The organism is Domibacillus sp. 8LH (assembly GCF_038806185.1).
Lineage (GTDB): Bacteria > Bacillota > Bacilli > Bacillales > Domibacillaceae > Domibacillus > Domibacillus indicus_A.
Genome location: NZ_JAVJNG010000009.1, coordinates 1 through 114497 on the forward strand (window position 1 = coordinate 1; position 114497 = coordinate 114497).

At 45.1% G+C, this 114497-nt stretch carries 119 protein-coding genes, 1 tRNA gene, 1 pseudogene and 1 riboswitch (1 of these 122 running past the window's edge); of the genes and pseudogenes, 84 read left to right on the forward strand and 37 right to left on the reverse strand.

Features of this window, described 5'->3' with window-relative positions:
* The first annotated feature begins 302 nt into the window (after window positions 1-302).
* Window positions 303-1100: a hypothetical protein gene (locus RG959_RS12175; protein ID WP_251270609.1), complete on the forward strand. Its 798-nt coding sequence runs from the start codon at window positions 303-305 to the stop codon at window positions 1098-1100.
* 119 nt (window positions 1101-1219) lie between these two features.
* On the forward strand, window positions 1220-1936 hold the full coding sequence (locus RG959_RS12180) for a metallophosphoesterase family protein (protein ID WP_251270608.1): 717 nt from the start codon (window positions 1220-1222) through the stop codon (window positions 1934-1936).
* 202 nt (window positions 1937-2138) lie between these two features.
* On the opposite strand, the gene RG959_RS12185 is transcribed toward RG959_RS12180, so the two are convergent.
* Window positions 2139-2654 carry a hypothetical protein gene (locus tag RG959_RS12185; protein ID WP_342797351.1) on the reverse strand — a complete coding sequence of 172 codons (516 nt, stop codon included), beginning with the start codon at window positions 2652-2654 and terminating at the stop codon, window positions 2139-2141.
* Window positions 2655-2797: 143 nt separating this feature from the next.
* A riboswitch (TPP riboswitch) is annotated at window positions 2798-2913 on the forward strand.
* A 111-nt stretch (window positions 2914-3024) separates the two neighbouring features.
* Here RG959_RS12185 and thiC point away from each other — a divergent pair.
* From thiC to RG959_RS12205, 4 genes are all read left to right on the forward strand, one after another.
* The gene (gene thiC, locus RG959_RS12190; RefSeq protein WP_342797352.1) at window positions 3025-4758 is read left to right on the forward strand and encodes a phosphomethylpyrimidine synthase ThiC; all 1734 of its coding nucleotides are present in this window, start codon (window positions 3025-3027) and stop codon (window positions 4756-4758) included.
* 101 nt (window positions 4759-4859) lie between these two features.
* Window positions 4860-5996 carry a tRNA epoxyqueuosine(34) reductase QueG gene (queG, locus tag RG959_RS12195; RefSeq protein WP_342797353.1) on the forward strand — a complete coding sequence of 379 codons (1137 nt, stop codon included), beginning with the start codon at window positions 4860-4862 and terminating at the stop codon, window positions 5994-5996.
* Between the two features lie 27 nt (window positions 5997-6023).
* Window positions 6024-6497: a tRNA (uridine(34)/cytosine(34)/5-carboxymethylaminomethyluridine(34)-2'-O)-methyltransferase TrmL gene (gene trmL / locus RG959_RS12200; protein WP_342797354.1), complete on the forward strand. Its 474-nt coding sequence runs from the start codon at window positions 6024-6026 to the stop codon at window positions 6495-6497.
* A gap of 408 nt (window positions 6498-6905) precedes the next feature.
* A complete protein-coding gene (locus RG959_RS12205) occupies window positions 6906-8789 on the forward strand; it encodes a PrkA family serine protein kinase (RefSeq protein WP_242232445.1) in 1884 nt (627 codons plus the stop codon).
* 32 nt (window positions 8790-8821) lie between these two features.
* Here RG959_RS12205 and RG959_RS12210 read toward each other — a convergent pair whose 3' ends face one another.
* Window positions 8822-8998 (reverse strand): hypothetical protein, encoded by a 177-nt coding sequence (locus RG959_RS12210; protein WP_242232444.1) that lies wholly within the window; start codon window positions 8996-8998, stop codon window positions 8822-8824.
* A gap of 70 nt (window positions 8999-9068) precedes the next feature.
* On the opposite strand from RG959_RS12210, the gene yhbH reads away from it, so the two are divergent.
* Complete coding sequence (gene yhbH, locus RG959_RS12215) at window positions 9069-10205, forward strand: sporulation protein YhbH (protein WP_251270602.1); 1137 nt, start codon at window positions 9069-9071, stop codon at window positions 10203-10205.
* A 71-nt stretch (window positions 10206-10276) separates the two neighbouring features.
* Window positions 10277-10873, forward strand: coding sequence for an NAD(P)H:quinone oxidoreductase (wrbA, locus tag RG959_RS12220; RefSeq protein ID WP_342797355.1), 597 nt, complete (start codon window positions 10277-10279; stop codon window positions 10871-10873).
* A 29-nt stretch (window positions 10874-10902) separates the two neighbouring features.
* On the opposite strand, the gene RG959_RS12225 is transcribed toward wrbA, so the two are convergent.
* The 5 genes from RG959_RS12225 to RG959_RS12245 form a co-directional block, all read right to left on the reverse strand.
* The gene (locus tag RG959_RS12225) at window positions 10903-12204 is read right to left on the reverse strand and encodes an NCS2 family permease (protein WP_342797356.1); all 1302 of its coding nucleotides are present in this window, start codon (window positions 12202-12204) and stop codon (window positions 10903-10905) included.
* A 115-nt stretch (window positions 12205-12319) separates the two neighbouring features.
* The gene (locus tag RG959_RS12230; protein WP_342797357.1) at window positions 12320-12931 is read right to left on the reverse strand and encodes a nitroreductase family protein; all 612 of its coding nucleotides are present in this window, start codon (window positions 12929-12931) and stop codon (window positions 12320-12322) included.
* Window positions 12932-13094: 163 nt separating this feature from the next.
* Complete coding sequence (locus RG959_RS12235) at window positions 13095-14093, reverse strand: inorganic phosphate transporter (RefSeq protein WP_342797358.1); 999 nt, start codon at window positions 14091-14093, stop codon at window positions 13095-13097.
* A 13-nt stretch (window positions 14094-14106) separates the two neighbouring features.
* Window positions 14107-14694, reverse strand: coding sequence for a DUF47 domain-containing protein (locus tag RG959_RS12240; RefSeq protein WP_342797446.1), 588 nt, complete (start codon window positions 14692-14694; stop codon window positions 14107-14109).
* Window positions 14695-14771: 77 nt separating this feature from the next.
* Window positions 14772-15680, reverse strand: a complete 909-nt coding sequence (locus tag RG959_RS12245; protein WP_342797359.1) for an RluA family pseudouridine synthase — start codon at window positions 15678-15680, stop codon at window positions 14772-14774.
* 92 nt (window positions 15681-15772) lie between these two features.
* On the opposite strand from RG959_RS12245, the gene RG959_RS12250 reads away from it, so the two are divergent.
* Complete coding sequence (locus tag RG959_RS12250) at window positions 15773-16135, forward strand: DUF5365 family protein (protein ID WP_342797360.1); 363 nt, start codon at window positions 15773-15775, stop codon at window positions 16133-16135.
* 35 nt (window positions 16136-16170) lie between these two features.
* On the opposite strand, the gene RG959_RS12255 is transcribed toward RG959_RS12250, so the two are convergent.
* Together RG959_RS12255 and RG959_RS12260 are read right to left on the reverse strand one after the other, a co-directional pair.
* Entirely contained in the window at window positions 16171-16647 is a 477-nt protein-coding gene (locus RG959_RS12255; RefSeq protein WP_342797361.1) for a thioredoxin family protein, read from the reverse strand.
* Window positions 16648-16651: 4 nt separating this feature from the next.
* The gene (locus RG959_RS12260) at window positions 16652-17068 is read right to left on the reverse strand and encodes a disulfide formation protein C (RefSeq protein WP_251270594.1); all 417 of its coding nucleotides are present in this window, start codon (window positions 17066-17068) and stop codon (window positions 16652-16654) included.
* Between the two features lie 201 nt (window positions 17069-17269).
* Between RG959_RS12260 and RG959_RS12265 the strand changes: the two genes are divergently transcribed.
* The 3 genes from RG959_RS12265 (at window position 17270) to RG959_RS12275 (ending at window position 21164) form a co-directional block, all read left to right on the forward strand.
* Window positions 17270-19003: a phospho-sugar mutase gene (locus RG959_RS12265; RefSeq protein ID WP_342797362.1), complete on the forward strand. Its 1734-nt coding sequence runs from the start codon at window positions 17270-17272 to the stop codon at window positions 19001-19003.
* Window positions 19004-19120: 117 nt separating this feature from the next.
* On the forward strand, window positions 19121-20434 hold the full coding sequence (locus tag RG959_RS12270; protein ID WP_342797363.1) for a SpoVR family protein: 1314 nt from the start codon (window positions 19121-19123) through the stop codon (window positions 20432-20434).
* 52 nt (window positions 20435-20486) lie between these two features.
* Window positions 20487-21164 (forward strand): TrkA C-terminal domain-containing protein, encoded by a 678-nt coding sequence (locus RG959_RS12275; protein ID WP_342797364.1) that lies wholly within the window; start codon window positions 20487-20489, stop codon window positions 21162-21164.
* Here the strand turns inward: RG959_RS12275 and RG959_RS12280 are convergent.
* Both RG959_RS12280 and RG959_RS12285 read right to left on the reverse strand, forming a co-directional pair.
* Window positions 21161-21979: an EcsC family protein gene (locus RG959_RS12280; RefSeq protein WP_342797365.1), complete on the reverse strand. Its 819-nt coding sequence runs from the start codon at window positions 21977-21979 to the stop codon at window positions 21161-21163. The two genes, RG959_RS12275 and RG959_RS12280, sit on opposite strands and share 4 nt — an antisense overlap.
* Before the next feature lie 94 nt (window positions 21980-22073).
* Window positions 22074-22493 carry an arsenate reductase/protein-tyrosine-phosphatase family protein gene (locus RG959_RS12285; protein WP_242232430.1) on the reverse strand — a complete coding sequence of 140 codons (420 nt, stop codon included), beginning with the start codon at window positions 22491-22493 and terminating at the stop codon, window positions 22074-22076.
* Between the two features lie 290 nt (window positions 22494-22783).
* Between RG959_RS12285 and RG959_RS12290 the strand changes: the two genes are divergently transcribed.
* The 11 genes from RG959_RS12290 to fumC all read left to right on the forward strand — a co-directional run bounded on the left by RG959_RS12290 (window position 22784) and on the right by fumC (window position 37336).
* Window positions 22784-24016 carry a dicarboxylate/amino acid:cation symporter gene (locus tag RG959_RS12290; protein WP_342797447.1) on the forward strand — a complete coding sequence of 411 codons (1233 nt, stop codon included), beginning with the start codon at window positions 22784-22786 and terminating at the stop codon, window positions 24014-24016.
* Window positions 24017-24122: 106 nt separating this feature from the next.
* Window positions 24123-24305, forward strand: a complete 183-nt coding sequence (locus tag RG959_RS12295) for a twin-arginine translocase TatA/TatE family subunit (protein ID WP_251270590.1) — start codon at window positions 24123-24125, stop codon at window positions 24303-24305.
* Between the two features lie 203 nt (window positions 24306-24508).
* Window positions 24509-26467, forward strand: coding sequence for a transglycosylase domain-containing protein (locus RG959_RS12300; protein ID WP_342797366.1), 1959 nt, complete (start codon window positions 24509-24511; stop codon window positions 26465-26467).
* A gap of 500 nt (window positions 26468-26967) precedes the next feature.
* Window positions 26968-28635, forward strand: a complete 1668-nt coding sequence (gene ilvD / locus RG959_RS12305) for a dihydroxy-acid dehydratase (RefSeq protein ID WP_342797367.1) — start codon at window positions 26968-26970, stop codon at window positions 28633-28635.
* Window positions 28636-29030: 395 nt separating this feature from the next.
* Window positions 29031-30770 carry an acetolactate synthase large subunit gene (gene ilvB / locus RG959_RS12310; protein WP_255821801.1) on the forward strand — a complete coding sequence of 580 codons (1740 nt, stop codon included), beginning with the start codon at window positions 29031-29033 and terminating at the stop codon, window positions 30768-30770.
* The gene (gene ilvN, locus RG959_RS12315; RefSeq protein ID WP_242232426.1) at window positions 30767-31288 is read left to right on the forward strand and encodes an acetolactate synthase small subunit; all 522 of its coding nucleotides are present in this window, start codon (window positions 30767-30769) and stop codon (window positions 31286-31288) included. Before ilvB ends, ilvN begins: the two co-directional genes overlap by 4 nt.
* A 38-nt stretch (window positions 31289-31326) precedes the next feature.
* Window positions 31327-32343, forward strand: a complete 1017-nt coding sequence (gene ilvC / locus RG959_RS12320) for a ketol-acid reductoisomerase (protein WP_251270588.1) — start codon at window positions 31327-31329, stop codon at window positions 32341-32343.
* A gap of 51 nt (window positions 32344-32394) precedes the next feature.
* Complete coding sequence (gene leuB, locus RG959_RS12325; RefSeq protein WP_251270587.1) at window positions 32395-33504, forward strand: 3-isopropylmalate dehydrogenase; 1110 nt, start codon at window positions 32395-32397, stop codon at window positions 33502-33504.
* A gap of 99 nt (window positions 33505-33603) precedes the next feature.
* On the forward strand, window positions 33604-35016 hold the full coding sequence (gene leuC / locus RG959_RS12330; protein ID WP_315692937.1) for a 3-isopropylmalate dehydratase large subunit: 1413 nt from the start codon (window positions 33604-33606) through the stop codon (window positions 35014-35016).
* Window positions 35017-35031: 15 nt separating this feature from the next.
* Window positions 35032-35631 (forward strand): 3-isopropylmalate dehydratase small subunit, encoded by a 600-nt coding sequence (leuD, locus tag RG959_RS12335; protein WP_309086786.1) that lies wholly within the window; start codon window positions 35032-35034, stop codon window positions 35629-35631.
* Between the two features lie 316 nt (window positions 35632-35947).
* A complete protein-coding gene (gene fumC / locus RG959_RS12340; protein WP_342797368.1) occupies window positions 35948-37336 on the forward strand; it encodes a class II fumarate hydratase in 1389 nt (462 codons plus the stop codon).
* 49 nt (window positions 37337-37385) lie between these two features.
* Here fumC and RG959_RS12345 read toward each other — a convergent pair whose 3' ends face one another.
* Window positions 37386-37589 (reverse strand): alpha/beta-type small acid-soluble spore protein, encoded by a 204-nt coding sequence (locus RG959_RS12345; protein ID WP_242232420.1) that lies wholly within the window; start codon window positions 37587-37589, stop codon window positions 37386-37388.
* A gap of 269 nt (window positions 37590-37858) precedes the next feature.
* Between RG959_RS12345 and RG959_RS12350 the strand changes: the two genes are divergently transcribed.
* The 3 genes from RG959_RS12350 to RG959_RS12360 all read left to right on the forward strand — a co-directional run bounded on the left by RG959_RS12350 (window position 37859) and on the right by RG959_RS12360 (window position 40202).
* Complete coding sequence (locus RG959_RS12350) at window positions 37859-38122, forward strand: metal-sensitive transcriptional regulator (protein WP_242232419.1); 264 nt, start codon at window positions 37859-37861, stop codon at window positions 38120-38122.
* Window positions 38123-38183: 61 nt separating this feature from the next.
* A complete protein-coding gene (locus RG959_RS12355) occupies window positions 38184-39323 on the forward strand; it encodes a DUF445 domain-containing protein (protein ID WP_342797369.1) in 1140 nt (379 codons plus the stop codon).
* Between the two features lie 81 nt (window positions 39324-39404).
* On the forward strand, window positions 39405-40202 hold the full coding sequence (locus RG959_RS12360; protein WP_342797370.1) for an enoyl-CoA hydratase: 798 nt from the start codon (window positions 39405-39407) through the stop codon (window positions 40200-40202).
* Between the two features lie 13 nt (window positions 40203-40215).
* Here RG959_RS12360 and RG959_RS12365 read toward each other — a convergent pair.
* A pseudogene (locus RG959_RS12365) lies at window positions 40216-40326 on the reverse strand (YhzD family protein); the annotation flags it as partial.
* Window positions 40327-40539: 213 nt separating this feature from the next.
* On the opposite strand from RG959_RS12365, the gene yhaM reads away from it, so the two are divergent.
* Window positions 40540-41484, forward strand: a complete 945-nt coding sequence (gene yhaM, locus RG959_RS12370) for a 3'-5' exoribonuclease YhaM (RefSeq protein WP_315692930.1) — start codon at window positions 40540-40542, stop codon at window positions 41482-41484.
* A 30-nt stretch (window positions 41485-41514) separates the two neighbouring features.
* Here the strand turns inward: yhaM and RG959_RS12375 are convergent, their stop codons facing one another.
* The 5 genes from RG959_RS12375 to RG959_RS12395 all read right to left on the reverse strand — a co-directional run bounded on the left by RG959_RS12375 (window position 41515) and on the right by RG959_RS12395 (window position 44821).
* Window positions 41515-42495, reverse strand: a complete 981-nt coding sequence (locus RG959_RS12375; RefSeq protein WP_342797371.1) for a peptidylprolyl isomerase — start codon at window positions 42493-42495, stop codon at window positions 41515-41517.
* Between the two features lie 107 nt (window positions 42496-42602).
* Window positions 42603-42791 carry a hypothetical protein gene (locus RG959_RS12380; RefSeq protein WP_242232413.1) on the reverse strand — a complete coding sequence of 63 codons (189 nt, stop codon included), beginning with the start codon at window positions 42789-42791 and terminating at the stop codon, window positions 42603-42605.
* Window positions 42792-43204: 413 nt separating this feature from the next.
* The gene (locus RG959_RS12385; protein ID WP_396120256.1) at window positions 43205-43798 is read right to left on the reverse strand and encodes an HTH-type transcriptional regulator Hpr; all 594 of its coding nucleotides are present in this window, start codon (window positions 43796-43798) and stop codon (window positions 43205-43207) included.
* Window positions 43799-43937: 139 nt separating this feature from the next.
* Window positions 43938-44309 carry a YtxH domain-containing protein gene (locus RG959_RS12390; protein WP_342797372.1) on the reverse strand — a complete coding sequence of 124 codons (372 nt, stop codon included), beginning with the start codon at window positions 44307-44309 and terminating at the stop codon, window positions 43938-43940.
* Between the two features lie 101 nt (window positions 44310-44410).
* Window positions 44411-44821 carry an HIT family protein gene (locus RG959_RS12395; protein WP_342797373.1) on the reverse strand — a complete coding sequence of 137 codons (411 nt, stop codon included), beginning with the start codon at window positions 44819-44821 and terminating at the stop codon, window positions 44411-44413.
* A 129-nt stretch (window positions 44822-44950) separates the two neighbouring features.
* Here RG959_RS12395 and RG959_RS12400 point away from each other — a divergent pair, with 129 nt between their 5' ends.
* From RG959_RS12400 to RG959_RS12410, 3 genes are all read left to right on the forward strand, one after another.
* Entirely contained in the window at window positions 44951-45688 is a 738-nt protein-coding gene (locus RG959_RS12400) for an ABC transporter ATP-binding protein (RefSeq protein WP_309086794.1), read from the forward strand.
* Window positions 45685-46893 (forward strand): ABC transporter permease, encoded by a 1209-nt coding sequence (locus RG959_RS12405; RefSeq protein ID WP_342797374.1) that lies wholly within the window; start codon window positions 45685-45687, stop codon window positions 46891-46893. The genes RG959_RS12400 and RG959_RS12405 overlap by 4 nt, the downstream gene beginning before the upstream one ends.
* 70 nt (window positions 46894-46963) lie before the next feature.
* Window positions 46964-47545: a phosphatase PAP2 family protein gene (locus RG959_RS12410; protein WP_342797375.1), complete on the forward strand. Its 582-nt coding sequence runs from the start codon at window positions 46964-46966 to the stop codon at window positions 47543-47545.
* 35 nt (window positions 47546-47580) lie between these two features.
* Here RG959_RS12410 and RG959_RS12415 read toward each other — a convergent pair whose 3' ends face one another.
* The gene (locus RG959_RS12415) at window positions 47581-48090 is read right to left on the reverse strand and encodes an antibiotic biosynthesis monooxygenase family protein (protein ID WP_242232406.1); all 510 of its coding nucleotides are present in this window, start codon (window positions 48088-48090) and stop codon (window positions 47581-47583) included.
* Window positions 48091-48267: 177 nt separating this feature from the next.
* Between RG959_RS12415 and hemE the strand changes: the two genes are divergently transcribed.
* The 8 genes from hemE (at window position 48268) to RG959_RS12455 (ending at window position 56865) form a co-directional block, all read left to right on the forward strand.
* Entirely contained in the window at window positions 48268-49299 is a 1032-nt protein-coding gene (hemE, locus tag RG959_RS12420) for a uroporphyrinogen decarboxylase (protein WP_342797376.1), read from the forward strand.
* A 77-nt stretch (window positions 49300-49376) separates the two neighbouring features.
* On the forward strand, window positions 49377-50321 hold the full coding sequence (gene hemH / locus RG959_RS12425) for a ferrochelatase (protein WP_342797377.1): 945 nt from the start codon (window positions 49377-49379) through the stop codon (window positions 50319-50321).
* Between the two features lie 117 nt (window positions 50322-50438).
* Window positions 50439-51011: a TetR/AcrR family transcriptional regulator gene (locus tag RG959_RS12430; RefSeq protein ID WP_342797378.1), complete on the forward strand. Its 573-nt coding sequence runs from the start codon at window positions 50439-50441 to the stop codon at window positions 51009-51011.
* 62 nt (window positions 51012-51073) lie between these two features.
* A complete protein-coding gene (locus tag RG959_RS12435) occupies window positions 51074-53356 on the forward strand; it encodes a YhgE/Pip family protein (RefSeq protein ID WP_342797379.1) in 2283 nt (760 codons plus the stop codon).
* A 90-nt stretch (window positions 53357-53446) separates the two neighbouring features.
* Window positions 53447-54391, forward strand: a complete 945-nt coding sequence (locus RG959_RS12440) for a hypothetical protein (protein WP_342797380.1) — start codon at window positions 53447-53449, stop codon at window positions 54389-54391.
* A gap of 1 nt (window position 54392) precedes the next feature.
* Entirely contained in the window at window positions 54393-55070 is a 678-nt protein-coding gene (locus RG959_RS12445; RefSeq protein WP_342797381.1) for a response regulator transcription factor, read from the forward strand.
* Complete coding sequence (locus RG959_RS12450; protein ID WP_342797382.1) at window positions 55067-56446, forward strand: sensor histidine kinase; 1380 nt, start codon at window positions 55067-55069, stop codon at window positions 56444-56446. The genes RG959_RS12445 and RG959_RS12450 overlap by 4 nt, the downstream gene beginning before the upstream one ends.
* The gene (locus RG959_RS12455) at window positions 56443-56865 is read left to right on the forward strand and encodes a FixH family protein (protein WP_342797383.1); all 423 of its coding nucleotides are present in this window, start codon (window positions 56443-56445) and stop codon (window positions 56863-56865) included. Before RG959_RS12450 ends, RG959_RS12455 begins: the two co-directional genes overlap by 4 nt.
* Before the next feature lie 61 nt (window positions 56866-56926).
* Here the strand turns inward: RG959_RS12455 and yhfH are convergent, their stop codons facing one another.
* Window positions 56927-57058 (reverse strand): protein YhfH, encoded by a 132-nt coding sequence (yhfH, locus tag RG959_RS12460; RefSeq protein ID WP_242232397.1) that lies wholly within the window; start codon window positions 57056-57058, stop codon window positions 56927-56929.
* A 145-nt stretch (window positions 57059-57203) separates the two neighbouring features.
* On the opposite strand from yhfH, the gene RG959_RS12465 reads away from it, so the two are divergent.
* The 4 genes from RG959_RS12465 to RG959_RS12480 all read left to right on the forward strand — a co-directional run bounded on the left by RG959_RS12465 (window position 57204) and on the right by RG959_RS12480 (window position 60819).
* Window positions 57204-57938, forward strand: a complete 735-nt coding sequence (locus tag RG959_RS12465) for an MBL fold metallo-hydrolase (protein ID WP_342797384.1) — start codon at window positions 57204-57206, stop codon at window positions 57936-57938.
* 212 nt (window positions 57939-58150) lie between these two features.
* Entirely contained in the window at window positions 58151-59704 is a 1554-nt protein-coding gene (locus RG959_RS12470) for a fatty acid--CoA ligase family protein (RefSeq protein WP_342797385.1), read from the forward strand.
* A 96-nt stretch (window positions 59705-59800) separates the two neighbouring features.
* Window positions 59801-60514 carry an AzlC family ABC transporter permease gene (locus RG959_RS12475; protein WP_309086807.1) on the forward strand — a complete coding sequence of 238 codons (714 nt, stop codon included), beginning with the start codon at window positions 59801-59803 and terminating at the stop codon, window positions 60512-60514.
* The gene (locus RG959_RS12480; protein ID WP_251270562.1) at window positions 60511-60819 is read left to right on the forward strand and encodes an AzlD domain-containing protein; all 309 of its coding nucleotides are present in this window, start codon (window positions 60511-60513) and stop codon (window positions 60817-60819) included. Before RG959_RS12475 ends, RG959_RS12480 begins: the two co-directional genes overlap by 4 nt.
* A 104-nt stretch (window positions 60820-60923) precedes the next feature.
* Here RG959_RS12480 and RG959_RS12485 read toward each other — a convergent pair whose 3' ends face one another.
* On the reverse strand, window positions 60924-61157 hold the full coding sequence (locus RG959_RS12485) for an IDEAL domain-containing protein (RefSeq protein ID WP_242232392.1): 234 nt from the start codon (window positions 61155-61157) through the stop codon (window positions 60924-60926).
* Between the two features lie 171 nt (window positions 61158-61328).
* On the opposite strand from RG959_RS12485, the gene RG959_RS12490 reads away from it, so the two are divergent.
* The 10 genes from RG959_RS12490 to RG959_RS12535 all read left to right on the forward strand — a co-directional run bounded on the left by RG959_RS12490 (window position 61329) and on the right by RG959_RS12535 (window position 74264).
* The gene (locus tag RG959_RS12490) at window positions 61329-61895 is read left to right on the forward strand and encodes a competence protein ComK (RefSeq protein ID WP_342797386.1); all 567 of its coding nucleotides are present in this window, start codon (window positions 61329-61331) and stop codon (window positions 61893-61895) included.
* Window positions 61896-61931: 36 nt separating this feature from the next.
* Window positions 61932-62501 carry a TVP38/TMEM64 family protein gene (locus RG959_RS12495; RefSeq protein WP_342797387.1) on the forward strand — a complete coding sequence of 190 codons (570 nt, stop codon included), beginning with the start codon at window positions 61932-61934 and terminating at the stop codon, window positions 62499-62501.
* A gap of 87 nt (window positions 62502-62588) precedes the next feature.
* Window positions 62589-66059, forward strand: a complete 3471-nt coding sequence (gene addB / locus RG959_RS12500; RefSeq protein WP_342797388.1) for a helicase-exonuclease AddAB subunit AddB — start codon at window positions 62589-62591, stop codon at window positions 66057-66059.
* Window positions 66046-69717: a helicase-exonuclease AddAB subunit AddA gene (gene addA, locus RG959_RS12505; RefSeq protein WP_342797389.1), complete on the forward strand. Its 3672-nt coding sequence runs from the start codon at window positions 66046-66048 to the stop codon at window positions 69715-69717. Before addB ends, addA begins: the two co-directional genes overlap by 14 nt.
* A gap of 57 nt (window positions 69718-69774) precedes the next feature.
* Complete coding sequence (locus tag RG959_RS12510; RefSeq protein WP_342797390.1) at window positions 69775-70947, forward strand: DUF418 domain-containing protein; 1173 nt, start codon at window positions 69775-69777, stop codon at window positions 70945-70947.
* 4 nt (window positions 70948-70951) lie between these two features.
* Window positions 70952-71812 carry a fumarylacetoacetate hydrolase family protein gene (locus RG959_RS12515; protein ID WP_342797391.1) on the forward strand — a complete coding sequence of 287 codons (861 nt, stop codon included), beginning with the start codon at window positions 70952-70954 and terminating at the stop codon, window positions 71810-71812.
* Window positions 71813-71850: 38 nt separating this feature from the next.
* Window positions 71851-72198 (forward strand): YisL family protein, encoded by a 348-nt coding sequence (locus RG959_RS12520; protein WP_242232385.1) that lies wholly within the window; start codon window positions 71851-71853, stop codon window positions 72196-72198.
* A 76-nt stretch (window positions 72199-72274) separates the two neighbouring features.
* Entirely contained in the window at window positions 72275-72421 is a 147-nt protein-coding gene (locus tag RG959_RS12525) for a hypothetical protein (protein ID WP_342797392.1), read from the forward strand.
* A gap of 122 nt (window positions 72422-72543) precedes the next feature.
* Window positions 72544-72702: a hypothetical protein gene (locus RG959_RS12530; protein WP_342797393.1), complete on the forward strand. Its 159-nt coding sequence runs from the start codon at window positions 72544-72546 to the stop codon at window positions 72700-72702.
* 65 nt (window positions 72703-72767) lie between these two features.
* Window positions 72768-74264, forward strand: coding sequence for an alpha-amylase family glycosyl hydrolase (locus tag RG959_RS12535; RefSeq protein WP_342797394.1), 1497 nt, complete (start codon window positions 72768-72770; stop codon window positions 74262-74264).
* 39 nt (window positions 74265-74303) lie between these two features.
* On the opposite strand, the gene RG959_RS12540 is transcribed toward RG959_RS12535, so the two are convergent.
* Window positions 74304-75122, reverse strand: a complete 819-nt coding sequence (locus RG959_RS12540; RefSeq protein ID WP_342797395.1) for a Cof-type HAD-IIB family hydrolase — start codon at window positions 75120-75122, stop codon at window positions 74304-74306.
* Between the two features lie 144 nt (window positions 75123-75266).
* Between RG959_RS12540 and RG959_RS12545 the strand changes: the two genes are divergently transcribed.
* Window positions 75267-75575 carry a metal-sulfur cluster assembly factor gene (locus RG959_RS12545; protein WP_342797396.1) on the forward strand — a complete coding sequence of 103 codons (309 nt, stop codon included), beginning with the start codon at window positions 75267-75269 and terminating at the stop codon, window positions 75573-75575.
* Between the two features lie 272 nt (window positions 75576-75847).
* Here RG959_RS12545 and RG959_RS12550 read toward each other — a convergent pair whose 3' ends face one another.
* Window positions 75848-76540 carry a Crp/Fnr family transcriptional regulator gene (locus RG959_RS12550; RefSeq protein ID WP_342797397.1) on the reverse strand — a complete coding sequence of 231 codons (693 nt, stop codon included), beginning with the start codon at window positions 76538-76540 and terminating at the stop codon, window positions 75848-75850.
* 248 nt (window positions 76541-76788) lie between these two features.
* On the opposite strand from RG959_RS12550, the gene clpB reads away from it, so the two are divergent.
* Window positions 76789-79371: an ATP-dependent chaperone ClpB gene (gene clpB / locus RG959_RS12555; protein ID WP_342797398.1), complete on the forward strand. Its 2583-nt coding sequence runs from the start codon at window positions 76789-76791 to the stop codon at window positions 79369-79371.
* Between the two features lie 219 nt (window positions 79372-79590).
* On the opposite strand, the gene RG959_RS12560 is transcribed toward clpB, so the two are convergent.
* Window positions 79591-79773: a ComZ family protein gene (locus RG959_RS12560; protein WP_242232378.1), complete on the reverse strand. Its 183-nt coding sequence runs from the start codon at window positions 79771-79773 to the stop codon at window positions 79591-79593.
* Between the two features lie 157 nt (window positions 79774-79930).
* Between RG959_RS12560 and RG959_RS12565 the strand changes: the two genes are divergently transcribed.
* From RG959_RS12565 to RG959_RS12585, 5 genes are all read left to right on the forward strand, one after another.
* Entirely contained in the window at window positions 79931-80113 is a 183-nt protein-coding gene (locus RG959_RS12565) for a DUF2929 family protein (protein ID WP_342797399.1), read from the forward strand.
* 145 nt (window positions 80114-80258) lie between these two features.
* Window positions 80259-81191 carry a beta-ketoacyl-ACP synthase III gene (locus RG959_RS12570; protein ID WP_342797400.1) on the forward strand — a complete coding sequence of 311 codons (933 nt, stop codon included), beginning with the start codon at window positions 80259-80261 and terminating at the stop codon, window positions 81189-81191.
* A gap of 27 nt (window positions 81192-81218) precedes the next feature.
* Window positions 81219-82460, forward strand: a complete 1242-nt coding sequence (fabF, locus tag RG959_RS12575) for a beta-ketoacyl-ACP synthase II (protein ID WP_251270549.1) — start codon at window positions 81219-81221, stop codon at window positions 82458-82460.
* Between the two features lie 79 nt (window positions 82461-82539).
* Window positions 82540-82728, forward strand: coding sequence for a YuzI family membrane protein (locus RG959_RS12580; protein WP_242232374.1), 189 nt, complete (start codon window positions 82540-82542; stop codon window positions 82726-82728).
* Window positions 82729-82784: 56 nt separating this feature from the next.
* The gene (locus tag RG959_RS12585) at window positions 82785-83531 is read left to right on the forward strand and encodes a DUF3603 family protein (protein WP_309086822.1); all 747 of its coding nucleotides are present in this window, start codon (window positions 82785-82787) and stop codon (window positions 83529-83531) included.
* A gap of 30 nt (window positions 83532-83561) precedes the next feature.
* Here RG959_RS12585 and trpS read toward each other — a convergent pair whose 3' ends face one another.
* Complete coding sequence (gene trpS / locus RG959_RS12590) at window positions 83562-84554, reverse strand: tryptophan--tRNA ligase (protein ID WP_342797401.1); 993 nt, start codon at window positions 84552-84554, stop codon at window positions 83562-83564.
* A 366-nt stretch (window positions 84555-84920) separates the two neighbouring features.
* On the opposite strand from trpS, the gene RG959_RS12595 reads away from it, so the two are divergent.
* The 5 genes from RG959_RS12595 (at window position 84921) to pepF (ending at window position 90102) form a co-directional block, all read left to right on the forward strand.
* Window positions 84921-85514, forward strand: a complete 594-nt coding sequence (locus tag RG959_RS12595; protein ID WP_342797402.1) for a GNAT family N-acetyltransferase — start codon at window positions 84921-84923, stop codon at window positions 85512-85514.
* A 232-nt stretch (window positions 85515-85746) separates the two neighbouring features.
* A complete protein-coding gene (gene spxA, locus RG959_RS12600) occupies window positions 85747-86142 on the forward strand; it encodes a transcriptional regulator SpxA (RefSeq protein ID WP_315692883.1) in 396 nt (131 codons plus the stop codon).
* 213 nt (window positions 86143-86355) lie between these two features.
* Window positions 86356-86997 (forward strand): adaptor protein MecA, encoded by a 642-nt coding sequence (mecA, locus tag RG959_RS12605; RefSeq protein WP_342797403.1) that lies wholly within the window; start codon window positions 86356-86358, stop codon window positions 86995-86997.
* A gap of 37 nt (window positions 86998-87034) precedes the next feature.
* Complete coding sequence (locus tag RG959_RS12610) at window positions 87035-88219, forward strand: competence protein CoiA (RefSeq protein ID WP_342797404.1); 1185 nt, start codon at window positions 87035-87037, stop codon at window positions 88217-88219.
* 68 nt (window positions 88220-88287) lie between these two features.
* Window positions 88288-90102 (forward strand): oligoendopeptidase F, encoded by a 1815-nt coding sequence (pepF, locus tag RG959_RS12615; RefSeq protein ID WP_342797405.1) that lies wholly within the window; start codon window positions 88288-88290, stop codon window positions 90100-90102.
* 249 nt (window positions 90103-90351) lie between these two features.
* On the opposite strand, the gene RG959_RS12620 is transcribed toward pepF, so the two are convergent.
* The 4 genes from RG959_RS12620 to RG959_RS12635 form a co-directional block, all read right to left on the reverse strand.
* The gene (locus tag RG959_RS12620; RefSeq protein WP_342797448.1) at window positions 90352-91170 is read right to left on the reverse strand and encodes a ClpXP adapter SpxH family protein; all 819 of its coding nucleotides are present in this window, start codon (window positions 91168-91170) and stop codon (window positions 90352-90354) included.
* Between the two features lie 5 nt (window positions 91171-91175).
* Complete coding sequence (locus RG959_RS12625) at window positions 91176-91574, reverse strand: globin domain-containing protein (RefSeq protein WP_242232367.1); 399 nt, start codon at window positions 91572-91574, stop codon at window positions 91176-91178.
* Window positions 91575-91694: 120 nt separating this feature from the next.
* The gene (locus RG959_RS12630) at window positions 91695-92321 is read right to left on the reverse strand and encodes a lytic transglycosylase domain-containing protein (protein WP_342797406.1); all 627 of its coding nucleotides are present in this window, start codon (window positions 92319-92321) and stop codon (window positions 91695-91697) included.
* A 4-nt stretch (window positions 92322-92325) separates the two neighbouring features.
* Window positions 92326-92919, reverse strand: coding sequence for a CYTH domain-containing protein (locus RG959_RS12635; RefSeq protein ID WP_342797407.1), 594 nt, complete (start codon window positions 92917-92919; stop codon window positions 92326-92328).
* A 109-nt stretch (window positions 92920-93028) separates the two neighbouring features.
* Between RG959_RS12635 and RG959_RS12640 the strand changes: the two genes are divergently transcribed.
* From RG959_RS12640 to RG959_RS12655, 4 genes are read left to right on the forward strand one after another with little or no spacing between them, the layout of a single operon-like run.
* Entirely contained in the window at window positions 93029-93409 is a 381-nt protein-coding gene (locus RG959_RS12640) for a UPF0738 family protein (protein ID WP_251270537.1), read from the forward strand.
* A gap of 15 nt (window positions 93410-93424) precedes the next feature.
* Window positions 93425-94042, forward strand: a complete 618-nt coding sequence (gene yjbM, locus RG959_RS12645) for a GTP diphosphokinase (RefSeq protein WP_342797408.1) — start codon at window positions 93425-93427, stop codon at window positions 94040-94042.
* Between the two features lie 26 nt (window positions 94043-94068).
* The gene (locus RG959_RS12650) at window positions 94069-94863 is read left to right on the forward strand and encodes an NAD kinase (protein WP_242232363.1); all 795 of its coding nucleotides are present in this window, start codon (window positions 94069-94071) and stop codon (window positions 94861-94863) included.
* Window positions 94841-95746, forward strand: coding sequence for an RluA family pseudouridine synthase (locus RG959_RS12655; protein ID WP_342797409.1), 906 nt, complete (start codon window positions 94841-94843; stop codon window positions 95744-95746). Before RG959_RS12650 ends, RG959_RS12655 begins: the two co-directional genes overlap by 23 nt.
* A gap of 34 nt (window positions 95747-95780) precedes the next feature.
* Here the strand turns inward: RG959_RS12655 and prpE are convergent, their stop codons facing one another.
* Window positions 95781-96527 carry a bis(5'-nucleosyl)-tetraphosphatase PrpE gene (gene prpE, locus RG959_RS12660; protein ID WP_342797410.1) on the reverse strand — a complete coding sequence of 249 codons (747 nt, stop codon included), beginning with the start codon at window positions 96525-96527 and terminating at the stop codon, window positions 95781-95783.
* Window positions 96528-96690: 163 nt separating this feature from the next.
* On the opposite strand from prpE, the gene fabI reads away from it, so the two are divergent.
* Together fabI and RG959_RS12670 are read left to right on the forward strand one after the other, a co-directional pair.
* Complete coding sequence (gene fabI / locus RG959_RS12665) at window positions 96691-97470, forward strand: enoyl-ACP reductase FabI (protein WP_342797411.1); 780 nt, start codon at window positions 96691-96693, stop codon at window positions 97468-97470.
* A 68-nt stretch (window positions 97471-97538) separates the two neighbouring features.
* On the forward strand, window positions 97539-97946 hold the full coding sequence (locus RG959_RS12670; RefSeq protein WP_342797412.1) for a CotO family spore coat protein: 408 nt from the start codon (window positions 97539-97541) through the stop codon (window positions 97944-97946).
* Window positions 97947-97979: 33 nt separating this feature from the next.
* On the opposite strand, the gene RG959_RS12675 is transcribed toward RG959_RS12670, so the two are convergent.
* Window positions 97980-98483 (reverse strand): CotY/CotZ family spore coat protein, encoded by a 504-nt coding sequence (locus RG959_RS12675; RefSeq protein ID WP_242232358.1) that lies wholly within the window; start codon window positions 98481-98483, stop codon window positions 97980-97982.
* A gap of 132 nt (window positions 98484-98615) precedes the next feature.
* On the opposite strand from RG959_RS12675, the gene RG959_RS12680 reads away from it, so the two are divergent.
* The 5 genes from RG959_RS12680 to RG959_RS12700 all read left to right on the forward strand — a co-directional run bounded on the left by RG959_RS12680 (window position 98616) and on the right by RG959_RS12700 (window position 100308).
* The gene (locus tag RG959_RS12680; RefSeq protein WP_242232357.1) at window positions 98616-99065 is read left to right on the forward strand and encodes a sporulation protein; all 450 of its coding nucleotides are present in this window, start codon (window positions 98616-98618) and stop codon (window positions 99063-99065) included.
* Between the two features lie 16 nt (window positions 99066-99081).
* Complete coding sequence (spoVAE, locus tag RG959_RS12685) at window positions 99082-99438, forward strand: stage V sporulation protein AE (RefSeq protein WP_242232356.1); 357 nt, start codon at window positions 99082-99084, stop codon at window positions 99436-99438.
* A 68-nt stretch (window positions 99439-99506) separates the two neighbouring features.
* Window positions 99507-99620 (forward strand): YjcZ family sporulation protein, encoded by a 114-nt coding sequence (locus tag RG959_RS12690; RefSeq protein WP_285879211.1) that lies wholly within the window; start codon window positions 99507-99509, stop codon window positions 99618-99620.
* Window positions 99621-99643: 23 nt separating this feature from the next.
* Window positions 99644-99892, forward strand: a complete 249-nt coding sequence (locus RG959_RS12695; protein ID WP_050182196.1) for a stage VI sporulation protein F — start codon at window positions 99644-99646, stop codon at window positions 99890-99892.
* Between the two features lie 155 nt (window positions 99893-100047).
* Window positions 100048-100308, forward strand: a complete 261-nt coding sequence (locus RG959_RS12700; protein WP_342797413.1) for a hypothetical protein — start codon at window positions 100048-100050, stop codon at window positions 100306-100308.
* Window positions 100309-100375: 67 nt separating this feature from the next.
* Here RG959_RS12700 and RG959_RS12705 read toward each other — a convergent pair whose 3' ends face one another.
* The 3 genes from RG959_RS12705 to RG959_RS12715 form a co-directional block, all read right to left on the reverse strand.
* Window positions 100376-100804 (reverse strand): GNAT family N-acetyltransferase, encoded by a 429-nt coding sequence (locus tag RG959_RS12705; RefSeq protein ID WP_342797414.1) that lies wholly within the window; start codon window positions 100802-100804, stop codon window positions 100376-100378.
* A gap of 3 nt (window positions 100805-100807) precedes the next feature.
* Window positions 100808-101323 (reverse strand): YjcG family protein, encoded by a 516-nt coding sequence (locus RG959_RS12710; RefSeq protein ID WP_242232352.1) that lies wholly within the window; start codon window positions 101321-101323, stop codon window positions 100808-100810.
* 79 nt (window positions 101324-101402) lie between these two features.
* Window positions 101403-102116 (reverse strand): alpha/beta hydrolase, encoded by a 714-nt coding sequence (locus RG959_RS12715; protein ID WP_342797415.1) that lies wholly within the window; start codon window positions 102114-102116, stop codon window positions 101403-101405.
* A 134-nt stretch (window positions 102117-102250) separates the two neighbouring features.
* Here RG959_RS12715 and RG959_RS12720 point away from each other — a divergent pair, with 134 nt between their 5' ends.
* The 3 genes from RG959_RS12720 (at window position 102251) to RG959_RS12730 (ending at window position 104954) form a co-directional block, all read left to right on the forward strand.
* On the forward strand, window positions 102251-103897 hold the full coding sequence (locus RG959_RS12720) for an ABC1 kinase family protein (protein ID WP_342797416.1): 1647 nt from the start codon (window positions 102251-102253) through the stop codon (window positions 103895-103897).
* 182 nt (window positions 103898-104079) lie between these two features.
* A tRNA-Val gene (locus tag RG959_RS12725) sits at window positions 104080-104152 on the forward strand.
* Between the two features lie 379 nt (window positions 104153-104531).
* A complete protein-coding gene (locus RG959_RS12730) occupies window positions 104532-104954 on the forward strand; it encodes a hypothetical protein (RefSeq protein ID WP_342797417.1) in 423 nt (140 codons plus the stop codon).
* 60 nt (window positions 104955-105014) lie between these two features.
* Here RG959_RS12730 and RG959_RS12735 read toward each other — a convergent pair whose 3' ends face one another.
* Window positions 105015-105989, reverse strand: coding sequence for an LLM class flavin-dependent oxidoreductase (locus RG959_RS12735; RefSeq protein WP_342797418.1), 975 nt, complete (start codon window positions 105987-105989; stop codon window positions 105015-105017).
* Between the two features lie 202 nt (window positions 105990-106191).
* Between RG959_RS12735 and RG959_RS12740 the strand changes: the two genes are divergently transcribed.
* The gene (locus RG959_RS12740) at window positions 106192-107460 is read left to right on the forward strand and encodes an Nramp family divalent metal transporter (protein WP_342797419.1); all 1269 of its coding nucleotides are present in this window, start codon (window positions 106192-106194) and stop codon (window positions 107458-107460) included.
* A 47-nt stretch (window positions 107461-107507) separates the two neighbouring features.
* Here the strand turns inward: RG959_RS12740 and RG959_RS12745 are convergent, their stop codons facing one another.
* Together RG959_RS12745 and RG959_RS12750 are read right to left on the reverse strand one after the other, a co-directional pair.
* Entirely contained in the window at window positions 107508-108509 is a 1002-nt protein-coding gene (locus RG959_RS12745) for an LLM class flavin-dependent oxidoreductase (protein ID WP_342797420.1), read from the reverse strand.
* Between the two features lie 117 nt (window positions 108510-108626).
* Window positions 108627-109748 carry a mandelate racemase/muconate lactonizing enzyme family protein gene (locus RG959_RS12750; RefSeq protein WP_342797421.1) on the reverse strand — a complete coding sequence of 374 codons (1122 nt, stop codon included), beginning with the start codon at window positions 109746-109748 and terminating at the stop codon, window positions 108627-108629.
* A gap of 213 nt (window positions 109749-109961) precedes the next feature.
* On the opposite strand from RG959_RS12750, the gene RG959_RS12755 reads away from it, so the two are divergent.
* From RG959_RS12755 to RG959_RS12775, 5 genes are all read left to right on the forward strand, one after another.
* Window positions 109962-111014 carry a mechanosensitive ion channel family protein gene (locus tag RG959_RS12755; RefSeq protein WP_342797422.1) on the forward strand — a complete coding sequence of 351 codons (1053 nt, stop codon included), beginning with the start codon at window positions 109962-109964 and terminating at the stop codon, window positions 111012-111014.
* Window positions 111015-111124: 110 nt separating this feature from the next.
* Window positions 111125-111676, forward strand: a complete 552-nt coding sequence (locus RG959_RS12760) for a general stress protein (protein WP_242232333.1) — start codon at window positions 111125-111127, stop codon at window positions 111674-111676.
* A gap of 146 nt (window positions 111677-111822) precedes the next feature.
* A complete protein-coding gene (locus RG959_RS12765; protein WP_342797423.1) occupies window positions 111823-112329 on the forward strand; it encodes a hypothetical protein in 507 nt (168 codons plus the stop codon).
* Between the two features lie 494 nt (window positions 112330-112823).
* Window positions 112824-114212: a glycoside-pentoside-hexuronide (GPH):cation symporter gene (locus RG959_RS12770; protein WP_342797424.1), complete on the forward strand. Its 1389-nt coding sequence runs from the start codon at window positions 112824-112826 to the stop codon at window positions 114210-114212.
* Window positions 114213-114289: 77 nt separating this feature from the next.
* Window positions 114290-114497, forward strand: partial view of a LacI family DNA-binding transcriptional regulator gene (locus tag RG959_RS12775; RefSeq protein WP_342797425.1) — the 5' portion only. The gene runs 794 nt beyond the window's last position; 208 of the gene's 1002 nt are visible here — the first part of the coding sequence; its start codon is at window positions 114290-114292; the stop codon falls past the right edge of the window.

A 114497-nucleotide genomic window follows, 5' to 3' on the forward strand; every position in this document is an offset into this window, starting at 1 on the left:
GGCGGAATTGGCAGACGCGCTGGACTCAAAATCCAGTTCCTTCACGGGAGTGCCGGTTCGACCCCGGCCGCCGGTATTAAACGGCGTAACCCTTCAACATTTGTTGAAGGGTTTTTTCGTGTTCAAAACCGCTGTGTTCTTCTTAACCAAATAAAAAATTCATTTGTGATTACATCGCTTCTAATGACACGTTTACGATTATTCATCTAGATAAATAGTATCAACTGTGATGTATATTGTTTAAAATCCCTTCAAATCGGTAATATCCTTATTAACTTAAAACTTAAACTGGAGGGGTATGTATGAAAACATCTACTATGGGTATCATTATCGGATCTTCAGCTTTGGCATCAGCAGGAGCTGTAAAAATGACAAAAGGGTATAGCAATAAGAAGCAAATGGCTGAAAACCGGAACCAAAAATTTAGTGCAGTAAAAGAAGTGAAAAAAGGAATTAAAAATGGGGTAAAAGCTGGTACCGGAAAAACAGCAGACCTTATTAAAACAGGGGTTGAAACTGAAGAAGAGATGATCAAGGGCGGTATTAATAAAACCATCCAGGGAGTAAAAACTGGAATTGAAGCACAGCAAAAAATGATGGAGAAAGAAAAAGAGATGCTTGACCGGATGAATTCCTCTCTTCAGAAAAAAGAAATGACGATGGGTGTAGTAGTTGGTTCTACCGCATTACTCACTACTGGAATTGTTTTAGCTTTAAATGCATTTCAGCAAAAACAAGAATCAGGAGATACGGACTCTGGTACAGTGGGTAAAATCGGCAATGGTTTAAAAGCAGGAACGACAAAAGTGGTAAAAGGCATTAAAAATGGTATTGCTTCTAAGAAAAACGAGCAAACCATGGTCGTTGAGAAAACAAAATTTATTGATGACAAGTCCACTGAACTTAAAAAAGACGAAGTGGAGAGTGTTGATTCAGAAAAAGCAAAAGAATATGAAGGGCTGACGGGACTAGATGCCCAATACCGCGATGAATGGCAGGCAAACGGGTTTCCGCAGACAAACGCCGAATTAAAAGCGCTTGAAGAAGCCGAGGGATCTGATTCTTCCGCTCCGCAAAAAGAAAAAAATAACCTTCGGTAAAACATAAAGCTCACCTTTATTGGTGAGCTTATTTCTTTACAGTAAAAAGCCTGCTTGTCATAATTTTTTTATACATATCGGTTTTCTGCTTTAAAATTATAAAGAAAAGGATGTTGAAAATGAAAGCAGCTTTTATCTCTGATGTTCATGGGAATGCAGTGGCCCTTCAAGCTGTGTTAAATGATCTTAAAACGAAGCAGGTAGACAAAATTTATGTACTGGGCGACCTTTGTTACCGCGGGCCGGAACCGAAGCGGTCACTGGAGCTGATTCAAGGGCTTCAAACAGAAGTGATTAAAGGGAATGCGGATGAATGGGTTGTGCGAGGTGTTCACAAAGGAGAAGTAGCAGAGGCAGCGCTGGAGCTGATGAATCAAGAGCGTGACTGGACTGTATCACAGTTAGAAGAAGCGGATATCGATTACCTAAACGCTCTTCCAACAGAGCTTCATCTTGATCTGGACGGTGTGGCGGTTCATGCTTTTCATGCAGCGCCGGACAGCTTATTTACCGTAGTTTCTTCTTCCGAGCCTGACGAGGTGTTAGAAACGAAATTAATGCTTTCTGAAAGTAATGACGTATATATCTACGCTCATATTCACAAGCCTTATATTCGATATATAAAAGGAAAGATCGTCATAAATATCGGCAGCGTCGGTCTCCCGTTTGACGGCGTTAAAAAAGCTTCATACGCTATTGTAGAAACAGACGGACACCGGATCAGCACTTCCATTGAACGGGTGGAATTTGATGCGGACAAAGTGATGAATCAATACAAAGAAGTGAATTATCCAAACCAAAATATGCTGTCTGTCATTCAGAATGCTTCTCTTTAAATAAACAGCCTCTTCGAAGAGAAGAGGCTGTTTCGCAGGGAGAAACCGTTTAAAAACATCTAAAGGGCGGATTGCCATCGCATTAGATGGTGATTGGTTATCGGTCACAAGGTGAATGGAAAACGGGGATTGGTTTGCTTTTCTATTCAAAAAGTGAGTTTCCCAATCCTGCGCCTTGAAAAAGAGTCTCACTTTTTCAAGGTTAAAAATATTTTTCGTCATTAAAGGCAATGGTAACTGTGTAATTTTTTGCATTAATTAAATTAGAAAGCTTATGAGCTTCCCGTTCAAGCTGAATCGCTTTTTGCCGATAGTCCTCAGGCTCGAACAGAGCTACTTTATAAACAGTGGTGCTCTCCGCATAACCGTATTGGATTTCCTCCTTTGGAGAAGCGCCCATTTCCTTGCAAAGCCGTGCTTCTGCACGAAGCTGCGTCGCCCATTCAATCGCTTCTACAAGGGGAACGGTTTCGTTTTTAAAGGAAACGGTGTTTTCGCTATTGGCTTTGTACATGAGCCGGTCCAGTGTGCGCGCGTCTTTTCGAACTTCTTGAAGTTCTGCTTCTACAGTGCTTACGGTCCGTACAGGAGTTGGAATAGAATCACCTTTTTCAATCGTTGTGTAAGCAACGCGGCGTAATTCTTCCTCCAATTCATGCACTTTTTTAGTTAAAATACTTTTTAACTTCACCGCTTCTGCTAAAGAAATAGTCTGCATTGCATTGCCTCCGTTCGCCTGATAAAAAACTAGTTATAAGCGTAGCATTTGAAGGTTTTTGGGGCAAATAAATAGCATTACATGGAAAAAATGCTTTACAGATTATTTTTATCGTGTTACAGTTTGTACACAGCTTCATAATTTACAACTGCTAGGGGTGTCCGTTCGCCGGACTGAGAGAAGAGCGCGCTTTAAGGCTCTTTAACCCTTCGAACCTGATCTGGCCAGTACCAGCGTAGGGAAGTAGGGACACGGTTTTTAAGCCGTTCATTAAACTATTTCACGGGTTCTTTTATTTTAAAAGAACCCGTTTTTATTTTTTACGTGTCTGTGTCCAGATCGGTTTCAGCAGTCCAGGGAGGAAAATAAGATGAATCGTTTGAAAAGTGAAAAAATCGATCTGCAGGCACAATTTCCAGCAAGTGAAAAAGTTTACGTCGAAGGAAGTAAAACGGACATCCGGGTTCCATTCCGGCAAATTAAATTAAGCGACACGAAAACAGATGCAGGAACCCATTCAAACGAACCGATCACCGTTTATGACACAAGCGGTCCTTATTCAGAACCGGGTTTTATTGCAGACGTACATAAAGGGCTGCCGCGCGTAAGAGAGCAGTGGGTAGCAGCCAGAGAAGACACAGAGCTTTATGAAGGAAGAGAAGTAAAGCCGGAAGACAACGGGGTCAAAGAAGCGGAATCGATGTTTCAAGCGGATTTTGTACATAAACCAAGACGGGCGCTTCCTGGCCAGAACGTAACTCAAATGCATTATGCGAAAAAAGGCATAATCACACCGGAAATGGAATATGTAGCGATTCGTGAGAACATGGACGCAGAAACGATTCGGGAGGAGGTTGCTTCCGGCCGTGCGATTATTCCGGCCAATATTAACCACCCTGAAAATGAGCCGATGATTATTGGCAGCCGTTTTCATGTAAAAGTCAATGCAAATATTGGTAACTCGGCAGTAAGTTCATCTATTGAAGAAGAAGTAGAAAAAATGACGTGGGCAACGCATTGGGGTGCGGACACGATTATGGATCTGTCTACAGGAAAAAATATTCATGCGACAAGGGAATTTATTATCCGCAATTCGCCGGTACCGGTTGGCACTGTGCCGATTTACCAGGCTCTTGAAAAAGTAAAAGGCATAGCAGAAGATTTAACGTGGGAAGTATATCGGGATACACTTATTGAGCAGGCCGAGCAGGGAGTCGATTATTTTACGATTCACGCCGGCGTACTGCTTCGCTATATTCCAATGACAATTAAGCGGACAACTGGTATTGTTTCACGCGGTGGTTCGATTATGGCGCAATGGTGCCTGGCTCATCACCAGGAAAATTTCTTATACACACACTTTGAAGAAATTTGTGAAATTTTAAAAGCGTACGATATCTCGGTTTCTTTGGGAGACGGCCTTCGTCCGGGATCGATTGCCGATGCAAATGACGAAGCTCAATTTGCGGAACTTGAAACGCTTGGCGAACTGACGAAAATTGCCTGGAAACATGATGTGCAGGTAATGATCGAAGGACCAGGACATGTACCACTTCATAAAATCAAAGAAAATATTGATAAAGAAATTGATATTTGCCAGGGCGCGCCGTTTTACACACTTGGTCCGCTGACAACGGATATTGCACCGGGATATGACCATATCACTTCTGCGATCGGTGCAGCGATGATTGCTATGCATGGCACGGCGATGCTTTGTTATGTGACACCGAAGGAGCATCTTGGCCTGCCGGATAAAAATGACGTTCGTGAAGGGGTCATTGCCTACAAAATTGCTGCTCATGCAGCGGATCTTGCCAAAGGCCATCCGGGAGCTCAGAAAAGAGATGATGCTTTATCAAAAGCGCGCTTTGAATTCAGATGGCATGATCAGTTTAATTTATCGCTTGACCCGGACCGGGCGCGCGAATACCATGATGAAACCCTGCCGGCAGAAGGAGCAAAAACGGCTCATTTCTGTTCAATGTGTGGACCAAAATTCTGCTCGATGCGTATTTCTCATGATTTGCGTAAGCAGGCAGCCGAAGAAGGCATGAAAGAAAAGTCGAAGGAATTTGTAGAAACAGGAAGCCATATTTACAGCTGACATGCTCGACTTTATCGCCTTTTTATGAAATAATAAGAAAAACGATAAACAGGCAGACGGGATTCCCGTTTGCCTATTTTCTATGGAACGGAGGAGAAGAAATGTACCGGCAGTTAAAGCAGGAACTGATTGACTACAGCAAAGAAATTGGCATCGATAAAATCGGATTCGCTGCGGCCGATCCGTTTCTTGAATTAAAGCAAAAACTGGTACAGCAGCAAGAACTGGGATATGCATCCGGTTTTGAGGAAAAAAATATTGAGAAGCGGACAAACCCGGCACTCTTGATGGATAGTCCGCGTTCGATTATTGCCATTGCGCTTGCTTATCCATCGAAGCTGGAAGGAGCTCCGAAAGGGAAAAAGGGAGAGCGGCGCGGCTTGTTTTGCCGAGCGTCCTGGGGAGAAGATTATCACCTCGTTCTGCGCAGAAAGCTGGAACAGCTGGAAGTATTTTTAAAAGAAAAAATGCCAGATGTCCAAACGAAATCAATGGTTGATACAGGTGAGCTGTCTGACCGTGCTGTGGCGGAGCGGGCCGGCATCGGCTGGAGTGCAAAAAACTGTGCGATTATTACACCGGAGTTTGGTTCATACGTGTATTTAGGTGAAATGCTGACCAATATTCCTTTTGAACCGGACACGCCGATGGAAAGCCAGTGCGGCACGTGTACGAAATGTATTGACGCCTGCCCAACAAGTGCACTCGTTCAAGGAGGACAGCTTAATTCTCAGCGGTGTATCGCTTATTTAACGCAGACAAAAGACTTTTTGCCGGAGGAATTCCGTAAACATCTCGGAAACCGGCTGTACGGCTGTGATACGTGCCAGACCATCTGCCCGGCCAATAAAGGGAAACACACATTAAACCATAAAGAAATGACACCGGCACTGGAAGAAGTAAAGCCGCTGTTAGAGCCGCTTTTATCGATGAGCAACAAGGAATTTAAGGAGCGGTTTGGCGCGATGTCTGGTTCATGGCGCGGCAAAAAGCCGATTCAGCGAAATGCAGTCATTGCATTGGCTCATTTCAGGGAGCCATCTTCGCTACCGGCCCTTGCTGCTCTGCTTCACAACGATCCACGTCCAGTTCTTCGTGGTACAGCAGCTTATGCTATTGGGCAGATTGGCGGCATAGAAGCAGAGTCCCAGCTGTTCAAAGCACTAGAGCGCGAAGAAAATGAGACAGTGGTGGATGAAATTAAAAAAGCACTCGGACAGATTGGTTCCGTGTTATAATGATGAGTTGAAAAGGAGTGAAGTTTTGTGGCAGTTCATGTAGTGCTATACCAGCCGGAAATCCCGGCCAATACCGGAAATATTGCGCGGACGTGTGCGGCGACCGGTACACCGCTTCATTTAATCCGCCCGCTTGGATTTTCAACTGACGATAAAATGCTTAAGCGTGCCGGGCTGGATTATTGGGAATTTGTTGATATTACGTATTATGATTCTCTTGAAGAGTTTTTTGAAAAAAATCCAGATGGAAATATGTATTATCTTTCAAAGTTCGGTAAGCAGGATCACGCTAAGTTTGACTACAGCGATACAGAACAGGATCATTATTTTATGTTTGGCAAAGAAACAACGGGTCTTCCAAAAGATTTGATCGCGGCCAATATGGACCGCTGTCTGCGCATTCCAATGAATGAGCATGTCCGCTCGCTTAACTTGTCCAACACGGCAGCCATTCTTATATACGAGGCACTTCGCCAGCAAGACTTCCCAGACCTGTATTAATACAGAAAAGCGCAAGTCGGCCATTCGGGACCGGCAGCTTATGACCGAGGAGCTGGCCGGCTGGAGCAAAAAAGTGCAAGACGCTCTAAGTTGAATGATGGTTATAATCACATATCTTTTTAAAAAAAAGCTGTACCGAAAAAATCGGTACAGCTTTTTTTATTTCGCGCCCGGTTTGTCGTTGTAGCCCGCTGTGAAAATCGCTGATAAAAAAGCAATACATACGAAAAGAACACCTAATAATCTCATGGAAAGAAACCCCTTTCTGTAGCGTAAACGCATTCATTTTTCCCTATTATACCGGATGCAATATTGAATGTGAACGTTTCTTTTTCTCATAAATGGTTTCGCCGGCGCATAAAATCCGATAAATACGCCCATTAGAGTGCGGAGCGGAGGGAGCTAATTATGACGATACTCGATAAAATTCAATCAAGCCGTGCCGAAGAAGAAAAGCTACGCTGGGAAGGAACATTCCGGGAGTATTTGGAGCTTCTTAGAGAAAAGCCGCATATTGCAATGCCTGCGCATGCGCGTATATACAATATGATTCGCTCATTCGGTATGACAGATGGAAATTATGACTTTTTCAGCCGCGAGCTTTTTGGTCTTGAAGAACCGATCCAGCGTCTTGTAGAAGAGTATTTTCATCCGGCGGCGAAAAAGCTGGATGTACGCAAACGGATTTTGCTGCTGATGGGGCCAGTTGGCGGAGGGAAGTCCACAATTGTATCAATGCTTAAGCGGGGACTGGAGCAATACACCCGCACAGATGCCGGCGCCGTATATGCCATTAAAGGCTGCCAGATGGCAGAAGATCCGCTTCATCTAATTCCACGGGATCTTCGGGATGACTTTTATGAAGAGTATGGTATCCGCATTGAAGGATCATTGTCACCGCTAAATGCCTACCGGCTTGAGCATGAATTTGGAGGCCGCATTGAAGAAGTGCCGGTTGAGCGTATTTTCTTCTCAGAAGACCGACGCCGCGGCATTGGAACGTTCAGTCCATCCGATCCGAAATCACAGGACATTGCGGATTTAACCGGCAGCATCGATTTTTCAACGATCGCCGAGTTTGGATCGGAGTCTGATCCGCGTGCCTACCGGTTTGACGGAGAATTAAACATTGCAAACCGGGGATTAATGGAATTCCAGGAAATGCTGAAGTGTGATGAGAAGTTTCTGTGGCACCTGCTCTCACTAACCCAAGAAGGTAATTTCAAAGCCGGCCGGTTTGCCTTAATCTCGGCAGATGAAATGATTATTGCCCATACCAATGAAACAGAGTACCGTTCCTTTATTGCAGATAAAAAGAATGAAGCTCTTCATTCCCGTATGATTGTTATGCCGGTGCCATACAACCTCAAGGTGACCGAAGAAGAAAAAATTTATGAAAAAATGATACACGAAAGTGAAGCGGCTTCCATTCATTTTGCACCGCATACGTTCCGTACTGCAGCCATGTTTACCATCTTAACGCGCTTAAAAGAATCGAGCCGGGCAAACGTTGATCTTGTGATGAAGATGAAGCTTTATGACGGAGCAGTGGTAGAAGGATTAACGCCGCTTGATGCTATTGAACTCCGAAAAGAACATTCAGATGAAGGAATGGATGGAATCGATCCGCGGTATGTGATGAACCGCATTTCTGCAGCCATTATTAAAAAAGGAACCAATTCGATCAATGCACTGGATGTGCTGCGCTCATTAAAAGACGGCCTGGATTCACATCCGTCCATTACAAAGGAAATGCGCACGAAATACTTGCAGTTTATTTCCGAAGCGAGAAAGCAGTACGATGAAACGGCGAAAAAAGAAGTTCAAAAAGCCTTTGTTTACTCATATGAAGAATCGGCCCGGGCATTAATGGACAACTATTTGGATAATGTGGAAGCATACTGCAACAAGGTGAAATTAAGCGATCCGCTCACAGGTGAGGAAGTCAGTCCGGACGAGCGTTTAATGCGGTCGATCGAAGAACAGATTGGCGTGTCAGAAAACGCTAAAAAAGCATTCCGCGAAGAAATGCTGATTCGAATTTCCGCTTATGCACGCAAAGGGAAAAAATTTGATTACCGGGAGCATGATCGGCTTCGAGAAGCGATTCAGAAAAAGCTGTTTTCCGATTTAAAAGACATTGTTAAAATTACCACTTCGTCTGTTACGCCGGATGAACAGCAGCTGAAAAAGATGAATGAAGTCACAGCACGCTTAATTGACGAATGCGGCTACAATTCTGTTTCAGCCAATGAATTGCTTCGCTACGTTGGAGGACTTTTAAACCGATAACCAAAAGAAAAACCCGGTTGCAGGCAGCCGGGTTATTGTTTTCCATCGGTTGATTCGTCAAATTGAATCGGGTCAGGCTGTCGCTCATGCTGCTTCAGCTCTTCATTTGTCCGCTGGCGCTCCATTTGACGGCCAAGGATTTCCATGTCTTCAAAGCTTGTGACCATTGAATTCATAGGCTGTTCTTCACGCTTCTTTAAATTCATCATGAGTCACCTCGTTATTCTTTTATACTAGTTTACCCTTTTTGATTGGAATAAAACCCGGGGAGGAAATGAAATGGACACATCCTATCATTTATCAGAAGAAGACTGGTCACTCCACCGAAAAGGCTATGATGACCAGGAACGCCATCGGCAAAAAGTAAAAGAAGCGATCAAAAAAAATTTAGCTGATATGGTGACTGAAGAGCAAATTATTATGTCGGACGGCAAGCGGACAGTGAAATTGCCGATCCGTTCGCTTCAGGAGTATAAAATCCGTTATTCCGATGAAAAATCCAAGCATACCGGACAGGGAAAAGGAGAAGTTGGAGACGCCATCGCCCGGGCAGGCGGTGATGAAAAAAGTGCGGCCGGCCAGGGCAAAAAAGCAGGAAACCAGCGCGGGGAGGATTTTTATGAAGCAGAAGTCAGCATGGCTGAAATTGAAGATGCTCTGTTTTCTGAGCTGGCCTTGCCAAATCTCGCTGAAAAAGAAAAAGCGGAATCGGTTATTACGGACTGGACCATTAATGACATCCGTAAAACGGGTGTAACCGCACGAATTGATAAAAAGAAAACATTAATGGCAGCTTTTAAGCGAAACGCACTGGCGGGAGAGATGTCTTTTTTCCCTGTCCGCCCAGAAGACCGTCGTTTTCGTTCTTTTACCGAAGAGAAAAAGCCTCAGTCTAAAGCCGTGATTTTCGCGATGATGGATACGAGCGGAAGCATGGGGCCGTTTGAGAAATATATCGCCCGCAGCTTTTTTTTCTGGATGACCCGTTTTTTAAGAAAAAAATATACAACGGTTGATATTGTATTTATTGCCCATCATACAGAAGCGCTCCAGATGGAAGAAAATGATTTCTTCACTAAAGGAGAAAGCGGCGGAACCATTTGTTCATCTGCGTACCGGCTGGTGCTGGAGCTGATGGAAAAAAAATATTCGCCGGAACGGTATAACATTTATCCATTTCATTTTTCTGATGGCGATAATCTTGCTTCAGACAATCCCCAGTGTGTTGCATTGCTCGAAAAAATACTGCCGCACTGCCGCATGTTCGGCTATGGGGAAGTAAATCAGTACAACCGGACCACACCACTAATGTCTGCTTTTCGAAAAGTCCAAAACCCGCTGTTTAAATCCTACGTCATTCGTAAAAGAGAAGACGTTTATCCGGCACTTTCCTACTTTTTTCAGCCGGATAAATAAAAAGGTTTTGTTTTTTTCTTCAGCGGGCAAACTCAGTAGGAGGAAACCACGCATGAGGGGGAGAGCAAGAGATGACAAATTTAGCGGTGATTTATTACAGCATGACCGGTACAAATTTTCAATTGGCGAACTGGGCGAAAGAAGCGGGAGAAGAAGCAGGAGCGAATGTAAAAGTTCTTAAAATTCCAGAAACGGCACCCGCGTCGGCCATTGAAAAAAATGATGCCTGGAAGGCACATGTAGAAGAAGCAAAGGATACTCTGGAGGTGACGCTGGATGATTTAGAATGGGCAGATGCCATTGTATTCAGCGTTCCAACAAGATACGGCAATGTACCCGGTCAATTCAAGCAATTTATCGATTCAACCGGCGGCCTGTGGGCAACCGGAAAACTGGCTAACAAAGTTGTCAGCGCTATGACCTCAGCTCAAAACGCTCATGGCGGACAGGAGCAGACGATTCTTCAACTGTATACAACCATGTATCATTGGGGAGCCATTATTGCAGCGCCCGGCTACACAGATCCTGTCTTGTTTGAAGCAGGAGGAAATCCATATGGTACAAGTGTATCAGTAGGAAGAGACGGCATGAAAGAAAACGTAGAAGCCGCGGTCAAGCACCAGGCGAAGCGTACCGTCTCCATTGCCAGCGCTTTATCCTCTTTATAAAAAAATCCGCCCCATATGGGCGGATTTTTTTAGTGCGGTAAAAATAACAGCTGGTAGAAAAACAGCACCGCAAAAATATAGACAAGCGGATGCACCTCTTTATAGCGTCCCCGTGCGATTTTCACAAGCGGGTACGATACAAAGCCAAGGGCAATTCCTGTTGCAATACTTGATGTAAGCGGCATGGTTAAAATAATCAGAAACGCAGGGAACGCTTCATCAAGCTCATTCCAATTTACTTTCGCAGCATTTTGCATCATTAAGCAGCCAACAATAATCAGCGAGGGAGCTGTAATCGCCGAAATACCGGATACAGCTGAAACGAGCGGACCAAAGAAAGCAGCCAGAATAAACAATCCAGCAACGGTTACCGATGTAAGTCCGGTTCTTCCTCCGGCTGCAACGCCTGTTGATGATTCAATATAAGCACTGGTCGGGCTCGTACCAGCCATCGCACCGATGGATGTAGCAACAGAGTCCGCTAAAAGCGCTTGGCGCGCGCGAGGCATTTTGTTTCCTTTCATCAAACCAGCCTGCTGGGCAACACCGACCATTGTGCCGGTTGTGTCAAAAATCGTGACGAGCAGGAAAGAAAAAACAACTGCATATAAGCTGTGGCTGACAACGTCACCAAAGGCTGTAATAGGATTTAAAGCTACCAGCCCATCCGGCATGGACGGCATGCCGACAAAGCCCTCCTTAAACGAAAGCTGGCCGGTAAAAAAAGCAGCAAGCCCCGTAATGATCATACCGATGAATAGGGCGCCGTTCACACCGCGAACCATTAACACAATGGTAACCGCAAGGCCAAACAAAGCCAAAAGCGCGGACGGGCTCTGCAAATCGCCCAGCTTCACAAGATTGCTCGGATCCGGACCGATGATACCAGTCAGGCGAAGCCCAATAAAAGCAATAAACAAGCCAATACCGGCAGAAATACCGTGCTTTAAATTTTCGGGTATAGCTTCGATCAACTTTTCACGAAGCGGTGTTAAAGACAAAACGACAAAAAGAAGACCTGAAATAAAAACAGCCGCAAATGCTGTTTCATACGTAATGCCGCCATGCGACCCGACAACTGAGTAAGCGAAATACGCATTCATTCCCATACCAGGTGCAATCGCAATTGGGTAGTTGGCGAACAAGCCCATCCAAAGTGTTCCGACAACCGCTGCAATGATTGTCGCCGTAAACACTTGCTCAAATGGGACACCGGCATCTGACAGAATAATCGGGTTAACTACCACGATATACACCATTGTCAGGAAGGTTGTTAAGCCGGCAAGCAGTTCCGTTTTAACGGTCGTGCCATGTTCATTCAATTTAAACATTTCTTCATTCCTCCACAAACAAGCATTAAAATCCCTTGTTAATACTAGACGTTTTCTGCAGGAGGTGCAAGAGGCAATTCAAAAAGCCGCTCTCTACGAGAAGCGGCTTTTTGAATTATTCTGCGTAGGTAATCAGCTGGTTGATCGGAAGGCGGTCAGTAGGGCGGCCTTCCTGAAGGGCTTTACCGACTGTAATCAGCATCGTTGGCAGGTAACGTGCAGGCACGTTAAACGATTCTGCCAGCCCGGAAGCATTGAAGCCTCCAATTGGGCATGTGTCATATCCTTTTGCCCGTGCAGCCAGCATAAACTGCATCGCAGCCAGCGATGAATTTAAAATGGCCCCGTCGCGCGGGTACTCAGCGCGGTTGTAAGCTCCGTTAATTTGGCCGGCTAAAATTTCTTTTAGCTCAGGTGTCATTTCGCCGCTTTCAACCTGTGGATCAAAAACCGGATCCACATTTAAATTGCCTTGCAAATCACCCATAATACAAATAACAGCAGAGGCATCCACAATTTGCTGCTGATTGTAGGCGATTGGCAATAACTTTTTCTGCACGTCTTTTCCGTGAAAAACAAGGAAGTGCCATTGCTGTAAATTCCACGCAGATGGTGCCCGTCCTGCTACTTGAAGCAATTCTGTTAACTCTTCCTCTGATATACGTGCATTCGGATCGTATACCTTTACCGAACGGCGGCCAAGGGCTACTTCAAAAAAATCTGACATAAACAAAAATCCCCCTATATCGTCATTTTTCGCAATAAAAGCGAAAAAATGGTTCGTCTATTACTTTTCGTAAGTGATATTCGCTTTTCACTTTAATCAATATATGTTCATTCGTCAAGAAATCGGATTTTTTTAAAAAAGCTGAACCAGAAATTGGTTCAGCTTAGAGAAAGATATTCAGTATATAGTAGCTGATGGCTGCGATAGTAGCAGTTATCGGCAGTGTGATGACCCAGGTGATCAGCATGCGCTGAGCAGTATCCCATTTAACTCCTTTAACACGGTGGGCAGTACCAACACCAAGAATAGAAGAAGAGATCACATGGGTTGTGCTGACCGGCAAATGAATAAGCGTGGCGCCAAAAATAATCATTGTAGATGAAAGATCGGCCGCTACACCGTTGACTGGGCGGATTTTCATAATCTTGCCGCCAACAGTTTTAATGATTTTCCATCCGCCGACTGACGTACCAAGCCCCATTGCCAGCGCACAGGAAACCTGTACCCACAGCTGGATATCTGTTGACTGCTGGTAGTTACCGGCAATTAATGCCATTGTAATAATCCCCATCGCTTTTTGTGCATCATTCGTACCATGGGTATAAGCCTGTAGAGCAGCAGTCGCAATTTGGAACCGACGGAAATTCCGGTTTGTTTTCGCCAAATTGTTGTTTTTAAATACGACTTTAAAAATACTATACACGATAAAGCCGATCGCGAAAGCAAGCAGCGGCGAGATAATAAGCGCTTGAAGAATTTTGAAAAAGCCGCCGTAATTTAATGCCTGGAATCCGGCAGCTGCAATCGCCGCTCCCGCAATAGAGCCGATAAGGGCATGAGATGAACTGCTCGGAATACCGTAGTACCATGTAAGCAGGTTCCAAAAAATAGCGGCGATTAAAGCCGCTAAGATGACAACCAGCCCGTTTTCAAGCATAAACGGATCCACAATATCTTTTGTGATCGTTTTTGCTACCCCAGTGAACGTCATGGCGCCTAAAAAATTCATAAAGGCGGCCAGTATAATAGCGCGCCGCGGCGTAAGGGCTTTTGTTGATACAGCTGTTGCAATCGAGTTAGCCGTATCGTGGAACCCGTTAATAAAATCAAACGCAAGCGCGAAAATAACAATCAAAATAGTAATAAGAAATAATGTATCCAACGGTCAAGACCCCTTATGCATTTTTCATAATAATGGTTTCAAGTGTATTGGCGACGTCTTGGCAATAGTCCGCAATTTCTTCAAGATTTTCGTAAATCTCTTTCATCTTGATCAAGCGGATTGGATCTTTCTCAATTGTGAAAATATGTTTGATCGATTGACGAAGAATTCCGTCGCAAACAGTTTCATATTCCTTAATTTTAATAGCATGTGTGCGGATCACTTGCAGCTTTTTAACAGTAAGCAGCTCAACAGCCGAAACAATTTCCTCTGCACAAGAACGGATCGCATCAACAAATTTCAGCATGTATTCGTCCGCGTTAATGACAGAGTACATTTCAAACATAGCTGCTGTAGCTTCAAGTCCGTCCAGCACGTCATCCATGCTCATTGCCAGCGCCAGAATGTCTTCACGTTCAATTGGTGTGATGAAAGTATGGTTCAATTCTTTAATCACTTCATGCATAAGGTCATCGCCTTTTGTTTCGAAGCGCTTCATCTCATCTGAAAAGATTTTTAAATCTCCAGCATTTTTCAGCTTATATTCAGCGAAATAGTCTGCACCTTCTTTTAAATTTAACGCGATGGATTCAAGCAGCATTGAAAATTTATCTTTTTTCGGTTTAAACACGTTCACAACCTCCTGAAATAGTTAAAAATAATCTCAACTTTCCCATTTTACTCGAAAAATGTCGTTAAAAAAAGCTTTTTTATTGAATCCGGCACAGGGGCCAATACGGTTACGCAATCATTTACAAATGGGTGAGGAATTGTTAATTTTGCTGCATGCAGCAGTGGATGGGGAGAAATCCCGCTTCCGCCGTACAATGCATCTCCAGAAATCGGGTGGCCGATCGAGGACAGATGGACACGAATTTGGTGAGTGCGGCCTGTTTCGAGCCGGCACTTTAGCAAGGAGCGGCCATCCTGCACGGCCACCCGTTCAAAATGAGTAACCGCTGCCTGGCCGTTCGGAGAAATCCGCCGTCTTGTCGGATGATGTCGGTCTTTTCCAATTGCTTTTTTTATCGTGCCGCTTTTTTTTGCCACAGGCCCGTCCACTACTGCATAGTATGTCCGGAAAATTTCTTTTTGCTCAAGCAGGCGGGAGAGCACGGCATAAGCCGCTTCATGTTTTGAAAACAAAACAGCTCCGCTTGTTCCTTCATCGAGGCGGTGGACATGCCGCACAGGAAGAGAGTCATCTTTCACTGACATGTGATAGCTTACACCGTTGAGCAGCGTATGGCGTTCATCGGGGTCATTCGGATGGGTCTTTATTCCGGCCGGTTTATCCGCAACCACCAAATGATCATCTTCGTATAAAATGGAAGGCGAGGGAGGCACAGGTTCAGCGCCGAATGAACCGGGTTTGAAAAAAGGAAAGGCCAAAGAGCTGCCCTGCTCAAGCGGCTGCCGCCAATTTGCAGGCTGTCCATTCAAAAGAATAGAACGGTCCATTCGCCATAAATGAATCATTTTTTTCGGAAGCTGCCATTTTTCTGAAAGAATCGCTTCAATGGTTGAACCATCCAGCTCTGCATTTATATACATTACCCAGTGCTGATTTTGTCGAATTGTATGCATGAAGTTCATCCTTTTCTAATAAATAGTTATTTTCTCTCTGAGAATTGTATGGTATTCTGATAGGAGACTGCAACTAAAGGTGGCTGCAAACCATGTCCATACTTATGTCTTCAACCATTGAACAAGAAGAGAAAATTAAAACATTGTGCTCTTATTTGTCGAAACAGGTATTTCCGCGTTACATTCAGTCTGATCTTATTGAAAAGTTCGAAGCAGAAAAACTTTTTTCACTGGATGATAAACAACTTGAACAAGTAGAATCGCTGCACGATGCTTCATGTGTAATCACAGCACTCAATACGATTATTTCCATCCTAGAAACCTCATCTCTTTCTACTCAATATGAAGCATTATTTACGGAAAGTATTCATACATTACAAAGTTATCAGATTTCTTTTCCATTTCCGCTGTCCTTTTTTATTGAACAGAAGCGGACGACGGCTTTTTCGAAATAAAAAACGGCTTTCCCCTTTAGGGAAGGCCGCTTTTTTTATTGTTTATTTTCTTTTGTCTGGTTTAAAAACGCAGTCCATTCCGCTTCCGGCTGGCTGCCGACAAGGCGGTCTTTTTCTACCCCGTTTTCAAAATAAACAAGTGTCGGTGTATATTCAATCCCATAGTCTGTCCAGCCTTGTTCAAATTCAAGCAGATTATACTGAAGTACTTCTACATTTTCATCATCCGCAATGGGCATTAAAACAGGCGTGGTTTCCTGGCAGTGTGGGCAGGTCGGGCTGTAAAAATAAACAACCGCATCTTCGCCGTCCTCTAATTTTTTCTCAAGGTCATCAGGCAGGATAATATTTTGGTAGTTCGGGTCATCCAGCTGCTTGACCGTTTCAGTTTGAAGGTCATCCTTGCCATATGGATTTCCTTTCGATGCTTCTTCTTTTTGATATTGCGTTACAAAGGCAATCGCGCCAAAAACAGCAACGAGAACCACCGCAAAAATAATCACTTTCTTCAATGATTTACGCCCCTTTTCTTTTTAGAATCATCAAGCTCGCCACGAAAATAATCGTAAATGCAGTCAACGCGAGAAACGGGATGGTAACGAACCCGAACCAGTTGATATACATCCCTGTGCACGGCACCCGGCCGCAGGCAGGAGCAGCATCCGATAAAAAATCGATTTTTTGAATGCCATAATGGTAAAGGGAAATAAGGCCGCCAATACCAGACATCGCGAGCGAATAAACAGCGGCTTTCGTGTCCCTTCTGGCGATCGCAATCCCAAGAATCAATACGAGAGGGTACATCAAAATACGCTGATACCAGCAAAGCTCACAAGGTTCATAGCCGGCAATTTCTGAGAAATAAAGACTGCCTAGCATGGCTGTAAATGAAGCAGCCCATGCGGTGAAAAGCAGGTTTTCTTTTTTTTGCATGAGATCCCCGCCTATCATCAAAATAATTGCTGAACATTAGCATTATAGTCTGAATAAAGAAGAAAAGTAAAACATTCTGAGCGTCTCCTATATCCTGGTTGTTTTTGGTTGGAAATGAATGAGGTTTACCGTTAATAATTCTGTGAAATAAGAACAACAGATGGTATGATATAGGAAATCATAGTTTTGGAGGGAATGCCTGTGGCCTGGAAAGAAGAATATACAAGATGGAAAAACTATTCGGAACTTGATGCAGAAATGAGTGAACTGCTTCTTTCAATCGAAGAAGATGAAAAAAGTTTAGAAGATGCTTTTTACAAAAATCTTGAATTTGGTACGGGCGGCATGCGCGGCGAAATTGGCGCCGGCACGAACCGGATGAATGTATATACGATTCGAAAAGCGTCTGCAGGTTTGGCAGCTTACATAACGGAACAAGGAGAAGAAGCGAAAAAACGCGGTGTAGCGATTGCCTATGACTCTCGCCATAAATCACCGGAGTTTGCGCTTGAAAGTGCGAAAACACTCGCTTCAGCAGGTATTCAAACATATCTTTTTGACGAGCTTCGCCCAACACCGGAATTGTCTTTTGCCGTACGTGAGCTGAATGCTTTTGCTGGTATCGTGATTACAGCAAGCCATAACCCGCCTGAGTACAACGGATATAAAGTGTACGGGCCGGATGGTGCCCAGCTTGCTCCAGAAGCAGCTGATCGTGTCATCGATAAAGTGAACGCAGCAGGTGATGAACTCCAGATCGAGGTAAAAGATGAGGAACTGTTAAAAGAACAGGGACTAATTCAAATGATCGGGAAAGAAATCGATCAGGCATATGTAGACAATCTTGTGACTATTTCAGAGTGGCCGGAAGCAGCACAAGAATCCGACGTCAGTATTGTGTTTTCTCCTCTTCACGGTACTGGTAATAAGCCTGTACGCCAGGCACTTGAGGCGCTTGGCTATCAAAATGTGACTATTGTAGCTGAACAGGAGCAGCCGGATGCCAATTTTTCAACCGTAAAATCTCCAAATCCTGAGGAAAAAGCAGCATTTGAACTGGCTATCCGTGATGGACAAAAAGTGGATGCGGACATTTTGATTGCGACAGATCCGGATGCAGACCGTCTTGGTGTCGCTGTAAAAGACGGCAACGGCGGATATGTTTTGCTGACAGGAAATGAAACTGGCGCTGTGCTGGTGGATTATATTTTGGCCCGCAAAAAAGAAAAAGGCACACTGCCTGAAAACGGCCGCATTTTCAAAACCATTGTAACGTCTGAGCTGGGACGTGCAGCAGCAGCTCAATATGGTGTTTCATGCGAAGACGTGTTAACCGGCTTTAAATTTATCGGCGAAAAAATTGAGCAGTATAACGATTCAGGCGAATTTACATTCTTGTTTGGTTATGAAGAAAGCTATGGATACTTAATTGGCGATTTTGCCCGTGATAAAGATGCAGTGCAGGCAGCGCTTCTGGCTGTTGAAGCATGTGCGTACTTCAAAAAGCAGGGGAAAACGCTGCATGGAGCATTGATGGATTTATATGAGCGTGTTGGCTACTTCAAGGAAGGCCTTCAGTCTTTGACGTTAAAAGGAAAAGACGGGGCAGAGCAAATTGCGGGGCTGCTGTCTTCTTTCCGCGCGCAGGCGCCTGAATCAATTGCAGGCATCCGGGTCGAAGCCGTAGAAGATTACCAGACAGGGGAACGTACGGCGATTGCTACGAATGAAAAACAGCCGATCGAGCTGCCTTCTTCAAATGTATTAAAATATTTTCTTGAAGATGGAACGTGGGTGTGCGCTCGTCCATCGGGAACAGAACCAAAAGTGAAATTTTACTTTGGGGTAAAAGCCGATTCGTTCAAAGAAGTAACGGAAAAGCTTGCACTCGTTCAAGAAGATTTCATGGCGCGTGTAAATGAAATGCTGAAATAATGATCAAGAGCTGGCGGCTTCTTTAAGCTGCAGCATATAAAAAGAGGCGGATGAAATCCGCCTCTTTTTTCATGTTTAATGGGCGTACGCATACACATAGATTCAGGGGGGATTCGGATGAAGCATGCTGATCTTCAATATGCAATCGAAGAAATTACAGATATTGCTGCAGGATTCGGGCTTGATTTCTATTCAATGCGTTATGAAATTTGCCCGGCAGATATTATTTACACTTTTGGTGCTTATGGAATGCCTGCCCGTTTTTCGCATTGGCGGTTTGGGAAGCGATTTTACAAAATGAAGCTCCACTATGAGATGGGGCTCAGCAAAATATACGAGCTGGTAATGAATACAGATCCGTGCCAGGCTTTTTTGCTCAATACAAACTCACTCGTTCAAAACAAGCTTATTGTTGCCCATGTTTTAGCCCACTCGGACTTTTTTAAAAATAATGTCCACTTTGAAAAAACAAACAACCAAATGGAAAAATCAATGGCTTCTGCAGCAGAGCGGATCAGCCAGTTAACAGATGAACATGGAATTGAGCAGGTGGAAGCTTTTCTTGACGCCGTTTTATCCATTGAGGAGCATGTAGATCCCCTGGCACACATCGGCTCTCATCAAATCGACGAGCCATTCACTCACCGTTACGAATACGACGATCTTTGGGAAAAAGAATCGGCTCCCAAGCAAGTAGAGGAAACATTTTTTGAAAAAGACCTTCTTGCTTTTATCGCTGCGAACAGTCCGATTTTAACAGATTGGCAGCGTGAAATTGTCATGTTAATCCGGCAGGAGATGCTTTATTTCTGGCCGCAGATGGAAACAAAAATTATGAATGAGGGCTGGGCCTCTTACTGGCATATGAAGATTATGAGAGAGCTGTCCTTAACAGAGTCTGAGGCCATTGAATATGCGCGTTTGAATGCGGATGTTGTGCAGCCGTCTAAAATGGGCATCAACCCTTATTATCTTGGGGTTAAATTGTATGAGTACATTGAAAAACAATATGGAAACCGTGAAATTTTATTTGATATCCGTGCCAGAGAATCCGATATTTCTTTTCTGCGGAACTACTTGACGAAAGAATTTGTGGAGCGGGAGGATCTATATTTGTTTGAGAAAAAAGGAGCCCACTGGACGATCACTGATAAGGAGTGGACGTCGGTGCAGGATCAGCTTGTTTCCTCAAAAGTAAACGGAGGATTCCCTTCTCTTTACGTCACAGACGGAAAAGAAGACCTGCATATTTTACATGCGTATGAAGGAAAAGAGCTGGACGTTGGATATTTGGAGCAAACCATTCCAAATCTCTATACGTTATGGGGGAAACCCGTTCATTTAACAACCGTTATTGATGGACGGACAACGATTTTCACCTATGGAAAAGACGGGTTAAAAAGGAAGTATGGCGGTATGTTTACCGGTTAATGCCTTCGGGAACAATGAAAGAAAAGCCGTTCCGGAAAGAAGGCAGCAAGATATGGGATTTGTTTTTATTTTACTTTATTTGGTAATCGTGGTGCTTGTCATTGAAATATCTGTAATCGCGTTTCACTTAACAGGACTTGAAAAAGAGGTGGCCCGGTATCAGGCGATTTCCATGCTGACAGGCACTGGATTTACAACAGATGAATCACAGCTTATTATTGATCATCCTATACGACGCCGAATCAGTATGTTTCTCATTCTGTTCGGTGCTTTTTCATTGGCCGTTATTATCTCAGCGATTACTAATATTTTAGCTAATGACCTGCGCTTAAAGGAATTGATGATTATTAGTTCCGTACTGCTGACCATTTACATTCTCGGCAAAACACCGCTGACCAAAAAGCTTCTTCAGCATCGCTTTAAACATGAGATGAAAAAAAATCTGGATATTTCCGAACTCCCGGTGAAAGAAGCGCTTTTTCTTCAAGAAGATGACATTGTAACAGATGTAGTGGTAGAAGAAGGCACCAGGCTCGATGGAAAAAAAGTGGAGGATGTCTTTGAGCATGGGCATGATGCCAATTTGTTATTTATTAAAAGAGGAGAAGTAAATGTACGTGAGGATTTAACGGAGGAAACGATTCGGGCAGGTGACAAGCTGTACTTATACGGGAATAAAAAGGTGATTGAGAAGCTTACAAAAGAAACCGAATCAGACGATCCGCATTAAAGGCGGATGTCTGATTCGGTTTCTGCTAATTTCTCTAAAATACGCCGTTTTTTATAAAGCATAATGGCGGTATCGGACAATTCTTCAATCATTGAGCGGTTTGACAGCGCTCCAAAAACAATGCCGACTACGGGTACAAGGCGAAACACTTTCTTTAAGCTGTATTGCTCTCTGTAGGAAAGCACCACTTCCCGCCAGCCCTGCATTTGCGAAATCATTTCTTTGCTGCTCCCCCGATCGGCATAATTCGCAATTTCTTTTAAAATAGCCCGTTTCCCAACAATATCGGAGGAAGAAAACTGCAGGCATTTAATAATAAAAATCCGTTCTTCCCGCTCATTAGGATCGTATCCATAAGCCACAGCAATTTCTTGAAGCATCTTTAGAGAGATCGCCAATGTGGCAGGGATATCAACCGCCAGCGTAAAAATGCCTCCAATGCCTGTTGCAGCACCTTGAACGGTAGCGGCGCCCGCATGCGATTTTTGAATCGAAAAAGCAGTCTCGTCCATAACGGAAATCGGCAGTTTTTTTACGTCTTCTATCGAATGAACAGGTATTTCGGCGTTACGCTCCAGCTTTTTTAAGATGCTGTCCTGCCTCGTTAAATACTTGCCGCCGCTTTGAACATAATAGCCGAGTTCATCCAGCAGCGAGCCGATTTTTCGCTGAATAAAAGAAGGCGTCAGTTTATCAAGGATAGCAAAAGGAAGACGGGCGGCACGATCCCAAATCCACAATCCTTTTTGATCCTTTTCCCATTGCCCAATTTGCTGCAGCTGTTCGATCAGTGTTTGTTTTGTTTCCATATTCATAATCCCTGCCTCTCTAAATGAGTTATACGGACGTTAAATAATTTAGTTTCAAAAAAAAATGCCCTCGCTGGCCCAACCGCAAAGGCGTAAAGATTTAAATGAGTTGTTTTTTAAGCTCCTGTATCTTTACAGCAAGCTCATCGCATACTTCCTGATAAGCGGCCCATCGATCTGTTAAATGATCACAATGTATTGGATTGAATATATTCCATCGTAACACTTTCTGCTCGGATTCATTCAAAAGAGCAGGGAGGCTATCACGTTGAAAATCATAAATAGCAACCACGATGTCCGCCTCATTCACGAGCTGAGGCTTCAGCGAATGCGGTGTTTTACTCTCGATGTCAATGTTTACTTCTTTCATCGCCTTAACAGGAAGGGCGTCATAGTCTGCACGTGAGCAAGCGGCGCTGATTACATTCCAGGAGGGCTCATTTAATCTTGCCGCCCACCCTTCCGCCATCATGCTCAAATGATTAAACGGTGACAGAAATAAAATGGTTTTATTTTTCATACCGGTTGACCCCTTTGACGTGGTGGTTATATTCTTTTATACCCCGATTTTTATAATGATAAGCGCTCCTGTAAAATTTGTTGCACAAAGTGATTCTTTGGGCTTGATGCTAAAGATGTATAGAGTGAAGCGAAACAAAAATGACAAGGAATCAAAACGCGAAAAGGGGTTTAGAATTTTGTAGGAAGTGGTAAATTATCTGTTAGAAAGAACATTATTTTTTTTACATATTCACAGTGAAGAAAAAGCAAGGGTTTGTACAGCTGAAAAGGGGTGGATGCATGAAAAAAATGAATTTAACTACTAAGATTGTAGCAGCGCTTGTTGTCGGAGCGATTGTCGGTCTCCTGTTAAACTTGACTGCACCAAATGTGTTTGAAGTACTAAATACGTATTTATTCGTACCGGTGGGGCAGATTTTCCTGAGCTTGATCAGCATGCTTGTTGTACCGCTTGTGTTCTTTTCCATTGTGCTTGGATCAGCTGGTCTTGGAGACCCGAAAAAACTAGGCCGCATTGGCGCAAAGACAGTGGGATATTTTTTAGTTACAACGTGTATCGCTATTATAATTGGCATGGCATTATCCGCTGTTATTCAGCCGGGCGCAGCCGGAGAGTTTGATACAGCAGGCGCTGAGTTCTCAGCGGAAGAAGCACCGCCTGTCAGTGAAACGCTTATGAATATTATTCCGAAAAATCCTATCAATGCGATGGCAGAAGGAAATATGCTTCAACTAATTGTATTTGCTGTTTTTATCGGTTTTGCCTTGACTGCGCTTGGCGAAAAAACAAAAGGTATCCTCAGTTTAGTGAACCAGGGAAATGAAATTATGATGTATTTGGTAGGACTCGTTATGCGGTTTGCGCCATATGGAACCTTTGCTTTAATTGCCACAGCCATTGGCACACAAGGCTGGGATGCCATTCTGGCAATGGGCTCATACATGCTTGTTGTATTAGCGGCATTGTTTATCCACAGCGCCGTCACATACGGGGGCACCGTTGCTTTCTTGGCGAAGAAAAATCCTCTTTGGTTTTTTAAAAAGTTTGCTCCGGCAATGGGAGTCGCGTTCAGTACGTCAAGCAGTAATGCGACGCTGCCTGTTTCCATGGAAGTAGCCCAAAGGGATTTAAAAGTGCCTGAGCCGATCAGTTCATTTGTACAGCCGCTTGGTGCTACCATTAATATGGACGGAACCGCTATTATGCAGGGCGTAGCAACGATGTTTATTGCCCAGGCGTTTGGAATTGATCTTACAATGGGAGAGCTGGCGACTGTCGTCCTAACAGCTGTTTTGGCCAGTATTGGAACAGCCGGTGTACCCGGTGTCGGGCTTATTATGCTGGCGATGGTACTTGGCAGTGTCGGACTGCCGGTTGAGGGAATTGGTTTAATTATCGGAATTGACCGCCTGCTTGATATGACACGGACGGCTGTTAATATCACAGGTGATGCAGCATGCGCTCTGTACATCGGGGAAACAGAAAAAAACAGAAACCTTCAAGCGGTTGGCCGCGCATAGGAACGAGTAAAGAGAGAAATAGACACAAATCTGTTTCTCTTTTTTCGTTCAAAGGGCCGTTTATCCTTTATAATAAGCATATCAACAAAGAAAAGGGGCTAAACACATGAACCTTGGATTTGGCGAAGTTGCCATTATTTTGATTGTCGCCTTGTTGTTATTTGGACCGAAGAAATTGCCACAGCTTGGACGCGCCGCCGGCCAGACGCTTCATGAATTTAAGCGCGGCATGAAAAACGTTATGGACGACGACGATACAGATGAGCAAAAGAAAATAGATTCAAAATAAGCAAGCAGAGCCGTGCGCACTGCTTGTTTTTTTATGGAGGCAGCCAGATAGCTGCTTTATGTACCAAAAAAAGGCATGTAACTTTTGAGCCTCTCATCCGTACTAGAAAACAGAGCCTGTTTTATCATATTCGTTGCAATTTAGCGAAATGTGCTTAAAATGAGAAAAGGCCGCATGTATCACAAAGAAGGGAACCAAACAAAATGAAAGTAGTTATGAGAATGATCCAAACTCTCTGGCGAAAGTTTCACCTGACCCAAATTGCTATTTTGCTTGCTGCAATCGTTGTTTTGGCAGGCCTTGGTGCAGGTTTTTATTTTATGAAATCCGCCGACGTGGAAACATTAAAGCAAGGACTCTCACAGTCAACCATTATTTATGATAGAGACGGAGACAAAGCAAGTAAGCTCTCTGCAACCCGAACGAACAGTGTATCGATCGAAAAAATGCCGGAGCATCTGCAGGAAGCGATTGTGGCAGTGGAAGACAATCGTTTTTACGAACATGGTGGGTTTGACGTAAAAGGCATTTTCCGTGCTGCCTTTACCAACCTTATGGCAGGTTCAAGGGTACAGGGAGCCAGCACGCTGACGCAGCAGCTGACGAAAAACGCGCTTCTGTCGCCGGAAAAAACATACCGGCGGAAAATAGAAGAATTGTTTCTCGCCATTGAGATTGAAAAAGTATACAAAAAAGAAGAGATTTTAGAAATGTACTTGAATACAAGCTATTTTGGAAATGGAGCTTGGGGAGTGCAAAACGCAGCTAAAAGATATTTTGGAAAAGACGTTTCCGAGCTGACTCTTGCGGAGTCGTCTATGCTTGCCGGAATGGTAAAGGCGCCATCACGTTACAATCCGATCGACAGCATGGATAATGCAGTCAACCGCCGCCAGGTTGTGTTAAATCAGATGGTGAAATACGGTTATCTTACCGAGAATGAGGCAGACGAAGCTGCCAATACAGAAGTAACGCTCAAGGATGCAAGCGGTGATCCGCTGAAAGGAAAGTACGCTCATTACGCCGATGCTGTCATCAATGAAGCGATCTCACGCTACGGTTTAACGCAGGACGATCTCCTGTCGCAAGGTTACAATATTTATACAGCGATGGACCAAAACGTACAGGCCGGGCTGGAAGACGTATATGAAAACAGTACAGTTTTCCCTCAAACAGTCAACGGAGAAGATACACAAAGCGCGGCTGTGTTAATGGATCCAAAAAGCGGCGGCGTTTTAGGTGTTGTCGGCCGGCGGGGCGAACACGTTTTCCGCGGCTTCAGCTTTGCTACTCAGATGAAAAAGTCACCAGGCTCCACCATCAAGCCGCTGGCTGTATATACGCCTGCTCTTGAAGAAGGCTATAAACCGACCGATATGCTGGTGGATGAAAAAATGTCTTTTGGAAAAGGTGAAGGTGCGTATTCTCCGTCTAACTACAGTGATACGTATGAAGGAGAAATGCCAATGTACCGGGCGATTGAAAAGTCAGCGAACGTGCCGGCTGTCTGGCTCTTAGACCAAATTGGCCTGTCAAAAGGCGTTAATTCCTTAGAGCGTTTTGGTCTTGAAGCAAAAGATCCAAAGCTGGGGTTAGCCCTTGGTGATATTACGCCTGGTGTGTCCCCCCTTCAAATGGCTGAAGCCTATTCAGCGTTTTCAAATGACGGTGTTCGAAAAGAAACATTTTTTATTCAAAAAATTATCGGCCCTGAAGGAGAAATCAAGCCAAAATGGGAGCCGAAGGAAGTTAAAGTAACGTCAAAAGAAGTAACAGACGAAATGACATCCATGCTTCTCGGGGTAGTAGAGAGGGGATCCGGCAAACGCGCCCAGGTAGATGGGGTAGATATTGCCGGGAAAACCGGTTCTACACAAGTGCCGATCGAAGGCATTGATGGCACTGAAGACCAATGGTTTGTCGGATACACACCGAACCTGGTAGGGGCTGTCTGGGTTGGTGTAGAAGAAGTAAGTAAAACAAATTACATGACAACCAACAGTTCGGATGGGGCTGTACCGTTATTTGGTGAAGTTGTGTCTAAGATTCTTCCTTACATCGGAGAAACTTCGTTTGATGTAGACGCCATTGATGACAATGCAAAGCCCGAAGAGGAACATTGGTATGATGGAATCGTAGAGAAATGGAACGAATGGTTTTAAACGAAAGCCGGATGTTTATTCATCCCGCCTAAGACTGACGACTTTGTCGTCAGTCTTTTTTTTATGAACGTTTCCATTGTTGAAAAGGGGCAGCCGCCTATGGGACTAGCAGGCCAGTTCAAGCCGATTTAGCCGCATAACGCCGGATACGAATCCAATACCTGCCCCATGAAAAAGCGAGCCCATGCGCCCAAAACATTTAGCGCTTCTAGCATGCAAAAACAAAAAGGTACTTTAACAAATCATTTTATTTTTCCGCCGTTCTAATCTGGATGATTATTCGCCCGGCTTTTTACATATACATAGCGGGAAGCGTTCACAAAAAAGAAACTTTAAAAATAATTTAGTCTTGTCAGAAAATTTGACAGAAAAGGTGTTGACCAAAGTCGAAAAGAGCGGTATTATTGTGACCACAATATAAACTTAATTTTCAGATTAAATAAATGATTTTTACAGATTATTGGGCGATTTGAAAGGCAAGTCATTATGGGGGAGATACAATGCGCAGTGATATGATTAAAAAAGGGGTTGAACGTGCCCCGCACCGCAGCTTGTTGTATGCTGCTGGTGTAAAAACGGCGGATTTACATAAGCCATTTATCGGCGTATGTAATTCCTATATAGATATTATTCCAGGACACGTTCACTTAAACAAATTTGCTGAAGTCGTAAAAAAAGAGATTCGTGAAGCTGGCGGCGTTCCGTTCGAGTTTAATACAATCGGCGTAGATGACGGTATCGCAATGGGCCATATTGGCATGCGTTATTCTCTTCCAAGCCGCGAACTGATTGCCGATTCAGCTGAAACAGTCATTAATGCGCATTGGTTTGACGGAGTATTTTACATTCCAAACTGTGACAAAATTACACCAGGTATGCTTATGGCCGCTGTACGGACAAACGTACCAGCTGTGTTTGTGTCAGGAGGACCGATGGAAGGCGGCGTTTCTTCCACAGGGAAACCATTAACGCTGACGTCTGTATTTGAAGGAGTCGGAGCTCACCTTTCCGGCAAAATGTCAGCGGAAGAGCTGCTCGATATTGAGTCGAATGCTTGTCCGACTTGCGGGTCTTGTTCAGGGATGTTTACCGCTAATTCCATGAACTCGTTGATGGAAATGCTCGGGCTTACACCTCCTGGAAACGCAACGATTGTGGCAACTAGTCCTGAACGCCACCGTTTAATTAAAGAAGCAGTCGGATACTTGATGAACGCAATTGAAAATGATTTAAAACCGCGTGACATCGTAACAGAACGGGCGATTGATGATGCTTTTGCTCTTGATATGGCGATGGGCGGTTCAACAAATACAGTTCTTCACACATTAGCCATTGCAAATGAAGCAGAAATTGAGTATGATTTAAATCGTATAAATGAAGTAGCCAATAGAATTCCATATTTGGCAAAAATAAGTCCAGCATCAGATTACACAATGGATGATGTTAATAAAGCAGGCGGCATCAGCGCGATTATCCGTGAACTGTGCGAGCTTGAAAATGGCATTGACGGCGATCGCTTGACGATTACGGGCAAAACCGTTTATGAAAATGTTAAAGATGCCCATATTACGAATACAAAGGTAATACGGACGAAAGAAGATCCATACAGCCCAGTCGGCGGCCTTTCCATTCTATACGGAAATATTGCCCCGCTTGGCGGAGTTATTAAAGTAGGAGCCGTTGATCCATCCATTAAAACATTTGATGGAGAAGCGATCGTATTTGACTCGCAGGAAGAAGCTATTGAGAACATCAATAATGGAACCGTTAGAGAAGGCCACGTCGTCGTAATCCGGTATGAAGGGCCAAAAGGCGGACCGGGTATGCCGGAGATGCTGACTCCAACATCAGCGATCGCTGGCCGTGGACTTTCGACAAAAGTCGCACTTATGACAGACGGCCGTTTCTCTGGTGCATCACGTGGTATTTCAATCGGACACGTTTCACCAGAAGCAGCTGAAGGCGGACCAATTGCTTTTATCCATAATGGCGACAAAATCAAAATTGACCTGACAAATCGCACGCTGAACGTTGACTTGTCAGAAGAAGAGCTGGCAGCACGCCGTGCAGATTTTGTACAGCCGGAGCCGAAAATTAAAAAAGGCTGGCTTGCTCGTTATTCTAAGCTTGTTACTTCTGCCAATACCGGCGGAGTTATGAAAATTTAACATATGTATTGCATATAAATCGTTGACGAGGAAAAAGTGTTAGGAACTGCATTTCACAGAGAACCGGTTATAGCTGAGAGCCGGGAGTGCATCCTAATCGCGACATCCCCTCTGAGTGCTTTTCTGAACGTCATCCAGTAGGAAAAGCCGGGTGCTGAGCTACCCGTTACCAAAACGAGCCGGTTATCGGTTCATAAGGCGGATTTTTGTAAGAAAATTCGTGAATCAGGGTGGTACCGTGAAAAGGAGAAGTCTTTTCACCCCTGCGTTGCTGTTTCGGCAGTCGCAGGCGTGAAAGGACTTTTCTTTTTGCTTTAAAACGGGTATTTGTACCTCTGTAAAGAAGAACCCTCTTGCCAATACGGACAAAAAACCATTATTTGGAGGAGATCAAAATGAGTCAAAATGCAAAAGCACCGGAATTGAAATTTGAAAATGAACCAGTTAAAAGAACAGAGCCAATGAATGGTGCCGACCTATTTGTCGAAACATTGAAAAATGAAAACGTAGAAGTGATGTTTGGTTATCCAGGCGGTGCGGTTCTTCCATTATATGATGCACTTTATAAAAATCCGATCCGTCACATTCTTGCCCGGCATGAGCAGGCGGCTATCCATGCAGCAGAAGGATATGCCCGTGTTTCTGGCAAACCAGGTGTTGTATTGGCCACATCTGGTCCTGGAGCAACAAACCTTGTAACGGGTATTGCGGATGCCATGATGGATTCTCTGCCGCTTGTGATCTTTACAGGACAGGTAGCCACTGGCGTCATCGGATCAGATGCATTCCAGGAAGCCGATGTAATCGGTATTACAATGCCAATTACAAAACACAACTATCAGGTTCGCTCAATGGAAGATCTTCCAAGAATCGTCCATGAAGCTTTCCATATTGCTACAACCGGCCGTCCGGGTCCTGTTTTAATCGATATTCCAAAGGACATTGCAACGACAATCGGGAATGCGGAATTTGTAGATGAACTGAATCTGCCGGGATACCAGCCGAACTTTAAACCGAACAGCTTGCAGGTGAAAAAGCTTCGTGGCGCGCTCGCAAAAGCGAAAAAGCCGGTTATTTTAGCCGGTGCAGGTGTTCTTTTTGCAAAAGCATCTGGAGAATTGCTCGAATTTGTCGAAAAAATGCAAATTCCGGTTGTAAACACACTGCTTGGCCTTGGCGGATTTCCAGCTGATCATCCACTGTTCCTTGGAATGGGCGGAATGCATGGAACATACGCGGCCAACACAGCTCTTTATGAAGCAGACCTGCTGATCAATATCGGCGCTCGCTTCGATGACCGCTTAACTGGAAATCTGGCTCATTTTGCTCCGAATGCAACGGTCGCGCATATTGATATCGACCCGGCAGAGATTGGCAAAAACGTGCCGACCCATATCCCAATCGTAGCGGATGCAAGAGAAGCATTGAAAAAAATTCTCAGCCTTGATCTAGAAGTGCCGCAGGCAGAAGAATGGCGCCAAAAGCTTCAAAAAGACAAGGAAGAAAATCCGCTTTGGAATACAGAAGGCGGGGAAGGCATCTCTCCTCAATCGTTAATGCGCATTATTCATAATGTAACGAATGGAGACGCAGTAGTCACAACAGATGTTGGTCAGCACCAGATGTGGACAGCGCAATACTACGGATTCAAAAAACCAGACCAATGGGTAACATCAGGCGGGCTTGGGACAATGGGCTTTGGTTTCCCATCTGCGATCGGCGCGCAAATTGCAAAGCCGGATAAAACAGTCGTGGCGGTAGCCGGTGACGCAGGCTTCCAAATGACTTTGCAGGAGCTTGGACTTGTTGCAGAATTGAAGCTGCCGGTTAAAATTGTCATTTATAATAACCAGGCGCTTGGTATGGTACGCCAGTGGCAGGAAACATTCTACGAAGAGCGGTATTCTCAATCATTGATTCCGGTTCAGCCGGACTTTGTTAAACTGGCCGATGCTTATGGCATTCGCGGCTATGTCGTTACAACAGAGGAAGAAGCAGAAAAAGTTATGCGTGAAACGCTGACAGATAACGAGCCTGTATTGATCGATTGCCGTATTAAACCGAAAGAAATGGTTTATCCGATGATCGCACCAGGCAAAGGACTTCATGAAATGATTGGGGTGAAACCGCAATGAGAAGAATTGTAACAGCAACTGTGTTGAACCAAAGCGGTGTTTTAAACCGCATCGCCGGACTGTTTACACGCCGCCAATTTAATATTGAAAGCATTACAGTAGGTGCGACTGAAACAGAAGGCGTATCAAAAATGACGTTCGTTGTCCAAGTGGAAGACGACCGCATGGTAGAGCAAGTTGTCAAACAGCTGCATAAGCAAATTGACGTGTTAAAAGTCAGTGACATTACTGAACAGGCAATTGTTACACGCGAGCTTGCTCTTATAAAAGTGATGACCACTCCGCAAACGCGGGCTGAAATCAACGTAATCATTGAACCATTCCGGGCGACCATTATTGATGTTGCACGAGATAGTGTGACCATTCAAGTTGTCGGAAACTTCGAGAAAATCGAAGCAATGATTGAACTTCTTCGCCCTTACGGCATCAAAGAAGTGGCACGTACGGGACAAACAGCGATTAAACGCGGTTCCCAGCGGTTTGTGTCAGACTCAAAACAGGTTTCTATTTTAAATTAAAATAAAAAACAAAAAAACAATCTTGGAGGATGAAAAAAATGACAAAAGTTTATTACAATGGTGACATCAACGAAGCGGTACTTGCAAACAAAACAGTAGCTATCATCGGTTACGGTTCACAAGGGCATGCACACGCATTGAACCTTCGTGAAAGCGGCGTAAATGTTGTAGTAGGTCTTCGTCCAGGGAAATCATTTGATCAAGCAACAGCTGACGGCTTTGATGTAAAAACAGTTCGCGAAGCAAGTGCTGCAGCGGATATCATTATGATCCTTCTTCCAGATGAATATCAAACAGCAGTATACAAAGAAGAAATCGAGCCAGTATTAGAAGAAGGCAACGCGCTTGCATTCGCTCACGGCTTCAACGTTCATTTTAACCAAATCACACCGCCTGCAAACGTAGACGTATTCCTTGCTGCACCAAAAGGTCCTGGCCACTTAGTTCGCCGTACGTATGAGCAAGGTGCTGGTGTACCGGCATTGTTCGCGATCTACCAAGACTACACAGGCCAAGCGAAAGACATTGCTCTTGCTTACGCTAAAGGTGTTGGGGCAGGCCGTGCAGGTATTTTGGAAACAACATTCCGTGAAGAAACAGAAACAGATTTGTTCGGTGAGCAAGCCGTTCTTTGCGGCGGTACAGCTGAGCTTGTAAAAGCCGGTTTTGAAACGCTTGTAGAAGCTGGATATCAGCCGGAAATTGCTTACTTCGAGTGCCTGCATGAATTGAAATTGATCGTAGACCTTATGTACGAAGGCGGTCTTGCAGGTATGCGCTACTCAATCTCTGATACAGCTCAATGGGGTGACTACGTATCAGGACCACGCGTTATCACTGCTGAAACAAAAGCACGCATGAAAGACGTATTAACAGATATTCAAACAGGTAAGTTCGCTAAAGGCTGGCTGCAAGAAAACCAATTGAACCGTCCTGAGTTTACAGCCATTACTCGTCGTGAAAGCGAGCACCAGCTTGAAGTAGTTGGAAAAGAGCTTCGTGCCCTAATGCCATTCATCAAGCAAAACCAAAAAGCGGAAAGCGTGAAAAACTAAGCGTTTTTCAACTAGTTTAAAGAAGTTATTTCAAGCAACGGAGGGATTTACGTGAAGAAGAAAATTGCCATTTTGCCGGGCGATGGAATCGGCCGGGAAATTGCATCAGGTGCCGCGTCTGCTCTTGAAGCAGTCGGTAAACGCTTTGGCCACGAATTTGAGATAGAATACGCTGATATTGGGGGTGCTGCAATTGATTCGCACGGGACGCCGCTGCCAGAATCAACGCTGGCACTTGCCAAAGAAAGTGATGCGATTTTGCTCGGTGCGGTAGGAGGTCCTAAATGGGACAGCCTGCCGTCGGCCCAACGCCCGGAGCGCGGCCTGCTTGCTATTCGGAAGGAGCTTGGCTTATTTGCCAATCTGCGTCCGATTCCATCATTCCAAACGCTTGTGCAATCTTCTCCGCTAAAGCCTGAAATTGCCGGAAAGGTCAATATGCTCATCGTGCGTGAATTGACGGGCGGCCTGTACTTCGGGAAACCGAGCGAACGCCGCGGTGAAAACAATGAAGTCGTAGTGGATACTCTTCAATATACACGGGCGGAAATCGAGCGCATCGTTATTAAAGCATTCGAATTCGCAAAAGCACGTGATGGGCGGCTTACATCCGTTGATAAAGCCAACGTGCTGGAGTCGAGCCGGATGTGGCGTGAAATTGTCAATGAAAAAGCAGCAGACTATCCAGAAGTTACAGTTGATCATATGTACGTTGATGCGGCAGCTATGAAGCTGATTTCTAGTCCAGGCCAGTTTGACGTTATCGTAACAGAAAACTTATTCGGCGATATCTTAAGCGATGAAGCGTCCATGATTACAGGTTCACTTGGCATGCTGCCATCGGCAAGTTTATCGGAAAGCGGCCTTGGGCTGTATGAGCCGGTTCACGGTTCGGCACCAGATATTGCCGGCCAGAACAAAGCCAATCCGCTGGCTATGATCCTGTCCACTGCTCTTATGCTGAAATATTCACTGGATATGCGCGCTGAAGGTGAAGCCATTGAGCGGGCTGTGCAATCTGTTTTAAATGACGGCTACTGCACACCAGACTTGCAAATGGAAGGCAGCACAGTGGTAGGAACTGATAAAATGATTGAGCTTGTTACAAGCCGCATCGCTGAAGAAACAACAGCATCGGCTGGCGAAGTTGTATACATGTAAAGGAAACGCCACGTGGATTCAACCTTCTTCTGTAACATTTGCAGAAGAAGGCGGGGTCCTCGTTTTTTATCAAAATGCACATAAGAGGGGGGCTGTACAATGACGAAAAAAACGGTTATCGAAAAAATTTGGGAAAATCACGTTGTAAGCAGAGAAGAAGGGAAGCCGGATCTGCTCTACATCGATTTGCATCTTGTCCACGAAGTGACATCACCACAGGCATTTGAAGGATTACGTATGAACGGACGCCGTGTCAGACGGCCCGATTTAACATACGCCACAATGGATCACAACGTTCCAACAATCAATCGCCACATTGTCAATGACCCAATTTCCAAAACACAGATGGAAACATTAAAACAAAACTGCCGTGAGTTCGGCATTGAATTAGCCGATATTGATCACCCAGACCAAGGGATTGTGCACGTTATCGGGCCGCAGCTTGGCCTTACACAGCCGGGCAAAACAATCGTCTGCGGCGACAGCCACACGTCAACGCATGGTGCGTTTGGTGCGCTTGCTTTCGGTATCGGAACAAGTGAAGTAGAACACGTACTTGCTACCCAGACGATTTGGCAAAAGAAGCCAAAAACATTGCAAATTAAAGTAAATGGCAAGCTTGGTTTTGGTGTTCAAGCGAAAGACATTATATTAGCGATTATTGCAAAGTTTGGTGTAAATGCTGGTACAGGCTATGTAATGGAATTCACAGGCGAAGCCATTCGCTCTCTTTCTATGGAAGAGCGCATGACAATCTGCAACATGTCCATCGAAGCCGGAGCACGTGCAGGTCTTGTCAGCCCGGATATGACGACCGTTGAATATTTACGCGGCCGCCGTTATGCACCGCAGGGTGAAGAGTTTGAAGAAGCAGCGAAAACTTGGCTTGCTCTTGCATCTGATGAAGGTGCAGAATATGACAAAACGCTGGAAATCGACACTGCAGAAATTGAGCCGCAAATGACATGGGGAACAAACCCGTCAATGGGCAGCGGTATTTCAGGTGTTGTTCCGTCACCGGATAACTTTGAACGAGAAGCGGACAAAGAATCTGTACGCCATGCGCTTGAGTATATGGGACTTGAATCGGGTACGAAATTAACTGAAATTCCGGTTGATTATGTATTTATTGGTTCCTGCACAAACTCTCGTTTAAGCGATTTGCGTGCTGCTGCAGAAGTGGCAAAAGGCCGCAAGGTACAGGATCATGTAACAGCTATTGTTGTTCCTGGTTCTCAAACGGTTAAACAGCAGGCGGAAGCAGAAGGACTGGATCAAATTTTTATCAATGCCGGATTTGAGTGGCGTGAGTCAGGCTGCTCAATGTGCCTTGCTATGAATGATGATATTGTGCCTCCGGGCAAACGCTGTGCTTCTACATCTAACCGTAATTTTGAAGGCCGTCAAGGCAGCGGCGCCCGCACGCATCTTGTCAGCCCTTCAATGGCGGCAGCTGCGGCGGTGACGGGCCGTTTTACAGATGTACGTGAACTAGCAGGCGTAAACCAATAAGAAGGAGGAGCCGTTATGGAACCGATCAATCAATTTACAGGAACAGTATGCCCAATTAACCGGGCAAATATCGATACGGATCAAATTATTCCGAAACAGTTTTTAAAGCGCATCGAGCGTCAAGGTTTTGGCCAATTTGTTTTTTACAACTGGCGTTTTGATGATGAGGGCAATAAACGTGGAGATTTTATTTTAAATGACCCGCAATTTGCGGATTCTGAAATTCTAGTGGCCGGTGAAAACTTTGGATGCGGCTCTTCACGTGAGCATGCTCCGTGGGCTTTGCTTGATTATGGCTTCCGCGTCATTATTGCACCGAGCTACGCGGACATCTTCTACAATAATAGTGTTAAAAATGGAATTCTTGCCGTAAAGCTAACGGATGAGGAAGTAGAAACCCTGCTTCAAAAATCTTCTACACCAGGCTTTAAGCTTCATATTAACCTTGAAGAGCAATCAGTGAGTGATGACAGCGGCTTTAAAGCTCACTTTGACATTGATCCGTACTGGAAGAAAATGTTGTTGAATGGCTGGGATGAGATCTCGGTTACGTTAACAGCTGAAGACCGCATTCGCCAGTTTGAAGAAAGAGTATACGGTAAACAATACAGCTAAATAAAAAAAGACCTTTCTACCAGAAAGGTCTTTTTTTATTTATTAGAGCATAGATACAATCCATGATATGACAACGATAGCCCCAATGATCATTAAAATTGTTCTTAACATTCCGTTCACCCCATGCTTTATTTTGTTATACATAAGATTCCCTAAGGAGTGACAGCTTAAACGCAGAGAAGCAAAATGTTCAAGAATAAGAAGCATTCGTTCGTATATTGGTTTAGGAAAATAAACTGCTTTTTTAAGAATTTGGGAATGATGGAGGAAAAAGCGGGAAAAGTGTAACGAGATACTACTTAAAGGAGGATACATAATGAACACTCGAATCGAACGGGATACGATTGGGGAAATTCAGGTACCGGCGGATAAATACTGGGGTGCACAAACACAGCGGAGCTTAGAAAATTTTCCGATTGGCACGGAAAAAATGCCAATAGAAATGATTTACGCCTTTGCTCATTTAAAAAAAGCGGCTGCCATCGTAAACGAAAGTCTTGGAAAGCTGTCCGAAGAAAAAATGAGTGCAATTTCGGCAGCTTGTGACGATATTCTGAATGGTGATATTGGTCCCGAGCATTTCCCGCTGGTCGTCTGGCAGACTGGAAGCGGTACGCAATCAAATATGAACGTAAATGAGGTTGTAGCACGGCGGGCCTCTGAAATCGCAGGGAAAGAAGGGTTTATTCACCCAAATGACGATGTAAATATGTCACAGAGTTCGAATGACACGTTTCCGACCGCCATGCACATTGCTTTGTATGATGAAACTGAAAAACGTTTAAAACCGGCCCTAAAGCAATTTAAAAAAACATTAAAGAAAAAAGAAAAAGCATTTATGGATGTAATCAAAATCGGCCGTACCCATTTGCAGGATGCAACACCTTTATCCCTTGGGCAGGAAATATCCGGCTGGCGGCATATGATTGTCCGCAGTATCGATATGATTAAATTGGCCCAGCGGGAGCTGCTTCACCTGGCAATTGGCGGTACAGCGGTTGGCACCGGTATTAATGCCCATCCATCATTTGGTGAAAAAACAGCCGAACAGCTGGAAAAACAAACGGGCTATCCGTTTATTTCATCTCCTAATAAATTTCATGCACTGACAAGCCACGATGAAATTGTTTTTTTTCACGGTGCATTAAAAGCGCTGGCAGCAGATGCAATGAAAATTGCCAATGATGTAAGATGGCTTGCCAGCGGGCCGAGAAGCGGTATTGGGGAGCTGACGATTCCGGCGAATGAGCCGGGAAGCTCAATCATGCCTGGAAAGGTAAACCCGACCCAAAGTGAAGCGCTGACGATGGCTGCTGTTCAGGTATTTGGCAATGATACTGCGGTTGGATTTGCAGCGAGCCAAGGAAACTTTGAATTAAATGTGTTTAAGCCAGTTATTGTGTATAATACGCTGCAATCGATTCGTCTTTTAGCTGACGGTATAGTCTCATTTGATGAACGATGTGCAGTCGGTATTGAAGCGAATATGGGACGTATCCAATCTTTAATGGAGCAGTCGTTGATGCTTGTAACGGCTTTAAACCCGCACATCGGTTATGAAAAAGCGGCAAGTATTGCGAAATCCGCTCACCAAAAGGGAACCACTTTAAAAGAAGCCGCTCTTGCATCTGGGTATGTAACCGAGGAGCAATATGAGCAGTGGATTGACCCGGCGAAAATGGTAAATCTGCCGAAAAAGAAATAAAAAACAATCCGCCTCAATATTTGAGGCGGATTGCTGGGTCATTACCCTATTACTTTTGGAAGCCGTTTAGTTGCTGTTCAGCCATGCGCACCAAACGTTTTGTGATTTCGCCACCAACTGAACCGTTAGCGCGTGATGTAGCGTCAGCACCTAGCTGTACACCAAATTCAGAAGCGATTTCGTACTTCATTTGGTCGATAGCTTGTTGTGCTCCTGGTGCAAGTAATTGGTTAGAACTGTTGTTGTTTGCCATAACTGTTCATCTCCCTTTTTTTAATTGGCCGGGTACTAACGGAGTTGCACCGCTACGATAAATCGTCCGGACTGCCGGATAAGACCCGCTGTTGATTGTAATCCTAGTATGGATTGAACTCTTTTCTTTATCCGCAATATTTGTAGGTAGTTGTTTCCACTAAAGGAAAATGCCTGTGGCAAGCGTTTTGGAAAGGGCTGTGCTATACTATGGATACAAAAAAACTGGCTTATAAAGTAAAAAGGGAGAGCAGAACGGGGAGATGGACGATGAAAACATACAATCGTGATGTGAAAAATCGGCTGAGCCGTATTGAAGGCCAAGTGCGCGGAGTTATGAAAATGGTGGAGGAAGACAAAGACTGCCGTGAAGTTGTCACGCAGCTTTCCGCCATTCGTTCCGCAGTCGACCGTTCAATCGGCTTAATTGTCGCGCAAAACCTGGAAGCATGTATTCGTAGTGCCCATGAAAACGGCGAAAAAGCCGATGATGCCATTCAAGCAGCAGTGAATATGATTGTAAAAAGCAGATGAAAAAACGATGCCGGCTCCCATTGGAACGGCATCGTTTTTTATAAAGAAAGGCGGGAAAACGTTGGGCATATTGTGGCTGGTATTGTTTATGAGTGTAATTGGAGCGCTGATCGGCGGTATAACAAATGCTATAGCGATCCGTATGTTGTTTCGGCCATATAAGGAATACTGTATTGGCAAATGGCGCATTCCCTTTACACCAGGGTTGATTCCAAAAAGAAAAGCGGAGCTTGCCAGGCAGATTGGAAAAGTGGTGGATGAACATCTGCTTACTCCAAGCAGTATTGAACAAAAGATGATAGAACCTGAATTTCGGGAAGAAATAAGAGCGGTTGTACAGACAGAGGCGAAAAAGTGGCTTCGGTCGGAGATAACGATTGCTGAGATCTTTCAAAAAGCATACATTTCACAGCCAGAGAAAAAAATAGAAGCGCATCTTCAAAAATGGGTGGATGAAAAGTACGCAAACATAAAAGATTTTTACACAGATCAGCCTGTTAAAGAATCACTGCCGGCTGAGTGGCTGGACCGGGCAGAAGCAAAAATACCCGACATTTCATCATACCTTTTAACAAAAGGAGCTGATTATTTTTCCAGTGATGAAGGACGGCACCGGGTAAAACGGATGACAAACGATCTTTTATCAGAATGGGGACGAATCGGCAGCATGATTCGGATGGTGGTAGGCAATACATCCCTTGAGGAAAAAATTCGTCTGGAGATTGTAAAGTTTTTTACAAGTCCGGGAGCAAAAGATTTGGTCAATACCATGCTGAAAAACGAATGGGAACGAATGATTGACTGGAAATGGTCACACGTACTTGAACATTTTTCAGATGAAAAAGCGCTTCAAAAAACGAAAGTGTTTATCTTAAATCAGCTTAGTATAGCAGAATTATTGGACCGGCCAGTATCTCTTTATTTGGCGCCATATGAAAACAAGCTTATACATGACTTTGTCCCAAAGCTTGCGGAGGAAGGATTGGCAAGAGCAGCAAAACGCGTTCCTTCTATTATGCAAAAGCTGAAAATTGACGGCATTGTCCGCAGCCAGATTGAAGCATTTTCAACCGAACAGCTCGAAAGGATTGTTCTTGAAATTGCTCATCGTGAATTAAAAATGATTACATGGCTCGGAGCTCTGCTTGGCGGCTTAATCGGCATTTTGCAGGCTTTGATTATGTCAGTGCTCCCTTTATAAAGGGAGCGTCTGTTTATTCAAAATACTTCAAATTTTGGCTCCTTTTCGGTATGATAAAAGTGAAAAAGGGGAGGCGGCAAAATGAGATATGTACTTTGTTCCATTGAACACGAAACAGCTTATATTGATTTGAATCGTCCAAATGTGCTGAATGCCCTCAACGTGGAGATGCTGAAAGAGCTATGCAGCTGTTTAAAAGAAATCAGCCGGAATGACGAAGTGGATATAGTCATTTTATCAGGGACAGGCCCTGTATTTTCAGCAGGCGGAGACATAAAAGAAATGCTGTCGGCAGCGAATGAAATGCCATTTGAGTCCGTTATGGAACTTATCTCAGACATCGCCCTTTATTTTTACACCATGCCGAAGCTGACGATCGCAGCGATTCATGGAGCAGCTGCTGGGCTTGCATTAAGCATTGCTTTGGCAGCCGATTTTGTTTTATGCGAAACCGATTCCAGGCTTGCTGTGAATTTTATTGAAATGGGTCTTATCCCGGACGGTGGCGGACATTTTATGCTTGAGAACCGGCTCGGTGCTGCAAAAGCCAAGAAAATCATTTGGGATGGCAAAGTGATCAGCGGAGCGGAAGCAGCGGAGATCGGACTGGCAGACCGTTCTGTCATGCCTGGCACTGTTGGGAAAGAAGTGGGATATTTAATTAAAGAATTACAGCAAAAGCCTATTCAAGCCATGATCAAAACAAAGAAAATTATGGCAGATATGAACAGGCCGCAGCTGTTAAAAACGTTAGAGCTTGAAAAGCAGGGGCAGTTGAAAATGCGGAGAAGCACCGACCATCAGGAAGGAATAGCGGCATTTTTAGAAAAAAGAAAGCCGGTATTTAACCGGCGGCCAAAGGGCGCATTCATTAATTGAATGCGCTTTCTGCTTACTCGGTATGAAAAAGCAGCAACCTCCCATCCGAAGACGTACAACGATATGTTTTATCCTCACCGGCGAGCTTTTTAATCAGCTCAAAGCTGTGTGTTTTTGCTGCTTCGTCTGAATCCGCTTAAAAGGACTGATCGAGCAGCTTTTTTCCGTTTTTTTCGAAGACAGTCAGCTTATACATGTTCAGTTTCAATCCCCCTTTATGTTGTTTCAATCATTGTATAAAATAAGGATGAAACAAAAAAGAGGCAGGAACAAGAAAGAACATATGATCTGTGGTATAATAGAAAGAAACGATGCAGGGAATAAGGAGGACGGTGCAATGGGAAAAGGCATTACACAGTATGAAGCAGGAGAAAGTGTTGACTGCTTTCTGATGATCCGCTCAGCGGTAAAAAGCACAGCGGTTAATGGAAATCCATATTTAACGCTTATGCTTCAAGATACAAGCGGAGAAATTGAAGCAAAGCTATGGGATGCAAAAGAAGAAACAATCAAAATGTATACGCCGCAGACGATCGTAAAAGTGGCAGGAGATATTCAAAATTACCGGGGCCGTATGCAGCTGAAGCTTCGGCAGATTCGTCCAGCTTCTCCACAGGACGGAATGGATGCGGGTGACTTCGTTGAAACAGCACCGCTCAGCCAGGAAGAGATGACGGAAACGATTACCCAGTTTATTTTTGAAATGAAAAATCCTCATATTCAGCGTATTACACGCGCGCTGTTGAAAAAATACCATCAGCCGTTTTTAGAGTATCCGGCTGCAACAAAAAACCATCATGAATTTGTTTCTGGGCTTGCATACCATGTTGTATCAATGCTGCAGCTGGCAAAATCCATTGCCGATCTTTATCCATCACTTGACCGCGACTTGCTGTATGCGGGTGTGATTTTACATGACCTTGGCAAGGTCATTGAACTTTCAGGGCCGGTAGCAACAACGTACACAGCAGAAGGGAACTTAATCGGCCATATTTCCATTATGGTCAATGAAATTGGCCAAATGGCGAAAGAGCTTGGTATTGAAGGAGAAGAAGTGATGGTGCTTCAGCATATTGTGCTGTCTCATCATGGAAAAGCGGAATGGGGGAGTCCGAAGCCTCCGATGATCAAAGAAGCGGAAATGCTTCACTATATTGACAATCTTGACGCTAAAATGAATATGCTCGACCGTGCACTTGAACGGACGAAGCCGGGCGAGTTTACTGAACGGATTTTTCCGCTGGATAACCGAACTTTTTACAAGCCGCGCTTTTCGAATTAAGAAAAAAGCACCCGTACGGGTGCTTTTTTGTTATTTTGCTTCTTCTGTCTGAGCAGCATCGCTGTTTGTTGTATCTTCCGTTGTAGCGGCATTGTCTTCTGTTGTGGTTCCTTCTTCAGTTGGAACAGTTTCCTCTGTCGTTGTAGCGTCTTCCGTGTCAAAAGCGCCTTTAAAGTCTTCGTCTTTCACTTCTACATCAGCGTCTTTCATCACTTTATCCAGCTTTTCTTGAAGCGCTGCAGAGTCTACTTTAGATTTTTTCAGTTCTTCTGTCATTTGGCTCTTCATTTTTTCAAATGAAGCTTTTTCTTTTTGATCCGTAATTTTAATGATATGGTAGCCATAATCTGATTTAACCGGCTCACTTACTTGATTTACTTTCAAAGTGCTCAGTGCTTTTGTAAATTCAGGTACAAATTGCGCGCGGCCGGCATTGTCGATCCAGCCAAGGCTGCCGCCATTTTCGGCAGATCCGGTATCCGTTGAATATTCTTTCGCAAGTTCCGCAAAGTCGCCGCCATCAGCCAATTTCTGCTTTACTTCTTTTGCTTTTGCTTCATCTTTTACAAGAATGTGGCTGACTTGAATTTCCGGCTGCCATGAATCGTAATATTCTTTGACTTCTTTATCCGTTACTTTTATATCGGCAAGCGCTGCTTTTTCACGAAGAAGCTCGAGCTTTAGGAATTCTTTAAAGCCTTCTTCATCAAGTCCGTATTGAGCCAAGAACATTTCATACTGGTCGCCCAGCTGTTCTTTTGCCGTTTTAACTTCTTTATCAAGCTCTTCATCCGTTACTTCATATTTGTCGGAAAGAACTTTTTTCTGCATTAGTTCCTGCAAGGCCTGTTCCATTTGCGGGCCATATTTTTCTTTCATTTCTGCGTAAAGCTCCATGTCCGTTACGTCGCCAGCTTTTGATGTAGCGATAACGTTTCCTTCACTGTTTCCACAGCCGGAAAGCGCCAGCACGCCTGCTGCAAGCGATAATGGCAATGCCCATTTCTTCATGCAAAAAACAACTCCCTAATGTTCATTTAATCTCTATTCCACAGACAACTATAACACAGTTGCCGGCTTGGGAAAAGAAAAGACCCGTCTTCTGAAAAAGAACAGGCCTATACATATAATATTTCAATGTAAGAAGAGCAAAGTAAAATAACCATTAAAATATTTACGGTCCGGAATATTTTTTCATGCCGCTCTTCCGGAATTTCCTTTTGAATACACAGTAAGTTTGTCATTCGATTTATATGATACAAAATAAAGACGGAGAAAAGAATAAATGTAATAATTAATGCCGCCATATGATGCCCCCTCTGTAAGCTCTGTACCTTTAACTATATCAAAAGGTCGAAAAAATTGAAAATAGAACCCGCTTATAATGCTTCTATGAATCCATTTATTTCGATACCAGTACTTCCATTAATGCCTAATCACTGCATGGTCGGGGAAAGAAGACGAAGCTTCTCAGAAAGAAATTCAAGCAGAACCTTGCTGGCATAGACGGGCAGCGGTTTTTACACGGTCATATCAAAAAAGATTCCTTTAAGCGAAACAGCTTTGAAAGAGAACAGGGTGTTAAGATTGGCCGGCCAGGACGTCTGCGGCAGGCTGGACCAATCAGGATAAAAAGCGGGGAACTGTTTGTTTGAACGGATCCGGAGAAAAAGAACGAACCGCCTTTCCCGCATAAAAAAGCATCCGGCCAGCAGTCTGCTTACTCGGACGCCTGTGAACGTTTAGCCCGCTTTAACTCTCCGTTTTCTTCATCGAAGTCCCGTTCGATATTGTGAATAGAGGTCTCGAAAATATTCATAAAATCATCCCCGTAAATATTTCTAATAATCGCCATTAGTTCGACCATATCGGGGAACTTTCCAAATAATTCGCGCAGCGGCGCAGTACCAGAGAAGACGAGGTTGGATTCAGGATCATACTGCTCCATTAAATCAAAAATTAATTCTTGGCCGGCAGGCGTAATTTCGATATATGTATTTCGTTTGTCATCTTCTTTTTTAGAAAATGTCAAAAGACCGCGTTCCTCTAGTTTTTTAGAGAAGTTAAACGCCGTAGATACATGCATAACACCGAAATTAGCCACATCGGAGATAGAAGCCCCTTGTAAATGATGAGCAATCCATAAAATATGGTGTTCGTTAATATTTAAATCATAAGGTTTAATCCAGCGCTGCCAGTCTTTTTCGACTGCTTTCCATAGCGCTTTTGAAAGCTGGGCCATCCGCTGGCTGAACATAAATGCTTCTTTCATTGTATAATGATGGGTCGATGCAGAATCGTTTGCTTTATGAATGTCGTCCACCTCAAATCTATTATTTCATTGCTTTATATTATGCCAATAAAATAAAAAAATAGAAAGAGGAAATTAACGAAAATTTTTGAATAAGCTGAAAAATAAAATAAACGAAAAGGGAATTCCCTTTTCGTTTATTTTATTTGCCTGAGCCCGGCGGCTGCGGCAGAGTTTCCTGCAGGTCTTCAACGGTATGTTGAATATTGGAAATTTCTTTTTGAAGTGTTTTAACATTTGGCTCAATACTTTCTTTCCAAAGAGCCGCATTTGTTTTTAAACTATTTACTTTTTCAGGCACTTCCTGTTTCGCTGTTTGAACAAGACGCTTAACGGACTCTTTCACCTGGCCGGCATTATCCTTGATTTCCATCGAAGCCAGCTTGGCAGACACTTGCTTGTTTTTTAAATTTTTACGTGTTTCCTGTCCGCTTGCCGGCGCTTTCAACAGCGCTGCCGCCGCACCGCCGGCAAGTCCAGCTGCAAATCCTGCAAATAGGGCTTTCTTATTCATGTTTTCCACCTCTTTAGTCATGTTATTCGTATCTACTCATACATATATGAATTATCGTTCCCGAAAAAAGACTCGGACAAACATAGGTCAGCGGCTTCTTCTTAAAGGCGAGAATGGATCAAAGAAGCAATTTGCGCTAAATCGTACTGGCCATTATTTTCTTTAAATGAAGGATGGAAGCCGTCATCTGTTCCGTAACGCGGAATTAAGTGCATATGGTAATGAAAAACCGTCTGTCCGGCTGTTTCACCGTTATTGTTTAATAAATTTAACCCTTTAGGAGAGAAGGCAGCTTGAATGGCCTTCGCTACTTTCTGTACCGATTCGAAGAAAGGGCCGGCTGTTTCTGGATGAAGCTCGAAAAGGTTTTCATGATGTGCTTTTGGGATCACCAGTGAATGGCCTTTTGTTACCTGGCTGATATCGAGAAAAGCATAGACATTTTCATCTTCGTATACTTTTGCTGACGGAATGTCTCCTTTTATAATTTTACAAAATATGCAGTTGTCCATGATTCAGCACTCCTTTTATGTATTGGCTAAGAAAAGTGTAGCATACATTCCAGGTGCAGGGAACTATGTGCAAAAGGGATAATTTTGATATGATACGGGTAACGATTTGAGGAGAAAGGACGTTTTCGAATGTCATTATTATCTGTGGAAAATATTACCGGAGGATATACCCGGAAACCAGTACTGCACGACGTTTCATTTCAAGTCGGCAAGGGCGAGCTTGTCGGGCTGATCGGATTAAACGGAGCCGGTAAAAGTACAGCTATCAAGCATATTATTGGCTTAATGGAGCCGACGAAAGGAAGCGTTTCGATCAATGGGCGCACTCTTGAAGAAAATCCATCCGTGTACCGGCGCCAGTTTTCATTTATACCGGAAACACCGGTGCTTTATGATGAGCTGACACTTGAGGAACATATGCGGTTAACAGCCGCTGCTTATGGCTTATCAGAAGCGGAGTATGAAAAACGCATTGGCCCGCTTTTAAAAGAATTTCGTCTCGATGCAAAGATGAAATGGTTTCCGGCTCACTTTTCAAAAGGAATGAAACAGAAAGTGATGATTATGGGCGCGTTTTTAACGGAACCGGCACTTTATATTATCGACGAGCCATTTGTAGGACTTGACCCGCTCGGTATCCGTTCGCTTCTTGATTTAATGGATAACATGAAAAGAAGCGGTGCGGGTATTTTAATGTCCACACACATCCTGGCGACGGCGGAAAAGTATTGTGACAGATTTGTGATTTTACATGAAGGGCACGTGCGTGCGAAAGGCACAATGGAAGAGCTGCGCCGTAATTTCAGTATGCCGGACGCTGCACTGGATGATATTTATGTAGAATTGACGAAGGAAGCAGCACTATGAAGTTTTCAGCGAACGATTTGTTTAAAGAACGTGCTTCCGCATATTATGCGGAAATCCGCAAGTATACACGTTATATGTTTAATGATCATCTGGCTTTTGTGCTCGTTTTTGCGCTTGGGGCGGTTTTGTACTATTACAGCGGCTGGATACGCACCATTGATGAATCATTTCCGGCCCCTTTTATTATGGCAGCTGTGCTCGGTGCCGTGCTTGCCTGGAGCCCCGTTTATACCTATATAAAGCCGCCTGATACGGTGTACCTGCTTCCGCTTGAAAGTGAGTTAAAAGCTTATTTTCAAAAAGCGGTGTGGACGAGCTTTGCAGCACAAAGCTATGTACTCATTGCGCTGTTGGCTTTTGCTATGCCGATGTACGCAAAAGCCGCGGGAACAGGATATGAAAACTTTTTTGTATTTTTAGGCGCTGTTTTGGCCGCGAAGATCTGGAATTTATTTTGTCGTTTTCGTGCGTTAAACACACTGACAGGCCAAACACGAACAATGGATATAGCAGTTCGTTTTCTGCTGAACGTCTCTTTTCTATCGGCTGTTTTTTTAACGGAGTATGTATGGGCCGGTGCCGCTGTGCTGTTTGGACTGCTATGGCTGTTTTATATAAGACGACTCGGAAACCGTCCTTTAAAATGGGAATTGCTGGCTGAGTTTGAAGGAAAAAGAATGGCGGCTTTTTACCGGCTGGCGAATATGTTTACAGATGTGCCGCATTTGCGTGGCACGGTAAAGCGCCGTGCCTGGCTGGATGGCCTGTTGCCGGGACCAGAAAAGGGCACGTACACGTATCTGCTTTTCCGAACCTTTGTGCGGATGAATGAATATATTGGATTGTTTGTCCGGCTGACTGTGATCGCTGCATTGATTATCACCTTAAGCGGTCTGCTGCCGATTCAGCTCATTTCTGCGCTGCTCTTTTTGTACTTAACCGGATTTCAATTACTGCCTATTTGGGCCAAACACGGCTATCTGATCTGGCCGAAACTTTATCCGGAAGGGGAAGAAGGAAAGCAAAGGGCACTTCAGCTTTTGCTGATGCGTGTACTGCTGATTCAATCGGTTGTATTCGGCATTGCTGCTCTGTCAGGCGGATGGCTGGAAGCCGCTATTGTTTTGTCTGTGTCTATTACGTTCACGCTTTTCTTTGTTTGGATATATACACCAGGTCGGTTGAAAAAAATGAATCGTTTTTAAAAAAGGATTTTGTATGGTACTAGTTCATTGGTCATGCTACACTGTTGAAAAACATACAGGGGTGTAGAGGGTGCTCTGGATTAGTTTAGTTTGTTTGATTTTATTTGCGGTTTTATTGTTTGGATTTGATTCTGGCTGGGCATCAGGCATCGACCGCGCTATGCTCGATGCTTTTGATGGAGATTCTTTTTTTACCCATTTCAGCGTGCTTGGCTCTCAAGCTGTTTTAAGCGGAGGGGCTATTCTGCTTATTGTATTTCTGTTTTGGAAGCGAAACATAGCAGGTATGACGGCCGTTTTGATTGGTGTAGGACTCGGAAATGTACTAAATAAAGCATTGAAAGAGTGGGTCGCCCGCGAGCGGCCACCCTTTCCGCATGGAGAAGATGGGTTCAGCTTTGTCAGCGGCCATGCCATGATCGGTCTTATTTTTTATTTGTTTGTGGCCTACTTTCTTTGCTTATATGTGAAAAAAACCATGTCTTTTTATGTGGCTGCACTGCTGCTTGCCTTTTTAGCAGGCGCCAGCCGGGTAGCGGGCCATGCCCACTATGCAACGGATGTAGCAGCTGGCTGGCTGCTGGGCGGTGGAATTTTTCTGCTGATTGCTTTTTTCTTAAACAAGCGGCTTAATCGCCGCCTTCAAGCATAAAAATGGCAAGAAGCCAGGGGGGTACCCCCTGGCTGTTATTGTTCGTTTGGAATGGTAAAGGTTGTTACGTAAGATTCACCAGAAAAGATATTTGGCTTTTTATCAAGCCCGCCTTCGGTACCACGCTTTTTGTGTGCTTCATTAAATGCCTGGGAGGATTTCCAATTTTCAAACGACGCCGAATCTTCCCATTGTGTAAAAATAACGTACGTATCTGATTTAATTGGGCGCAGAACTCTAATTGAGAGAAATCCTGGCTGATTCTCAATCGCGCCTGCCCGGTTTTTAAAGCGGTGTTCAAATAAAGGGCGGCCTTCGTCCGTTACAGGGATATTGTTTAAAACAACATAACCGCGGTTTACCAGTTCTCCAGAAGCATCCACGACTTCATAGCGGCGCGGGGTTGAAAAAACCGTTTTGCCGCTTGTTTCATGAACAAGGGCCGCACCCTGGGCACCGTCCATCAGTAAAATATTTTCTTTACTGTGTTTTTTCTGGATGGTTTTTAAAAAGTCATACGTTCCGGTTGTAATAAACACATTCATCTCCAATCACCTCACGTTCTAGTATATCTTTTTTTGTACCCTTCTTTCCAATTTCCACACATTATTTTGGCAAATTTGCGAACAGTACACCTCTTTAGTGAAAAGTACCATATTGTAAGCTATAATACATAATAGTAATTCTAATCTGTCATAGTTGAAAGGTGGCTCTCAATCCATATGAGGCATTTGAATGATACATTTTTAAAAGCGGCACGGGGAGAAAAAACAGACTGTACACCCGTCTGGTTTATGCGCCAGGCAGGACGTTCACAGCCGGAATACCGGAAGCTGAAGGAAAAATATTCGCTGTTTGAAATTACACACCATCCGGAAATTTGTGCGTATGTTACACGCCTGCCGGTTGAGCAGTACGATGTTGATGCAGCGATTCTTTATAAAGATATTATGTCCCCGCTTCCGTCTATTGGAGTGGATGTAGATATAAAATCTGGGATCGGCCCGGTGATATCAAATCCGATCCGCTCGCTGCAGGACGTAGAAAAACTTGGAGAGATCGACCCGGAAAGCGACGTGCCTTATGTGCTTGAGACCATCCGGCTGCTGACAGAAGAGCAGTTGAACGTCCCATTAATTGGTTTTGCCGGTGCGCCTTTTACGCTGGCCAGTTATATGATCGAAGGCGGGCCATCCAAAAACTACAATAAAACAAAAGCATTTATGTACGCGGATCCAAAAGCATGGTTCGCGCTTATGGATAAACTAGCGGACATGACGATTACATATGTTCGTTCCCAAGTTAAAGCAGGCGCCAAAGCCATACAGATTTTTGATTCGTGGGTAGGTGCACTAAACGTATCTGATTACCGGACGTTTATCAAACCGGTGATGGAACGGATTTTCAGTGAGCTTCGTTCAGAAGGGGTGCCGCTGATTATGTTTGGAGTAGGCGCGAGCCATTTAGCAAAAGAGTGGCATGACCTTCCGCTTGATGTAGTCGGACTCGACTGGCGCACCCAAATCGCTGAAGCAAGGGAAATGGGCTTGACCAAAACATTGCAGGGGAACCTGGACCCTGCCATTTTACTGGCTCCGTGGGAAGTCATTGAAGAGCGCACGAAGGCGATTTTAGATCAGGGGCTGGCGTCACCGGGCCATATTTTCAATCTTGGGCACGGTGTATTCCCGGAAGTAAATCCGGATACGTTAAAGCGCCTGACTGCATTTGTTCATGAATATACAGCACGATAAGCCATTTATTTTAACGAATCTTTTTTTCATGTCATACTAGATAAAAGAAGCAATGAATCAAACGAGGTGGAAGCAGCATGACTAAAAAACAGATGGGCCTTCTTGTGATGGCGTACGGAACGCCTTATAAAGAAGAAGATATTGAACGATACTATACGCATATTAGGCACGGCCGCAAGCCGTCAGAGGAAGCGCTGGAAGATTTGCGAAGCCGCTATGAAGCCATTGGCGGTATTTCGCCGCTTGCTAAAATTACCGAAGAGCAGGCGCAGAAGCTTACAGATTTCTTAAACAATATGCAGCAGGAAATCGAATTCAAGCTGTATATTGGCTTAAAGCACATCGAGCCTTTTATTGAAGATGCTGTACATCAAATGAAGCAGGACGGCATTGAGGAAGCTGTTTCAATCGTATTGGCGCCGCACTTCTCTACGTTTAGTGTAAAGTCATATAATGAGCGGGCGGCTGAAGAGTCAGCGAATATTAACGGACCTTCCATTACGTCAATTGAAAGCTGGTATCAGGAGCCTAAATTTATTCAATACTGGGCAGATCAAATTGAAGCAACCCTCCAGACGATGAGTGAGGAAGAAAGAAAGAACTTTGTACTGATTGTATCCGCACACAGCCTGCCGGAAAAAATCATTGTAGCGGGTGATCCGTATCCACAGCAGCTGAAAGAAACAGCCGACTTAATTGCCGGCGCAGCGGGCGTTGAGCAGTATGCTGTTGGCTGGCAAAGTGCCGGCAATACGCCGGAGCCATGGATTGGCCCGGATGTTCAGGATTTAACGCGTGATTTATATGAGCAAAACGGCTATAAAGCGTTTATGTACGTGCCGGCCGGATTTGTGGCGGATCATCTTGAAGTGCTGTACGATAATGACTATGAATGCCGGGTTGTCACAGACGAAATCGGTGCTGGATATTACCGTCCAGCCATGCCAAACGCCCGTCCGGAATTTATTGAGGCGCTTGGTGCTGTGGTCATGAAGCACTTAAAGGAAGAAGGAAAACTATAATATCTATCCCGCCGTTCTTCGGCGGGATTTTTTATTGACAAGCAAAGACGGGGAGCATAAAATAAGCATCAGAACTAAATGACCGAATTGTTATTTTGGTCAAAAAGAGGTGAAGAAGTGGCGTCGGAACGGAAAAAAGATGTTATTGAAGCCGCAACAAAATCGTTTACAATGTTTGGCTACAAGGCCACCACAATGGATCAGGTGGCGAAACTGGCCAATGTCGGCAAAGGCACTATTTATACCTTTTTTAAAAATAAAGATGAATTATTTCAAGATATTTGGGTGACATTGATCGAAGAAATGAAAGAAGCGGCAGAAGCCGTCATTGACCCGGTACATTCCTTCCAGGAAAATGTTCATCTAGCGCTGTTTGAAATGCTTGTTTTCCGCACAAAGCATCAACTTGCGATCAAGCTGTTCCAGGAAGAAAAGGAAATGGGAACACCCGCAGCAGCCGAGGCATTAAAAAAAATGGAAGATGCCATTGTCGCTTATATTGCCGCTAAAGCGAAAGAAGCGATGGAGAAAAATGAAATTGAGCAGACAGATCCTGAGATAGCGGCTTTTGTGATGCTGAAGCTTTATGTTACGCTCGTAGCGGACTGGGAGCGGCGCGGCCGCACGCTGTCAAAAGAAGAAATTGCTAAACTGTTTGAGCTGTTTATATTTAAAGGACTGTCCCGGTAAGGGGCTTTCTTTTTGAAATAAAATGACCGAATGAACAATTTGGTCACTATGGAGGTAATCATATGTTTTGGAAAGAAATAAAAGAAATCGGCCAAAATCGAATGCTGCGCATTTCGATCATTGCCATTATGCTGATTCCGCTTTTGTATTCCGGTATTTTTTTATGGGCATTTTGGGACCCATACGGACATTTGGACCAGCTGCCGGTTGCAGTTGTTAATAACGATAAGGGAGCGGATTACGAAGGAGAAAACCTTCATATTGGTGATGATCTCGAGAAAGAGCTCCAAAAAAGCAATGATTTTGATTTCCACATCGTCACCAAAAAAGAAGCACTCGACGGTTTAAAACAGCAGGAATATTATATGATGATTGAAATACCTGAAAACTTCTCTCAAAACGCTACGACGTTAATGGATGCAAAACCGGAAAAGCTTGAATTAATTTATACGCCAAATGAAAGCTACAATTTTGTTTCCTCGCAAATTGGCCAGTCTGCGATGAAAGAAATTCGGGCTTCTATTCAAAAGGACGTCACAAAAACGTACGCAAAGTCGATGTTTGACGCTGTTAAGAAAATGGGAGACGGTTATACAGAAGCCGGAAAAGGGGCCGAAAAGCTTGACGAAGGCGCGCTGAACATAACAAAAGGCACGAGTGAATTGAAAAAAAATCTGGCCGATCTTGCAAACAATTCGGTTTCGTTTGCTTCGGGAGTAGACAAAGCAACGGAAGGGTCGAAGCAGGTCGCAAGCGGAGCGGCTTCTCTTTCCAGCGGCCTTAGTCAGCTTGCAGACGGACAGGCAAAGCTTGCAGACGGAGGACAGAATCTGCAGGCGGGCATCGATCAGCTTGCTGCCGGGTCGGCTTCTCTTAAAGACGGTCTTGCATCAGCAAATGACAGTATGCCGAAGCTGATAGACGGAACCGCTGCTGCAAAAAGCGGCGTAGACCAATTTCGCAAACAGGTTCCAGCCCTGGCGGATGGAGCCGCTGCTCTTGCTTCAGGCGCAGATGAATTAAACGCTGGCATGGATCAATTTGAAGCAAAGTTGAAAAGTCAAATCAGTGCAGCGCAAAAAGCCCAAATGGATGAGCTGCTGCCGGTGTTATCACAGGTGATGACGGAAGAACAGATTGCTGCTATGCAAACAAAAATGGCTGTGCAGCAGGAAAAGTTGAATGAAGGCATTTCAGCGGGGGTTGATGAGCTGCAAAGTGGAAGCAGCCAGATTGGATCAGGAGCACGGGAATTAAATAAATCAGTTTCACAGACGATGCCGGGCAAGCTGGATGAATTATCGGCTGGACTTGGAGAGATACAAAAAGGCCAGCAGCAGCTGCAGGCGGGTCTTGGGAACCTCCAGTCGGGAGCCGCTACATTAAATGAAGGCACGAAAAATCTTCAATCAGGCAGCGGGACACTCGTAACCGGATTAAACACGCTGACCGAAAAAACAGCCGAAGCGAAATCAGGAGCCGATACACTGGCAAAAGGAGCGGGTGACCTCTCAACCGGATTATCGGATCTTGCCGGCGGGTCCCATCAGTTATCTGACGGGGCAGGGAAGCTGGCTGACGGTTCTGCGGAGCTCGCCAGAGGATCTGCTGATCTGGAACAAGGAACAAAAAAATTGAAGGCGGAATTGTCAAAAGCAGCGGGTGAAGCAGGAGATGTGAAAGCTGATGATGATACGTATAATATGATGGCAGAACCAGTGCAGGTAGAAAAAGAATCCTTACACAAAGTGCCAAACTACGGAACAGGCATGGCGCCTTACATGCTGTCACTCGGCTTGTTTGTTGGTGCGATTATGCTGACGATTATTTTCCCGCTCAAAGAAGCGCCGGAGCAGCCGAAAAGCGGACTTGCCTGGTTTTGTGGAAAGCTTGGTATCTTTCTGCTTGTCGGTGCGTGTCAGGCAGTAGCTGCATCAATCTTTTTGCTCGGCGTGCTTCATTTGCATGTGCAAAGCGTACCGCGCTTTTTTATATTGGCGTTTATCGCGAGCGCTGCTTTTATGACGCTCATTCAAATGCTGGCCACGATCCTTGGCAATCCAGGCCGTTTTGTAGCAGTGCTTATTTTGATCAGCCAGCTGACAGCGAGCGGCGGAACGTTCCCGCTCGAGCTTATTCCGAAAGCACTGCAGCACTTGACCAGCTTTTTGCCAATGGCTTATTCGATCAATGCGTTTAGAGCCGTTATTTCAAGTGGTGATTATACATTTATGTGGCAGAATGCCGCTGTTTTAATTGGATTTGCCCTGTTTAATATAACGGTAACTGCTTTGTATTTCCGCGGCCAGTACAAAAAGCAGTATGGGCGGCTTGAAGCAGCATGAGACGGCTTCAGCCGTCTTTTTCGAATAATCTTCACACTTATTTCACACCCAATCCCTATAATGAAAGGAAAAGCAGGGAGGCGCATAAAAGTGAAGAGTATTATACTGGTCATGCTTTTGCTGCTTGCCGGCTGCGGCCGCGCAGCGTTTGAGCCGGTTCATGCAGATAAGTTTGCCGCTGTTTTAACCATTAAAGAGCCGGGCATAACCTTTATCGCACCCGATGGGACCATACTTGCTGAGTGGGCGTTTGACGAACCATACACAGGCAGTCTTCTGTTTGACGATAAAATGCTTTTGTACGGCACAGAACTTACCCATGCCAAGCTTTACTCGGTTGAGACGGGCAAAGAGCTTGCGGAGTGGGAAGTGCCAAAAGGAGTGACAGGTGCTGCTTATGTAAAAGAAACAAATGAAGTGGCACTTTCAGTAAAAGAAGACGGAGCGGTCCATTTTTTAAATAGCGAAGGCCGGGAAACGAAAAAAACACGAACGGGGCATTACCCGATGACCATGCTTGAATATAAAGGGAAATTGTATATTATTAATTACCGGGATACGGTACTATCAGAATTGGATGTACACACACACCGCATTACCCGGGAATTCGCCATCCCAACGTCTTCGACTGGCTTAGCTGTAAATAAAGAGAAAAATGAGCTGTGGGTTGGCGGCCATGGGATTGGGGCTCGTGCCGGTGAAACCATTCATGTCTATTCACTTGAAACCGGCTCATTGACTGGAACAGCGGATGCACCGGTCATGCCCATTGCTTTTGCTTCAAAAAGCGGGTTTATGTATGCCGCGAGCCATGGATCGAATAAGCTGTTTGCTTTTGATCCAGAAAGAAAATTGGCGGCGCAAACGGACGCGCCGGCCAATCCATTCGCCATTGCCGTGCTTGGAAAAACCATTCTTTCAGCCGGCTATGACAGCGGGACACTTTCTTTGTATGAAGAAAAAACACTTGAAAAACACAAGACTATTAATATAGGTAAAGGACCATTTATGATTTTTGTTGAAGAAGGTGAATGAGATGACGCATTTATTAGTTGTAGATGATGAGCAGGATATGGTGGATTTGGTCACGATGTATCTAGAAAATGCCGGGTACACCGTCAGCTCAGCTTTAAATGGAGAAGAAGCGGAAGAAAAATTAAAAGAGCTTCAGCCGGACCTTATACTGCTGGATATTATGATGCCGGGGCGCGATGGTTTTGCTGTGTGCGAGGCCATCCGTTCTTACAGCGACATCCCCATTATTTTTTTGAGCGCACGCGGAGAAGAGTGGGACAAGGTGCGCGCCTTTTCGCTTGGAGGAGATGACTATATTGTGAAGCCCTTTTCTCCTGGAGAAATGACTGCCCGTATTCAAGCAGTGCTTCGTCGATTCGGCTCTTCGACGGATAAACGGGAGACGATCCAGTATCAAACTCTTTTGATCGATATTCATTCCCGGGCGGTAAAGGTAGACGGTACAGCCGTCGGGCTGACAATGAAAGAATTTGACTTGCTCGTTCTTCTTGCAAAAAACCGGGGGCGGATTTTTTCGCGGGAAGAACTGCTTGAAACCGTCTGGGGAACAGAGTACAGGGGCGGCACCCGAACAGTAGATACACATATTAAAACATTGCGGATGAAATTGAAGCACGAAGGAGCCTCCATTGAAACCGTTTGGGGAATTGGCTATAAATTTGTGGACGGCACAATATGACATTTCGGAAAAAACTGTGGATGACGCTGTTTATTTTTGTTCTTCTTGCAGTTGGATCTGCATTTGGCCTCTCTTATACGCTGTATGAAAAGCTGTATGTAGAAAGTGTTAAAGACGAACTGAAAGCCGCGGCAGAAAACCTGTCGGACGATTATAAGGGAGGAGAATTGAACGCTGCATTTGTAGAACGCGTCGGCTGGTTCAGTGAAAAGTCACCATTTGAAGCTTTCGCCGTACATAATCCGAGGGAGCTTGCTGCCTGTATTCCATATGAAGCGGATTATGAAACACTGATCGGGCCGGAAGAAAGAGAAAAGCTGCTGGAAAATAAAATGATTGAAGAAACCGGTTATTCCGAGCGGTTTGACCGGCAGATTATTTCCGTTATTTATCCACTTTTGGACGACAAGCAGTTAAAAGGCATTCTTTATTTGTATATACCTCTCGAACGAATTGATGAACTTGTGTCGAGCCTGATTTTGTTCTGGGCAGCGGGGGCTGCAATGCTGACGGCTGTTCTCCTGTATGGAGGCATGAGATGGACACGCCATGTAGTCAAGCCGCTTGAAGAGATGAAAGGAGCGGCCGTCCGCTTATCAAAAGGGGATTATATGGCACGCGTACCGGCTGAATCAAAGGATGAGTTTGGCCAGCTTGCGCGTACGTTCAATGAAATGGCTGAAGCGATTCAAAAAGAAAACGAACAGCGGAAAACATTTTTGGCAACTGTTTCACATGAGCTTCGTACTCCGCTTAGTTATATAAAGGGCTATAGTGAAGCAATGATAAACGGTATCGGCCGCCCGAAACAGCAGCTCAGTATTATTCAGCGCGAGGCCGCCCGAATGGAGCGCCTTGTAAACGATCTGCTTGAATTAATCCGGCTCGATTCGAATAAAATGAATATAGAAAAAACCTTTCTTCCGCTTGCTGATCTTGTTTATCGGACTGTCGACACGTTTCGGCTGAAGCATGACCGTTTTGCGCTTGACATAGACGAAGAAACGATTGTATATGGGGATGAAGACAGACTGAGTCAAGTGATGACCAATATTATTGACAACGCGGTGCGGTATTCGCAAAAAAATAAGCCCATTTACATTACGCTCAGACAAGAAAAAGATCAAGTTAAATGGATCGTTCGTGATATTGGAGCCGGCATGCCTGAGGAAGAAATTCCGAAGGTCACAAACCAATTTTACCGTATCAATAAAGCGCGTACCCGTGAAGACGGAGGATCAGGTTTGGGTTTGTCGATTGTGAAGCAGATTGTTGAACGCCATGGAGGAGAGCTTAATATACAAAGCGAAGCAGGAGTAGGGACAACCGTTACGGTTACTCTGCCGGCGCTGATAGAAGAAGGAGAGGAAACATGAACAGGAAAGCAGTATGCATGATGATGCTTGGATTGTTGCTGGCCGCCTGTACACCTGAAAAAAACGAGCCGCCTCCGCTTCCCGAGCCGGTTGAAGCTGTTCTTCATGTACCTGAAAAAGTGGATGCAGGCGAAGAAGTCACGGTTTCTACTACCATTACCGAAGACGGAGAACCAGTTGATAATCCCGATGAAGTAAAATATGAAATTTGGAAAGATGGCCATAAAGAAAACAGCGAAATGCTTGATGCAGTCTCAAAAGGAAATGGTGTATATACTGTTTCCAAAACATTTAACGAAGAAGCTGTTTATTATGTACAGGTGCACGTTACAGCACGAGGATTGCACACAATGCCAAAATCGGCTTTTTCTGTCGGCAATGCTGTCACGCCGGCTCAGCCGGATAAAGAAGCGCAATAAAAACGTAAATGAAACCCCCTGCCGGTTGAGGCAGGGGGTTTTTATGACGCAGGCGACAGGGTTACAGATCCTTTGATGCGCAAGTTGAGCATGTATTGCTGTAGCAGTCATGCTGTTCTTCGATATGAGAACCGCAGCTTGTGCATTGTTTTGGCGGAAGGTTTTTGAAAAATTCAACGATGTCTGTGATCATGTTTGTCTCTCCTTTGTTATATAACTGATTGATTTGTTGTTAATAGTGTATTATAACAGAACCAAATCGTCAACCGTTTTCTGAAAATTTATTTTATTTTTTCGGAATAAGGGAATACAATGAGAAAAGAAAGGAGCATACATATATGAATGTAACTGTACTAGGCTGCTGGGGCGGCTTTCCGAAAGCGAATGAGGCCAGCAGCGGATATTTGGTTGAACATGACGGTTTCAAGCTGCTTGTAGACTGCGGCAGCGCTGTTTTATCGAAACTGCAAAATCATTTAAAGCCAGCAGATCTTAATGCTGTTATTCTGTCCCATTATCACGCAGATCATGTAGCGGATATTGGCGTATTGCAGCATGCGCTTTTAATTGATTCTTTTACAAGTAAAACGAGGGAAGAGCCTCTTGCTATTTACGGACATAATGAAGCAGACGGATTCCAAACCTTGACGTACAAAAACATAACGAAGGGCGTTGCTTATAATCCTGCGGATACACTTCAAGCCGGGCCTTTTTCGATTTCATTTTTCAAAACAAATCACCCGGCGCCCTGCTATGCCATCAAAATTACAGACGGAACAGATACGGTGGTGTATACAGCGGATACCGCCTTTCACAGGGAGCTTGCATCTTTTGCACAAGGTGCAGATGTACTGCTTGCTGAAAGCAACTTATATAAAGGAATGGATGGCTCTTCGGCCGGGCATATGACAGCGCAGGAAGCCGGCATCCTTGCCAGAGAAGCACAAGTGAAAACATTAGTGCTGACTCATTTGCCTCACTATGGAGAACTTGATCAGCTTGTCCAGGAAGCCGGCGAAGAATTTAGCGGCCCTATTATGCTCGCAAGAGAAAACTTGGAAATTGGTTTTTAAAATATAGAAAGCAGGCTGATTCAAAACACTTGTCCTTCAAGGAACACTGCCGGATGGGAAGCGGTTAAAGGCATGAGCATTCACAGCGGGCAGGTAACATTGAAAGCGGGCATTTGCTGGCAGCCCAAAAGCCGCACTTGCGGCTTTTTTGTTGTTTTATATAATAGAGAAAACAGATTTGTTATTTGTTTGACACGGGGGAGGATGAAACGGTGAATGTATCATGGGCACTTGAACAAATGGGGTCTATTCAAGCTAATAAAAGAGCATATACATTTTTAAATACGTCTGCGACTTATCGGGAGCTGAACGATAATGCTACACGATTTGCGGCCGGCCTACAGTCACTTGGTTTTCAAAAGGGGGACCACATTGCTTTATTGCTGGGCAATTCACCGCAGTTTATCGTTTCGTTTTATGGGGCGCTGCGGGCGGGTCTCATTGTGGTTCCAATCAACCCAGCTTATACACGAAATGAATTGCTTTATATTTTACAAAATAGTGATACAAAAGCAGTTGTGACGACGGACAAGCTACTTCCCGTTATGGAAAGTATGCATCAGGAACTTCCAGCTGTCAGCCAGTTTATTCTCTGTACATCTGATCATCCCTTTACACATGAACCTGATAAGCCGGATCTTTCTATTTCCCTAAAATTGAAAACGTTTTCCGAATTAGCTGAGTGTGAAAATCCTCTTTGCAGGCTTGATTTGTGCGAAGTAGATACAGCTGTGATCTTATATACATCTGGTACAACCGACCATCCGAAAGGTGTCATGCTGACGCATAAAAATATGTATTCAAATGCGCGGGATATTGCCGAATACTTATCTATGACGAATTCAGATATTGTCATCACCGCTCTGCCCATGTTTCATATTTTTTGCTTAACGGTCATGCTGAATACGCCTCTTATTTGCGGAGCTGAAATCATTATTCTGCCGTCATTCAGCCCGAAAGAAGTGTTTCAGGCAGCTAAAGAACACAAAGCGACTGTGTTTGCTGGTGTGCCGACCATGTATTCTTTTTTAATACAGCATTCAAAGGCACAACCGGCTGATTTTTCGTCTGTCCGCCTTTGTATATCCGGCGGAGCGCCTATGCCTGTCTCCCTTTTGAAGCAGTTCGAGGAAACATTTTATGTGCGCGTTTCAGAAGGATACGGACTGTCAGAAGCAAGCCCGGTTACTTGTTTTAACCCGCTTGACCGTCCACGTAAAGCCGGTTCGATTGGCTGCTCTATTCCGAACGTTGAAAACAAAATCGTCAATGAACTCGGCGAAGAAATAGCACTTGGCCAGGTAGGTGAATTGATTGTGAGAGGGCCAAATGTGATGAAAGGATATTATAAAATGCCGGAAGAAACAGCGGCTGTTCTTCGAGACGGCTGGCTGTATACCGGGGATTTGGCCTGCCAGGACGATGAAGGCTATTTTTATATTGTAGACCGGAAAAAAGATCTGATATTAGTAGGCGGGTACAATGTATATCCGCGTGAAGTAGAAGAAGTCTTATATGAGCACCCCAGTATTAGAGAAGCCGCTGTGCTTGGTGTCCCGGATCCCGATTATGGAGAAGCGGTTCTCGCTTTTGTTGTTCAACATGGAGATTCCTTAACCGAAGAAGAGATCCGGACATATTGCAAAGAAAGACTTGTTTCGTATAAGGTACCATCATCCGTAGAGTTTTTAAAAGAGCTGCCGAAAAACACAACTGGAAAAATTTTAAGAAGATCGCTTAAAAAACAAATTGAAAAACAGAGATAATCCACGCGCCAGCCTGCTGCCGGCGCATTTTTTTATTGTTGGACTCCACGCAAAAGAGTATAATTTGTTGAAAAATGAGAAAATGGAGGGGACGAAGTGGAAACAACAGCGGCAGCGCAAAGTGAATTTAAAGATGGGCTCGCAGCCGGCATAGGCATTGCCATTGGTTATGTGCCGGCAGCTCTTACATATGGCCTGCTCGCTAAAAGTGCGGGGTTAACATTGGCCGAGGCGATGTCATTGAGCATCTTTGTTTTTGCCGGAGCCGCTCAGTATATAGCTTTAAGCTTGATCACGATCGGCACAGGGATTTTTGAAATTGTGCTGACGACCTTTATTCTGAACATCCGCCACTTTCTAATGTCAACTGCTTTAAATGAAAAAGCGGAAGAAGAGCCTCTCTGGAAAAAAGCCGCTTATGCTTTTGGCGTGACAGATGAAACATTTTCAGTGGCGGCAATGAAAAGCGGAACGCTTCATTCCTCTTTTATGGCAGGTCTTGTGCTTATTTCTTATTCCAGCTGGGTGCTCGCCTCGGGAGTCGGCTATCTGGCAGGAAGTGCCATGCCGCCTGTTGTTCAGGAAAGTATGGGCATTGCCTTATACGCCATGTTTATTGGCCTTTTGGTGCCGTCGCTTAAAAAAAGCGCAAAAGCGGTTCTGCTGGCTTCTACTGCAGCGGTATTAAACTGTATTTTTACGTACTCGGATGCTCTTTCAAGCGGCTGGTCTATTATTGTGTCAACGCTTATTGCCGCGATCAGTATTGAAGCAGCTGACCAGGCAAAAAGAAAGGGGAGCAGAGAATGAGTATAACGATTGCGGCGATTGTGATAGGGATGACTCTCGTAACATATATTCCGCGTATGCTGCCGTTTGTTTTGTTTAAAGGCAAAGAGCTGCCTTCTTTTTGGCAGGGAATACTGCAGAACGTTCCGTATGCTACTCTAGGCGCGCTTATTTTTCCAGGAATTTTAACCTTTCATGAAAATACGGCCTTTGCTTTAATTGGAACAGCGGCAGCTTTTATTCTTGCGTTTACAGGCGCTAACATTATTATTACGGTTCTTGGGTCAATTGGAATTTTAACGGTTTTATCCGTTTTTTCAATGTGAGAGGGGAAATGCACGCTCAAAAGCACCCGTATCTAGAAGGATACGGGGCTTTTAGGTTAAGTATGGGATTTTGTCGTTTGGGGAAACCAGTGTGAAGGGAAGCATCAAGATGCGCGATAGGTTTTCTCCAAACGGTTTAATTCATCAGATAGTGCAATAAAAGCGGAACGGTCGCCTTTATCAAGTGAAAGATCGATTTTTTCCATTAATGCGGCTTTTTCTTTTTTGTATAGAATATCGCTTAAAAAGCTGTCAATAAATTCGCTCATTACTGTTTTTTCTTTTTCACGGGGCATCGGGGACTTCATCATCTCAGCAAAGTAATTGTTGTTTTCCATTTTTAATCACCTCAGATACCTTTTTTTTATTATATGGGATTCCAAACAACTAATCAACAGAAAGTTTAAAATTTTTAGAAAATTATTTCTCGTGGCAAATGGGACAATTTTACTGCTAAATGATAGAATAAAGTCGTTCAAATAAATGAAAGAAACGGGTGAGTCGATCAAGTGAACAACCAGCCGAATGATGTAAACAGCGAATATATTATCAATGAACGTACTCTTTCCCTGGAACCGATTCGTTTTGGAGAATACACAAAAGTGTATGAAAAAAACAAAGAACCGGTTATGATAAAGAAAACGCCGCTGAAAATTATTCGGCAAAGCTGCATTCGCTACCTTTCAACCTATGAAGGCCGGAGAGAAGCTTCTACCAGAGTCCTTGGCATCAATCGAAAAGTTCCGGTTAATGTGGATCATTTGAAAGGTACTTATCTATTCCCGACGATTTCTCATTTAAAACCTGAATGTATATGGATTACACTTTCCCATTTAAAATTCTTGGAAAAAATCGATAAAAAACAAACAAAAGTAACATTTACAGACGATCAAGCCATTATGGTGCCGGTCTCGCCTCTTGCTGTTCATAATCAGATTATGATGACAAAAGAACTTTATGAAAGGGGAAATGCCAGCTCACCTTCTATACAAACCGAAAAAGTCACTCGTGCTCAATATGTTGTCGGGGTAAAAGAAAATATCATTTCGTTTTTTTATACCCGAAACAGGGAATGAGCAGAACAAGGATGGATAACGAAAGGGAACAAGTCAATGAATTTCTCAATAGATCATATTATGGAATGGATTCAGCGGTACGAGTCATTTGGGCCGCTGCCGGGCTTCCTGCTTCCGCTGCTTGAAGCATTCCTGCCCTTTTTGCCGCTTTTTGCTTTTGTTCTTGCAAATGTAAATGCGTTTGGGCTCTGGCTCGGTTTTTTAATTTCATGGGGAGGGGCCGTCACCGGGTCTTTCCTTGTTTTTTTGCTTGTAAGAAGATTGGGACAGCAGCGTATTTTACGTTTCCTGCAGCGAAACAAGCAGGTTGCACAAATGATGAACTGGATGGACAGGCATGGCTTTGCGCCCATTTTTTTGATGCTGTGCTTCCCGTTCACGCCTTCTGCGATTGTTAATATCGTAGCGGGCCTGTCTCATATTAGTGTGGTTCAATATTTATTTGCCGTTATGGCGGGAAAAACCGTCATGATTTTTACGATCAGCTACGTCGGCCACGATCTTTTCGCTCTTATTCATCAGCCGGGAAGAACGGCTATTATTATCGCAGCGATTGCTCTTTTATGGGCGGCAGGAAAACAATTGGAAAAGCGTCTGCAAAAATAAAAACGGCTAAGGGCCGTTTTTATTTTGTTCTTTTGACCGAACGTATGATCTTTGTTATACTGAAAGGAAGTAAAAGGAGGAATCCGGATGGCTTTACAATTTATTATCGGACGTTCCGGTTCGGGAAAAACAGAGCATATTATAAATGAAATAAAAGAACGTCTTATCCGGCAGCCAGACGGAAAGCCGCTTATTTATATTGTACCTGAGCAAATGTCATTCTTGTCAGAGTACCGCCTGGCGTCTGACCAGGAAGTCGGCGGCATTATCCGGGCGCAGGTATACAGCCTGACACGTCTTGCCTGGCGTGTTCTGCAGCAGGAAGGCGGCATGAGCAGGCAGCATATAACGCCAGCCGGTCGCAATATCCTAATTCGAAAAATTATTGAAGAGAACCGCCAGGATTTAGCCGTTTTTGCAAAAGCAGCCGATAAAACAGGGTTTGTCAGCACGGTTGAACAGATGCTGACAGAATTTCGCCAGTATTTAATTGTGCCTGAAGAAATGGAAGAGCACCGCAAGCATGTACCGGCTGCTCTCGCAGACAAACTGAGTGACCTGCAAATGATTTATACGTCATATGAGCGCGCGCTTGCCGGCAAATATATAGATTCCGAGGATTATTTGAGGCTCCTTGCCCAAATGGCCGCTTCCTCGTCTTATGTACGGGAAGCTGATATATATATAGATGGATTTCACAGCTTTACGCCGCAGGAATATGACGTAATAAGAGTATTAATGAACACAGCCAATGAAGTCACGATTGCCCTGACAACTGACCGTCCGTTCCGGGATGAGGCGCCCGAGGACACGCATTTGTTCCGCCAGCCGGGACGTGCGTATCATGATTTGTATCGGATTGCGGCAGAAGAGGAAATCGATATAAAAAAAGATCTGATCCTGTATGGCCATAAACGCCAGAAAGAGGCTTCTCTTATTCATCTTGAAATGCAGTTCGATAAACGTCCGGCACGAGCCCTGGCCCACAGCAGCGGCACCGATCTCTGGCAGGCGGCAAGCAGACGGGCGGAGGTTGAAGCAGCAGCGCGTGAAATACGCCGCCTTTCTCGCACGGAAGGACTGCGTTACAAGCAAATGGCGCTCCTTGCACGAAACGGGGAAGACTACCGGTCTATTATCGAGACCGTCTTTGATGACTACAGCATCCCGTTTTTTATCGATCAAAAAAGACCGATGCTTAATCATCCGCTCGTTGAGCTGATTCGTTCTTCATTGGAAGTAATCAGCGGAAACTGGCGTTATGAAGCAGTTTTTCGTGCAGTTAAAACCGATTTGCTTTTTTCATTTGACCAGCCGCGCGAACAGGTCCGGCGCGGAATGGACCTGCTTGAAAACTATGTGCTGGCTCATGGAATTTATGGCGAGCGCTGGACGAACGGCGAGCGCTGGACCTACCGCCGATATATGGGACTTGAATTTACCGCTGTTGCCCAGACGGATGAGGAACGGGCATTTGAAGAACGTTTAAACATAATGAAAGAAACGATTGCAGCGCCGCTTTTCCGGCTTGAAAAGCGGATGAAACGCGCCAAAAATGCGATGGAATGCTGCCGGGCTCTTTATCAGTATATTGAAGAGCTGGATATACCCCAGAAAATAGAGCAGCTCTCTATTGAAGCGGAGGAACGCGGTGAGCTGGCTGAAGCAGCACAGCACAACCAGGCATGGGATGCGGTGATCGGGATGCTCGATGAGTATGCAGAGGTAGCTGGCAGTGAAGAAATGGATGCCAAAAAATTCGCTGCCGTACTCGATGCCGGGCTTGAAGCACTTGAATTTTCAATAGTGCCGCCGGCAGCCGATCAAGTGATTGTAGCCAACCCGGATAAATCCAGACTCGCCGATATTCATACCGCTTTTATTGTCGGCATGAATGATGGCGTTTTTCCCGCCCGTCAGATGGAGGACGGCATTTTAGATGATGAAGAAAGAGAGGCGCTTCTTTCTTCCGGGATGCATGTGGCACCAGGCAGTAAAACGAAACTGCTTGATGAAGAACTCATTGCTTACCGGGCTTTTACTGTTCCATCACACCGCTTGTACGTTTCATGGCCTATTGCGGATGAGGAAGGAAAGTCCCTACAGCCGTCTCCTTATTTAAAAAGAATGCGGGAATGGTTTGAACAAATGGAGGAAACAGTCGTTGCCAACGATCCGGCTGATCTGCCGGCGGAGGAGCAGCTTGCATACATTTGCCATCCGGAGCCGACTTTGTCTTATTTAACCTCCCAGCTTCAAATGAAAAAGCGGGGATACCCGGTTTATCCATTTTGGTGGGATGTATATAACCTGTATCTGGAAAGCAGCAGAAAAAAAGCAGGCTTCGTTCTTGATAGTCTCGCCTATGAAAATAAAACAACACCGTTGGAAGATCAAACAAGCCTTGATTTGTATGGGACGGATATGATTGCCAGCGTTTCGCGGATGGAGACGTTTCACTCATGCCCGTTCAGCCATTTTGCCAGCCATGGCTTAAAGCTGCGTGACCGCCTTGTGTACCGTCTTGAAGCGCCAGATATTGGCGACCTTTTCCATGGTGCACTCAAATGGATTGCAGAAGAAGTAGAAAAAAGAGGGATGAAATGGCCGGAGCTTACACCGGAACAATGCCGGACGTTTGCCAAAATAGCTGTAGAGGAGCTCGCTCCGAAGCTTCAAAATCGTATTTTAATGAGTTCCCACCGGCACCTTTATATTCAGAATAAGCTCGAGCAGATTATTGCCCGTGCTTCAACGGTTTTAAGTGAACAAGCAAAAATAAGCGGGTTTTCACCGCTTGGGATTGAGCTTGCATTTGGACCGCGTTCTGAACTGCCGCCGCTCGTTTTTGAATTAAAAAATGGAGCACGCATGTCGCTTGCCGGCCGTATTGACCGGGTTGATCGTGCGCATGGAGAGAACGATACGTATTTACGCGTTATTGATTATAAATCCGGCACGCGGGATGTGGATATGACCGAGATTTACTATGGCTTTGCGATGCAGATGCTGACGTACCTTGATATCGTCGTTACGCATTCACCGCTTTTAACCGGCACGAAAGCACGGCCGGGGGGCGTATTATATTTTCATGTCCACAATCCGTTCTTAAATACGAAAAAATTTATGACGATTGATGAAATTGAAAAAGAAATGATGAAAAGCTTCCGAATGAAAGGGCTGGTGCTGGAGGAAGACGAGGCCATTCATTTAATGGACAAGCAGCTTGAAACAGGAGACTCACTGATTATTCCAGCGGGCTTTAAAAAAGACGGTTCCTTGTCCGCACGCTCAAAAACAGCTGATGACAGCGAGTTCAGCGCGATGAGAGGGCATGTCCGCGGCCTGTACGAAAAAGCGGGCAATGCCATTGTATCCGGCCGCGTGGACATTACGCCATACCGTTACAATAAAAAAACGCCATGTACATTTTGTTCTTACCGGCAGGTATGCCAGTTTGACGATACACTGGATGAAAACAACTACCGGATCATCCGGCCGAAAAAAAATGAAGAGATTATTCAAATGATGAAGGAGGAGAGCGATGAACAGCTATAAAGTTCCCGAAAAACCGGACGGAGCCCGCTGGACGGACGATCAGTGGAAAGCGATTTATGCAGAAGGAAGCGACATTCTGGTCGCTGCGGCAGCCGGCTCTGGCAAAACCGCTGTTCTAGTAGAACGGATCATTCAAAAAATGATTCGTCAGGAAGCGCCGGTGGATGTAGATGAGCTTTTAGTTGTCACGTTCACCAATGCAGCAGCAGCAGAAATGCGGCAGCGGATCGGCGAAGCACTGGAAAGAGAGATTGAAAGGGATCCTGCTTCAAGCCGGCTCCGCCGCCAGCTTCGATTATTAAACAAAGCATCTATTTCTACTCTCCATTCTTTTTGTTTGGAGGTTATTCGAAAGTATTACTATTTAATTGATATTGATCCAGGCTTTCGTATCGCTGACGATACAGAAGCCGTCCTGATTCGGGATGAAGTACTTGAGGATTTGCTTGAGGAAGAGTATGCCCGCCCGGACAACGAAGCTTTTTTCGCATTGGTTGATACCTTTTCAGGAGACAGAAGCGATGTAGAGCTTCAGCAGTCCGTTATTCAATTATTTAATTTTGCGCGGTCCCATCCAGATCCGGAACGCTGGCTGAGTGAACTCCCTTCTTTGTATGAACCGGCTGAAGCAATTGACGATCTTCCTTTTATAGAACCATTGAAGAAAGATATTCGGTTTCAGCTTCAAAGTGCCAAGGCGCTGCTTCGCGAAGGGATGGAAATGACAGAGATGCCCGGCGGTCCGGTGCCGCGGGCAGAAAATTTCACCGCAGACCTCGCCCTAGTAACCGCACTGCTCGAGTGTAAAACGTGGGAGGAATGGTACAGCGCATTTCAGTCGGTTAAATTTCCGACTTTAAAAACGTGCAAAGGCGATGACTACGATGAAGAGCTGAAGGAGCGGTCTAAAGGTGTTCGGGACAGAGCGAAAAAAATAGTAACCGAATTAAAAGACACCTTTTTTAGCCGGAAGCCTGAAAACTGGCTGAAGGATTTAGCGGAAATGCAGCCAATTGTGAAACGCTTGTCCGAGCTTGTTCTGACGTTTTCAGCCCGGTATGCCGAAGCGAAGCGGGAAAAAGGCCTGACAGATTTCAGCGATCTTGAGCATTATGCGCTGGCTATTTTAACGGAAGGCGGCCAGCCTTCTAAAGCAGCCCAGGCTTATCGGCGCCGTTTTAAAGAAGTGCTTGTAGATGAATACCAGGATGTAAACATGGTTCAGGAAACGATTGTCCGCCTTGTTTCCCATGATCAGGAACAGTCGGGCAATCTCTTTATGGTAGGCGATGTTAAACAGTCTATTTATCGTTTTCGTCTTGCAGAGCCAGGTCTTTTCCTTGGCAAGTACAATCGTTTTCATCCAGAAGGCGCAGATGCCGGCTTGAAAATCAGCTTATCTCGTAATTTCCGCAGCCGCAGGGAAGTGCTTGATGGAACAAACTATATTTTCGAGCAAATTATGGGAACGGAAGTGGGGGAAATTGAGTATGGAGAAGAAGAAGCGCTTGTTTTAGGGGCGTCTTATCCGGAAGCAGATTATCCAATTGAAGTAGCCATTATTGACAGCGATGCTCCGGAAGAAACAGACGGGGACGAAATGGATCGTGAAGATGCAGAACAGTCTCAATTGGAGTCCCGCTTAATTGCTTCAAAAATCAAAGAGCTGATCGAATCCGGACATCCGATTTGGGATCCGAAAACCAATTCCATGCGTCCGGTTCAATACCGGGATATCGTCATTTTAATGCGCTCTCTTACATGGGTTCCAGAAATGATCGAAGAATTTAAGCATGCCGGCATTCCCGTCTATGCCAATACATCTGGCGGATATTTCCGGGCAACTGAGATTTCTGTAATGCTGTCGCTGCTCCATGTTATCGATAATCCATTTCAGGATATTCCGCTCGCAGCCGTGCTTCGTTCGCCAATTGTCCGCTGTACAGAAGATGAGATGGCTACGATCCGGCTTGCTTCGAAAAAAGGAAGCTACTTTGAAGCGCTGCTTGCTTTTATGGAAAACGGCCGGGGCGATGCGGCGTTAATGGAGAAACTAGCTCCGTTTATGGAAAAACTTGAGACGTGGCGCTCCATTGGGCGCAGTGGCGCTCTATCTGATTTAATCTGGGTCTTGTACCGCGATACACAGTTTTATGCTTTTGCAGGCGGAATGCCGGGCGGAAAGCAGCGCCAGGCTAATTTGCGGGCTCTGTACGACCGGGCAAGGCAGTACGAAGAAACATCATTCCGCGGCCTGTTTCGCTTTTTGCGCTTTATTGAGCGGATGCGTGAGCGGGGAGATGACTTGGGCACAGCACGTGCTTTATCTGAGCAGGAAGACGTCGTCCGCATTATGACGATTCATGCGAGTAAAGGGCTGGAGTTTCCTGTTGTATTTACAGCAGCGGCCGGCCGCCGTTTTAATATGATAGATTTAAACGGGCGTGTGCTGTTTGATAAGGATTATGGCATTGCTGTGAAATATATGAATCCCCAGAAACGAATTGCCTGGCCGTCGCTTGTGCAGCTTGCTTTTCAGCGCAAAAAGAAGCTGGAGCTTCTGGCGGAAGAAATGCGCGTCTTGTATGTGGCGATGACCCGGGCGAAAGAACGGCTGGTCGTCACAGCGTCCGTGAAAAAATTAGAGAAAAAAATGGAGGCGTGGGCACTGTCAGGAGAGCATCCGTCACGGCTGCTCGGGGACGCGGTCCGGGCTTCGGCTGGTTCTTACATTGACTGGATTGGCCCGTCACTGATGCGGCACAGTGACGTGAAAGGCGGCCATCCGTTTTTCGCAGATCATCCATCCCGCTTTCAGCTTGGGGTTACAGCGGCTGAAAGCCTCATTGCTTCCCAGGCAGAAAGTGAAGAGCAGGAAGAGTCCTGGCTGGATTTATTGAAAGAACGAAAGCCGTCTCTAGAGCAGTCACCGGCAAAAGAAGAAATTAAAGAGCGGATGACATGGGAATACCAATTCCCTGAAGCCGTCCGGCTCCGTTCCAAACAATCCGTGTCTGACCTTAAAAGATCGAATGATATTTACAGTGAAGGAGCGTCCAATGAAGCAGCCCGATCCTACCGCCGTCCTATTTTCCGCCGGCCCCGCTTTGTTCAGGAAAAGCAGCTGTCACCGGCAGAAATAGGGACAGCCGTTCATACCGTTATGCAGCACATCGATTTAAACCGCACTCCATCTGAAGTGTCGGTAGAACGGCTTTTGGATGAATTGATCGGAAAAGAGCTGCTTACGATTGAGCAGGCAGAAGCAGTAGATGCGGGAGAGATCGTGGCGTTTTTTGCCACCGAGCCGGGCAGAATGCTTCTCGCTGCTGATCATGTTCAGCGAGAACTGCCTTTTAATATGGGCATGACTGCACGTGAAGCAGGTCTGGGTGAATCTGATGAAGTCGTTTTGATTCAAGGGGTTATTGACTGCTTGTTTGAATACAAAGGCCGCTTGTATTTACTCGACTACAAAACAGACCGGGTCACGGATCGTTTCGCCGGCGGCTTCGAGGAAGCGAAGCCGGTGCTGGCTAAGCGGTACAACGTACAAATCGGGCTTTATGCCAAAGCGGTTGAGCGAATTTGGAAGCGTCCAATTGACGGGAAATTTGTCTTTTTCTTAGATGGCGCCCATGTAGTGGAATATACGTAAATTGTTCCTTTTCTGTTATGATAAGCAAGTAATCATAAAAGGAAAGGGTGTGATTGGTTGCAGTCTGTAAAGCAGAATGAAACGGCGCGGATTGCGTCCATCGATATTTTGAGAGGCATTTCTCTTTTCGGTATTTTCCTTGTGAATATGCTGTCGTTTCATTCTCCTTATTTTTATTACAACCCGTATGAATGGTGGGAAGCCCCGCAGGATAAACTGGCGTTTTCCTGGATTGACGTGCTTGTGCAGGCGAGCTTTTATCCAATTTTTGCGGCTATGTTTGGGTTTGGTGCGGCTATGCAGCGTGAAAAAGCGCTCGAAAGAACGGGGACATTTGCCTGGACAGGCGTGCGGCGCTTTTCGTTTTTGCTTGTTTTAGGTATTGCTCACGCTATCTTTATTTGGCCAGGGGACATTTTATTTAATTACGCAGTATGCGGCTTTTTGCTTTTGTTTTTTCTGCGTTTTTCCGCAGGAACGCTTCTTCGAATGGGGCTTATTCTCCTGCTAGTACCAGCTGTTTTGTTCGGCGTGCTTCTTTTTGTATCTGCTCAATCCGACCCGTATAATGCCTTGTTTTGGACGGATATTACCTCTGTTTCCGACTCGATTACAGCCTACGGAAGCGGGTCGTACGCAGAGGTAACGGAGCAGCGTATTCACGATTGGACGAACAATAACATTTTTGACGGCGCCTTTGGTTTTCAGACAATGACGATTTTTCCGTTTTTACTCATTGGCGCGGGTGTATACAAGCAGCGCCTTATCCGAAAATGGGCCGCTCATCCGAAAAAAACACTTCGGATGTTTGCCCTTTTTTTCGGGGCAGGGCTCCTGCTTAAAGTTGTTCCGCATCTGCTTGGTCCAAGTCATATAGCGTATATGTATGTGCAGGATTCTCTTGGCGGCCCGGTGCTTGCGGCTTCTTATGCGATGCTCGTTGTGTATTTGTGTACCTTAACTCGTCCGTTCAAACTGCTTTTGCCCTTTGCACAGGCCGGTAAAATGTCGCTGACCAACTATTTGATGCAATCGGTGATCGGTTCGCTTTTGTTTTATGCATATGGTCTCGGTTTTTACGGACAGGTTACGGTCACGACAGGCATTTTGCTTTGCATCACTATTTTTGCCCTGCAAGTGATGGTTTCTGGGCTGTGGCTGAGCCGGTTTCAGCGCGGACCGATGGAAGCCATCTGGCGGTTTGTTACTTATACGGAAAAAAGGGGATGAGAAAATGAAGTGGATGAGCTTTAAACATGAGGGAAAAGAAAAGTACGGTTTTTATTTGGCAGAAAAACAGGCAGTAGCTGCTGTTTCAGATATAGATGGTGCCCCAATCACGCTGGCGGCTGCCATTGAAGAAGGACAGTTTTTAGCATCTGTCTGCCGTAATCCGGAATCCGTACCTTCCGTAGAAGAAGCATCTATTGAATGGCTGGCACCTATTCCACGCCCGCTTAAAAATGTCATGTGTGTGGGAAAAAACTATCGGGATCATGCCATTGAAATGGGTGGAGAAGCAAGTGTACCGGAGCATCCGATGATTTTTACAAAAGCACCGACCGCAGTCAGTGCACATGGAGCACCTATTCCTGCTTATGAGTCATTGACCGATTCATTGGATTATGAAGGAGAACTGGCTGTCATTATCGGCAGAAAAGGAAAAGAAATTGCTCGTGAAGAGGCATTTGACTATGTGTTTGGCTACACTGTGCTGAATGATATTACCGCACGCGATCTGCAAAGCCGCCATAAACAGTTTTTTATCGGTAAAAGCCTGGATGGCAGCTGCCCGATAGGACCCTGGATTGTGTCAAAAGATGAAATTGCCGATCCTCACAATTTAGCGATTCAAACAATGGTAAATGGGGAAATAAGACAGCAGTCCAACACTTCTCACTTTATTTTTCCTATTGATGAAGTGATTCATGTTCTTTCAAAAGGCATGACACTCGAGCCGGGCGATATTATCGCAACGGGAACACCGGCGGGAGTAGGATTTGCGATGGAGCCGAAAGGTACATTGCAAAAAGGAGATACGGTTGAAATTACAGTTGAGGGCGTTGGAACGTTGTCGAATACCGTTCAAGAGTAGTATGGTAGAATAAGAAAGAAAAAGGAGGGGGATCTTTTATGGACTTTTTAACACAATCCACACACGTACATATTACAACGTGGGTCATTGCGCTCGTACTGTTTTTGATCGCAGTAAGAAAGCCATCAACCGGTGTACATATGGGGCTTCGCCTGTTTTATGTGCTGATTTTAATTACCGGCTTTGCGCTATTTACCACGTTCGACAGCTTGAATCCAGCCTTGTATGGCATCAAAATGCTTTTAGGCATAGTCACGATCGGATTAATGGAAATGACGCTCGTACGGAAGAAAAAAGGCAAAAAAAACGGCGGTGTTTTGGCCGGCGCGTTTATTGTGCTTGTTCTGACGGTTATTTTAGGTTTTGCCCTCCCAGGCATTGCTTAATAAAAGAGCCATGGAAAGAGCTGCGTGCAAAAAGCGCAGCTTTTTTTTGTTATAATGACAAAAAGGAGGCGTCTTTGTGTTTCCCGTGATTTTATGGATTTTTGTTTTTGTTTCGTTTTTTGTGTCAGTGCACATTGTTTCAGTTTATATGAAAAAAGCCGGACCGCAGGAAGCAAGTGAATTAGTGCCAATAGAAGAAAAAGAGGATTCATCCCCCCGATAACCGTCATTCCCGTAAAGGGGCGACGGTTATTTTTTATATACATATCGAAAGTTGCGCCCAATCTGACACTTGTGTATATTTTTTGTGTAACATTTGTTCATATAAAAGAGAGGGTGGCGTTTATGCCAAAAAGAATCGCAGTTGTTGGAGCGGGGCCAGGCGGACTTGCTTCAGCTATGTATGTGGTTTCCCGTTTTAAGAAAAAGAAATTCTCGCGTTTATTTCATAAACAGCGGGTATGGAACCGTGTCGTTTTCTTGAACAATCCCTGCTTTCATTGACGTCATGTGGGAAAAAGCGTACTCTAAATGAGGATGGGACATTTTGGCGCAGGGGGAAACGAGCAGTGAGAAAACGATTTCTTTCACTTATCATTCCGCTTCTTCTTTTATCTGGAGGTATGGTTTCTGCCGAAGAAAAGAAGGAAGACTGGCAGGATGAAACGATGTATTTTTTAATGACGGACCGGTTTATGAACGGGGATCGTTCAAATGATAAACAAACGAATAATGATGATGCATCTGCTTACCAGGGCGGTGACTTTAAAGGAATTCAAGATCAGCTTGATTATGTGAAAGAGCTGGGCATGACGTCAATCGTGATTTCACCTGTATTTGAAAACGAAGCGGGTGCTTACCATGGCTACAGCATAACGGACTACACAAAGCTAAACCCGCAGTTTGGCAATGAGCAGCAGTTAAAAGAACTCGTTGACAGTGCACATAAACAAAATATTCGTGTTTTAGTGGATTTTCCGGCTGTACGTGTAAGCACAAAGCACGTATGGCTAAGTGAAGCCGGCAAAGAGAACTGGTTTACAAACGTCTCTGTTTTGCAGAAGCCGGACTGGCTTGGCGAAATGGCTCTTTTAAACACAGAGAATCCAGATGTACAGGCGGCGCTCGTAGAAGCAGCTGTGAAGCTGGCCGGCCGGACCGGTATTGATGGGTATTTTTTCAGCAATGCTTCCATAGCAAAGCCTGCTTTTTGGAACGCTTTTCATGAGGCTATGCCTAATTTGCACTTAATAGGAGAAATGACGGAAACCACCATACAGGGAGCCGCCGCTTATGAAAAAGCCGGGCTTGATGCGGTGACTTCTTCCTGGATGCAGGAGCCGCTGCGCAAGCAGTTTGCGACAGTAGACCGCTCTTCGAATGTGGTAGAAGAGCTCCTTCTCCAGGAAGAAAACGTACTGGAGCATCCGTTGGAAACGGTTCATTTAACGGACTCTGTCGTAACAGACCGGTTTACAAGGGATATGGCGGAAGAAAATATGTTTCCGGGCACACGCTGGCGGATGGCGCTTACGTATTTGTACACATCTCCTGGAACTCCAGCAGTTTTGTATGGGTCGGAAATCGCGCAAAACGGAGAAACCGGTCCGGACGCGCACGGACTGATGAATTTCCGTACCGATCAGGAGCTGGTGGAGTATATCAAGCAGATCGCAGCCTTACGCCAGAAACTCCCGGCGCTCAGACGTGGTTCCTATGAGCCGATTTTTAATCGGGATGGCATGACGGTGTTTAAGCGGCAATACGAGGATGAAACAGTTGTGGTGGCAATCAATAACACAGGCGAAACACAAAGCATTGCGATTCCAGCTTCTAAACTGGATGAGAACAAAGAGCTGAGAGGATTGCTTGCTGGTGACATGTCGCGTGCGGCAGATGGGGAATTCACCATTATTCTTGACCGTGAGGAAGCGGAAATTTATGCACTGGCGGAGAAAACTGGCATAAATTATGCCTTTATTGCGGCTATGTCAGCGGTCTGGATTATCTTTGTTTTGTTTCTTTATGTGGTATGGAAGCGCGGCAAAAGGGCAGCTCAATCGTAAAAAAAGGCTTCTCAGCAAATTTGCTGAGAGGCCTTTTTTTTATGCGAACGTTTTTAAAGATAAGCGCTCTTCCAGGAAAACCGCAATGCCGTCTTCTTCGTTTGAAGCGGTAATGTCATTGGCGATCGATTTCAAGGTATCAATACTGTTGCTCATCGCTACACCTGTGCCGGCGTAATCAATCATCTCAAGATCATTATCTTCATCACCAAATGCAATAATCCGGTCCGGCGGGATGCCGATCCAGTCTGATACACGCTTTAAGCCGACTGCTTTGCTTAAGCCGCTTTTGACAATTTCAATCACATGCCACGGAGCGGCCCAGCGGCGGTGGTCAATCACTTCTGCGTGCACATCGCTTAAATGGCGGCGGATAGCCGGTACCTGCTCTTCTGTTGCATGAATCAGCATGCTTGTTGGATGATCGGTCAGCTTTTGGCGCAAGTCACCTGTTGTGACTACAGGATTGCCCATGTTAAAAACATCAATAAGCTTTTCATCATGATAATGAAAATAAACGTTATCGAGCACTTCCGCGATAATATTGTAAAAGTCAAAATCATGGCATGCTTCAACGATATCAATGGCGGTTTTTAACTCCATCGGTTCGTGAAAGAAGCCCCATTTTTGATTGCCGGGATGATGAACGAAGGCGCCGTTAAAATTGACAATCGGTGTTGTTAATCCGAGCTCCGCATAGTAAGGAGCGCTTGAGCGGAACGGGCGGCCTGTGGCAATCATTACTTCATGCCCGTGCTCCATCGCTTTTTGAAGGGTGCGTTTTGTGCGGGGGGAAATGGTTTTTTGATCCGTTAATAACGTACCATCGAGGTCTAACACGATTAAATGCTTTTCCATATAGGCGAGTCACTCCTTTGTCGGTTCTGCTTTCAGTGTAGAGGGTTGGGGCGCGGTTTGCAAAGAAACAGGCTTTTTACTCATCATTCGAAGAAATGTCTGTTATGATAAAGCTATACGCATACATTGAAAGGAGTGTTTTACATGGATCAGGATTTAAAAGAAAATATTATGGGTGCGCTTGAACAGGTTGTTGACCCGGAGCTGGGCATTGATATCGTGAATCTAGGGCTTGTGTACGATGTAGATATGGATGAGGCTGGAAAAACAACGGTTACGATGACGTTAACATCGATGGGATGCCCGCTTGCCGGCGTGATCGTTGACCAGGTAAAAGCAGCGCTTTCTGATATTCCAGAAGTAACGGCCGTTGAAACAAATATTGTCTGGACGCCGGTTTGGTCGCGCGATATGATGTCACGCTACGCGAAGATCGCTTTAGGCATTCAGTAAAAAAGAAGGTTCCATTATGGAGCCTTCTGAGACTGACGACTTTGTCGTCAGTCTTTTTTTATGAAAACTTTCACTGCCGAAATCGGGCAGCAGACTTTTCGGGAAACATCGCTTCTTAAAAAGAGCCGATAGGAGAAGCCATGCGCCCGCCGCCTTATCGGCTCTTATTTGAACCTTCCGACTCCTTGCACGAAAAAGAAATAAAGAGGTTCTTTGGCAAAAGATTTTACTTGTCTACAATCTGAAAAGGTTCCGTTATGGAACCTTCTTTTTTAGTCGATTTGGCAAATATCAATCGGGCAATTTTCACAGTTGATTTCACGTTTTAAATAATCAAGATCACAAAGTGTAATCTGGTTTCGTTTCATTTTAATGACGCCTTCTTTTTTCAGCTGAGCGAGAAGGCGGTTAACAACTTCCCGGGATGTTCCGCATAAATTGGCCATTTCCTGATTGGTCAAGGGTACATCAAGAAAAAGGCCGTCTTCTGTTTGTTTGCCAAACGTATTGCCCATCCGGATGAGAGTAGAATAAACACCGCCTTTTTTCCCGTTCAGTACGAGGTCACGCAGCTTGGACTGAGTCCGCAAATGCTCAGTTTGTGTGTAACGGAGCCAGTGGACCATCAATTCTGGCTTTGAGGACAAAAGGTTTTCTAAAAAACGGCGTGGAACCGTACAGGCTTCCCCATATTCCAGTGCTTTTGCATTCATCATATAAACAGCTTCTTCTTCAAACAGGGTCATTTCGATAAGCATGTCCTGTTTTTTTGATACGCGGATCGTCAGCTCGCGCCCATCCGGCACAATCTTGCCCACTTGTACTTTTCCAGAGCGAAGCCAGAAAATATCATCAGCGGGCTCACCCTCTTGGAAAAGATAGGCTCCTTTTTGAAAAGAACGTACTTTCCGCTCTTCTGTAAATAAATGCTCCAGTGCTTGTGCAAGAGCGGGTTCAAACGCCACGGTATTCACCTCTTTTTCTACTATTTTAACGGGAAAAACAGGATGTTACAACGTTTCAACCTGATTCTGCATTCTTTAAGAGAGTAAACTTTTATTCAAAAAGAAAGCCAGAAAAAGGGCAAACTTGGATGGAGCTTGTTTGTCTGGCAGTAAATACGCTTCTTTCATGCCGTTTTCTTTGCGTAAAAGGGGAGGATATTTTAAAATAAAACAAAAGGTCAAAAAAGGTCAAGGAGGTTTTAAAGCATATGAACATGGAACAAATGACGTATACAATGCAGGAAGCATTGGCAGCTGCCCAGCAGAGCGCGGTTGAACGAAACCATTCAGACGTGGATACCGTACATATGCTGACAGCGCTGCTTTCAAAAGAAGATGGCCTGTTCAGCCGCATTTTTGAACGCGCCGGCCTATCAAAAGCCGCCTTCCTTAAGTTTGTCCAAAAGGAAATTCAGCTAAAGCCTGCTGTGTCAGGAAACGTGCAATACGGTGCTTACTTGTCAGGCGGGCTGAATACATGGTTTCAACGAGCGGCTGAGATGCAAAAAAAGTGGGAAGATGCATACTTATCGGTTGAACATATGGCCGCTGCGATCTTTTCAGCCGGTACGAAAACAGCCGATTTTATGAAGCAGGAAAACGTGTCAGAGAACGCCGTTTTGGAGGCTATTCATGAAATAAGGGGGAATGAAAAAGTGACGACACAAAATCCGGAATCAGGTTACGAAGCATTAGCAAAATACGGACGGGATCTGGTTGAAGAAGTCCGGGCAGGAAAAATCGATCCGGTGATCGGACGGGATGAGGAAATTCGCCATGTGATCCGTATTTTGTCGCGGAAAACAAAAAACAATCCTGTATTGATCGGTGAGCCGGGCACAGGAAAAACAGCGATCGTTGAAGGGCTTGCCTGGCGGATCGTCCGTAAAGACGTGCCGGATGGCTTAAAAGACAAAACCATTTTTTCACTCGATATGAGCTCACTCATTGCCGGTGCGAAATTTCGCGGGGAATTTGAAGAGCGGCTGAAAGCGGTCTTGAATGAAGTGAAAAAAAGCGATGGACGCATTCTCCTGTTTATTGACGAAATTCATACCATTGTCGGGGCAGGTAAAACAGAAGGGTCGATGGATGCCGGCAATATGCTGAAGCCGATGCTTGCGCGGGGAGAGCTGCACTGTATCGGTGCCACTACATTGGATGAACACCGCCAATATATTGAAAAAGACCCGGCTTTAGAGCGCCGGTTTCAGCCCGTGCTCGTCTCTGAACCAACCATTGAAGATGCGATTTCTATCCTGCGCGGCTTAAAAGAGCGGTTTGAAATTCATCACGGTGTAAATATTCATGACCGGGCGCTTGTAGCCGCGGCAACATTATCAAATCGCTATATTACGGACCGCTTTTTGCCTGACAAAGCGATTGACCTGGTGGATGAAGCCTGCGCGATGATTCGGACCGAAATTGATTCTATGCCGTCTGAACTTGACGCCGTGATGCGCCGGGTTATGCAGCTTGAAATTGAAGAAGCGGCCCTTCAAAAAGAAAAAGACCGTGAAAGCGCAGCGCGCCTTGAGCAGATTCAAAGGGAACTGGCCGACTTAAAAGAGCAGGCTGATGCGATGAAGGCCCAGTGGATGAGTGAAAAAGAAGCGATTATGAGCGTCAAAGACAAGCGGGAGGAGCTGGACCGGCTTCGCCGCGAGCTTGAGGATGCGGAAAGCAGATATGATTTAAACCGGGCAGCCGAACTGCGCCACGGTCGAATTCCGGCCGTGGAAAAAGAGCTGGCTGCCCTTGAATCGGCGGCTTCGTCTGAAAAAGACGACCGTCTGCTGCGAGAAGAAGTAACAGAAGAAGAAATTGCTTCTATCGTCGCCCGGTGGACCGGCATTCCGGTAACAAAGCTTGTGGAAGGAGAGCGTGAGAAACTGCTTCGCCTTGAAGACATTCTGCATGAGCGGGTAATTGGCCAGGATGAAGCCGTGTCTCTTGTGAGCGATGCTGTTCTGCGGGCACGGGCAGGTATTAAAGATCCGAATCGGCCGATTGGTTCGTTTCTGTTTCTTGGTCCGACCGGCGTTGGAAAAACAGAACTTGCTAAAACGCTCGCCGATGTTTTATTCGACAGCGAGGACCAGATGATCCGCCTTGATATGTCTGAATATATGGAGAAGCATTCGGTGTCAAGACTTGTCGGCGCCCCTCCGGGATACGTTGGCTATGAAGAGGGCGGACAGCTTACCGAAGCGATCCGGCGCCGTCCATATTCTGTCGTGCTGCTTGATGAAGTGGAAAAAGCGCACCCAGATGTGTTTAATATTTTGCTGCAGATGCTTGATGACGGCCGCATTACAGATTCTCAAGGCCGCATGATTGACTGCAAAAATACAGTGGTCATTATGACTTCAAATATTGGTTCATCCTTCCTGCTTGAAGCGGGTGGAGAAGGAGAGATTCCAGAAGAAGCAAAAAACAATGTAATGGCGCAGCTGCGCGGCCATTTCCGTCCGGAGTTTTTAAACCGGGTAGATGACATTGTTCTTTTCAAGCCGCTTACACGTGAAAACTTAAAAGGCATCGCCGGCAAAGTGCTTGAAGGGTTGGCGGAGCGCCTGCTTGAGCGCGGTGTTACGCTTCAGATAACAGAAGCGGCAAAAGAGAAAATTGCAGAGGAAGGGTATGATCCTGTTTTCGGTGCGCGGCCGCTTAAGCGGTTTGTTCAGCGTAATATCGAGACGCAGGCAGCCCGGGCGATTATTGCTGGAACGGTTTTGCCAGGAACTGAAGCTGTCGTTGATGTAGTGAATGGCGAACTTGTTGTGAAATAAGATGAAGTGTCACTTTGCCTGAAGCGATAAGGGCCAAGGATGGCCGGAATATCTTTTTTCGGCTTTCGTGAACAAGAATATGTCCGGCGCATGCTGGGTTACGGCCATAAAAAAAGGGCTTGTCTTATAAGCCGGTTTTCCGGCTTATAAGACGCCCTTTCTTTATATTAAAAACATGAACATAGCCGCATTTCTACATTTTACATGCAGCGGATTTTTTTATTCTTCGAGCAAGGCTTCTTTTTTACCCAGATCGTAAGCTTCCTGCATGACTTTCATAAACAAGCCAAAAAACGGCTCTGCCATTGCAGGTGAAAACTCAATGCCGGCTTCCTGCATTTTCTGCTGGGCTTCCGGCAGGTATTTCATTGCGATTTGCATAAATTCCATATTTTTTTCCATAAGAGGATCTCCTTTTTGGCTTCAGCCAGTTCTTTCCTTCATTTTATTCAATCTGCGCAAATCGTCAAGAAAAAGAAATACTTTTTGCGCTCACAAGCCGATAAATATGCTACTATTATGAACAGAGTACATAAAAAGAAGCAAAGGAGGCTGCCCTATGCAGTATATCATGATGTTCGTCTGGACGTTCCTGTTATCTGAAATGGTCGTGTATGTAATTTCTTCAATGAACGCAGAGCCATTTCACTTTGAAACAGGTGTTTTCGTTGCCATTGTCCTGACCATTCTGCTTATCCTTATGATCAAATTGATTCCGGACGAGCCAGTTGAAAAGCATTAAAATGAAAGCGGGTTCCCATTAGGCGGAATTCGCTTTTTCCTATTTAGGTGTTTTAGACGTTGCATTTAAGGGTGTTTTTCAGTAAAATTAGTACCAAGTCATAATAATTGCTATCACAATATGTGATTGAAAGAAGGTGCGTTTTTTGAACGCTGGAATATGGGGAATGGGACGTTACATTCCGGATCAAGTGATTACAAACTTCGATCTTGAAAAAAGAATGGATACTTCTGACGAATGGATTCGTACCCGCACAGGCATCGAGGAACGCCGCATTGCGGGAGATGAAGTCGGCACCGTCCATATGGCAGCAAAAGCAGCTCAAAAAGCCATTGAACATGCAGGCATTCATCCAGAAGAAATAGATTTGATTATTACAGCAACGGTTACACCGGACCACAGCTTTCCATCTGTTTCGTGTGAAATTCAGCACGAAATTGGGGCAGTCAATGCAGCCGCTATGGATATTAGTGCTGCGTGTGCCGGGTTTATGTATGGTATCATTACGGGAAAACAGTTTATCGAAACAGGTGCATACAAACATGTACTCGTTATTGGCGCAGAAAAGCTGTCGAATTTGATTGACTGGGAAGACCGGAATACCGCTGTTCTGTTTGGAGACGGGGCAGGAGCTGCTGTTCTTGGACCGGTATCAGAAGGGCGCGGAATTTTATCTTTTGAGCTTGGAGCTGACGGACGCGGCGGCAAGCACTTGTATGAAGACAAATATGTTAAAATGAATGGCCGTGAAGTGTTTAAATTTGCCGTTCGCCAAATGGGAGAATCCTCTATTAGTGTAATTGAAAAAGCGGGTCTTCAAAAAGAAGACGTTGATTTTCTCATGCCGCATCAAGCCAATATCCGTATCATGGAATCGGCACGGGAGCGCCTTGGCCTGCCTCCGGAAAAAATGTCTGTAACCGTAAACCAGTTTGGAAATACATCATCTGCATCCATTCCGCTCACAATGGTAGAAGAGCTTGAAAACGGGCGGGTAAAAGATGACGACGTGATTGTCATGGTTGGTTTCGGGGGAGGATTAACGTGGGGCGCCATCGCAATGAGATGGGGACGTTAACAGCAATTTAATAAAGAGGTGAAAGATGTGGAAAAACGAAGAGTAGTGATTACCGGTCTAGGCATTGTTTCACCGGTTGGAAATACAGTAGAAGAAGCTTGGAGTAGTATTACAGCAGGAAAAAGCGGCATTAAGCCGATGACCCGCCTGAATGCAGATGACTATCCTGCTAAAGTGGCGGCTGAAATCCGTGATTTTGAGCCGGAGCAATTTATTGAAAAAAAAGAAGCACGTAAAATGGACCGCTTTACACAATTTGCCGTTGCGGCGGCTAAAATGGCGGTAGCAGATGCGAAGCTCGAAATTACAGAAGAAAACGCGCCGCGCATCGGTGTCTGGGTCGGTTCGGGTATCGGCGGCATGGAAACGTTTGAAACACAGTATAAAACATTTTTAGAACGCGGCTACCGCCGGGTCAGCCCGTTTTTCGTCCCAATGATGATTCCGGATATGGCCGCGGGCCAAGTCTCGATTTACCTGGGAGCGAAAGGGGTAAACTCGTGTACCGTAACAGCTTGTGCAACAGGAACAAACTCCATTGGGGATGCCTTTAAAGTTATTCAGCGGGGCGATGCCGATGCGATGATTTCAGGCGGAACAGAAGCGCCGATTACGCAAATGTCGGTTGCAGGATTTTGTGCGAACACAGCGCTGTCCACAAATCCAGATCCGGCTACAGCAAGCCGGCCGTTTGATGCTGAACGCGACGGATTTGTAATCGGTGAAGGGGCAGGTATTGTGGTCCTCGAGGAATTAGAACATGCAAAAGCCCGCGGCGCTCACATTTATGCTGAGATTGTCGGTTATGGTTCAACCGGCGATGCTCACCATATTACAGCACCGGCACCGGAAGGAGAAGGCGGTTCTCGTGCCATGAAAATGGCGCTTGATGATGCAGGTCTTGCTCCATCTGATATCGACTATATCAATGCACATGGAACAAGCACGCCGTACAACGATAAGTTTGAAACAGCGGCGATTAAAACCGTTTTTGGCGACCATGCCAAACAATTGGCCGTTTCTTCAACAAAATCAATGACGGGCCACCTGCTTGGTGCGGCTGGCGGTGTTGAAGCCATTTTTACTGCGCTTGCCATTCAGGAAAACACACTTCCGCCAACAATCAATCTGCAAAACCCGGATCCGGAATGTGACCTTGATTATGTGCCGAACGAAGCACGTAAAAGTGAAGTCCGCGCAGCGATGAGCAACTCGCTTGGATTCGGCGGACATAACGCGACAATTGTGCTGAAACAATACAACGATTAAAAAAAAAACAGGCCCCGGCCTGTTTTTTTTTGCTTATTTTTGCATATACATGAAGGACAAGCAGCGGGGGCGTGATAGAATGAAACTCGTTCTTTTTTTAACCGGCTTTGGCCTGGCCGTAGCAGGCGGGATTAGTTTTATTATGTATTTGAATTTACTTGCTGCAGGCATGACATGGCCTGAATACATTTCCTTTACGATTCGCCGGCCGGAATGCTATTTATTTTTCGTCGGCTGGCTGCTCATGTTTTTCGGTTTTATTGAATAAAGTAACAAAAACGTGTCGATAATGAACCCATAAAACGGTAATCAAGGAGGAATTTGATGCTGTACCTTCATGATGTGTGGGTGAACTGGTTCGAAGGAGAAGAAAATGGATGCAATGTATGCCCGTATCACGAATGGCGTAAAGACGACGGGATGATGCTGCTTGATCAAGTACCGGTTTTAATTTTACGTAAAAATGCAATGGATTTCTTTGAAAAAACTCTTTGTGAATTGCCGGAAGAGCTGCTGCAGAAAGTAGAAAGCAAAGCGTTTATCCGTAAAGGAAGCAAACGTGAAATGATGGAGTACTGCTTTATTGTTTCAGATGGAGACCGGACAATGGCTGTTGATACAAATGGATACCGGGTGCCAATTAAAAAAAGCCGCATTATGCCTCAGCATGAGTTAATTGTCCGGGAAATGGCCGACTGCCATCCGGCAGAGCCGTTTTACTTCCCTGATATGGCTGAAAAAACATACAGCCTTTCAGAGCCGGCACCGGAATGGATGATTGGGTTAACAAGAAAAGAGCGGCAGCTAAAAACGCTTTTGTTAATGGCTGTTGATCAGCTCATTGAATCCGACCATGAGCCGGCGTTGAAGTACTGGCTCACAGAGTGGAAGCCGGCAAAATATGAAATTATCCGGCAGATGGATTGGACATCCGCTGTGAAAATGTTTAGTGAATCAGTTGTAATGGGCTGGACTTCTGCACATGAACAGCTGTGTGCCCAGATGATTAAAGGGCGCCCGTTCTTTGAAAAAATGTACGAGCAGGAAATGAAGGTCGTAACAAGCAAATAAAAAACGTTCCGGTTTAAACCGGAACGTTTTTTATTTGTGCTTGCGGCCGAGACCCATCGCATTTTCCATTTTTTTTAGCATTTTACCGGCTCTAAAGCGAGCTTTTTCAGCGCCTTCGTCTAGGATCTGGTCTAGCTCATCAGACTCAATTAATGCATAGTAGCGTTCTTGAATCGGTGCTAAATGCTTGATGACAACATCGGCGGCTGCCTGTTTAAAGTCCCCATAGCCTTTTCCGCTAAACTGCTGTTCAAGATCCGCAACTGAAATTCCTTCAAGTGCTGAGTAAATAGACAGAAGGTTTGAGACGCCAGGCTTGTTTTCTTTGTCGTACTTTACTACGCCTTCCGAATCGGTTACGGCACTTTTGATTTTTTTCTCGATTTGCTTCGGTTCATCCAAAAGCGTAATAAATGCTTTTTGGTTTGGATCGGATTTACTCATTTTTTTCGTTGGTTCCTGCAGAGACATAACCCGTGCGCCTTCTTTCGGAATACGCACTTCAGGAATCGTGAAAATATCATTGTATTTTCGGTTAAACCGCTCCGCCAAATCGCGTGTCAGCTCAAGGTGCTGCTTTTGGTCTTCGCCAACCGGCACCAGGTCGGTGCCGTAAAGCAGGATATCCGCTGCCATGAGAGGAGGATATGTAAGAAGTCCGGCTGATACCGCTTCTTTACCTGCAGATTTGTCTTTAAATTGTGTCATTCGCTCCAGCTCTCCGATGTAAGAGACACACTGAAGCATCCAGCCCGCCTGTGCATGAGCAGGCACTTCTGATTGGATAAATAGGGTTGCTTTAGAAGGATCAAGGCCTATAGCCACGTAAAGCGCTGCCAGGCTGCGGATATTTTTGCGCAGCGCGAGGCGGTCCTGCTGAACGGTAATGGCGTGCTGGTCTACAATACAAAAAAAGCAGTCATAGTCTTCCTGTAATTCGACAAACTGCCGCATAGCGCCGATATAATTACCTAATGTAACAGAGCCGCTTGGCTGAATGCCGGAAAAAATTGTTTTCATCATTAGTCCACTTCACTTCGTTTCATCTTGATATGTGTTCCATTATAAATAAAACAAAATGAATATTCAAGATGACAGGAAATAAGAAGAAAGCAGGACCAGCAAGACAGCACCCTGTTCAAAGGAAGGAAGCGGCTCATTGTACGGATATTTGCGGGGGCGTCAATGTGGCCGGCAAGACAAGGTGGAGAAGCATAATTTAGCTTTTGGCTACTTTGTTTAATGCTCTGAAAAAGAGTTGAATAAATTTCAAAAAAGCTACGAAGCGGCCCGATAAGCGGCCGCTTTTTTAAATTATAGGTTTAAGCGTTTAAAAACGGTCTATATTATATAAGAAGCACTTAATATGGGTAAGCAAAGGAGACATGCATGAACTGGTATGAAAAGTTGAATCAATATTTTCCGATTGAAGAAATGAAGGCAAAAGAACAAATCGATGTACTGCTCGCTGAACGCGGCGATGTTTACCATAAAGATGAAGGTCCGAACCACGTACTCATTTATGTAGAGTTTGACGGGTTTGTTTTTGTCGACTATCTTTTTGTGTCTAAACAAGCAAGGGGACAGGGACTAGGCAAAAAACTGATTAATGGATTAAAGTCGAAAAACAAACCGGTCATTCTTGAGGTTGAACCGGTTCAATATGAGGATACGGATACAGAAAAAAGGCTTCGCTTCTATGCCCGTGAAGGATTTGAACATGCTTCTAAAATCGGCTACCGCCGGCGTTCGCTTGCGACCGGACGGGAAACGGTGATGGAAATTCTTTATTGGAGCCCAAGCGGGGCAGATGAGGAAGATATTTACGAAGCGATGGTTCGGACATATCGTGATATTCATAAGTATAAAGACAAAGAAATTTACGGAGCTCCTTTCGCACCGGTAAGCGAAACCCTTTCCTTTGTAGATAAAGAAGAGCGTGAGAATATTCTTGAGCCGTTTGAATCCTCACAAAAAGTTTAAAAAGGTGCAGCTTTGACGTTTAGTTGACACATTCACCGGGTACAATGTATTTGTAAGTAAAAGATAATTGTTCATACAACTGAAAACGATATTCAATTGGCTGTCATTTCATGGTATAATACATATGTAGCCGGTTGTTGAGGAGTTTCACTTATCTATGAAATCTCCATGAACGTTCGATTCCTCAAATTGACAGGTATTATATATTTTATTTAAGGAGTGTGAATGAGGAATGGTTACACTATACACATCACCAAGCTGCACCTCATGCCGAAAAGCAAAAGCGTGGTTAGAGGAACACGAAATTCCTTACGTGGAACGCAATATTTTCTCAGAGCCGTTAAGCATTAACGAGATCAAAGAAATTTTGCGTATGACGGAGGACGGAACGGATGAAATCATTTCAACACGTTCGAAAATTTTCCAAAAATTGAATGTTGATCTTGAAACACTTCCACTTCAAGATTTGTTTGAATTGATCCGCCAAAACCCAGGATTGCTTCGTCGTCCGATTATTATGGATGAAAAGCGCCTGCAAGTTGGTTATAACGAAGATGAAATTCGTCGTTTCTTACCGCGGAAAGTTCGTACTTTCCAGCTGCTTGAAGCACAACGTATGGTTAACTAATTGACAAAGAAAAATTCCTGCCCAGTATGCAGGAATTTTTTATTTTTTTTAACCGTTTTAGCTTGAAGAACGCAGAAAATTCAGTTAGAATGTGCAGACACCTAAGTCTTTCTGTTTTCATTTACGCCTTGTTTATCATACAATATAAAGAAGGGATGGGGATATGTTTCCGCACCCCTGTGAACCCTCTAAATGGAAGGGAGAGACCGCATAATGGAAATTGAACGCATTAATGATAACACGGTGAAGTTTTTCATATCATATGTTGATATAGAAGAACGGGGCTTTGACCGCGAGGAAATCTGGTACAACCGGGAACGCAGCGAAGAACTGTTCTGGGATATGATGGAGGAAGTCCACGACGAAGAAGATTTTACAGTGGATGGGCCTCTTTGGATTCAAGTGCATGCACTTGATAAAGGTTTGGAAATTTTGGTTACCCAGGCAAATCTGACAAAAGACGGACAGCGTCTGGAACTGCCATTTACAAGCGATAAAATGGATGTAAATGGGCAGATTGAAGACTTGCTTGATGAACATTTTGACCGTTCAGAAGAAGACGATGCGCCGCTTGATTTTGTTCTTGCATTCCGTGATTTTGAAGACGTTATCGCGCTTAGCAATCGCGGCGGTCTCGATTACTTGATCACTTCCTTGTATGCGCACGAAAATCGTTATTATCTGTTTGTTGAGTTCGCGGACGATCGTTTCCAGGAAGAAGAAATTGACGATGCGCTCAGCATTCTGCTTGAATATACGCATGAATCCCGCATGACGATCCATACACTTCAGGAATACGGAAAATGCATCATGCCTGAAAATGTATTCGAAACCGTTCGTCAATACTTTTCATAACCAGCGTCCTCTTGACATGTCAAGAGGATGCTTTTTTTTGCAAAAAAAAGGAAGTGCCCTCCCGCTTGTCGAATCGTATAAAATGAAAGGAGAGGATATCTGTATGCTGTCGGCAGTGAATCGACAAGGAAAGCCGGTCGTATTGGCCGGGACAGAAGCCAAGTCACTAGCTCTTCGTTTAAAAAATACTCCTCATTACTGCCCGCAATGTGGCAGCCCTGTCATGATTAAAGCAGGGAATGTTAACATTCCACATTTTGCCCACATTTCCCACACTTTATGCCAATCATTTTCAGAACACGAATCTCCCAGGCATTTAGCCGGAAAAGCAGACTTATTTCAATGGATTACCCAAACAGCAGAAGCAGAATTGGAAGCATGTCTGCCAGGCGGAGACCAGCGCCCAGACATTTTAACAGGAAATATAGCGGTTGAGTTTCAGTGTTCTTCGATTTCCGCTGCTTTATTTAAGGAGCGGACAGAGAAATATACAGCGCGTGGAATGATTCCGTTTTGGATATATGGCGGCAAGCCGGTTGAGCGGAAAGGGAGCTATGTAAAGCTGACGCCTTTTCAGCGGCTGTTTTTGCGTTTTCATCCTCAGTTGGGCTTTTATTTTTTGTCGTATGACCCTGAACGAAAAGGATTTACGGTATATAAAAACATCACTCCGCTTACGGTAACACTTTGTACAGCACACCAGCGCTTTATTCCTATTCAAGACATGACGTTTCCTCCGTCTGCTTCGGGCAGCGAAAGAGATGTATCTGACCTGAATACCTTTTTTGATTACAGGCGGAAATGGATCGATCAGACCTGCCAGTTTGACCGGGGGCACCGACATCCTTTTCTTCAAGCGGTTTATGCATCCGGCCGTAATCCTTATTTGTTGCCGGAACACATTGGGCTTCCTGTCCGCAGCAGCATAGCGATTCGGAACCATCCGATTGAATGGCAGTTTTATCTTTTACTGGAGCTGGAGAAGCGTCCGGCTGAAGAAATTATTCGACGCCGAATCGAGCTTGGACATGTAAAAGAGCAGCCGCTGCCGCTTGCTGGCGGAAAAACACCGGAGATGGCCGCTGTAGAATATGCCGCGCTGTTGGATGTAATCGGAAATCCGCTTTCTTTGGACAGCCCTTCGCTCGGTGTGAAGCTGGAAAAAGAAAAAGCCTTTACAGGGGCATTCGGGAAGGCTGTTTTAGACAAGCTGATTTTTTGAGGTGAAAAACAAAGGATTATATAATAAGGAAGGAGAATGGTTATATACATAAAAGGAGGTTTTTGAAGATGGCAGAAAATGCAGTAAAACAGCTTCCGGCACGTTCTGAGGTGCCGGAGGAGCTGAAATGGCGTCTTGAAGATATTTTTGTAACGGATGAAGAGTGGGAGAAGGAATTTAAAGCGCTTCAGGCACTTGCAGGAGAAGCCTCTTCCTATAGAGGGACCCTTGATGAAAGTGCAGAGCAGATGTATGCCTTTTTCTCCTGGCAGGATGTTCTGCTTGAGCGGATGGGCCGTCTATATACGTATGCGCATATGCGATACGATGAAGATACTCAAAACGCCCATTACCAGGGCATGAATGACCGGGCTAAAATGCTGTATACACAAATTGCAGGAGCGCTTTCGTTTGCCGATCCTGAAATTTTGTCGATTGACGAAGAAAAAGTAAACGGGTTTGTCGCATCCCATGAGCCGCTCCAATTGTACAAAAAAGTGCTGGATGACTTAAACAAGCAGCGTCCGCATGTTCTGTCTGCAACAGAAGAGAATTTACTGGCGCAGGCATCAGATGTATTAGGCTCATCGAGTGCAACATTTGGAATGCTGAATAATGCTGACCTGGAATTTCCGGTTATCCAGGATGAAAACGGAGAAAGTGTACAAATTACACACGGTAACTACGTGCGGTTTCTTGAGTCATCGGACCGCCGTGTTCGAGAGGAAGCTTTTAAAGCCGTGTATGCCACCTATGGAAGATTTAAAAATACATTTGCTTCAACGCTATCCGGCCAGGTGAAACGCGATAATTTCTCTGCAAGTGTACGCCATTACAACAGCGCGCGAGAGGCAGCACTGTCACGTAACCATATTCCTGAAGAGGTATACGACAATTTAGTGGCTACCATTAACAAAAATCTGCCGCTGCTTCACCGTTATGTGGCGCTGCGCAAGCGGGTACTTGGTCTTGATGAACTGCATATGTACGATTTGTATACGCCGCTTGTAGCAGAAGGCAAGTTTGATGTAACGTATGACGAAGCGAAAGATCTTCTTCAAAAAGGTTTACAGCCGCTCGGAAAAGAATACATCGAGATTTTAACGACAGGGTTAGAAAGCCGCTGGGTCGATGTAGTCGAGAATAAAGGGAAAAGAAGCGGGGCTTACTCCTCCGGTGCTTATGGCACAAATCCTTACGTTCTGATGAACTGGCAGGATAATGTAAACAATTTGTTTACACTTGCTCATGAATTTGGGCACAGCATTCACAGCTATTATACACGTGCGAGCCAGCCGTATATTTATGGGGACTACTCTATTTTCGTGGCAGAAGTGGCTTCTACGTGCAACGAATCCATTTTAAATGATTATTTGCTGAAAGCAACAGACGATGAGAAAAAACGCATTTACTTGCTGAATCATTTTCTTGAAACATTCCGCGGCACGATTTTTCGCCAGACGATGTTTGCAGAATTTGAACACCTGATTCATGAAAAAGCACAAAAGGGAGAAGCACTGACAGCAGACGGCTTAAGTGAAGCTTATTACGCACTGAATAAAAAGTATTTCGGTGATGATATGGTTATTGATGAAGAAATTGCACTTGAATGGGCGCGCATTCCGCATTTCTATTATAACTATTACGTATATCAGTATGCGACGGGCTTAAGTGCAGCGATTGCGCTGTCTTCACAAATTTTAAAAGATGGCGAGCCGGCTGCCCAGCGGTACATTAATGAGTTCTTAAAAGCAGGAAGCTCTGCGGATCCAATTGAAGTATTAAAGCGTGCAGGCGTTGATATGACGGAAGCAGGTCCGATTGAAGCAGCCTGCCGTGTGTTTGAGGAAACACTGGACGAAATGGAGAAATTACTGGGTTAATTTGTAAGTTAACGCTGTCAAACCCATTATTATGTCGATTTTGTGAATTGAAGGGTCATTCCTTGCAAAAAATGTGCCACACATGGTACGATGGGGTCGTGAAGTTGATCACAAACAAACATATACCCCTTTGTTTGACCGTGAAAAATTTCTCCCATCCCCTTTGTTCGTAAGAAAGAGCCCCGCTTCGGCGGGGCTTTTTCTATTTGGATGCAATAAAAAAAACACCAGCATCCGATGCTGGCGTTTTTACTGAATATATTCCCAAAAAGTGCCGTGCTTCGTATGGATCCTGCGGACTTTTCGCTGCAGAAGCAGTTTTTTCATTTCGCATTCTGTCTGGCTGTCGGTCCAATCATAAACGCCTCTTATTTCACTTGTGGCCGCAATGCGAAAGTATTGCATAAATTCTTCAAGTGAAGGCGGGTCAAGCGGTTCTGGTATTTCTTCTAGAATTTCCTGCAGAATTTGTACATAAATATCATAGGAATAAAGGCCGGCAATTTTAATACCTTCATCTTCAATGCGTTCATTAAAAAATACGATCGTCGGCGCTTCGTCCACATCCATTTCACATGTGACCGCTAAATCACTTTGAAAGGCTTTTGTGGCACCAGCTGAATAAATATCATTTAAAAACTCGCTTTTGTCGAGTCCCGACTCTTCAGCACAGCGGGTTAACACAGCTATATCTGCGACATTCTCTTTATCTAAAAATAATTGCTCCTGAATTCTCCGTAGGAACTTACTGCCGGCCCGTTTTCCTTGCAGCTCAGCTGCTTTGATGGCAATAGATGCAAGAAAAGGAGATTCGATGGTCTCTTCCTCCCAGACGGATTCCTCGCAGGCAAGCCCGCTTTGTTCCACTGCAAGAAGAGGCTTAGCTGTATTCAAGGCAGTCAGCTTGCCGGTTAATACCTGCTTCAACTTGAAATAATGGCCGTATTCTACTTGCAGCTTCCGAATAAGGGGGTCGAGCGCCCAGCAATCCGGGCACAAAGGATCAATAAATACATAGAGTTCGAGCGGCTTTTGCCGGGCAGAGCAAATACGTTCAGGCAGTTGCATCGAATTCACAAAGCATCACCCTTATCATCCGGCTGGTTCACCATATGAAACGCCGTTTGTTTAAGTCGTTCAAAAAAGAAAACACGCAATTCACCGGTTAAATGCACATCATCCATTGCCGCATTCATGCACTCCAGCCAGGCTTCTGCGCGTGCTGGCGTAATAGGGAAAGGCAAATGGCGTGCCCGGAGCATCGGGTGCCCGTGTTCATCTGTATAAAGGCTTGGTCCACCTAGAAATTGAGTTAGAAATTGTTTCTGCTTTCGGGCAGTTTCGGTTAAATCATCGGGAAAAATCGGCGCAAGATCCGGATGCTGCGAAACGCGGCTGTAAAAAACGTCCACCAGTTCTGAAAGCTGTTTCCCGCCAATGATGTCGTATGGAACATTGGATTGCTCGGCCATAAACGTTACTCCTTTTTCCTCGTAATGTATCTTCATTTTAACAAGGCTTTCGACATAAAACAAATGATAGGATTGAGGGCATATCTCCAAAACATTCCTTTTCTTTAAAAAAAACCGGCTCTACGCATTGTAGAAGCCGGTGATCTTTTTTACATAGTTTTGTGTTTCATTGAATGGCGGGATGCCGCCATACTTCTTTACGTTGCCCGGCCCTGCATTATATGCAGCGAGCGCAAGAGAAATGTCTCCATCAAACATATCGAGCATTTGGCGTAAATATTTCGTTCCGCCAAATACGTTTTGTTCTGGGTCCATTGAATCTTTAACACCGAGGTAGCTTGCAGTGCCCGGCATTAATTGCATAAGCCCTGAAGCGCCCGCGTAGCTGACGGCATTCGGGTTAAAATTGGATTCCTGTTTAATCACAGATTGGATCAATTTTTTCGGGATATTGTACTTCTCGGCAGCCCGGGTAATGATATCATCAAAATTTGTTTTAGGTGCGGCTGCAATGTCGGCGCCGGCTTTTGTGAAGAGGGCTGGTGCAGATGCTGCAGAAGAAGCGGCACTTACAGAAGCGGAGGTCCCGGCTTGAATAATTTCAAGACCCTGCGCAAGCGCCTGCTGCAAAATAGAGCCAAACACATTGCCTGTCCCAGCGGCAGAAGAAAATGGAGAAGTGGTTCCTGTTCCAGCGGCTTTAGCGACAGTCGTGTTGATCATCGTGTTGAAAAAGTTTGTATCCACGTTGTTAGTTTCCCCCATGTTGTGTAAGTGCGTGATAGAAACGGCGGATTTTATTTTCTGCCGGTGTGTAGTCGATGCCATATTTCTTCAAAAGCTGATAAAAAACATCTTCTCCAGAAGCATCCTTTGCTTCATATTCAATCTCGTAATCTTCCTGCCCGAGATACGTGCTATGGTCAAACACGAGCAGGCCGCCTTCGTAAGCCATCTCTGCCCGTGTTGTTGAAAGCGTGCCAAAGTGAGCGAAATTGGCCGCGCCAGCGCGGCCAGCCGCCCGGCTGATGACTTTATTATCAGGAAGGGTGCCGGCTAAGGCGTCCTTCACTTCAAGTTGTGATAATGAAACCGTTGATTCTAAAAGACCTGTATCTGCTGGTTCTTTCAGCGTCATTTCCGCTCGTCCGCCCTTTTCACGGATGCGAAGCGCGGCGCCGGCTTCTTTAAGCAAAAAATCTGGTGTATCAAAATAGTGGTTGGACTGCTGTTGGAAAGGTCCCGGATCAAAAGCGGCGACAAGCTGATCAAACTGTGTTTTTGTAACCACACATTTAAATTCAATTTCAATTTCTTCCTTCATCGTGTCCGCCTCATTTTCCATAATGTTCTTCTTTTATTGTATCCTGTTCGAACCGTGTTTGAAAGAGTAAAATGTGGTAAAATGTTTACGAAGTTTTGAATGAACGGTTGTTGTAAAGGAGAAGTGAAGAATGAGAACGAAATGGCATTTTACAAAAACAGAATGGGCAGGCGAAACGCTTCGTCTTTTATCAGAGGAAGAGGTACAGGTCACACACTTAAAGCCGGTCTCCCAGGTGATTACCGATTCAGACGCCGCGGCTTTTGTGTATCTGGCGGAAGCAGAGCCGGGCTATGTTTATCTATATGTACACGAGAGTACGTGGGAAGAAGTAAAGAGAGCGATTGACGGCGGGCACCCGGTTGAAGCAGCCGGAGCGGACGGTACATTTCTGCTTGCCTCGTTTCACGAGGAAATGAGCGATCTGCTTGTCAACATCGAAGGAAACAGCAACTACGGCGAAGAAATGGTAGAGAAAGTGGAACGTGTTTTTTTCGCCGAACAGCGCTAATGGAGGACACCGTGCATGGACAACTGGGATGAGTTTTTAGTACCGTACAAGCAGGCGGTAGAGGAATTAAAAGTGAAGCTGCGCGGCATTCGCAAGCAGTTTACACTGGAAGACGACCGTTCACCAATCGAATTTGTGACAGGACGGGTAAAGCCGGTTCCAAGCATCTTAGATAAAATGGAAACGAAACGAATTCCAATGGAACGCATCCAGCAGGATATGCAGGACATTGCCGGGCTGCGCATGATGTGCCAGTTTGTGGATGATATTAAGATCGTTGTGGGGATTTTGCGCAAGCGGAAAGATTTTAAAATCGTTGAAGAAAAAGATTATATTTCCCATAAAAAACCAAGCGGCTACAGATCCTATCATGTAGTGATTGAATATCCGGTACAGACCATTCACGGGGAAAGAAAGCTGCTTGCTGAAATTCAAATCAGAACGCTTGCCATGAATTTCTGGGCGACCATTGAGCATTCGCTGAATTATAAATACAATGGCGATTTTCCGGAAGAAATTCAAACAAGGCTGCAGCGTGCGGCAGAGGCCGCTTTCCGGCTGGACGAAGAAATGTCCTTGATTCGGGAAGAGATCCAGGAAGCGCAGCTGTTTTTCACAAAGAAAAAAGAATGACTACTAAACGGCAGGGGTGAGGCAGGATGAAGTTTGCGATTACATCAAAAGGGGACGCCAAGTCCAATGCATTAATGCATAAAATCCGCAATTACCTGACGGATTTTAAATTAACATACGATGAAAGTGAGCCGGATATCGTCATTTCGGTTGGAGGAGATGGAACGCTTCTTTACGCGTTTCACCGGTATAATGGACGTCTTGATAAAACGGCATTTGTCGGGGTACATACGGGACATCTTGGTTTTTATGCGGACTGGACACCGGATGAAATTGAAAAGCTGGTAATCGCCATTGCGCGGACGCCATATCAGATCATTGAATATCCACTTCTTGAAGCGATTATCCGCTATCAGGATGGAGGTAAAGAAACACGCTATTTGGCCTTGAATGAATCAACCGTCAAAAGTGTGGATGGAACACTCGTAATGGATGTGGAAATTCGCGGCGAGCAGTTTGAGCGTTTTCGCGGCGATGGCTTGTGCGTATCAACGCCATCTGGCAGCACAGCCTACAATAAAGCGCTTGGCGGAGCTATTTTGCATCCGTCGATCCGCGCCCTGCAGCTGGCGGAAATGGCATCGATCAACAACCGTGTGTTCCGGACTGTTGGCTCACCGCTGATTTTGCCGGCTCACCATACGTGTATTTTAAAACCGGTTAACCGGCCGGATTTTTTAGTGACCATCGATCACTTAACAATTTTGCATAAAGATGTAAAATCCATTCAATATCGTGTTGCCACAGAAAAAATCCGTTTTGCCCGCTTCCGGCCGTTCCCATTTTGGAAAAGGGTGCATGATTCCTTTGTCAGCAGTTAATGGAAAGCCGTTTGAATTGTGCTGGACTGCGGATGAGGATGGACTGCTGCTCCGAACCTTTTTAGCGCAAAAGGCGATCTCCAAGCGTGCTTTAACGGATATTAAATTTACCGGCGGGCTGATTGAAGTAAATGGCCGCGAAGTAAATGTCCGCCATGTGTTATCTGCAGGAGATGCCGTACGGGTAGTGTTTCCGCCCGAATTACCATCAGGCGGACTCGAGGCGGAGCCGGTCGATCTTCCGGTTTTGTTTGAGGATGAAGCGCTGATCGCTGTCGCCAAGCCGGCGGGCATGAACACGATTCCGTCCCGCGAGCATCCATCCGGCTCGCTTGCATCCGGCCTGCTCTGGCTGTATAGGGAGCAGGGGCTGCAGGCAACGGCACACATCGTTACCCGGCTGGACCGCGACACATCAGGGATTGTCCTTGCGGCGAAAAACCGATACGTGCATCATTTAATGTCTGAGATGCAAAAGCAAAAAAAGGTGTTCCGTCAGTATGAAGCACTTGCAGAAGGCGTTTTTGAGCAGGCATCCGGTTTTGTAGAAGCGCCGATTGGCCGCCGGGACGACAGCATTATTGAACGAATGGTGCGTGAGGACGGCCAATATGCCCGGACGGTTTACAAAGTGATCCGGCAGTACGATGATTTTGCCCATGTGGCTGTTAAGCCGGAAACCGGGCGGACGCACCAGATTCGTGTTCATCTTGCCCATCTTGGTCATCCGCTTGCAGGCGATGATTTATATGGAGGCAGCAGGAGCCGCATAAACAGGCAGGCACTTCACTGCGGATCGCTGTCGTTTCACCATCCTGTAACAGGCGCGCCTGTCGATCTTACAATGCCCATGCCAATGGATATGAAAAATATGGTTATATAAAAAAACCGGATTCCACTATGGAACCCGGTTTTTTTTATGAAACATCGCTGAATGAACGGAATTTTTCTCGAACGAGCGGCTGCTGGGAATCCACCGATAGGATTTCACGCTCCGGCCAGCGCAGTGCGGTCAGCTTGCCGCCAAATACACAGCCGGTGTCGATATTGATGGTGTTGCCGATCGCGCGCGGCGCGCTGACAGGTGTATGGCCGTACACAACATATGCATCTCCTGCGTACTTTTTTGCCCAGTCGCGGCGGACAGGGGAGCCATCCGGATGTTTTTCACCTGTAATGTCTCCGTAAAGCACAAACGTTTTTACACGCGCATCAAATCGGCCAATATAGTCGGCACGTATCCCGGCGTGAGCAATCACAAGCCGCCGGTCTTCAAGCACGTGATAGAGCGGTGACTCTTCATACATAGACAGGAACCGTTTTCTAAGCAGGCGGTATTCATTGGCAGGCATGGAATCAAGCTCTGCCACTGTTGTTTCGAGTCCGTGTGTTTCCTGAACGTTGTTGCCAAGAAAATACCGGTACAGCTTATTGCAGTGGTTGCCTGGCACAAAAAGGGCATTTTGCTCTTCAAACAGCCGGCAGACAACGTCCATTACCCGGACCGAATCCGGGCCCCGGTCGGTTAAGTCGCCGACAAAAGCCAGCGTCCGCCCATCCGGATGAATAGGGATACCTTCGTCCCATTTGTATCCAAGCGTATGCGTCAGCATATGAAACTCATCGAAACAGCCATGTATATCTCCGATAATATCCAGCTTCATTCAATCGCTCCCCATTCATTTTTGTCTACTGCATTAGTATAATCCGTTTGGAGAAAATTTAAAAGCTGGGCAAAAGCTGGCATGATAGTCGTTGATTTTTTCGGCAATCATGATAAGATTAACACTAGGTACTAATAACTTGTATAAATGGAGGAACGGATTTATGCTATTTTCACTTGAAGGAAAAACGTTTGTCGTAATGGGTGTTGCCAACAAGCGCAGCATTGCATGGGGAATTGCCCGCTCTCTGGACGCAGCAGGAGCACGTCTTGTTTTTACTTATGCAGGCGATCGTTTAGAAAAAAACGTTCGTGACCTGGCGGCAACACTTGAAAATCAAAAGGATCCGTTCATTTTACCATGTGATGTAACAGATGATTCCGCGATTGAAGAATGCTTCCGTGCCATCAAAGAAAAAGAAGGCGTCATCCACGGTCTTGCTCATTGTATCGCGTTTGCCAACAAAGAAGACTTAGACGGCGATTTTGTCGATACATCCCGCGACGGCTTTATGCTTGCCCACAACATCAGTGCTTACTCGCTGACAGCGGTAGCAAAATATGCGAAGCCTCTTATGACAGAAGGAGGCAGCATTGTGACACTGACGTACCTTGGCGGTGAGCGCGTGATTACAAACTACAACGTGATGGGTGTCGCAAAAGCGTCCCTTGATGCAAGCGTGCGTTATTTGGCTGCTGATCTTGGCAAAGACGGCATTCGTGTGAACTCGGTTTCTGCCGGACCAATTCGTACACTTGCTGCAAAAGGCATCAGTGATTTTAATGAGATGCTGACTCAAATTGAAGAACGAGCACCGCTTCGCCGGACAACAACACAGGAAGAAGTAGGCGATACAGCTGTTTTCTTGTTCAGCGACATGTCCCGTGGCATCACCGGTGAAAACATTCATGTGGATTCCGGCTACCACATTACAGGCAATTAATTAAAAAAACCGTCCATATTGGGCGGTTTTTCTGCATATACTGGACAAAAAAGCGGAGGTGTGTGCATATGAAAAAAACACCTGGTCCCTTGCTTTATATTGGTCAGCCTCATTTGACGCCTATTCAGCCCGTAATGCAGAAAATTGCTAAAGCAGAATCAGAGGGAGAAATTATCGAAGAGGTGAAACAAGAGGCTGAGGAAAAGCAATTGACGCCGCCGGCCCAAAAAAAAGAAGAAAAGTCAGGCGACGGCCGCTTAAAACCGTTTCGGGAAATGAGTATAACAGAAAAAGTCGTTTACCTTGCTGAGCGGCGCATTCCGGTTCCATGCCGTTTCGAGTGGAGCGGTCCTACGGTTCGGGGTGTTATTCAATCGTTTGATGAAACGTACGTATGGATACTCGATGAAGAAAGCCATACACCGGTGCAGGTTCCCATTGCTGACATTGTGTATATCCGTCTCGCTGGAACATAAAAAAAGCCGCCCCGTTAGTGGAGGCGGTAGATTTTAACGGCAGATATCAAGATCAACGTCTTTGATGCACTGAACCGCAATAAATTCATTTAGATCGACCGTTACGCAGCTTCGTGTTTTGTCAAAATTTTCGACTTTGCACACCTGCTTTAAGCTGATGCCTTCGTCGCATGCAAGGTTAACCGGCTCATGATCATCATCAAGCGGCATAAGTACCCGCAGGCGCGCACAGCAGCTGTCAAATACATCTTCTACACGGAAGAAGATGGATACACAGCCGGCGTCACAATCATCAGCTTCATCTGGACTAAAGAAAGCAAAAAACGGCTTCCCTTTTTTTGTTGTCAGTGTAAACACACGTGTGTCTGCATTGCGGCGGCGCGGTCCATCCAGGTCGCCCAGCGGCTCAGCGAAGCAGTCTTTGCAATCACGGCACTCTTCATCTTCTCGTGCGTCTTGAATATCACGGATCGCGCGGACAACTTCGCATACACAGCTCTCAAACTTGTCATCATCGCGATGCTTGTGGCATCCCATTGTGCATTCCTCCTTTAATATCGGTACATTATTACAGTATGAATTTCATTCAAAAAGGCATGGACAAATGCCGCATTGAATGGAATTTTTTTTTTGGTTTCGCACATACTGATCGAAAACGGAGGTGCGGGTATGAAAAAAACAGCGTGCATTTTTTTAGTTCTTTTGCTGGCAGGGTGCGGACCCGAGCACGACGGGACGGCGATGATTGAAAAAGCAGATCCCGATGCTGTTCAGCTGGACGGCCATGATGATCAGCTGGCAGCGGAAATAAAAAAGGAAGCAGATTCTTTTGATGAGATTTACGATACAGCCGTTGTAAAAGGCACGAAGCAGCTGCTTGTAGCTTACAAAGTGCGCCATCTGGAGCGGTTTCGGATGAAGCAAATCGAAAAAAACCTGGCTGAACGCATGAAAAAAACGGCAGAAAAAGAAAAAGTAGAAATTGTTGTGTCAAGCGATTATAAAATTTTTCTTGAAGCAGTTCGTTTAAAAGAAGATATGGAAGCGGGACATTTTACAGAAAAAGAAGCGGACAAACGCCTGGCGGAAATTATTAAATTGAAAAAAGAAATGGCGTAGAGAAAGGAAGAAGAAGATGATCGCAATGTTTTTTTGGGCATTTGTCGTCGGCGGGCTTATTTGTGTCATTGGTCAGCTTATGATGGACCTTGGAAAGTTGACACCAGGTCATACGTTGTCGATTCTCGTTTCAGTCGGAGCACTGCTTGCAGGCTTTGATCTTTATGAACCGCTTGTAGGTTTTGCCGGCGCCGGTGCAACAATGCCGATTACAAGCTTTGGCAACTCACTTGTAGAAGGTGCGATGCAGGAAGCGAAGCTCCATGGAGTGGTCGGCGTGCTGACTGGCATGTTTGAAGTGACAAGCTCAGGTATTTCTGCTGCGATCGTGTTTGGGTTTATCGGTGCCCTCTTTTTTAAACCAAAAGGGTGAACAGGGCCCATCCCTTTTTGCATCTCTCTCATATGATAAGGAGAGAACAGCGAAAGGGGGAGAAATATATGGCAATGTATGGATGCGGCGGTTACGGTGGCGGTTACGGCGGCTCAAGCACATTTGTATTGATTGTTGTTCTGTTCATTTTGCTCATCATCGTCGGTGCGAGCTTTTATTAATGCATTAGAAGGAGGAGCGGACAATGAACGATAAATTTTTCGGCAATATTGAAAAAAAGACCGGCGTGCGTATGAGCGATGTATTTGCACTCGTCGACTCTCTTCAATATGCTGATTTCAAAGATGAACGGACAATCCGTGCGGTTGTCGCGCAAACAGCCGCGCTTGCCGGAAAAAAAGTACCGAAGCAGGTCGAAGATGAAATCGTCCGCACGATCTTAAAAGACGGCAAAAAGCTCGATATGAATACGATCACAAAGATGATCAAATGAGCCTAGAAAGAGAGCAGCAAAAACGCTGCTCTTTTTCCTATTTATACAGGTCAAACGATCTATTTCTCAATTAAAGCGTTTACGTAAGGAATAAATGAGGAAAAAGCGAATATACATGGAGATTAATGAATATTTTATTGAAAGGAGTGAATAACATGGGCTACATTCTTCCAATTCCACAATTCCAATACAATGATTACAGAGAACGGGTTTTAAACGAAGCAGCCGTTGGGTATGCACCGATTGATCCGACTTCAAAAGTAACGTTTGAAAAAGTGCTGCAAGACCGCACAGAGCCACAGGTCCAGTTAAGCACGGAAGAAATAATAAGAAAACGGCAAAGCGAGCATGAAGCATTTCGTGTACATATGGCGCAGATCAGTGGAAGAGGCATTGAAATTGACCGTCTTGCATAATGCAGCAGCGTTTACATAAGCGCATAAAAAAGCGTATTCTCTGCATCGAGAACACGCTTTTTTGTGGTTATAGCGATTTTGTCATCGTTTTATGCAAAATGCCTGCATCCACAAACTCGCCAGATACGACTGTATAGCCGCGCTTTTCGTAAAAGGGAATAGCGTGAAGCTGTGCGTCAAGCTTAAGCGCTGTCAGGCCGGCTACCGATTGAGCATGCTGCTCAATCGCTTCCATAATCAGATTGCCGGCGCCGCGCCCTCTTGCTTCTTTGAGCACACAAATCCGTTCCACTTTTCCAAATTCTCCGACAGTACGAAACCGGCCGGCGCCGCACGGCTTTTGCTCTTCATCATACAAAATAAAATGAACCGCTTCATCTTCCAATTCATCAATTTCAAGTGCAGGCGGAACATTTTGTTCTCCTACGAAAACGGTTGTGCGTACAGAATACGCATCTTCCCGCTGATCAAGATCTGTTGTTTTTACAACATTCACGTTTTATGCATCCTTCCCAAGTAAAAATGTTTCATAAACTGTCCATGAGCCATTCTCAAGCTGATACAGCAAATGAAAACGGTCTGCTTTTTCCGTTAAATCAATCGATTCCATCTGCAGGGCTCCGTATACATCGGAATGTTCATCATTGGACAGCTTCTGGCCAATTGTAATGTGGGGAACAAATCCATACGGCTCTTCACCCGGAAATTCCTCCGTATGGAGCATTTCATATAAAGAAGTGAGTGTATCGTTCGGATCCACTTTAAAATAAATCACGTTATTTACCGGTTCGAACGATTTAACTTTGCTGACGTGATACGAAAACGGCTGATGAAGCGAGGCAACACGGCGCAGCTGCTCTGCAATCTTGCTTATATCCTGTTCATCTGCGTCAAATGGGCTTTTTAACGTAATATGAGGCGCCACGAGCGCATAATGCGGATCATACCGTTTCCGGTAACCGTTTACTTTATCCTGCAAAGATTTTGATGGAAAAATGACAACACCGTATTTCATGTTCATTCACTCCTTTAAAATAACCTTTTCTCTATTAGTATACCAAACGTTTTCAAAAATGCAGAATGGGAGGCAGGCCTCATTCAAACATTTTTAAAAGCGCCCGTTTCATGTCTTTTTGCCAGTAAGTCCATGTGTGATTACCGGCAAACTCCTCATAAAAATAGTCGGTTCTTTTGCCGGATAGGAGCGAAGAAAGCGCCCGGTTCGGCGTCAGAAAATCCGCCCGTTCGCCGTTTGTCATCAGCACATCTGTTTCTTCAGTGCCGATCACATGATAAAGAGAAGGAAGGGTTTCTGCTGACTCGGCTAAATTCATTACGGTGCTGTCCACAAAAGGCGAATGCATCAGGACGCGCCCGAATAAATCTGGATGTTTTAACGCCGTCATAAAGGAAACGGTACCAGCAAGGGAATCGCCCGCAAGCGCACGGCCAAAACGGTTGCCGTGCCCCGGAAACTGCTCGTCCAAATAAGGAACAAGTTCATTGGCGAGAAAGCGTATGTATGCGGCTTGCTGCACGCCGTCCGGATGATACTTTTCGCGCCGGTCGTGCTTGTTAAGATAGGGAATGCCGACCATAATTAACGGTTCTATCTCTTCCGCTTCGAGCAGTTCATCGGCCAGGCGCGGGAGCCGACCAAGCTGAAAGTAGTCTTTGCCGTCCTGGCAGATTAAAAAGGTATACGAAAACATCGGTGAAAAGTCTGCCGGTACGTATACCAAAAAAGAAACGTCTTCTCCTAATTCGGCTGAATGAATAAAGTGATCCTGAATGGTTCCGCGTTTCATGTTAAAACCTCCTGTGAAAAATGCAGTCAGCTTATTGTAACATGACTAAAAGGGAATGAATGTTCTTTTTCAAGCAGAGGCAGCAGTGAGTATGGTATGATGAACAAAATACTGGAAACGGAGAAGGTGACAATGTGGGGAAAATCGGGACGCTCCGGCGCGCGCCGGAAATCGTGGCAGTTTTTGCGAGGCACGGCTTTGCCGGATATATAAAAGATCTTGGGCTGGCGGAAAAAATTCCGTTCACACGCTGGGCCGCCAAAGAACAAAATGTAAAAGGCGAAGAGCTCCGGCGGGCGCTTGAAGATCTGGGTCCGACTTTTATGAAGCTTGGGCAGTTTTTATCCACGCGAACCGACCTGCTGCCTCCATCCTGGACAGAGCCGCTCGCCAAGCTGCAAAACAGTGCACCGGCGATGCCGTTTGATGATATTCGCAAAATTGTGGAGTTAGAAGCGGGCCAGCCGATTGAAGACTGGCTGTTGTATATAGAAGAAATGCCGCTCGGTGCCGCATCAATCGGACAGGTTCACCGTGCTGCTTTAAAAGATGGAACAGAGGTTGCGATCAAAATTCGCCGGCCGGGCATCGAACCGGTGATTCGAAACGACATTTCGATTTTGCGCCAGCTGGCCAGCCTCGCTGAGCGAAACTCCGAGCTTGCGCGGCAGATCAGCTTAAAAGCGATTATTGATGATTTTGCGGCCGCCCTTGGCCGGGAAATGAACTACCGGCTCGAAGCCACTGAGGCAGCGGGAGTGCGGGAGTCGATGAAAGACAAGCGTATTTATGTGCCGCGTATTTTCTCGGAATGGACGACCGAGCGAATGCTGGTGATGGAATTTGTGAACGGAAAATCACTGCGGGGCAATGTGATCAAAGAAATGGGTGTCGAGCAGCGGCAGGAGCTTGCACGGGCTTTGTCGGAAACTGTGCTGCGCCAGGTATTTATCGATGGCGTATTTCATGCCGACCCGCACCCGGGCAACCTGCTGCTTCTGCACGATGGCCGTCTTGGGCTGATTGATTTCGGCAACACCGGCCGGTTGTCAGAGGATATGAGGCATCTGTTATCAGACTGCTTGTTTGCCCTCGCCGACCGCGATGCTGCAGCGCTGTCGATGCTTGTGCTCGAACTTGGTGCGCGAAAGCCGATCGAACGGCGCCTGCTTCAGCGTGACATCAGCCGCTGGATGGCGGGCTATATGGACATTGAACTTGCGGAGGTACAAATGGGCGCCATGCTGCAGGAGCTGTTTACTGTCGCTGGACGCCATCACATTTCCATTCCAAAAGATTTTGTTCAAGTGGGACAGGCTTTTCTGAAAGTAGAACAAACCGTCATTGCCCTTGATCCAGGCTCAAGCTTATCCGGTATGGTGCGCGATATGGCGAAAGAAGTGCTGTTTGGACGTATTCATCCGAAGGAAATGATACGCGAATCCCGTTCATTTTTGCGCTTGTTTAAAATGGCCGCCAACAAGCTGCCGAGTATTTTAAATGAAACGCTGAATGAATGGGAAGGCGGCCAGCCGAAGCTGAAAATGCATGTAACCGCTGATAACAATCTGATGAGGCGCCTTGAGCGGATGGCGTCACTCATTGTCCTCAGCGTGATTATGCTCGCTTTCAGCATTATTATGGCCGGTATTTTCGTTTCCATGGGCAACCAGTCGCCGATTTCCGGGACAAATACCTATATTATCGCGCTCATTACAGCGTTTTTAATGACGGTTCTCTTTATGACCGTGCTGTATCTTATGTGGCGAAAGATTAAATAGAAAAAAGGAAGCCCTTGCCGTTTGACGGAAAAGGGCCTCCTTTTGCGATCAATGCTCGGTAGGGGCTATCAACCGCATACTGCATGCATAAAAGAGGAGTAATATGAACTTACATCAATAAAGATACATAAACTTGTTGACATGCAAGACTTTATTGAATAAAATATAAATTGTCAGTAAACGATTCCTTAGCTCAGCTGGGAGAGCGCTACCTTGACAGGGTAGAGGTCGCTGGTTCGAACCCAGTAGGAATCATAGGAATTAAAAATCCATCCTGTTCAGAAAGCAGGGTGGATTTTTTGTGTTTAAAGGATTTTCTTCTATTCTAATGATCTATTTCATTTATAAAGAAGGAAACGTTTTAAATTCAATCTGCAGGGTACTGTAATCTAAATAAAAAAGATGTTTAAATGCCCTGCTTTTCGTCTCTGTTCCCAAGTTCATTCATTTTTAAAGAAACGTAAAAAATGCTATAATCATAGTGTAAGGGAAAGAATAAATTAAAAGGCGTTTGCCTTCAAAGAAAGGGCTGTCTCAAGCATAACAACTAATTGTATGTTGTCATAAGAAAGATAGGTAAGAGGCAGGATCTACTACAAAATACCATGCTTATGAGCATGAAGGAGATAGAACATTGAAAAAATTTATTACGGCTATACTTGCAGCGGCAATCGCGTTTTCACCGGTTGGAAGTGCAGTTTTTCACGATCAGTCTACAACCGTAGAAGCAAGAGGAAGCAAGGGCGGATTCAAGAGTACAAACGGCAGCGTGAACAGCCCTTCTACTTCAACGTTTCAAAATAAAAAAGCCAATTCAGCGGTATCTAATAAATCGACTTTTTCCACAAAGAAAAAGAACAGCTTTTTCTCAAGCCGATTAATGAAAGGACTTATGCTTGGCGGATTGGCAGGCTTAATATTTGGCAGTCTGCTTAGCGGCATGGGAATGCTTGGGTCTATATTAGGACTACTCGTTAATGTGCTTGCGGTTGTCGTGTTAATTGCGATTATCCGCAAGGTCTTCTTTAGAAGAAGAGCAAACCGTTACTATTCATAAAAGAAAGATCCTTCTGACAACAGAAGGGTCTTTTTGTTTTAGGAAAAGCAGTCCATTTATTTACAACATCACTTCGGCCAAACGGGCATAAGACTGTACTTTATCCTCAAAGTTGTGCACGTTGGCAATGACCATAAATTCTTCTGTTTGATAGGCGTCGCTCAGGGCAAGAAGCTCGTCCCTTATTTTTTGGGGAGTGCCGACAATCATCCGTTTTCGGTTTTCTTTTACTTTTTCTTTATCTGCCTGTGTAACAATTTTTCTTTTCGCTTCTTCAATTGTCGGAATTCTTGTGTCTCCTCCTTTTTCAACCGCTAAAAGCCAGGCATCCTGGCTGAGGGCGATTTCATCTGCTTTTTCCTGAGAAGGCGCACATACAACAAAAATACAGACATTTACTTTTGGGTGCTTTAGCAGGGCGGACGGCTGAAAATCGCTTCGATATTGCTTCATGGCTCTTTGGCCGTTGTAAGGATTAATAAAATGACCGTATGTAAAAGCGGTTCCGTTTTCGGCAGCGGTCCGTGCACCGCGGTGGGTAATGCCCAGCATCCACATTTCGGGAAGCCCGTTTGTCTTCGGATAGGCTTTTACCGCTTCATCTCGATCCCTTAAGTAACGCTGCAGGTCTCTTACTTGTCTCGGGAATTCATTTAAGCTCCTCCGCACGCCGTCTGTAAGAGCCAGACGGGTATCGGCTGCCCCACCGGGGGAGCGGCCGATGCCCAAATCAATCCGGTTTGGAAACAGCGCTTCTAACACTTTAAAATTCTCTGCAATCTTATAAGGGCTGTATTGAGGGAGAAGCACGCCGCCTGACCCGACGCGGATCGATTTTGTTTGTGAGGCGATATGCGAAATGAGTATTTCTGGTGCGGATCCCGCCATTCCGTTTGTATTATGATGTTCTGCTGTCCAAAAGCGGGTATAGCCCATGGCTTCTGCCGACTGCGCCAGCTTCACGGTTTTCTTTAATGCATCCGCTCCCGTTTCGCCGGCCGCAATAACAGACTGGTCCAATACACTCAGCTTCATTTTATCCCAACCTTTCTAACCGTAAAGCTTTTAGTTTGTTTGATCAAAAGATAGATTATCGAGGGAGAGATGTAAAGAAAAGAGCTTAAAGAAGAGATTATTCAGGAAAAGAAAGGTAAAATAAAAGTGATCTATATTTTATGGTTTAGTTTACCAAATTATTTTGTGTAAACGGTATCAAGTTAAACTAAGGGGGATGACGATGAAACCAGAAAAGCACATGCAGACACACGAGGAGTTGAATGGACCTGTAAAAAAGACGTCGGTGATCGGGCCGGGATTGATCGTGGCGGCCACCGGAGTAGGCGCGGGTGATTTAGTGGCAGCACTGATGGCGGGTGCTAATTATGGCCTGGTGTTTCTTTGGGCAATTTTGATCGGTTCTGTTCTGAAGTTTGCCCTAAATGAAGGGGTAGGCCGCTGGCACTTAACAAGTGGAAACACCATATTAGAAGGCTGGCACATGATGGGGAAATGGGCTACTGGCTATTTTGGTGTGTATTCCGTTATTTGGGGGTTTGTATATGGAGCTGCCGGCACAGCATCCTGTGCCCTCGCAATGGCTGCACTGTTTCCTCAGCTTTCTTTAACACAATGGGCCGTTATTCATGGATTAGCCGGTTTTGGCTTGATTTGGTGGGGGAAATACAAGACATTTGAAAAGGTAATGAACTGGCTGGTTGGCATTATGTTTATTACGGTAGTAGGATCTGCTGTTTTGGTTGTACCTCAACTTGGTGACATTGTAGATACAGCTGTTCCCACACTTCCAGAAGGATCATTAGTGTATGCGCTCGGGTTAATTGGCGGGGTAGGCGGCTCTCTCACAATGGCTTCTTATGGGTACTGGCTCCAGGAAAACAAATGGCAGGGGCCTTCCTTTATTCGTGCAGTCCGCTATGATTCTGCCGTTGCGTATATTGTAACCGCGCTATTTACCGTTGCCCTTCTCCTATTGGGCGCGGGATTGTTATATGGAACAAATGTAAACATTAGCGGTGAAAAAGGATTGATCGATTTTGCTTCTATTCTAGGAAATGAACTGCATCCTGCTGTACGCTATTTATTCCTTATCGGCTTTTGGTCTGCTTCCTTCACCTCCGTTCTTGGAGTGTGGAATGGGGTTCCGTATTTATTTGCTGATTTTATCCGGACCATTCGCCATCAACATATCAGCAAGGAGGATTTGAGTAAAACAAAGGCGTATCGTTTTTACGTGCTATGGTTAACCTTTCCGCCGATGCTGCTTCATTTTATCGGAAAGCCGGTTTTTTTAATTATTGCTTACGGGGCGCTGGGGTCGATTTTTATGCCGTTTATGGCGATTACACTGCTTTATTTACTCAACAAGAAAACATACGTAGGGACGATTGACCGCTATCAGCGCTGGTCTAACCTTGCGCTGGGCATTAGTATTTTATTATTTATTGTACTGACAGTGAATGAACTGAAAAATATCTTTTTCAATTAAAACAAAAAAGCAAGCCTTCTCCTGGAAGAAGAGCTTGCTTTTTTGTTTTATTTCCCATCCGTAATTTCTTTTAAAATTTCATAGGACCGTTTTTGCTTGTCCGGATCGTAAATATAAGAGACGGCCATAATTTCGTCTACATTGTACATATCCTGGAAGCTCGTCAGCTGGTCACGGACAGACTGCTTGCTTCCTATCAGTGTAACACTGGACATGGAAGACGCCATTTGTTTTTCTGGTTCGCTCCACAGTTCGTCCATATTTTCTACAGGAGGGCTGAGCGGTACGCTGGAGCCGCGTACAACGTTTAAGAAAAATTGCTGCATCGTTGTAGACTCGAACTCGGCTTCTTCATCGCTTTCTGCTGCGATTACGTTCAAGCAGACGATCATATAAGGAGCGTCCAAATAGTCGGATGGCTTAAACCGGTTGCGGTAAATCGCAATGGCTTCTGCCAGGTACCTTGGTGCGAAATGAGCGGCAAAAACATACGGCAGGCCAAGCTCCGCTGCTAAATAAGCGGAATCGGTGGAAGAGCCGAGAATATAAATCGGGATATTGGTGCCGGCGCCCGGGTAAGCTTTTACATCGCCTTGCAGCGCGGCCGGACCAAAATATGTCAGCAGGCTGTTTACATCTTCCGGGAATGTATAAACCGTATCATGCTGCGAGCGTCTTAAAGCGCTGGCTGTTTTCATATCCGTGCCCGGTGCACGCCCGAGGCCTAAATCGAGACGGTCGGGATAAATAGCCGCCATCGTGCCGAACTGCTCAGCGACCACGAGAGGTGAATGGTTCGGCAGCATAATACCGCCGGAGCCGACGCGAATATGCTTTGTGTGCTCAAGGGTATGCTTAATTAAAATAGATGTAGCAGAACTTACAAGAGTAGGTGTATTGTGATGTTCTGCAATCCAGTAGCGGCTGTAGCCCATTTTTTCTGCCGCCTGCGCTAAATCGATCATAGAATCAATCGCTTCTTTTGGCTTTTGTCCTTTGCGGATAGGGGCCAAGTTTAAAACCGATACAGGTATTTGTATATTTGACATTTCATTTTGTCCTTTCTGGATGAAGTTTCTTTTCTATCGTAACAGTCCAAACATCCAAAACAAACTGAAATGCTTAGGGACCCTAAAGGTCTGTTTTCCTATAAAGAAGACAGGTGTTTATTGCCAGTAAGCTGAACCATCCCAAAGGTAAGCCTGGAGCAGATCCGTATTGATCTCAACTCCAATTCCTATCCCGCCTGGAATCGAAACAGAGCCGCCGGATGGTGTAACAGGCACCAGCTCGGAAAACGGATTTTCCATTACGTCCCACTCAACGGGTTCAATATTTTCCGCGTTCATTTTTGTCCAGGGGGCCAGGCTCGCCTGAGCAAAAAGCATATACAGCCGTGAAAGCGCACCATCGTAACTGTGAGGAGATACTCTAACCTCGAAATGCCGGGCAAGCTGCAAAGCGTCACGGAAATCGTCGATACCCGTCCCATGCAGAATATCCGGCTGGATGATATCAAGCGCATTTTCGTTTAAAATCGGCAAAAACTGTTTGGCGCTTTTTATGTTTTCACCGCCTGCAATCGGCACAGAAAGGCTGGCACGCAATAGCTTGTACTCAGGCAGGTTGTTCAGCGGCATGGGCTCCTCCAGCCACAAAAGATTAGCCCAATTTGATAGGTAAGGTTCCCATTTGCGGGACGCTGCCATATCGTAGCTCTGGTTAGCGTCCAGAATAAGCGAGATTCGTTCTTCGATCATTTTTTGCAGAGACTGAATATGTGTAAGGTCGTCTTGAAACGTTCTGCCGCCAATTTTTACTTTTACGGCCCTAAACTCCTTTTGAATCGCTCCTTCTACAAGCTGTAGAGAGTGGCCGATCCAGTCGTCCCGGTCCGAATAAGATTGAAAGGAAGCGTACACGGGTATGCGGTCCCGCCATTTTCCTCCCCACAAATCACAAACCGAGAGACGGGCAGACTTTGCGACTATTTCCGTTAACGCCATACTGACTGCAGCGGCCGCCCGCTTATGCCATTTTTGAATGACGGACACTAACGGCAGGCGATCAGCGGCCGATTTTCCGATTAAGTACGGGATAATTCTTTCTGTAAATCCGACATGCAGGGCAGGCAGCCAGTCGATGCATTCTCCCCAGCCGTCAACACCGGATTTGGTGGTAATGCGGATGAGGTAACACGATCTATATTTCTTAGGGCCATTCGCATCTCCGTAAGGAGCGGCAAGACGATGAAGCAGGGGAAACGTTTCAATTTTTTCGATTTGCATAGCGGACCCACCTTAAAAAGTTTATGATCACGTTTATACGACGGTTCTATTCTGTACGTTCGTTTTGAATTTATGCGCAAGCAGGCGGGCGGAAAGGCGGAAAACGGGGAGAATGCTGAATAAGTTTTGTACCGATCGAAAAGGGAATAAGCAAAACAAAACCGTTTTTCACTTTCAGCGGCAAACTGTAAAACAAGTTAGGTGATAGGGCGAATGACAGATTTTTTAAAGCATTTTTCAGACCTCCAGCTCGCATGGTTTATTGGATTATTTGCGGCAGTCATTTTGGTGAATATGGTATTAAAAGGATTTTTCAATGCCATGTCTGCTGAAAAAATAGGCGTGAAAAAAGGGGTCTTCACTTCCATTTCCTCTCTGTTAAACTGGGTGACCTTTTACTGTTTGATTCTCCTGTTTTTGCTTTATTTTTCAAAAAGCAGCTGGCTGTTTTACCCGCTATATTCCAATGGCGATGTAGATGTGTCTCTTTTTTTAATCATTATGGCGGTTATGATTGTGTCGCTGGCTGACCGGCTTTTAAAACTTGTGATGAGGTATGTGCTGACGCCTGTTTATGATTATTACCGGGTCGACAGGGGACTCGGCTATACCTTCAATCAAATCATTTATTATACGGTTATGATTGTGGCACTGGCGGTCAGCTTTACGAGTGTCGGCATTGATTTAACCGCTCTTGGGGCTTTGTTCGGTGTGCTTGGCATTGGGATCGGTTTTGGCATGCGGAATGTGGCGGGTAACTTTGTTTCTGGCATCATTATTTTATTTGAGCGGCCGATTGAGGTAGGCGAAGTCATTCAAATCGATAAAAAAATCGGCCAGGTAGAAAAAATCCGCCTGCGATCCACAATTGTCCGGACAGCGAAAGAAGGCGTTTTGATTGTGCCGAACCAGTACTTTATTGAACAGATTATTAAAAACCGGACCGGGGCGGAAACGATGGCCCAGGTGTCGGTCAGTGTCGAATACGGAGAGGACACAGAAAAAGTAGAAGCCCTTTTGCAGGAAGCAGCCGTGAAGATAGCGGAGAGAATGGATGGAATTTTATCTGTGCCTGCTCCGGATATTCGGTTTGTGGATTTGCGCAGCCGGTCGATGGATTTTTTAGTAGAGATTCCGGTTACAAGTTTTGAAATCAAGGAGCAGGTGGAAAGCCGTCTCCGTCACTCTGTTGTCCAGCTTTTTAGGAAAAATGATATTACGCTCGCTTCCCCTATAGTTGATCCAGCGCTTTTTAAATACGAATGATTTTTTCTGTCTGGCCCGAGCAGGAATCTTTTTTCTATTCGTCTAGTTGATTAGTTTTCTGAGTGAGGGGTAATAAGAAAAAGACTGAACAAAGAGAGGAGAAACGGATAATGGCAATGAGAATTATAGGCGGTGTCTTTCATGAGCATGAAGCGGTGATTAAAGTCATTGAAGAATTAAAGCTGAAAGGATACAGCATTGATGACATTTCCGTTTTTGCAAAAAGCAGCAAGGACGTACGCGATATCGAACATGAAACAAATGCAGATATTATTACAGACAGCAGTGAACGTCTGGAACATGCAGAAAGAGGAGCGGGCATCGGTGCTCTTTCCGGCGGCCTTCTCGGCGGATCACTCGGTGCGATTCTTGGAGCAGGCTTGATTGCAATTCCGGGCATTGGACCAATTGTGGCAGCTGGACCGATTGTTGCCGGCCTGACTGGAGCGGGTGTCGGCCTGGGAAGCGGCGGTATTATTGGAGCGCTCGCCGGAGCCGGTATACCGGAGGAAAAAGCAAAAGAGTATGAGCGTTATTTAAAGGAAGGAAACATTGTAGTGCTTGTGGATGCTAGAGAAAACCATGAAGCTGAAATCAACCGTATATTCGAAACACATAATACGGCTACAAGAGCGACGTATCGGAACCATAGAGAACGATAATTCAGCTTAAGCTTGCATGATCCATAAAAGAAAGAGCCGCCTTGCGCTGACAGCAGGGCGTTTTTTCATTTTTTTCCTCATTATCTATTTTATGAAACTAATGGGGCGCTTCAATCGTATAGGAATAAAATAAAGCGGGGGATGACATGCAAAAAAAAGTAGAGAAAAAGTTAGTCAGCTTATGTACAGGTGAACTATTCGCCGCCGTTCTTTTTGCAGGTATGTGGATTATGTATATAGGGATAATGGAATGGACAAAACCATACTTAACCTCTTTGCCACCTTTATATGCGTTTGGTTTATTAGAACTGATTCTGCTGCAGGGAAGCATGTATTGGTTTTTGAAGCTGAGGCAGATCAGGCGCAAGAGCCGTACCCGTTTGCCCGAAGGCCAGCGGCAAATGTTCCAGTGGTTTAAACGGATCGATCAATGTTTGATTGGCGTGGGTGTTCTCATTCTTATCAAGCAGCTACTCGACTTTCCTGCAACATTTTATTGGTTTTTGTTTTTATACGTATTTGCCCTTATTGAATACATTAATTATTTTCATATTCGGCTTTCTTACCAAACGAAAGAGGAAATCAAAGATTTCCTTCGTCAAAAAGAATTTAGGCGGTCGAAACTGGCGGACGAATTAAAGTATTTTAACTGATCGATTAAGGCTTTAATACAAAAGCTTTCCTATCGAGGGAAGTTTTTGTTTTTGCTCATATCAGCTTGTTCTTTGCGCGCTGCGGCGGTTTTGATGGAGGTGCAAGAGAAGGGAAAGAAAATAAAAGGATTGTATTTAAAGGAAGATTTGATATAATACCTCTATAAATGTTAACGTTAACATAAAAAGAAATTTTAGTTATTCTGCTCAATGTTAAGGTTTATATTGTAAGATTTCTTTTTGATAAAGAAAAATGTTAACGTTAACATTTTGATGAAAAGGAAAGGAGCTGAGGAGAAAAGCCGCCCGCAGGTCGAACATCCTAAGATAACAGAAAATAAGTATCGTCTTTTTGTAAGCGTTTTAGTATTGTAGGGAGGAAAGACTTTCTATTCGCCAGTCGCCAAACCAAGAATAGAAAGCCCTTCTGAAAGAACATTTGTCTCCAGTATAGCAGATTTCAAGCAATCACTTCAATGCACAGGAGGGTTATGATGAGTACTGTTTTTGCAGCAGATCCTGCGCCGGAAGGACAGGAGACCAAAAAGGAAAAGCTGAGTTTAAAAGAAAAGATTTCTTATGGCATGGGCGATTTTGGAAACGGTTTTATGTTCGATTTAGGCCAGTTATATTTGTTGAAATTTTTAACGGATGTAGCCGGTATTTCAGCCGCTGCAGCAGGCACCATTTTTCTGGTCAGCAAATTGTTTAATGCAGTTATGGACCCGCTTGTCGGCTCCTCGATTGATTATCGAAAAAACATCGGCAGGCGTGGGAAATTTCGGCCGTATCTTTTATTCGGCAGCTTAGCACTTGCCATCGTTACTGTACTGCTTTTTATCTCACCATCTGTACCGCCCGCAGGCAAGCTTGCGTATGCGTATGCCATTTACATGATGTGGGGCGTTGCTTATTCGTTTACAAATATTCCGTACGGCTCGCTGGGTGCGGCCATTACGCAAAATGCGGAGGAACGGACGTCTCTTGCCACATTCCGTCAAATCGGTTCACTGGGCGCCCTGCTCATTACAAGTGTAATTGTGATGCCGCTGATTGTGCAGTTTGACCGTGCGGAAGTCGGCTATCCAGTTGTAATGGGGATTATGTCGGTCATCGGGATTATTGGATTTTTCATTTGTTACCGGAATACAAAAGAGCGCATCGTCGTAAAAGGAGGGCCAAAAGAAAAGCTGTCGTTTAAGTCAATTATCAAAACGTTCATTACGAACAAGCCGCTTTTGACACTGATCTTGATGACGATTTTCTCTATTTCTGCTTACAATATCAAATCAGCATTGCTTGTGTATTTTGCAGAATATAACTTAGGCAATGTGACACTCGTTGCCAACATGAGCTTTATTATTATCGGCTCTTCCTTTCTAGGTGTAATCTTCATGCTGAAGCTTGTAGCCCGGTTTGGGAAAAAGCGGACGGCCATGCTTGGGTTCGGCATTTGTATTGCAGCCGATTTGCTGAACTTTTTTATTCCGACGAACATTTACTCATTTACCATTTTATCTGCGATTGCGTTTATCGGGATCAGCATTCCGAACGGTATTACATGGGCGCTTGTTTCCGATATTATCGATTATGGCGAATGGGTTTCGGGAGAGCGGAAAGAAGCGACTACATACTCGTTGTTTAACTTTTCACGCAAGCTTGCCCAGTCTCTGGCTGGTTTTTTATCCGGTATCAGTTTAACACTGGTCGGCTATGTGCCAAATGTGGCGCAGTCAGCTGGTACGCTGCTCGGCATTAAAGGGATGCTGACGCTTTATCCGGCTGTAGCGCTGACTATTGCGGTTTTAATTATCGGATTTATGTACAAGCTTACGGATGAAAAGCATGCGCAGATTATTAAAGATCTTGAAGCAAAAATATAATGGGGATGTAGGGTGCTGGAGGAACGGCTATGGTACTATTAGAGGGAGTAAATCTTGAGTTCTAAAGGGTGAATGGAATGGTTACGATTAAAGATATTGCAAAACTCGCAAATGTATCCCACACCACCGTTTCAAGAGCGCTGAATAACAGTGTATCGATCAAGGAGGACACGCGGAAAAAGATACTGGATTTAGCCGCCCAGCTGAACTATACACCCAACTACAGTGCTAAAAGCCTTGTTTTAAAAAAATCGTATACGATCGGCTTGTTTTTTACGAGCATTT

What these genes read in the sequence shown, in the direction of transcription:
- RG959_RS12175 (WP_251270609.1), top strand. Translation starts at nt 303, where the DNA reads ATGAAAACATCTACTATGGGTATCATTATCGGATCTTCAGCTTTGGCA.
- RG959_RS12180 (WP_251270608.1), top strand. Translation starts at nt 1,220, where the DNA reads ATGAAAGCAGCTTTTATCTCTGATGTTCATGGGAATGCAGTGGCCCTT.
- RG959_RS12185 (WP_342797351.1), bottom strand. Translation starts at nt 2,654, where the DNA reads ATGCAGACTATTTCTTTAGCAGAAGCGGTGAAGTTAAAAAGTATTTTA.
- thiC (WP_342797352.1), top strand. Translation starts at nt 3,025, where the DNA reads ATGAATCGTTTGAAAAGTGAAAAAATCGATCTGCAGGCACAATTTCCA.
- queG (WP_342797353.1), top strand. Translation starts at nt 4,860, where the DNA reads ATGTACCGGCAGTTAAAGCAGGAACTGATTGACTACAGCAAAGAAATT.
- RG959_RS12205 (WP_242232445.1), top strand. Translation starts at nt 6,906, where the DNA reads ATGACGATACTCGATAAAATTCAATCAAGCCGTGCCGAAGAAGAAAAG.
- RG959_RS12210 (WP_242232444.1), bottom strand. Translation starts at nt 8,998, where the DNA reads ATGATGAATTTAAAGAAGCGTGAAGAACAGCCTATGAATTCAATGGTC.
- yhbH (WP_251270602.1), top strand. Translation starts at nt 9,069, where the DNA reads ATGGACACATCCTATCATTTATCAGAAGAAGACTGGTCACTCCACCGA.
- wrbA (WP_342797355.1), top strand. Translation starts at nt 10,277, where the DNA reads ATGACAAATTTAGCGGTGATTTATTACAGCATGACCGGTACAAATTTT.
- RG959_RS12225 (WP_342797356.1), bottom strand. Translation starts at nt 12,204, where the DNA reads ATGTTTAAATTGAATGAACATGGCACGACCGTTAAAACGGAACTGCTT.
- RG959_RS12230 (WP_342797357.1), bottom strand. Translation starts at nt 12,931, where the DNA reads ATGTCAGATTTTTTTGAAGTAGCCCTTGGCCGCCGTTCGGTAAAGGTA.
- RG959_RS12240 (WP_342797446.1), bottom strand. Translation starts at nt 14,694, where the DNA reads ATGCTGCTTGAATCCATCGCGTTAAATTTAAAAGAAGGTGCAGACTAT.
- RG959_RS12245 (WP_342797359.1), bottom strand. Translation starts at nt 15,680, where the DNA reads ATGCATACAATTCGACAAAATCAGCACTGGGTAATGTATATAAATGCA.
- RG959_RS12250 (WP_342797360.1), top strand. Translation starts at nt 15,773, where the DNA reads ATGTCCATACTTATGTCTTCAACCATTGAACAAGAAGAGAAAATTAAA.
- RG959_RS12260 (WP_251270594.1), bottom strand. Translation starts at nt 17,068, where the DNA reads ATGCAAAAAAAAGAAAACCTGCTTTTCACCGCATGGGCTGCTTCATTT.
- RG959_RS12270 (WP_342797363.1), top strand. Translation starts at nt 19,121, where the DNA reads ATGAAGCATGCTGATCTTCAATATGCAATCGAAGAAATTACAGATATT.
- RG959_RS12275 (WP_342797364.1), top strand. Translation starts at nt 20,487, where the DNA reads ATGGGATTTGTTTTTATTTTACTTTATTTGGTAATCGTGGTGCTTGTC.
- RG959_RS12280 (WP_342797365.1), bottom strand. Translation starts at nt 21,979, where the DNA reads ATGAATATGGAAACAAAACAAACACTGATCGAACAGCTGCAGCAAATT.
- RG959_RS12285 (WP_242232430.1), bottom strand. Translation starts at nt 22,493, where the DNA reads ATGAAAAATAAAACCATTTTATTTCTGTCACCGTTTAATCATTTGAGC.
- RG959_RS12290 (WP_342797447.1), top strand. Translation starts at nt 22,784, where the DNA reads ATGAATTTAACTACTAAGATTGTAGCAGCGCTTGTTGTCGGAGCGATT.
- RG959_RS12295 (WP_251270590.1), top strand. Translation starts at nt 24,123, where the DNA reads ATGAACCTTGGATTTGGCGAAGTTGCCATTATTTTGATTGTCGCCTTG.
- RG959_RS12300 (WP_342797366.1), top strand. Translation starts at nt 24,509, where the DNA reads ATGAAAGTAGTTATGAGAATGATCCAAACTCTCTGGCGAAAGTTTCAC.
- ilvD (WP_342797367.1), top strand. Translation starts at nt 26,968, where the DNA reads ATGCGCAGTGATATGATTAAAAAAGGGGTTGAACGTGCCCCGCACCGC.
- ilvB (WP_255821801.1), top strand. Translation starts at nt 29,031, where the DNA reads ATGAGTCAAAATGCAAAAGCACCGGAATTGAAATTTGAAAATGAACCA.
- ilvN (WP_242232426.1), top strand. Translation starts at nt 30,767, where the DNA reads ATGAGAAGAATTGTAACAGCAACTGTGTTGAACCAAAGCGGTGTTTTA.
- ilvC (WP_251270588.1), top strand. Translation starts at nt 31,327, where the DNA reads ATGACAAAAGTTTATTACAATGGTGACATCAACGAAGCGGTACTTGCA.
- leuC (WP_315692937.1), top strand. Translation starts at nt 33,604, where the DNA reads ATGACGAAAAAAACGGTTATCGAAAAAATTTGGGAAAATCACGTTGTA.
- leuD (WP_309086786.1), top strand. Translation starts at nt 35,032, where the DNA reads ATGGAACCGATCAATCAATTTACAGGAACAGTATGCCCAATTAACCGG.
- fumC (WP_342797368.1), top strand. Translation starts at nt 35,948, where the DNA reads ATGAACACTCGAATCGAACGGGATACGATTGGGGAAATTCAGGTACCG.
- RG959_RS12345 (WP_242232420.1), bottom strand. Translation starts at nt 37,589, where the DNA reads ATGGCAAACAACAACAGTTCTAACCAATTACTTGCACCAGGAGCACAA.
- RG959_RS12350 (WP_242232419.1), top strand. Translation starts at nt 37,859, where the DNA reads ATGAAAACATACAATCGTGATGTGAAAAATCGGCTGAGCCGTATTGAA.
- RG959_RS12360 (WP_342797370.1), top strand. Translation starts at nt 39,405, where the DNA reads ATGAGATATGTACTTTGTTCCATTGAACACGAAACAGCTTATATTGAT.
- yhaM (WP_315692930.1), top strand. Translation starts at nt 40,540, where the DNA reads ATGGGAAAAGGCATTACACAGTATGAAGCAGGAGAAAGTGTTGACTGC.
- RG959_RS12375 (WP_342797371.1), bottom strand. Translation starts at nt 42,495, where the DNA reads ATGAAGAAATGGGCATTGCCATTATCGCTTGCAGCAGGCGTGCTGGCG.
- RG959_RS12380 (WP_242232413.1), bottom strand. Translation starts at nt 42,791, where the DNA reads ATGGCGGCATTAATTATTACATTTATTCTTTTCTCCGTCTTTATTTTG.
- RG959_RS12390 (WP_342797372.1), bottom strand. Translation starts at nt 44,309, where the DNA reads ATGAATAAGAAAGCCCTATTTGCAGGATTTGCAGCTGGACTTGCCGGC.
- RG959_RS12395 (WP_342797373.1), bottom strand. Translation starts at nt 44,821, where the DNA reads ATGGACAACTGCATATTTTGTAAAATTATAAAAGGAGACATTCCGTCA.
- RG959_RS12400 (WP_309086794.1), top strand. Translation starts at nt 44,951, where the DNA reads ATGTCATTATTATCTGTGGAAAATATTACCGGAGGATATACCCGGAAA.
- RG959_RS12405 (WP_342797374.1), top strand. Translation starts at nt 45,685, where the DNA reads ATGAAGTTTTCAGCGAACGATTTGTTTAAAGAACGTGCTTCCGCATAT.
- RG959_RS12415 (WP_242232406.1), bottom strand. Translation starts at nt 48,090, where the DNA reads ATGAATGTGTTTATTACAACCGGAACGTATGACTTTTTAAAAACCATC.
- hemE (WP_342797376.1), top strand. Translation starts at nt 48,268, where the DNA reads ATGAGGCATTTGAATGATACATTTTTAAAAGCGGCACGGGGAGAAAAA.
- hemH (WP_342797377.1), top strand. Translation starts at nt 49,377, where the DNA reads ATGACTAAAAAACAGATGGGCCTTCTTGTGATGGCGTACGGAACGCCT.
- RG959_RS12435 (WP_342797379.1), top strand. Translation starts at nt 51,074, where the DNA reads ATGTTTTGGAAAGAAATAAAAGAAATCGGCCAAAATCGAATGCTGCGC.
- RG959_RS12445 (WP_342797381.1), top strand. Translation starts at nt 54,393, where the DNA reads ATGACGCATTTATTAGTTGTAGATGATGAGCAGGATATGGTGGATTTG.
- RG959_RS12450 (WP_342797382.1), top strand. Translation starts at nt 55,067, where the DNA reads ATGACATTTCGGAAAAAACTGTGGATGACGCTGTTTATTTTTGTTCTT.
- RG959_RS12455 (WP_342797383.1), top strand. Translation starts at nt 56,443, where the DNA reads ATGAACAGGAAAGCAGTATGCATGATGATGCTTGGATTGTTGCTGGCC.
- yhfH (WP_242232397.1), bottom strand. Translation starts at nt 57,058, where the DNA reads ATGATCACAGACATCGTTGAATTTTTCAAAAACCTTCCGCCAAAACAA.
- RG959_RS12465 (WP_342797384.1), top strand. Translation starts at nt 57,204, where the DNA reads ATGAATGTAACTGTACTAGGCTGCTGGGGCGGCTTTCCGAAAGCGAAT.
- RG959_RS12480 (WP_251270562.1), top strand. Translation starts at nt 60,511, where the DNA reads ATGAGTATAACGATTGCGGCGATTGTGATAGGGATGACTCTCGTAACA.
- RG959_RS12485 (WP_242232392.1), bottom strand. Translation starts at nt 61,157, where the DNA reads ATGGAAAACAACAATTACTTTGCTGAGATGATGAAGTCCCCGATGCCC.
- RG959_RS12495 (WP_342797387.1), top strand. Translation starts at nt 61,932, where the DNA reads ATGAATTTCTCAATAGATCATATTATGGAATGGATTCAGCGGTACGAG.
- addB (WP_342797388.1), top strand. Translation starts at nt 62,589, where the DNA reads ATGGCTTTACAATTTATTATCGGACGTTCCGGTTCGGGAAAAACAGAG.
- addA (WP_342797389.1), top strand. Translation starts at nt 66,046, where the DNA reads ATGAACAGCTATAAAGTTCCCGAAAAACCGGACGGAGCCCGCTGGACG.
- RG959_RS12515 (WP_342797391.1), top strand. Translation starts at nt 70,952, where the DNA reads ATGAAGTGGATGAGCTTTAAACATGAGGGAAAAGAAAAGTACGGTTTT.
- RG959_RS12520 (WP_242232385.1), top strand. Translation starts at nt 71,851, where the DNA reads ATGGACTTTTTAACACAATCCACACACGTACATATTACAACGTGGGTC.
- RG959_RS12530 (WP_342797393.1), top strand. Translation starts at nt 72,544, where the DNA reads ATGCCAAAAAGAATCGCAGTTGTTGGAGCGGGGCCAGGCGGACTTGCT.
- RG959_RS12540 (WP_342797395.1), bottom strand. Translation starts at nt 75,122, where the DNA reads ATGGAAAAGCATTTAATCGTGTTAGACCTCGATGGTACGTTATTAACG.
- RG959_RS12545 (WP_342797396.1), top strand. Translation starts at nt 75,267, where the DNA reads ATGGATCAGGATTTAAAAGAAAATATTATGGGTGCGCTTGAACAGGTT.
- clpB (WP_342797398.1), top strand. Translation starts at nt 76,789, where the DNA reads ATGAACATGGAACAAATGACGTATACAATGCAGGAAGCATTGGCAGCT.
- RG959_RS12560 (WP_242232378.1), bottom strand. Translation starts at nt 79,773, where the DNA reads ATGGAAAAAAATATGGAATTTATGCAAATCGCAATGAAATACCTGCCG.
- RG959_RS12565 (WP_342797399.1), top strand. Translation starts at nt 79,931, where the DNA reads ATGCAGTATATCATGATGTTCGTCTGGACGTTCCTGTTATCTGAAATG.
- RG959_RS12580 (WP_242232374.1), top strand. Translation starts at nt 82,540, where the DNA reads ATGAAACTCGTTCTTTTTTTAACCGGCTTTGGCCTGGCCGTAGCAGGC.
- RG959_RS12585 (WP_309086822.1), top strand. Translation starts at nt 82,785, where the DNA reads ATGCTGTACCTTCATGATGTGTGGGTGAACTGGTTCGAAGGAGAAGAA.
- trpS (WP_342797401.1), bottom strand. Translation starts at nt 84,554, where the DNA reads ATGATGAAAACAATTTTTTCCGGCATTCAGCCAAGCGGCTCTGTTACA.
- RG959_RS12595 (WP_342797402.1), top strand. Translation starts at nt 84,921, where the DNA reads ATGAACTGGTATGAAAAGTTGAATCAATATTTTCCGATTGAAGAAATG.
- spxA (WP_315692883.1), top strand. Translation starts at nt 85,747, where the DNA reads ATGGTTACACTATACACATCACCAAGCTGCACCTCATGCCGAAAAGCA.
- mecA (WP_342797403.1), top strand. Translation starts at nt 86,356, where the DNA reads ATGGAAATTGAACGCATTAATGATAACACGGTGAAGTTTTTCATATCA.
- pepF (WP_342797405.1), top strand. Translation starts at nt 88,288, where the DNA reads ATGGCAGAAAATGCAGTAAAACAGCTTCCGGCACGTTCTGAGGTGCCG.
- RG959_RS12620 (WP_342797448.1), bottom strand. Translation starts at nt 91,170, where the DNA reads ATGCAACTGCCTGAACGTATTTGCTCTGCCCGGCAAAAGCCGCTCGAA.
- RG959_RS12625 (WP_242232367.1), bottom strand. Translation starts at nt 91,574, where the DNA reads ATGGCCGAGCAATCCAATGTTCCATACGACATCATTGGCGGGAAACAG.
- RG959_RS12635 (WP_342797407.1), bottom strand. Translation starts at nt 92,919, where the DNA reads ATGGAAAATGAGGCGGACACGATGAAGGAAGAAATTGAAATTGAATTT.
- RG959_RS12640 (WP_251270537.1), top strand. Translation starts at nt 93,029, where the DNA reads ATGAGAACGAAATGGCATTTTACAAAAACAGAATGGGCAGGCGAAACG.
- yjbM (WP_342797408.1), top strand. Translation starts at nt 93,425, where the DNA reads ATGGACAACTGGGATGAGTTTTTAGTACCGTACAAGCAGGCGGTAGAG.
- RG959_RS12650 (WP_242232363.1), top strand. Translation starts at nt 94,069, where the DNA reads ATGAAGTTTGCGATTACATCAAAAGGGGACGCCAAGTCCAATGCATTA.
- RG959_RS12655 (WP_342797409.1), top strand. Translation starts at nt 94,841, where the DNA reads ATGATTCCTTTGTCAGCAGTTAATGGAAAGCCGTTTGAATTGTGCTGG.
- prpE (WP_342797410.1), bottom strand. Translation starts at nt 96,527, where the DNA reads ATGAAGCTGGATATTATCGGAGATATACATGGCTGTTTCGATGAGTTT.
- fabI (WP_342797411.1), top strand. Translation starts at nt 96,691, where the DNA reads ATGCTATTTTCACTTGAAGGAAAAACGTTTGTCGTAATGGGTGTTGCC.
- RG959_RS12670 (WP_342797412.1), top strand. Translation starts at nt 97,539, where the DNA reads ATGAAAAAAACACCTGGTCCCTTGCTTTATATTGGTCAGCCTCATTTG.
- RG959_RS12675 (WP_242232358.1), bottom strand. Translation starts at nt 98,483, where the DNA reads ATGGGATGCCACAAGCATCGCGATGATGACAAGTTTGAGAGCTGTGTA.
- RG959_RS12680 (WP_242232357.1), top strand. Translation starts at nt 98,616, where the DNA reads ATGAAAAAAACAGCGTGCATTTTTTTAGTTCTTTTGCTGGCAGGGTGC.
- spoVAE (WP_242232356.1), top strand. Translation starts at nt 99,082, where the DNA reads ATGATCGCAATGTTTTTTTGGGCATTTGTCGTCGGCGGGCTTATTTGT.
- RG959_RS12690 (WP_285879211.1), top strand. Translation starts at nt 99,507, where the DNA reads ATGGCAATGTATGGATGCGGCGGTTACGGTGGCGGTTACGGCGGCTCA.
- RG959_RS12695 (WP_050182196.1), top strand. Translation starts at nt 99,644, where the DNA reads ATGAACGATAAATTTTTCGGCAATATTGAAAAAAAGACCGGCGTGCGT.
- RG959_RS12700 (WP_342797413.1), top strand. Translation starts at nt 100,048, where the DNA reads ATGGGCTACATTCTTCCAATTCCACAATTCCAATACAATGATTACAGA.
- RG959_RS12710 (WP_242232352.1), bottom strand. Translation starts at nt 101,323, where the DNA reads ATGAAATACGGTGTTGTCATTTTTCCATCAAAATCTTTGCAGGATAAA.
- RG959_RS12715 (WP_342797415.1), bottom strand. Translation starts at nt 102,116, where the DNA reads ATGAAACGCGGAACCATTCAGGATCACTTTATTCATTCAGCCGAATTA.
- RG959_RS12735 (WP_342797418.1), bottom strand. Translation starts at nt 105,989, where the DNA reads ATGAAGCTGAGTGTATTGGACCAGTCTGTTATTGCGGCCGGCGAAACG.
- RG959_RS12740 (WP_342797419.1), top strand. Translation starts at nt 106,192, where the DNA reads ATGAAACCAGAAAAGCACATGCAGACACACGAGGAGTTGAATGGACCT.
- RG959_RS12745 (WP_342797420.1), bottom strand. Translation starts at nt 108,509, where the DNA reads ATGTCAAATATACAAATACCTGTATCGGTTTTAAACTTGGCCCCTATC.
- RG959_RS12750 (WP_342797421.1), bottom strand. Translation starts at nt 109,748, where the DNA reads ATGCAAATCGAAAAAATTGAAACGTTTCCCCTGCTTCATCGTCTTGCC.
- RG959_RS12755 (WP_342797422.1), top strand. Translation starts at nt 109,962, where the DNA reads ATGACAGATTTTTTAAAGCATTTTTCAGACCTCCAGCTCGCATGGTTT.
- RG959_RS12760 (WP_242232333.1), top strand. Translation starts at nt 111,125, where the DNA reads ATGGCAATGAGAATTATAGGCGGTGTCTTTCATGAGCATGAAGCGGTG.
- RG959_RS12765 (WP_342797423.1), top strand. Translation starts at nt 111,823, where the DNA reads ATGCAAAAAAAAGTAGAGAAAAAGTTAGTCAGCTTATGTACAGGTGAA.
- RG959_RS12770 (WP_342797424.1), top strand. Translation starts at nt 112,824, where the DNA reads ATGAGTACTGTTTTTGCAGCAGATCCTGCGCCGGAAGGACAGGAGACC.